Consider the following 113014-nt stretch of genomic DNA (forward strand, 5'->3'; position numbering starts at 1 on the left):
AGAGCCGAAACGCCGTGGCAGGCAAGGCGCTGCGGTGCCGCCGCTGCGCGAGTTGGGGAATGACCCGGCCTCGGGCAAGCCAATGGTGATCAAGGACGGGCGATTTGGGCCCTACGTCACCGACGGTGAGACCAACGCCAGCCTGCGCAAGGCCGACGACGTACTGTCGATCACCGACGAGCGCGCCGCCGAACTGCTGGCCGACCGGCGGGCCAGGGGTCCGGCGAAAAAGCCCGCCCGCAAGACCACCCGCAAGGCCCCGGCGAAAAAGGCCGTCAAGCGCAGTTAGCCTGCCGCTGATCACATAATTTCGCTGGTTACTTCTTCGACGACCGGCCGCGGGGTCGAAACCCCCGCGGGGGCAGCAAGATTCAGCGGCCGGGCCAGCTGAGTAGGCGCGGAGCGACCGCGTAGCTCGACGACCTCGCCAACGTCCCAGCACAAGGCTTCGGCATCCAGCGCGCCACTGACCGCGATCGCCGACGCCAGCACGTGCCCGGCCTCGAGTTTGGCCAGCTCGGTCAGCCGTGCCGCCTCGTTGACCGGGTCGCCGATGACGGTGTACTCGAAGCGGGCCTGCGCGCCGATATGGCCGGCGATGGCCCGGCCGGACGACACCCCGATGCCGAACTCGGCGACGCCGATCACCGGGAGGAGTTCGTCGTGCAGCTCACGGGCGGCCGCCAGCGCGCCACCGGAAGCGTCCGGATGTTCGATGGGTGCGCCGAAGATGGCCAGCGCGGCATCGCCCTGGAACTTGTTGACGAAGCCCCCGTGGCGGGCGACGGCGTCGACCACCACTCGGAAGAACTCGTTGAGCAGGTGGACCACCTCGGCGGGCGGCCGTGTCGCGGCCAGCTGGGTGGAGCCGACCAGATCGACGAACAGCACGGCGACGTCGCGCTCCTGGCCGCCCAGCTCGGTGCCGCGTTCCAGGGCCCGGCGGGCGACGTCTTCGCCGACGTAGCGACCGAACAGGTCACGTAGCCGCTGCCGCTCGGACAGGTCGCGCACCATGTCGTTGAATCCGGCTTGCAGCAGGCCCAGCTCGCTGGCGTCATAGATCTGCATGTGCGCGTTGTAGTTACCGCGCTGCACCTCCGAGAGCGCCCAGCGCAGCTGGCGAAGGGGGTCGGCGATCGACATGGCCACCAGCAGGGTGCTGATGAACCCGACGCCCAGCGCCGTCAGGGCCAACAACAGGATCGGATTGAACAGGCTCTCCGGTGCGGTGTGGAGCAGCGAAACCTTGTCGGCCACCACGGCGAGCACGATCGCCAGCAGCGGCACCGCGGTGGAGAGCATCCAGGTCAGGATCTGGCGCAGGATGACGCCGGGTGCCTTGACGTTCTCCGGCACCCCGCTGCGCAGCGCGGCGACCGCCACCGGCCGCAAGACCCGTTCGGATTGCAGGTAGCCGATGATCGCGGTGGCCGCGGCCCCCAATGCGGTCGCGACCGTGACCACCGGCGCCGCGAACCTGGCCACCGACCAGCTGGCGACGACGAACACCACACCGCCGATGCACCAGTACACGACGGTGCTCAGCGTGCGGTAGTACGGCATGCGCAAAGCGCGGCTACGGGCCAGTTCGGTGGCCGCCGGATCGGTCTCGGCGAGCATGTTGTCGCGGCGCTGCCAGCGGAAAACCGGCATCAGCAGTCTGAGGTTCACCACGACACCGACAAGGAACAAGATGACCAAGGAGCCGGCGAAGATCGCCAGGTTGAGCGTCGGCAGATCCTGCAGTTGAATACGGTCCTGGGGCGGCAGGCCGTACCGCAGGAAGCCGAGCACGAACAGGGCGCCGATGATGTCGGCCTGCAGCATGCTCAGCGAGAACAGCGGCCACGGGGTGCGCACCACCCACCGGACGAACCCGCTGATTCGTCCGGGCAGACCATCCGCCGTTGCCACCAACCCACCGTATCGGTCGGTAGGGACTAGCCGGTAACCCTAAATTGCTTCGGCAAGTCGCCGGATCCTGGCGAAACGTCGGCAAAGATCACGGAATTGTCGCGATACGGTAGCGAGTCGGTACACGTCGGTTTGTCTCACTAATGTTGCCGGTGATGTCCGGAGTGTTTACGCGGCTGGTAGGCCAAGAAGCGGTGGAAGCCGAGCTGCTCGCCGCTGCCAGGGCCGCCCGAGGTGTTCCCGGTCACAGCGGTGTGGACCACGGGACTATGACACATGCGTGGCTCATCACCGGTCCGCCGGGTTCGGGGCGCTCGATTGCGGCGCTGTGCTTCGCGGCCGCGCTGCAATGCATGTCAGATGGGGAGCCCGGTTGCGGGCAGTGCCGGGCCTGCACGACGACGATGGCCGGCACTCACGCCGATGTCCGGCGGGTGATTCCCGAAGGCCTGTCCATCGGCGTCGACGAAATGCGCGCCATCGTGCAGATCGCGTCCCGGCGCCCGACCACCGGGCACCGGCAGATCGTGGTGATCGAGGACGCCGATCGGTTGACCGAAGGTGCCGCCAACGCGTTGCTGAAGGTGGTCGAGGAACCGCCGCCGTCGACGGTGTTCCTGCTGTGCGCGCCGTCGGTGGATCCCGAGGACATCGCGGTCACGCTGCGGTCCCGGTGCCGGCATGTGGCGCTGGTGACGCCGTCGACCGAGTCGATCGCGCAGGTCCTGATCGACAGTGACGGCCTGACCGCCGACACGGCCAACTGGGCGGCGTCGGTCAGCGGTGGTCACGTGGGGCGGGCCCGCCGGCTGGCGACGGACCCGGAGGCCCGGGAACGACGGGAGCGGGCGCTGGGACTGGTGCGCGATGCCGCGACCCCGGCGCGCGCCTACGCCGCCGCCGAGGAGTTGGTGGCCGCGGCCGAAACAGAGGCCGTCGTGCTGACCGCCGACCGCTCCGAGGCCGAGACCGAAGAGCTGCGGACGGCGCTGGGGGCCGGCGGCACGGGTAAGGGCACCGCCGGGGCCATGCGCGGCGCCACGGGGGCGATCAAGGACCTCGAGCGGCGGCAGAAGTCCCGCCAGACCCGGGCATCGCGCGATGCGCTGGACCGGGCGCTGATCGACCTGGCGACCTACTTCCGCGACGCGCTGGTGGTCTCGGCGCATGCGGGCGGGGTGGCGGCCAACCATCCGGATATGGCCGAACGGGTGGCGACGCTGGCCCACCACGCCTCGCCCGAGCGCCTGCTGCGTTGCATCGAAGCGGTGCTGGAGTGCCGCGAAGCGCTGGCGATCAACGTCAAGCCCAAGTTCGCCGTCGACGCGATGGTGGCCACCATCGGGCAGCAACTGCGGGATTGAAGTTGGGCGCACGCGGCCGCCTGTCGTAGACTCGTGCCGCCCGGCGTGCGGGTATGCCGCCTTAGCTCAGTCGGTAGAGCGATTCACTCGTAATGAATAGGTCGGGGGTTCGACTCCCCCAGGCGGCTCCACCAACCAGCGGACTCCACAGTGAGTTGGGTCACCATCGCCCCGGATCGGGGCAGCGTTCCCCGTGCTCCCGCGTTGCAACGGGTGGTCACTTCAAGGTGGCTACCTATTTTGAGCGAGGCTGACATGAGGCAGACCAACAGCAACGGCTACAACGATTCACGCTTTCCGTTGGGTGAGGCAGTGTGGATCTCGGCGGGAATCATCATGGTGCTGGCCTTCGGCGACGTTTTGGTCCTGTTGGCTCTCGCGTTGGCGATCGCGGCCATGACCACGGCCTGGTGGACCTACCGCAAAGCTCAGCGTGGCGAGCAGAGCGACAGCGCCGGCCTGGCGTCGGTGACCCAGCTACGCGCGGCGTCGACGGGCCGACGCGACCTGAAAAAGACTTCGGCACCCGCGCCGTGGCACGGGCCCAGCGCCGCGTAGCCGCGCATCGCATAAAAACCCCGGCTTTGTAAACTCTCGTCGCCGGTGGCTGCGAGGTGGCAGGGTCACGGTATGACGGGAATCCTGCTTCGTATGCTCGTCACCATCGCGGCGCCGATGTCTGTCGCTTTGGTTGGAAACAGCTGCGCGCCAAACGATATCGCGTGGGCCACTGCGCCCGCGGGGCGATGGCCACTACCGCTTGACCTCGCGCCTGCCAAGATCGGCAGCAGCTTCTCGTTCGTCACCTATGACTGCGGAAATCAATCACCCATCAGGATGTGGGTGAGGACTCAACCATCACGTTGAACGGGTCGTGCGGCGAGGTCGACATCAGCGGTGTCGCGAACACCGTGAACCTGCAGACCGTGGCCGCTATCGTGGCCACCGGCACGGGCAACCACATCAGCTGGGAGAAAGGGCCGGCAGGCGCCGTCCCGCGGATCAGCAACCCGGGCAGGAGCAACGACATCCGGGGACCCGGTGGCATACAGACCGGCTGAATCAGGCCGGTGCCAGAAATCCCACCGGGCCCGACGCGACGCACAGGGCCAGCGCGGTGGTGTTGGCCCGAACGGTGATCGCGTCGCCGGCGCCCGGCAGCCGGGCGAAGACCCGGTTGAGGCCGGGATGCACCGGAACCTTGACGTCGGGTCCCTCTGACAGCGATATCGTCATCGAGCCGTCGCTGTTGGCCAGGTAGTTGAGTTCGACCGTCCAGTCGGCGGGCAGCAGTGGCCCGTCGAGCACCATGTGCGCCGGCTTGTCCGGTTGGGCGAAATAGCCGCACTGCGGGAGCGGGCCGGGTTTGATGGTCCGAATCCAGGTGACCCTCGCGGGGATCAGTCGTCCGGAACTGTCGATCATTCTCAATTGCGTTGTCGCCGCTGTGAATTCCGGCCTGTCGCGCAGCAGGGCGAACATGTGGCTGGCCAGGTTCTCCGGGTAGGCCACCCGTTGCAGGATTAGCGGGTCGACCTCCTGGTCCAGTAACGGCGCAGTCGAATTCTTTTGCGCTGCAGCTAAACTAGATTGAACATTGCGCAGGTAGCGCTGGGTGGGGTTGTCGCGCCAACTGGTCAGGAAGGTCGCCGTCGAGTACAGGCTGCTGGCCACGAACAACACCGCCAGACTTGTTGTCACCACTTCGCGTCGCGGCGACGCGTCCAGCCAGCGAGCGCCAAACGACCGATTGGGCGCGCCGAGACCGACGGCGGCCAGCAGCGCCAGCACAACGACGAGATCCGGCAGATAGCGCAGGGTTTGGGCGAGTTCCAGCGCGGTCAGCTTCGACGAGCGCATCAGATAGATCGGCACCTGGCAGGCCACGGCGTAACCGGCCGCCGTCAGCCACACCGGGCCGATGCGCTGCTTGCGGATCAGCGACAGTGCCAGCACCGCGATCAGCACCAGCCAGCCCAGCGCCATCGCCAGCGGCGGGGGCGTGGCCCACGGGGAGGCCGGGTCCCAGCGGTCCCAATGCCACGGCCCCCCGGCCAGCCCCGGCACGATGCCGTGGGTGATGGATCGAGACAGCAGATCCCAGGTCATCGCGAGGTCGGAACTCCATCGCTGCTGATTGACCACGGTGAGGTAGAGCGCCACCCACGCGACCGTCAGGATCAGCGACGAGATCCACAACCTCAAGCCCCCACGCCAGGCCGTCAGCAGGGCGGACCGTTCCCCGCGCACATGACACAGCAGGGTCGCCACCGCGAAGGCGACGAACGGGATCACCGCCGCCTTCTCGAAGAACAGCAACCCACCCAGATAGACCAGGAGGCCGGTCACCGCGTAGCGCTGGTTGCCGGTGCGCACCAGCAGCACCGCGTCGGCGCTCACCCAAGCCAGCGCCGCCAGCATCGGCAGCGAATTCAGCGCCGCTGCCCACCACGCGAACCCGGGCACCGCCAGCGGTGTGAAAAGCGCGAACGTCAACGGGATCAGCAGCACGCGACGCCAGCCGAGGATCACATACAGCGCCCGCAACAGCGCCAGCGAGGCTAGCAGCTGCAGCACCACCAGGCTGATCGCGGGTCCGGTCCAATCCAGCGGAGCCAGCCGGATCAGCACGCCCGCGATCAGGAAGGCGGCCGGCATCACGTGGCCGTCGTGGTCGTCGAACAGGTACGTCGGCGTCAGCAAACCCTCGGTGCCGGCCTTCCCGATCAGGATCAGGTCGTCCCAGTAGAAATAGCCGCCGAATGCCAGCACCGCACGTATCACGAGCTGGACCGCGATCAGTACGGCCGCCGCCAGCGCGACGCGCGGCATCCGGGTCATGGCGGCGGGCATGGTTATTTCTTACCGGTCGGTATGGTGGGCCGGTGCACGCACTGGTTACGGGGGCAGCCGGATTCATCGGGTCTACGCTGGTCGACCGCCTCCTGGCGGACGGTCATTCGGTCGTGAGCCTGGACAATTTCGCGACGGGCAAGGCGACCAACCTCGAGCATCTGACCGACGATTCCGCCCACGTCTTCGTCGAAGCGGACATCGTGACCGCGGATCTCGACGCCATCCTCGACGAGCACCGCCCCGAGGTGGTGTTCCACCTGGCCGCGCAGATCGACGTGCGCCACTCGGTGGCCAACCCGCAGTTCGATGCCTCGGTCAACGTGATCGGCACGGTCCGGCTGGCCGAGGCCGCGCGCCTCGCCGGGGTCCGCAAAGTCGTGCACACCTCGTCGGGTGGATCCATCTACGGCACGCCGCAGCAATGCCCGACCCCCGAGACCGTGCCCACCGATCCGTGGTCGCCATACGCGGCGGCAAAGGTGACAGGGGAGATCTACCTGAACACCTTCCGGCACCTGTACGACCTGGACTGCTCGCACATCGCGCCGGCCAACGTCTACGGCCCGCGGCAGGACCCGCACGGCGAAGCGGGAGTGGTGGCGATCTTCGCGCAGGCGCTGCTGTCGGGTAAGCCCACCAAGGTGTTCGGGGACGGCGGCAAGACCCGCGACTACGTGTTCGTCGACGACGTGGTGGATGCCTTCGTCAAGGCGTCCGGGGAAGCCGGCAGCGGGCAGCGTTTCAACGTCGGCACCGGAATAGAAACCTCCGACCGCCAACTGCACACAGCGGTGGCAAAGGCAGTCGGCGGCCCCGACGACCCCGAATTTCATCCGGATCGGTTGGGCGACCTGAGGCGGTCCTGCCTCGACATTGGTTTGGCCGCAAAGGTTTTGGGCTGGCGGCCGAAATTTGAGCTCGAAGAAGGGGTGCGTCGCACCGTCGAGTACTTCCGGCACGCCCGGACCGGCTAGCGCGGCTCCGGCGCCTGCGCGCCCTCCAGCGCGACGGCCCGGGCAAGGCGTGCGTAGCGCGACTCCAAGTCCTTGAACCGCATATAGGTGCTCAGCGTGGTGAAACTGAACGCCATGATCAGCGCATAGAGCATCAGGTCGGTGCCGCGGCGCACCCCGAACCACTGCGCGACCACGGTGGTGTCGTCCGGCCGCAGCACGGCGTAGATGCCGCCCAGCACGAACAAGACGTAGCCGACCTTGACCCAGGCCCGGGACCGCGCATTGCGCCGCGACCGCAGCAGGTACATCAGCAGCGCGATGATCGAACCGATCAACAGCACCTGGATCCAGTTCATCTTTCGGTCCTTTTCATCTCGGAGTCCTCCCTCGCAGGAATCCGTCGAAAATGATGTTGACGCCGTTGAGTAGCGGCTGCCCTTTCGACTTCGAGTATTCGGTGTACAGCACCTCGACCGGCTGTTCGGCGACCCGCCAATGGTTTTCGGCGACGAGCATGATGATTTCGTTGGCGTGGCTCATGCCGCTCATCGTGATGTCCAGCCCGTCGGCCACCGTCTTGTTGAACACCCGCAGCCCGTTGTTGGTGTCGGTCAGGCCAAGCCGGCGCCCGCGCGGGCTCAACCGCGCGGCGGTCTGCAGCACGATCCGCTTCAGAAGCGGCGGCCGGCTGCCCTCCTGCCCGCCGAACCGCGTTCCGATGACGATGTCGACGTCTTCGGCCGCAAGCCGGTCGATCATCGCGGCGACGTCCTTGACGCGATGCTGCCCGTCGGCGTCGAACGTCGCGAAGACCCGCGCCCCGGGCTGCTTGCGGGCGTACTCGATGCCGGTCTGGATGGCTGCACCCTGACCCAGGTTGACCGGATGGCGCACCAGATGAGCGCCGGCTCGCCTGGCAATTTCGCCGGTGTCGTCGGTGCTGCCGTCGTCGACGCACACCACGTGGTCGAAGACCGAGCGCACGTCGGCGATCACCTCACCGATGACCGTGGCTTCGTTGAAGGCCGGAATGACGATCCAGACGCCGGGGTAATCCGTTTCAGTGGGCATTTAAGCCCACAAGGTACACGCTGGACCAGGTGGATCAGCCAGCTGAGCGTCCGGCGCGCGCCAGGGCCACCAGGTGCACGCCGATTCCCACCAGCGGACCGCACAGCAGCGCAACCACGGTGCGGGTCTCCAGCGGCAGCGGCAGCAGTAACAGCAGTCCCGACGCCAGTGTCGCCCCGACCCACCCCAGCGCATACGCCCGATGCAGTTTGGCCGCGACCACGGCGGCGCCGGTGAGCATCAGCATGCCGATCGCCACCGCAGCCGCTGTGAGCCACGCCAACAGTGCGCTGCCGGCGTCGTACTGAGACCCGAAGGCGACCCGCAGCAGCCACGGCCCCACCACGCCCGCCGCCAGCACCCCGACTGCGCCGATCCCGCCGAGGACCCACGTCGGGCCGATCAGCGCCCGAAGGCGGTTGGCGCGCTCGTCGACGAAATGAGCGATGAGGTTGCCTTGCATGGTCATCAGGGGCACCAGCACCGGCGCCCGGGTCAGCGTCACCGCGAGGATGATCACGCCGCCTCGTGCCCCGAGCTCAGTCGAGGTCAACCTGAGCAGCACCGGGAATCCCATCACCAGGATCGCGTTGGCGCCGGCCGCGGTCACCGAATGGGCGGTGCCGCGCAAGAAGATCGCGGTGCTGCCGGGCGCCCGCAGGTGAGCTGTCGCGCGTGCGGTGGGTGAGACCACCAGCATGATCAGCCAGGCCACCGCGCCGGCCACGCTTGCCCACAAGAACCCGACCAGGCCCCAGCCGAGCACGAACGTCGCCGCGGCGACCGCCGCCCGGATGGCCGCGTCGGCCACCATCAGTGCCCCATAACGGGTCCACTGATCGGTGCCGGCAAACATCCCCAACAGGGTGCAGTGCAGGCCAAACCCAACCAGGCCAACACAGAGCAGCGCCACCGATAACCAGGGCGACTGCACGAACACCCACGCGCCCCACCACGGCGAACTGCCGGCGATCACGATGCCCGCGACCACGCCGATCAGCGCGGCAACCCGCAGCGGATGGGTGTGTGCTCCGCTGGGTTCCGGCGGCACATCGATGTAGCGCGCGGCGCGGATCTCGCGGGTGGTTTCTTGCAGCAGCCCGTTGGCGGCGCCGGCGACCATGCCGGTTGCCCCCCAGAACACCCCGAGTACTGCGAAGCCGCTCGGAGCCAGGTCACGAGCGGCCAGGTACATCACCGCGTAGCCGCACACCGCCGTCAGTGCGGTCGCGATGCCGACCCGGGCCATACTGCCGCGCGCGATCGGCCCCTGGGACGCTCCCGCGGCTCCGGTAGCTCCCACGGAGGATGCCGCACCGCCGACTTCGGTCACCGGGGCGGCACTTTCGGCCCACGGACCCGATGCATCGCCACAATTTGAAAATAGTAAGCGCATCGGTGCTGATGGCTGGCAACGGCGAGCGGCTTCGCTAGTGTGGGCGGCTGTCGGGAAGGATCCATGGCTGCCTTTCGCATCTTCGGGATTTCGCTGTTAGTTACCTTGGCGGCGCTGGCGCTCGGATACGCCCACGGCGGGCTCAATGCCCTCTTCCTGCTGGTAGCCCTGGCCGTCCTCGAGGTGTCGTTGTCCTTCGACAACGCGATCATCAACGCCGCGGTGCTGAAGCGGATGAGCCCGTTCTGGCGGCAGATGTTTTTGACGATCGGGATAGTGATCGCCGTATTCGGCATGCGGCTTGTCTTCCCCTTGCTGATCGTGTGGGCGACCGCGGGCGTCCACCCGGTGCGCGCGCTGGACTTGGCACTCAATCCGCCGCCGCACGGCGCACTGGTATTCGCGGACGGCTCGCCCAGCTACGAAAAGCTGGTCATGGCGGCCCATCCGCAGATCGCGGCATTCGGCGGAATATTTCTGCTGATGCTGTTCCTGGATTTTGTCGTTTACGACCGAGACATCAAGTGGCTCAAATGGTTTGAGATCCCATTTGCTCGCATCGGTCGTCTTGCTGAGGTATCGGTGGTGGTCTCCGCCGGTGCGCTGGTCTTGGTAGGCACGCAGTTGACCCACTCCAGCGACGAATGTGCGACGGTGCTGACGGCCGGGTTGCTGGGCCTGGTGACGTACCTGATCGTCAACGGTTTGAGTCAGGCGTTCAGACCATCGGAGGCCGACGCCGGCCCAACGACGTCGGCAGCGGCGCTGGCGACGGGCAAGGCCGGGTTGACGTTGTTCCTGTACCTCGAGGTGCTGGACGCGGCCTTCTCGTTCGACGGGGTCACCGGCGCCTTCGCGATCACGTCGGACCCGATCATCATCGCCCTGGGTCTCGGGCTGGTCGGCTCGATGTTCGTCCGGTCGATCACGGTCTATCTGGTCCAGCAACAGACGCTGGACCGATACGCGTACCTGGAACACGGTGCGCACTGGGCGATCGGCGCGTTGTCGGTGATCATGCTGCTGTCCATCGAGGAGCACTATCGGATCCCCGAGGTCGCCACCGCCTCGGTGGGCGTGCTCTTCATCGGGTCGGCGTTCGGGTGGAGCGTCCTGCGCAACAGGCGCGACGTGTGACCCGCCAGAAGCGTTAGTGCCCTTCGGCTTTGAACCGCTCGATGGAGCGCTCCACCTCGGCTTCGGCTTCGGCGCGGCCCACCCAGTCCGCCGTCTTGACGTACTTGCCCGGCTCCAGCGCCTTGTACTGGGAGAAGAAGTGCTTGATGACGTCCAGTTCGTAGGCCGGCACGTCGCCGATGTCCTGGATGTGATCCCACCGGTGGTCGCCGGCCGGAACACACAACACCTTGGCGTCGCCGCCGGCCTCGTCGGTCATCTCGAACATCGCCACCGGCCGCGCCTCGACCAGCACGCCGGGGAATAGTGGCTGCGGCAACAGCACCAGGGCGTCCAACGGGTCGCCGTCTTCGCCGAGGGTGTCCTCGATGAACCCGTAATCGGTCGGGTAGACCATCGACGTGTACAGGTAGCGATCCAGCTTCACCCGCCCCGTCTTGTGGTCGACCTCGTACTTGTTCCGCTGGCCTTTCGGGATCTCAATGACCACGTCGAATTGCACTGTCTCGGCTCCTTCGAAGAGAAGTAAAACTGGGTGGACGCGGGTAGGTCGGTTGCGTCGCGGATCACCCTAGTCGAGCGGGTTGCGGCAGATTCGGCAGAATAGGACCAAACAGTCGGGAGAGTGATGGGTCGTACTCGCTGGCGGAAATCCACCCAGGCGCTGATCGGATTGGCCGTGCTGGCGTTCGTCGCCGCCGTGGTGGCCGCGGCAACTTTCTTCACGACGGGTGGACACGGCACTGGCGGCGCGCATGTTCCCGTACCGCCTCCGCGGCCACCGGTTGTGAAGCCGGGAGTCGTGCCCGTCGCCGACACCGCCGAGACGCCGTCGGCTGGTGGGCTGGCCGCCGTGTTGGGGCCGGTGGCGGCAGATCCCAATCTGGGCCGGCTCGGGGGTCGGATCACCGACGCCATCACCGGAAAAGAACTCTGGCAGATGGCCGACGACGTGCCATTGGTCCCGGCCTCGACCAACAAGGTCCTGACCGCGGCCGCGGCGTTGCTGACGCTGGATCGCCAGGCCCGCATCAGCACGCGGGTGGTGGCGGGCAGCCAGAACGCCCAGGGACCAATCGTGCTGGTGGGCGCCGGTGACCCGACGCTGTCGGCAGCAGCCCCCGACGTGCCGACCTGGTACCGGGGCGCGCCGCGGATCAGCGACCTGGTGGAGCAGGTTCATCGCAGCGGCATGACGCCGACGGCGGTGCAGGTGGACACCTCGGCGTTCACCGGTCAGACGATGGCGCCGGGCTGGGATCCTTCCGACATCGACAACGGCGACATCGCGCCGATCGAGTCGGTGATGATCGACGCCGGGCGTATCCAGCCCAGCACCGTCAACTCACGGCGGTCCAAGACTCCGGCGCTGGACGCGGGCCGGGAGCTGGCCAAGGCACTCGGCATGGATCCCGCCGCGGTGACCATCGCCTCCGCCCCGTCCGGGGCGCGGCAGCTGGCGGTGGTGCAATCGGCCCCATTGGTCCAGCGGCTCTCGGAAATGATGGATCATTCCGACAATGTGCTCGCCGAATGCATCGCGCGTGAGGTGGCCGCGGCGATCAACCGTCCGCGCAGCTTTCCGGGCGCGGTCGACGCGGTGACCAACCGGTTGAGCACCGCGCATATCGACACCACCGGCGTAGCGCTGGTGGACTCCAGCGGGCTATCGGTCGACGACCGCTTGACGGCTAAGACTCTCGACGGGACGGTGCAGGCGGCCGCGGGCCCAGACCAGCCGTCGTTGCGGGCGCTGCTGGATCTGCTTCCGATTGCCGGCGGCAGCGGGACGCTGGCCGACCGCTTTCTCGACCAGGCCAGCAACCAAGGACCGGCCGGCTGGTTGCGCGCCAAGACCGGCTCATTGACCGCCATCAACTCGTTGGTCGGAGTCGTCACCGACCGCAGCGGACGCGTGCTCACATTCGCGTTCATCTCCAACGCCGCCGGCCCCAATGGACGCAATGTGATGGACGCCCTGGCCACCAAGCTGTGGACTTGCGGGTGCACATGACCGCATCGTCGGATTTGACCCTCGGTAGCGCTGTCGACTGGCGATTCGCGGCCACCGTCGGCGTTCGGCTGGCCCGGCCCGGTCCGCCGACCAGCGACTACACCCGCAGCCAGGCGATCGACGAATTGGTGAGTTCGGCGACGAAAGCCGAACCGCTGGTACGCGACGTCACGGGGCTGGCTACCAACGACGAGGTGCCGGCGGCCCGCATCGTCGATCGCGCGCAGTGGGTTCGCGCGGCGGCGGACTCGATGCGGGTGATGACCAACGGGACCGAAGAGCCGCAGGGGTTTCTGACCGGCCGGCTCACGGGTGCGCAGACGGGCGCCGTGCTGGCATTTGTGGCTTCCGGGATTCTGGGCCAGTACGACCCGTTCGCCGCCGATAAAAAGGGCTGCCTGCTGCTGGTATATCCGAACGTCATCGCCGTCGAGCGTCAGCTCCGGGTGGTGCCGGCCGATTTCCGGCTGTGGGTGTGCCTGCACGAGGTGACCCACCGGGTGCAGTTCACCGCCAACCGCTGGTTGCCCGACTACATGTCGGACGCGCTGGGCTTGTTGACCCGCGACGCCGGCGATGACATCGGGGAAGTGGCCGGCAGGCTGGCCGAGTACGTGCGCAACCGCGGTCTGGGCACGTCCGACGCTTCGGCGTCGGGGATTGTCGGCCTGGTGCGCGCAGTTCAGTCCGAGCCGCAGCGCAAGGCCCTGGATCAGCTGCTGGTGCTTGGCACGCTGCTGGAGGGGCACGCCGAGCACGTCATGGATGCCGTCGGGCCGAAGGCGGTGCCGTCGGTGGCCACCATTCGCGGTCGATTCGACGACCGCCGTCAACGTAAGCAACCGCCGCTGCAGCGCCTGCTGCGCGCCCTGCTGGGTCTCGACGCCAAGCTCAGCCAGTACACCCGCGGCAAGGCGTTCGTCGACCAGGTGGTGGGCCGGGTCGGAATGGAGCGGTTCAACACCGTCTGGTCGGGCCCCGAAACGCTGCCGCTGCCCGCCGAGATCGAAGAGCCCCAGCGATGGATCGACAGGGTCCTGTAGGCCAGCTGCGCGCGGCCATCGAGGCGTACGCGAAGGCCTATCTGGACACCGCCGACCAATGGTGTGTGGCGCTCTCGGGCGGGCCGGACTCGCTGGCGCTCACTGCCATGGCCGCCCGGCTGCGGCCCACCACCGCGCTGATCGTGGACCACGGCCTGCAGTCTGAGTCGGCCGCCGTCGCCGAAACCGCGCGCACCCAAGCCATCACGTTGGGATGCGTTGACGCACAGGTCATTTGCGTACATGTCGGCAGTGACGGCGGTCCCGAGGCGGCGGCGCGCGCGGCCCGCTACGCCGCGCTGAGTGCCTACCATCACGGGCCGGTGCTGCTGGCCCACACCCTTGACGACCAAGCCGAGACGGTGCTGCTCGGGTTGGGCCGGGGCTCCGGAGCGCGCTCGATCGCCGGGATGCGGCCACACGATCCGCCGTGGTGCAGGCCGTTGCTCGGTGTCCGGCGGAGCACGACCCATGCCGCGTGCCGGGAGCTGGGCCTGACCGCGTGGCAGGATCCGCACAACAGCGACCGCCGCTTCACCCGGAGCCGGTTGCGACTCGAGGTGCTGCCGCTGCTCGAGGACGTGCTGGGTGGCGGCGTGGCCGAAGCACTGGCCCGAACCGCGACGGCACTGCGGGAGGACACCGAGTTCATCGACGGTCTCGCGGCCCTGGCGCTGCCCGGGGTCAAGGCGGACTCCGGACTGCAAGCCCAGGCCCTGGCGACGTTGCCCGACACGGTGCGCCGGCGGGTGATCCGCGGCTGGCTGATGGCGGGCGGTGCGACCGGGCTGACCGACAAGCAGATCCGCGGGGTGGACCTGCTGGTGACCACGTGGCGTGGACAGGGCGGCGTGGCGGTCGGATCCGATTTGCGCGGCGAGCGGCTGATCGCGGGGCGGCGCGATGGCGTACTCACATTGCGGCGCGAGCCGGTGTAGGAATCCGCAAAATTGTCGTCGCCGTTGGTTGTTCGGCCGCCGGCATGGCACGCTGTGGGCGTGGCCCAGATCTCCTCGGCGGTAACCCCCGAGCAGCCCGTGGACCTGTACCCGGGGGATATCAAGTCCGTGCTGCTCACCACGAAGCAGATCCAGGCACGCATCGGCGAGCTTGGCGAGCAAATCGGCATCGACTACCGCGAGTCGGTCGATGAGACCGGCCAGGACCTGCTGTTGATCACCGTGCTCAAGGGTGCGGTGATCTTCGTCACCGACCTGGCTCGCGCGATTCCGGTTCCGACGCAGTTCGAATTCATGGCCGTCAGCTCCTACGGCACCTCGACGTCGTCCTCGGGTGTGGTGCGCATCCTCAAGGACCTGGACCGCGATATCAACGATCGCGACGTACTGATCGTCGAGGATGTCGTCGACTCCGGCCTGACCTTGTCGTGGCTGCTGCGCAACCTCAAAACCCGCCATCCCCGCTCGCTGCGGGTGTGCACGCTGCTGCGCAAGCCCGACGCGGTGCGTGCCAACGCCGAGATCGCCTATGTGGGCTTCGACATTCCCAACGAGTTCGTCGTGGGCTACGGCCTGGACTACGACGAGCGCTACCGCGACCTGTCGTACATCGGCATGCTGGACCCCAGGGTCTACGAGCAGTAGCCGACCGAGCTAGTCCAACTCCCAGACCGCGTTCACCGAGAAGCTCACCGTCTGCTGGCCCGGCTCCAGCGGAACCGCGGTGGCCATGGCTTTCGGCGGCGCCGACGGTACCCCGGCGGTCGGCGAGCTGCCGGACGCCTCGGAGATGGAGAGCACCCTGCCCAGTCGCAGCCCAGACAACTGGGCGTACTGGTCGGCACGGTTTTTGGCGTCGTTGAATGCCCGCGCCCGCGCGTCCTTGACCAGCTGCGAGTCATCGGCGATGGAGTAGCTGACCGACGTGATCCGGGTCGCGTCGCCGCCGGTACTGACGACCAGCGCGAGCATTCGGGACGCGGCATCGGTCGGGTGGATCCTGATCTGGATGGCGTTGGTCGCGCGGTAGCCCGTGATGGAGGCGGTGCCGTTGGGCTCGGGATTGCTATATTGCGGCTGCAGTGTCACCTGGGTGGTGCTGATGTTCTTGCGGTCGAGGCCGGCACCGGCAAGCGCATTGATGACGGCAAGCTGGCGATCATTGGTCTGGTTCATCGCGGCGGTGACGTCGGGTGCGCTGAATTCGATACCGACGTCGGCGGTCAAGGTATCGGGTACGCCTTGCACTTGGCCCGACCCCACCACGGTGACCTGACGGGGATTTGCCGCCGGCGCGGGGGCATTGTGGGAATCACACGCCGATACCGCGGCCATCGTGAAGCCGGCTGCGGCCGCAGCGATCGACCAGCGGACAAACCTCGGGGCGCTTCGTGCGATCGGCATGCCTGGCACCCTAGCCGTTTGGCGGCTCGCTACTCCAGGGGTTGCTCAAAGTCTGGTGCCGCTGTCGCCTTCGGCCGGGTTGCAATCTCGAATTGTTTTGCGTGAAAACCAGTTTGAAAACACCGCCATGGCGAATAGCTGCGCGATCACCAGCGTGAGGGGAAGATTTGCGGCGATCGTGGCCCAAATCAGCACGGGCGTTGCGACCGGTGCGACAGTCAATCCTGCGATCATGCCTAGGAGTTGCATTGTGCCCGCTCCGCTTTGGCTGCTGTTTCCCTTCATCGGTGTTCGCGGAGACGAACGGGAAGCGCGGTCAGTCCGCGCATCAAGGTGCTGTTTCGGTATTGCAGAATAATGTTGGGGTCCAATGTGATTCGTTCAAAGCGGGCAAGTAGTCGGCCGATCGCGATCTCGCCTTCAAGGCGTGCCAGCGCTGCGCCGAGGCAGTGGTGAATGCCGTGCCCGAACGCGAGGTGCGGGTTGGGGGCCCTGCTCACGTCGAGGCGATCCGGGTCGTCGAACTGCCGGCTGTCGTGGTTGGCACCGAGCAGCGCCACCAAGACGAGTTGACCCGCGGGTATCTCGACATCACCGACCCGCACCGCCTCGGTGGTGAACCGCATGGTGGCCATGTTGAGCGGGCTCTCGAACCGCAGGAACTCTTCGACCGCCGAGGGCATCAATGATGGGTCGGCTCGCAATGCCGCGAGTTGAGAGGGGTTGTGCAGCAATGCGAAAACGCCGTTGCCGATGAGGTTCACGGTGGTTTCGTAGCCCGCCAGAATCAGCAGGTATGCGGTCGACAGCAGCTCGTCGAAGGACAGTCCGCCGTCCACGTCGGACGAGTGAACCAACGCGCTGAGCAGGTCGTCGGCCGGCATGGCGCGCTTGTGCGCGATCAACGCGGTCAACAGATCGATCAGCGCATTCTCGGCCATCGTGAGTTCGGCGGGGTCGGTGCTGGTGAGCAGTGGTTCGACGTGCAGGCGAAAGCGGTCGCGATCATCGGACGACACGCCCAGCAGACTGCCGATGACTCCCAGCGGCAGCTGAACCGAGTAGGACTGCATCAGGTCGACCACGGCGCCGTCTGCGGCGGCAACCGCAACACGATCAAGCAACTCGTCGGCGATTCCGACGATGTCACGCCTCATCTTTCGCACGCTGCCGGCGGTGAAGGCTTTGGTGAGCAATTTGCGCAGCCGGGTGTGATCGGGTGGATCCTGCTGCAACATATGGCTGTTGAGCGGCGACCTGTGCGTATCGTGCTTGTCCGGTGGAAAGAACCCGGTGAGCCCCTGCCAGCTTTTGCTCAGCCGCGGGTCGGCCAATAGCGCGCGCGCCTCCGCGTAGCGGGTGACCAGCCAGGCTTGCGCCTCACCCCAGATCTCGACGCGATGCGCCGGGGCTTGCGCGTTCAGCCGGCGGTACAGGGTGTGCGGATCCTGGATGAATGCTCGGCCAAGCCGCGGCGAGTTCCGCGTCGGCGCGGGTTCTCCGCCGAGCTGGCACTCGTTCTGGCTCACCTCACCAATGGTGCGGCAGCGAGTGGGACCTATCCAGGACGCATGATTCCTGGTTGCCCGACACCTAGTTTCAGCTTTCGCCGAGCCGGCGCAGGCCGGCTTCCGAGGCCGAACCAGGGTCGGCCCAGTAGGCCACCAGCACGTGACCGGTCGCCGGCAGCATCATCTGCTGATAGTTGAGATGCAGCGTCCCCACCCGCGGGTGGTTGACTCCCAGGATTCCGGCAGCCTCTTGTTTGACATCATGGCGGTCCCACAGCTGGCGAAACCGGGGGCTTTGCTCGATCAACTCGTCGACCAGCCCGATCAGCTTGGGGTCTGGACGTTGACCGTATAAGGCCCGCACCAAACGGACCGCCCATGCGGTCATCGGCTTCCAGTTGCGATAGAAGTCCCGCGACTCCGGGTCGAGAAACACCGCCTTCATCGTGTTGACGCCGACCGCCAGCTGCGGTGACAGCGCTTCGGCGAGTTTATTTGCGGTAACGATGGTCAGGCCGGAGTCAACTACGGTTCCGACCGTGAGCGGCCAGCTGTCGAGCAGGGCTCCGATCGCGGGGTGTGGCTCCTGCAACGGCTCAATACGACCGTCAGTTGACTGATGGCGCATCAGGTTTCGCATGTATGACACCGCGTCGTTATCCAGCAGCAGCGCCCGGCTGATGGCGTCGAGCACCTGATCCGACGGATGCTCTTCGCGGCCTTGCTCGAGCCGCAGGTAGTAGTCGGTGCTGATGTTGGCGAGTATTGCCACTTCCTCCCGGCGCAGCCCGGTGACTCTGCGGCGCCCGCCGGCGGGCAAACCCACGTCGGCGGGCTGGACCAGACTTCGGCGGGCGCGCAGAAACTGCGCCAGCGCAGAGGCATCGGTCACGGAAGTTGACCCGCCGTCGTTTCACGCATCAGCATCGGCCCCTCCGTCGCGTCAAGCTGCGGGATTACCTCCTTCGGCCAGCATAACCAGCAGTTAGCTGGCAGCGGCAGGACGGGCGGTGAGACGCTTCGATCGGCGAGCGTGGGGCCTATGCACAAGTCAGCGGCGGTGTCCGTACCCGGGGCACACGCTCGGCGGCCGCGGCAACGCCGTTTGGTGATCGACTTATTCTCGCCGCGAAGGATAGCGGGTATCGTGTCAATCGCGGGAAAGTTCATATCTTGTTCTAATCATATTGATTTCCAATCACTTTCATTTGAACCACAGATATTGCCACGTCTCCGCATTGGCTCGATGAACAGTCATCTAAGCGGTAATGAATAGGCCCCGTGGCAGCTGTCATTTCCGGACGTCGCTGACCTAACGTGTCGAGTCGTCTGTTTCAGTGCTGCGAATGGCAGCTGAAAGCTGTTTATTAGACTGCCTTTTGAGGAGGGGATATGTCTTTTCTGATCGCGCAGCCGGAAATATTGGCTGTAGCTGCCGACGAATTGGGGACCATCAATGCCGCAGTGGGGGCGGGGAGTTCGGCCGCGGCGGGTCCGACGACCGGGGTGGTTCCCGCCGCCGCCGACGTGGTGTCGTTGTTGACCGCTGCGCAGTTCGCCTCGCACGCACGGCGATTTCAGGAGATCAGTGTTCAGGCCGCGACGGTCCGAGAGCGGTTGGCGGCAATGCTTGGCATCAGCGCCGGTTCGTATGCGGCCACCGAGGCCGCTAACAGCGCTGTGGTCGGGTAGGGGCGAGCGCTGATGCTGGATTTCGCGCAACTACCGCCGGAGGTCAACTCCGCGCTGATGTACTCGGGTCCCGGCTCGGGGCCGTTGCTGGCCGCCGCGGCGGCCTGGGACGGGCTGGCCACCGAGTTGGATTCCGCGGCGGCCGCCTATGCGGCACTGATTACCGGCCTGACCGACGGACCCTGGGAGGGGCCGTCCGCATCGTCGATGCAGACGGCAGCCTTGCCTCAGGTGGCGTGGCTGCGCAGCGCGGCCGGGCAGGCGGAACAGGCCGCCACTCAAGCCGCGGCGGCCGCGAGTGCCTATGAGGCGGCATTTTCGGAAACGGTGCCACCGCCGGTGATCGCGGCGAACCGGGCGTTGCTGATGGAGTTGCTGGCGACGAACTTTCTTGGCCAGAACACCGCGGCAATTGCGGCTATCGAGGTGCAGTACGGCGAGATGTGGGCTCAAGACGCGGCCGCGATGTACGGCTATGCCGGTGCGTCGGCCAGCGCGTCGACGTTACCGCCGCCCCAACCTGCGGCGCCCACGACCAACCCTGCGGGGCCCGCAGGCCAGGCCGCTGCGGTGGCGCAAGCGACCGGCACCAGCGCGGGTACCAACACGCAGGGGCTCAACGCGGTGCCCCAAACGTTGTCGTCGCTGGCCGGGTCGACGAATAATCCCCAGTCGACTCCCGCGTTTTCGCTCGGTGGAATCGCCATGAACTCCGATGGTGATGGGCTGCAGTTGAGCGGTCCGTTGGGTGATCTTTTTGAGGGTCTGACTGGGTCGCAGGTGTTGGACGCCAGCTCGCCGTTCGATGCGTTCATCAAATTGGTCTCGCCGACGCGTCTGTTTACCACCTCGTTCAGAGACGTCCAGCAGCTCGCGCAGGGCTTCGCACCTCAGGCCGCCAAGGCCGCTACCGAGGGTGCCGCCCAGGCGGCGGAGGGCGCCGCGAGGGCGGTTGAGGCTGTGCCGCACGCGCTTTCGGGGGCGGTGGGCAATGCCGCTGGGGCAGTGGGCAGGGCGGCGTCAGTCGGGGGCATGTCGGTTCCGGCTTCCTGGGCGGCCGCCGCCCCGGCGGCAAACCCTACCGTCGTGACGCTCAACGGTCTCGGTGCTGCCGCGGCGGCACAACCGGGGACTAACGCCGTCGGTGGGATGCCGCTGGCGGGTACCGGGGCCGGGCGCAGCGTGGCAACAGCCCACTTTGCTCCTCCCCGATACGGTTTCAAGCCCACGATCATCGCTCACCCCCCGGCGGGAGGGTGACGCGAAGGCCTCGACCGTTCGAGACCTTGATCACAACCGCCGGTGGCACGGCGCCGCGAGAGCGGATGATCGGAAACGTGCAGATTCACGAGTACTCCGGCGACACGCTGGAACAGATAGCACGTGAGAGCTTCGTACCGGTGGACTTCCGAACGGGACCCGACTTCAGCGGGCGGATAGCGCTGCAGGAGATGGGCCAGGCCGTCACGCTCTCCCAGGCTTACTCGGGAGGCCCGAATCGGATGCTGCGCACCGAGCGGATGGCCGCCAAGACGTCCGGAGAGGACGTGCTGATCTTCATTGTTCATGTCGCCGGTGCGACCAGCGTCCACCAGCGTGATCGCCTCGCCGAGCTGGCGGTCGGCACCGGAGTGTTGACTGAGGCGCGCAGTCCGTGGGAGATCGTCTCTCCGACCGAGACCAAGTGCCTGATGCTGACTTTCTCACGCGAGCTGCTGGCGCTCCGCAATGCAGAGATCACCGAAAGCTGTGCGCGCGGCATCGATCCCGTAGCGCCCGGCATGCAGATGCTGTCGAGCTATCTGAAACAGCTATTCGGTGCGGCCGACCGCCTTACCTGCGAGCAGCGGCTCGACGCCGGTCAAGCCGCAATTGATTTACTTGTGATGGCGCTACGGGATGTCACTCCCTCCGTGTCGGGCGAGGACGGCTCCGCGAGAGTGTTGCTCGACATGATGCTGACGCACGTGCGAGACCATCTGGCCGATCCGGAACTGCGGGTTGAGGAGCTGGCCCGGCGGCACTACGTGTCGGTCCGTCGTGCGTACACCCTGTTCGAACGGATCGGGACGACGCCCGGTGCTTACCTCCGCCAGGAGCGGTTGCTCGCAGCGCGGGCGATGTTGTCCGACCCGAGGTACGCCCGACGGGGCATATCGGACGTCGCAGCCGCCGTCGGCTTCCTCGAACGCCGGACGTTCGAACTGGCGTTCCGGCGCGAGTACGGGATGACGCCGGGCGGCTGGCGGCGCGAGCACCTCGGTTCCGGGCCCACTGCCGCGACCGAGCCGCAGAAAATTTCGCCAGGTTGTGCAGGAAAGCCCATGCCCAGCTGAGGGTCCGGTTTGGTCCACTGATCCGACATAGCGACCTCTCAGGCCGAATGCCCTGATTAGCGTCGCCTAATCGGAGGATCATGTGACGCGGGAGTACCCCTTCAATGAGTCCGATCGACTGAATCTCGACCCGACCTATCAGGAACTACGGCGCAGCTGCCCGGTCTCTCGCGTGGTGCTGCCCTATGGCGGGGAGGCTTGGCTCGCGGTCCGGTACGCGGACGTCCGCGCGGTGTTGCACGACCCACGTTTCAGTCGCGCGGCGGTCGTCGGGCGCGAGATCCCGCGGGTCCGGCCCGAGGTCGAGCAGAAGTCCGACTCGATCATGAACATGGACCCACCCGACCACACGCGGCTACGCAAGCTCCTGGCCAGAGCGTTCACTACTCGGCGGGTAGAAGCGTTGCGCCCTCGCGCGGTCGAGCTCACCGCCGAGCTGCTCGCCGGGCTGCGCGCGGCCGGGCCCGGTTCGGACCTTGTCGAGCACGTGTCGGTGCCGTTTCCGCTCACGATCATCTGCGAGCTGCTCGGTGTGCCCATCGCCGACCGGCACATCTTCCGGTCGGCATCGGACGCGATCATGTCGATGTCCACGATGACTCCACAGCAGCGACTCGAAGCTACCGACGAGCTCACGGCGTATATGGCCGCGATGGTGCAGCAACGCCGAGTCACGCCGACCGACGATCTGATCGGCGCGCTCATCTGCGCTCACGACGAGGGCGATCGTCTGTCCGAGGGAGAGCTGCTTGAGCTCGGCATCAGCATTCTCGTCGCCGGCCACGAGACGACGATGAGCCAGATCGGCAACATGACGTACACCCTGCTGACGCACCCCGGGCAGTGGGCAGCGCTGGCGGCTGACCCCGGGGCGGTAACGGGGGCTGTGGAAGAGCTGCTGCGATACAACCCGCTCCTTGGGTCCGCGGGGTTCCCGCGCATCGCGATCGAGGACGTCGAGCTCTCGGGTGTGATGGTGCGCGCGGGGGAGAGTGTCGTGGCCTCGCTCAATGCCGCCAATCGTGATCCCGAGGTTTTCGCCGACGCGGAGAAGCTGCGGCTGGACCGGGCAGCCAACCGCCACATCGCATTCGGGCATGGAGCCCACCACTGCCCGGGTGCGGGGCTGGCCCGAATGGAGCTGCAGGAGGTCCTCGGAGGTCTGCTGCGCGAGTTCCCAGACCTGCACCTCGCCGTGGCGCCCGACGAGGTGCAATGGCGAACGGGCGCCCTGGTCCGGGGTCCGCGGGCGCTGCCGCTGGCCTGGGGCTCTCGTGGGTGTAGCGATCGATGAGAGCGCCGCGGAGTTGAAGCCACCGGGCGGCAGTGAGTCGGAAAGCTATGTGCTTGTTACGGTTTGGTCGCTCTGCTGCACAATTGCGCTGCTGGCCGTTCTGATTCTGGCATTCGTCTCGGCATGTATTCCGTCTGGACGTTGACGATGCCAGGCCTAGGGCGTGACGAGAATCTTGCAGTGCCGCTCGGGGTCGGCGAGGTTGTCGAAGGCTGCCGCGACCCCGTCCAGGCCCACCTCGCCGGTGATCAGCGGGCTGACATCGATCTCGCCTTCGGCCAGCGAGCGCAGTGACTCGGCGAACTCCTCGGGGCCGTAGGCCAGCGAAAACTGCACGTTGATCTCTTTGGCAATCGCGAAGAACGGATGGAAGGTGTCGGACTCCATGCACACTCCGGCAACGACCAAACGGGTGCCCGACCGCGCTCGTAAAAGCACGTCGTCGATGATTCCGGGCACACCGATCGCTTCGAACACCACCGCGGCTTTGACAGTGTCGAACGGCGAACCCTGCGCGGCATCCAACGTCTGGTGGGCGCCCATCGCGCTGGCCAGCTCCCGTCGTTTCGGCGAAAAATCGGATGCCACAATGTTTTCCACGCCACGCGCGCGAAGGGCCGCGATGATCGCTATGCCGATCGGGCCGCAGCCCAGCACCAGGGCGGTCTCGCCCGGCGCGATGTTCGACTTGTTGACGGCGTGCAGCCCCACCGCCATGGGTTCGGTCAGGGCGGCATGCTTGAGGTCCAGGCCGTTCGGAACGGGCAGCAGCAGCAGCGCCGAGAGCAGCATCCGTTCGGCGTAGCCGCCGATGGTGTTGTTGCTGTAGACGATCGGCTCCACCCCCTTGGCGGACAACAGCACCGGAATCGACGTGACGATGGTTCCGGCCGGATGGGTGTCGGTGTCGGGTCCGGCTTCGAGCACCTCCGCACTGAACTCGTGGCCCATGAAGACGTCGTGTTCCAGATCGACGTCCATGCCGCTCGAGCCGCGCGCGACCCGCTCGGTCATTTCCAGCACCTGGTCGCCGTGCGCGGCGAAATGCAAGTCGGAGCCGCAGATTCCGCAGGCCCGGATCGCAACCAGCACCTGGCCGGTTTCGGGCACCGGGTCGGGAACGTCGTCCCGATAGACCATACGACCGTCGCGCAGCACCGAGGCGCGCATCAGGTCACCGCGCCTTCCTGCTCGCCGACATGCTCGGTGATGGCTTTCACGACGGCCTCGCCGGCTCGGCCGATCAGTTGGTCGCGATGGTCTTTGGCCCAGTCGTGCGAAGCCCGCGACGCCGCCAGCTGTCCCTTGAAGTGGGGAATCACCTTGCGGGCCATCAGGTCATAGGAGTGATAGGTCGCCTCGGGTGAGGCCCAGTCATGACCGAGCATCAGCAGCGTCCCGAAGCCGCCCGACCGTTCCAACAGGTCTTCGATGTGCGCGATGGCTTCGTCGGGCGTGCCGATGCAGCAATTCCCTTTGGACGCATAGTCTTCGACGAACTCGTAAGGTGTCTGCGTGCCCTCGACGGTATTGGCCAGCGGGACGAATCCGGCCGCGCCGAAGTAGTCGGCGAAATCCTGGAGCCCGTAGGTACAGTCGTTGATCGCCTGCTCGCGGCTGTCGGCGATGTGCATGATGGACAGGACTCGCCAGTCGGCCCGGTTCGGTTCGTCCCGGCCGACTTTGGCGGCTTGGTCGCGCACGATACCCCAGGTGGTTTCCAGCGCGGCGTAACCGCCGGGGACCGACATCGACAGCGACAGCAACGACGTACCCAGCGCGCCCGCGAGTCGCGGACCGGACGGCGAAATCATTGCCGCCGTAGAGATTTCCGGATAGGGCCAGGTGTACGGGCGGATATGCAGCTGCGCGTCGCGCAACGTGAACCAGTCGGTGTGGCGGTCGATTCGCTCGGTGGGCCCGGCGCGGAACAGGGCGAGGATCGCTTCAAGGGATTCCTGCATCATCGGCCGCTGATCGACCGGGTCGATGCCCATCATGTAGGCATCCGACGGCAGCGCCCCGGGACCGGTGCCGAACATCACCCGGCCGCGGGTCATGTGGTCCAGCAGCACCCAGCGGTCGGCCACCATCAGCGGATGATGGTAGGGCAGCGACACCACGCCGGTGCCCAGCCGGATGTGCTTGGTCCGTTCCGCGGCGGCCGCGATGAACACCTCCGGGCAGGAAATCAGCTCGTAGCCACCGGAGTGGTGCTCGCCGAACCAGGCTTCGTCGTACCCCAGGCGGTCCAGGGCGACGACGCGTTCCATGTCGTATTCCAAAGCCACCGTTGGGGATTGGCCGATCGGGTGAAATGGCGTGATAAAGAGGCCGAAACGAAGCGGTGCGTTCACCGCAGCTCCAATCCGTCGAGAAATTCCAGCAATATTGCGTTGACCTCGTCGGGTCTTTCCTGTTGCAGCCAGTGACCCGCGCCCTCGATCATCACCTGGCGGTACGGCCCGGAGACGATCTCGGTGGCGCGATCGGCGCGGGTGAAGGCGAGAACGGGATCGGCTGTGCCGCCGATAAACAAGCACGGCACCGAGATCTTCATGTCGGCGAGTTCGGCGGTGAGCTCCCAGTTGCGGTCGAAATTGCGATACCAGTTCAGGCCGCCGGTGAATCCGGTGCGCGAAAATTCGGTGATGTAGTGGTCGAGTTCGTCCTGGCTTATCCACTCCGGCAGCGCATCGGGTTCGGGGAGACGGTCGATGAAGCCTTCCGGGCCGGGTGCCACCATCCGAATCCCCGCGGCCTTGTCAGCGGATGTCCGTAGCCCGCCCATCATCCGGCGGATCGTGCGGGCGGGATCACCGTTGAGTTCGGCGTCGGCGATGCCTGGCTCCTGGAAATACAGGATGTAGAAGAAGTTTTCACCGAATGTCTTGCGCCAGGCCTGCGTCGGCGGCGTCTTGGAGCGCGGTGTCGCCGGCACGCTCAACCCCACGACGGCCGCGACCCGGTCGGGATGCAGCAGCGGCGCATGCCATACCACCGGGGCACCCCAGTCGTGGCCGACCCAGACGGCTTGCTCGGCGCCGATGTCGTCGAGCAAGCCGACGATGTCGGTCGTCAGCTCGCGAATGTTGTAAGCGTCGATTGCGTCAGGGCGCGAAGATCCGCCGTAACCGCGCTGGTCGGGAGCCAACACGTGGTATCCGGCCTGCACGAGCGCCGGAATCTGGTGTCGCCATGAGTAGGCCAATTCTGGAAAGCCGTGGGCCAGGACCACCACCGGAGCGCCGCGGTCGCCGGCCTCGATCACCCGCAGCCGCACGCCGTTGGTGTCCACTAACCGTTCGGTTGATGTCGGCACCGTCTCACCAAATCACAACGGCCCCGGACTGAGAAGTATCAGCCAGGTTGAAAACGGGCGTTCACAACGCGGCGGGTCTGGTAGACATCGCGGATACGACAGCTAGCGAAAGCGGGTGGACTCGGCGTGAGGCGGCTGGACCACATCGTCTTGTGGACGAAGAATCCGCGGGCATCGATGGACTTCTATACGAAAGTGATCGGGCTTGACCCGGTGCGCTTCGACGAGTTCGAAGCCGGCGAAGCGCCGTTTCCGAGTGTCCGGGTGAGCGAAGACTCGATCATCGATCTGTCGCCGGTAGCCAGCGGCGGTGCCACCGAGGCGCTCACTAAGGTCGAGGGCAGTGCCGGACACCCGGTCAACCACGTCTGCCTGGCCCTGTCGAAGTCCGAATACGAGGCCTTGGACCGGCGTCTGCAGGCCGCGGGGGTGGACACCAGTGCCCGCCTGAACCGCAGCTACGGAGCCCGGGGATGGGCGCCGCACATTTACTATTTCTCCGATCCGGACGGCAATGTGATCGAGGCCCGGTATTACGACTAGTCGCCCAGCCGTGAGCGTGATCATGGCGGTGCGGTGTCATGCCAGTGTGGCTTCTGCCAATCCCAGGCGTCCCCGAACTCAATTTGCCGTGCTCTGGGTCCCATCGGGAACCGCCCCCCGTTGGTATAGCGGTAGCCTGAACTTTTCCAGCTGCGTATATCGGGGAAAGGACCTGGCCGGAACGGCCGATGCTTGATGAACCGGAAAAACGTGATTCGCACAGTCACGGCGATCGCTGTCGTACTGCTGCTCGGCTGGTCGTTCTTCTATTTCAGCGACGACACCCGCGGTTACAAGCCTGTCGACACCTCGGTGGCGATGTCCCAGATCAGCGGCGACAACGTCAAGAGCGCGCAGATCGACGACCGTGAGCAGCAACTGCGGTTGACCCTGAAGAAGGGCAACAACGACACCGACAACTCCGACAAGGTCATCACCAAATATCCGAACGGGTATGCCGTCGACCTGTTCAACGCGCTCAACGCGAAGAACGCGAAGGTCAGCACCGTCGTCAACGAAGGCAGCGTCCTGGGCGAGCTGCTGGTTTACCTGCTGCCGCTGCTATTGCTGGTGGGCCTGTTCGTGATGTTCTCGCGCATGCAGGGCGGCGCCCGGATGGGCTTCGGCTTCGGCAAGTCGCGCGCCAAACAGCTCTCCAAAGACATGCCCAAGACCACGTTCGGCGACGTTGCCGGCGTCGACGAGGCGGTCGAGGAGCTCTACGAGATCAAGGACTTCCTGCAGAACCCGTCGCGGTACCAGGCACTGGGCGCCAAGATCCCCAAGGGGGTGCTGCTGTACGGGCCGCCGGGTACCGGCAAGACGCTGCTCGCGCGCGCCGTGGCCGGCGAAGCCGGCGTGCCCTTCTTCACCATCTCGGGCTCCGACTTCGTCGAGATGTTCGTCGGTGTCGGTGCCTCGCGGGTGCGCGACCTTTTTGAGCAGGCAAAACAAAACAGCCCGTGCATCATCTTCGTCGACGAGATCGACGCGGTGGGCCGCCAGCGCGGTGCCGGGCTGGGCGGTGGCCACGACGAACGTGAGCAGACGCTGAACCAGTTGCTGGTGGAGATGGACGGTTTCGGTGAGCGCGCCGGGGTCATCCTGATCGCCGCGACCAACCGGCCCGACATCCTGGACCCGGCGCTGTTGCGCCCGGGACGTTTCGATCGGCAGATCCCGGTGTCGAACCCCGACCTGGCGGGCCGGCGCGCGGTGCTGGCGGTGCACTCGAAGGGCAAGCCGATCGCCGCCGACGCCGACCTCGAGGGGCTGGCCAAGCGGACCGTCGGTATGACCGGCGCCGATCTGGCCAACGTCATCAACGAGGCGGCGCTGCTGACCGCCCGCGAAAACGGCACCGTCATCACCGGGCCCGCCCTCGAGGAGGCGGTCGACCGGGTGATCGGCGGGCCACGCCGTAAGGGCCGGATCATCAGCGAGCACGAGAAGAAAATCACCGCCTACCACGAAGGTGGGCACACCCTGGCGGCGTGGGCGATGCCCGACATCGACCCCGTCTACAAGGTGACGATCCTGGCCCGCGGCCGCACCGGTGGACACGCCGTAGCGGTGCCCGAGGATGACAAGGGCCTGCGGACCCGCTCGGAGATGATCGCGCAGCTGGTGTTCGCGATGGGCGGACGCGCCGCCGAGGAACTGATTTTCCGCGAGCCGACGACCGGCGCGGTGTCCGACATCGAGCAGGCCACCAAGATCGCTCGCGCGATGGTCACCGAGTACGGCATGAGTTCCAAGCTCGGCGCCGTCAAATACGGCACCGAACACGGCGACCCGTTCCTGGGCCGGACCATGGGCAACCAGGCCGACTACTCCCACGAGGTCGCCCGCGACATCGACGACGAGGTCCGCAAGCTGATCGAGGCCGCGCACACTGAGGCGTGGGAGATCCTCACCGAGTACCGCGATGTACTGGACATTTTGGCCGGCGAGTTGCTGGAAAAGGAAACTTTGCACCGGCCCGAGCTGAAAGCGATCTTCGCCAACGTCGAAAAGCGGCCCCGGCTCACGGTGTTCGACGATTTCGGCGGACGCATCCCGTCGGACAAGCCGCCGATCAAGACGCCCGGCGAGCTGGCCAAGGAGCGCGGCGAACCGTGGCCTCAGCCGGTTCCCGAGCCGGCGTTCAAGGCGGCTATCGCGGCGGCCAGCCAAGCTGCCGAGGCCGCGCGAGCGGAGGCCGATAGAAATGCCCACGGCCCCAACGGTTCTCACGGTACTCAGGGCGCAGGCGATCGGCAGGGTGGACCACAGCGTCCCACCCAGCCGGACTACGGAGCCCCGGCCGGCTGGTATGCGCCGGGCTGGCCGCCGTCGTCGCCGCATCAGCCGCAACAACCCCAGGGTCACTGGTATCCGCCTCCGCCGCAGCCCTATTGGCCCCAGCCGGCCCCGAGTTATCCGGGCCAGCCCAGCCGCGGCCAGGGTCAGGGCCAGCCGTCGTACCCGCCCTATCCGCCCTATCCGCCGCCTGGCCAACCCAGTCCGGACCCGGGAAAAGCCCCCGACCAGCCGGATGAGGATGTAAGCCGGTCCAATCCGCCGGCCCGCGGCTGACGAACGGAGAATTCGATGGCTTTGCCGGATTCCCGCACCGCGCTGAACGGCGCACGGGCGCCGTTCGATCACGCACGTGCGGAGGCGGCGGTCCGCGAGTTGTTGTACGCGATCGGCGAAGACCCCGAGCGGGATGGGCTGCGAGACACCCCGGCCCGCGTCGCTCGCGCCTACCAGGAGATGTTTTCCGGGCTCTACACCGACCCGGACGCGGTGCTGAACACCATGTTCGACGAAGACCACGACGAGTTGGTGATCGTCAAGGGAATCCCGCTGTACTCGACGTGCGAGCACCACTTGGTGTCGTTCCATGGGGTGGCTCACGTCGGCTACATCCCCGGTACCGACGGCAGGGTGACCGGGCTGTCGAAAATCGCCCGGCTGGTCGACCTGTACGCCAAGCGGCCCCAGGTTCAGGAGCGGCTCACCAGCCAGATAGCCGACGCCCTGGTGAACCGGCTCGCCCCGCGCGGGGCGATCGTCGTGGTCGAGGCCGAGCATCTGTGCATGGCGATGCGCGGTGTCCGTAAGCCCGGCGCCACCACCACTACCTCGGCGGTGCGCGGCCAGTTCAAAACCGATGCTGCCTCTCGAGCCGAAGCGCTCGACCTCATCCTGCGTAAGTGAGTTCGCGGCCGGTGCAGGTTGTGGGGGTTGTCAACGTCACCGACGACTCATTCTCAGATGGCGGGCGCTACCTCTGCGCTGACAACGCCGTCGCACACGGCCTGGCGTTGGCCGCCGAAGGCGCAGGGATCATCGACGTCGGCGGGGAGTCGACCCGGCCCGGCGCCACTCGAATCGACCCACGGGTGGAAAGCTCGCGCATCGTTCCCGTCGTCAAAGAACTTGCAGCACAGGGCATTATCGTCAGCATCGACACCATGCACGCCGACGTCGCTCGGGCGGCGCTGGAGAACGGCGCGCGGATCGTCAACGACGTGTCCGGCGGGCGAGCCGATCCCGCGATGGCGCCGCTGGTGGCCGAGGCCGGGGTGTTGTGGGTGTTGATGCATTGGCGGTCGGTGTCCTCCAGTCGCCCGCACGAGGCCCCGCACTACCGCGACGTCGTGGCCGAGGTGCGTTCGGAATTGCTGGCCGGCGTCGACGACGCGGTGGCCGCCGGTGTCGATCCGGCGAAGCTGGTCATCGACCCCGGGCTTGGATTCGCCAAAACAGGACAACACAATTGGGCATTGCTGCATGCCTTGCCCGAGTTGGTGGCCACCGGAGTGCCGGTGCTCCTGGGCGCCTCGCGTAAACGGTTCCTCGGTACGCTGTTGGCCGGACCGGACGGGTCGCCGCGACCGCCCGACGGGCGTGAGACGGCGACCGCGGTGATTTCCGCGCTGGCCGCCCTCTACGGGGCCTGGGGTGTGCGAGTGCACGACGTGCGGGCCTCGGTCGACGCCCTCAAGGTCGTCGGTGCCTGGACGCAGACGGAGCGGATGCAAAGCGATGGCTGACCGAATCGAGTTGCGCGGCTTGACAGTTCATGGCCGGCATGGAGTTTACGAATTCGAGCGGACTAATGGGCAGGAATTCGTCATCGACATCGTGGTCTGGATCGATCTGGTCGACGCCGCGGCCACCGACAACCTGGCTGCCACCTATGACTACGGCGCCCTGTCCCAGCAAGCCGTCGATATCGTCGCGGGACCCCCGCACAACCTGATCGAGACGGTGGGGGCCAAGATCGCCGAGTCCGTGATGGACGACGAGCGCGTGCACGCCGTCGAGGTCACGGTGCACAAGCCCCATGCGCCGATCGGGCAGCAGTTCGCCGACGTCGCGGTGGTGGTCCGACGGTCGCGGCGCGGCGGGCGCGGTTCGGTGATCCCCGCGAGCGGTGCGTGATGACGCGCGTCGTCCTGTCCATCGGCTCCAACCTCGGGGACCGGCTGGCGCGGCTGCAGTCGGTCGTCGACGGGCTCGGTGACGCGCTGCTCGCCGTCTCTCCCGTGTACGAGACGGCGCCCTGGGGCCGCGTGGAGCAGGGGCCGTTCCTCAACGCGGTGCTGATCGCCGACGACCCGGCCCGCGACGGGCAGGGCTGGCTGCGCCGGGGCCAGGAGTTCGAGCGGGCGGCGGGCCGGATTCGCGGTGAGCGCTGGGGCCCACGCACCCTGGACGTCGACCTGATCGCCTGCTACTCCGCTGACGGAGAAGTGCTCAGTCGCGAAAACAACCTGACCCTGCCGCACCCGCTGGCCCATCTGCGGGCCTTCGTGATGGTTCCCTGGCTCGCCGTCGACCCGGATGCTCAGCTGACCGTCGCCGAAGGTCCCCGGCCGGTCGCCCAGCTGTTGGCCCAACTCGAGCCCGCCGACCTGGAGGCGGTCCGGTTGTCCCCGCGGACGCTCAAGGGCGCGGCTACGTCCCGAGCCGATCCGGAATCGAAGGGCTGATGGGGCCGACCCGCAAACGTGACCTGACGGCCGCGGCCGTCGGCGCTGCGGTACTGAGTTTTCTGCTGATCACGGTGCTGTACCGCTGGTTTCCCCCGATCACGGTGTGGACCGGACTGTCGCTGCTCGCGGCCGCCATCGCCGAGGCGCTGTGGGCGCGCTACGTGCGGGCCAAGATCAGCGAGGGGGAAATCGGTGTCGCTCGAGGCTGGCTGCACCCGCTTGCGGTCGCACGCACCGTGCTGGTCGCCAAGGCGTCGGCCTGGATGGGCGCGCTGGTACTCGGTTGGTGGGTCGGAGTACTCGTGTACTTCCTGCCGCGCCGGTCGTGGCTGCGGGCCGCCGCGGAGGACACGACCGGAACGGTGGTGGCCGCCGTCAGCGCGCTGGCCCTATTGGTCGCCGCGCTATGGCTACAGCATTGCTGTATATCGCCGCAGGATCCGCCCGAGCACGGCGAGGGAGCGGAAAGCTAGGGCGCCCGCCAAGGTTGCGGAGCACCGCGCGGGCCGGCCGACACGACCGGGCCACCAACCCCGCTGAATCGGCGGATTAACCCAGGTGAGAATCGCCGGAGTCGCGCGACACGCGCAGTGACGTCGCACAGGTATTGTCAGGCCATGACCGTTCTGTCCCGCGGCGCCAGGGTTCGGCGCGGCGGCCGCAGGCCGGGGTGGGTGCTCTTGACGGCGTTGCTGGTCCTCGCGATAGGGGCCAGTTCGGCACTGGTTTTCACCAATCGTGTGGAACTCCTCAAGCTCGCAGTGATCCTGGCGCTGTGGGCCGCAGTCGCCGGAGCCTTCGTGTCCGTGCTCTACCGCCGGCAAAGCGACGCTGACCAGTCGCGGGTGCGCGACCTGAAACTGGTCTATGACCTGCAGCTGGACCGGGAAATCTCGGCCCGCCGCGAGTACGAGCTGACCGTTGAGTCGCAGTTGCGTCGCGAGCTGGCCTCCGAGATCCGCGCTGCGGCCGCCGACGATGTGGCTGCGCTTCGGGCGGAAGTGACCGCGCTGCGGACCAGCCTGGAAATCTTGTTCGACACCGACCTCGACCAGCGTCCCGCGCTGGAGACCGTCGAGACCGAGACGCCGCCCGCACGGGCATACAGCGACTGGGACCGTAATGGCGAGGGCGCCGGGGTTGATTGGGTGACCAGCGATCGGGTCACCTCGGTCCGCGAGGGCAGCCCGTTCGATTCCGGTGACGCCCGCACCGACGAATCCGCGATCATCGACGTACCCGAAGAGCCGCTGGTCCCGCCCCGCTCCAGGGAGCGTGCCCGGTTTCACTACGAAGGCCAGCACGACGCTCCCTACCCGCCCGGACCCCAGGCCCCGTATCAAGAGGCTCCGCCCTACGTGCCTGATCAGGAGGTTCCGTATCCGCCCCCGCCGATGCCCACCCCGGCGCAGGCGGAGCAACGATTCGAGCCTGCGCACTGGCAGCAACACCCACCGCCGGTGCCGCCTCCCGGGCCACCGCCGCCACCGGAACCGCAGCCTGGATCGGTGCGGCAGGACTGGCAGCCGGTCAACGCCGACGGGCTCTGGCTGCCTCCGGGAACGACGGGCAGCAACTGGGCCAGCGCCGATTCGCCCGATGCGCCCGTGGTGACGCCCTCGGGCCGGCGTCGGCGCTCCCGGCATTCCAACCCCGAGGAGTCGTTCGACGGCCCACCTGTCGAGCCCGAGTCTTCGGCGCCGCACAGCGACCCCGGCCGTCGGGCGCGCTCGCGCCATTCCGCGGAGTACCGCGACTACTCAGTCCGGAACTTCATCTCGACGAACGAGCCCGGCGCGGTACCGCCGCCCCGCCCCGCCGCGGCGACGGCGCCGCCACCACCAGCACCGCACTCCGGGCAGGCACCGCACGACGCGGCGCCCCCGCCACCGCGACTCGCCCCGGCGCCGCACCTGGAGCCGGCCCCCCGCCACCTCGGTGCGGACCCCGTGTCCGAGGATGTGGACAGCCCGGGGGACGGCCCACAAACCGGCGGTCAGTCGGTTGCCGACTTGCTGGCGCGGCTGCAGGTGCAGCCATCCGGCGGTGGCCGGCGTCGTCGCCGGGAAGGCTGAGCTGGGACCTTCCTCACATTGGGGCTGCGTCACCGATCGACTAGAGTGTTGCTGACCGTCCGGTACCCCGAAAGCACTCAAGCCTGGGACTGGAACGTACAAACACACGATGTGAGGTCGTCTGCGATGGAGCAGTTCGACGGTTTGCGCCCAGCCAGGCTCAAGGTGGGGATCATTTCGGCCGGCCGGGTCGGTACCGCCCTGGGTGTCGCGCTGGAGCGCGCCGAGCACGTCGTGGTGGCGTGCAGCGCCATCTCTCACGCGTCGCGGCAGCGGGCGGCGCGTCGGCTGCCCGATACCCCGGTCGTCACACCGCCGGATGTGGCTGCCGCTGCCGAACTGCTGCTGTTATCGGTTCCCGACCGCGAACTAGCGGGGCTGGTGTCCGGTCTGGCCGCGACCTCGGCGGTGCGTCCCGGCACGATCGTCGTGCACACGTCGGGCGCCAACGGCGTCGGCATTCTCGAGCCGCTGACGCAGCACGGCTGCATCCCGCTGGCGATTCACCCGGCGATGACGTTCACCGGCTCCGACGAGGACATCAGCCGGCTGCCGGACACCTGCTTCGGCATCACCGCGGCCGACGATGTCGGCTACGCGATCGGGCAGTCGCTGGTTCTGGAAATGGGCGGGGAGCCGTTCTGCGTCCGCGAGGACGCCCGCGTCCTCTACCACGCCGCTCTGGCCCATGCGGGAAACCATCTTGTAGCGGTCGTCGCCGATGCGCTCGACGCGCTGCGGGCCTCGCTGCGGGGCAGCGAACTGCTCGGGCAACAAACCGTCGACGAGCAGCCCGGTGGCCTCGCCGAACGCATCGTCGGGCCGCTGGCCCGGGCGGCATTGGAGAACACGCTGCAGCGTGGGCAGGCCGCGCTCACCGGCCCGGTTGCCCGCGGTGACGCGGCCGCGGTCGCCGACCACCTGCGCGCGCTGACGCAGGTCGATCCTGAACTGGCCCAGGCCTATCGGGTGAACGCCTTGCGGACAGCGCAGCGCGCACATGCTCCCTCCGACGTCGTCGAGGTATTGGTGCGATGAGCGCGACGACGGCCCGGCCACCGGCTTTCAAGCCGGGCGAAATGAATGTCTACTCGGCGCCGCGCGACGTGTCGGACGTCAGCCGCGCGCTGCGCCACACCGGCCGTCGGGTGATGCTGGTGCCGACGATGGGCGCGCTGCACGACGGGCATCTGGCCCTGGTGCGCGCCGCCAAACGGGTGCCCGGCTCGGTGGTCGCCGTCTCGATCTTCGTGAATCCGTTGCAATTTGGTGCCGGGGAAGACCTCGACGCCTACCCCCGCACGCTCGACACCGACCTGGCGATGTTGCGCGGCGAGGGCGTCGAGATGGTGTTCGCCCCGACCGCCGCGGCGATGTATCCCGACGGCCTGCGCACCACGGTGCAGGCCGGTCCGTTAGCCACCGAACTCGAAGGTGGCGCTCGGCCGACGCATTTCGCCGGTGTGCTGACCGTCGTGTGCAAGCTGCTGCAGATCGTGCGTCCCGACCGGATCTTCTTCGGCGAGAAGGACTATCAGCAGCTGGTCCTGATACGGCAGATGACCGCCGACCTGAACATCGACGTCGAGGTGATCGGCGTGCCGACCGTGCGGGAGGGCGACGGCCTGGCGATGTCGTCGCGTAACCGCTACCTGGACCCGGCGCAGCGCGAATTGGCTGGGACGCTGTCGGCGGCGCTGGCGGCCGCCGTGCATGCTGCGCCCGCGGGCGAACAGGCTGCGCTGGACGCGGCACGTGCCGTACTCGCCGCAGTGCCCGCCATCGAGGTCGACTATCTGCAGCTGCGCGACGCCGGGCTGGGTCCGCTGCAGGCCAACCGGCCCGGACGCCTGCTCATCGCTGCCCGGCTGGGCAACACCAGACTGCTGGACAACATTGCAATCGAAGTCGAGATCGCCGGCACCGCAGGGGTGGCACCCCTCGGGCCGGACGGGCGTGTCGAATCACCTTGGAGGAACTGATGTTACGGACGATGCTCAAGTCGAAAATCCACCGTGCCACCGTCACGCAGGCGGATCTGCATTACGTCGGCTCGGTGACCATCGACGCGGATCTGATGGAGGCGGCCGACCTGCTGGAGGGTGAGCAGGTGACCATTGTGGACATCGACAACGGCGCCCGGCTCGTCACCTACGCGATCACCGGCGAGCGTGGCACCGGTGTGATCGGAATCAACGGCGCCGCAGCACATCTCGTGCACCCGGGCGATCTGGTGATCCTGATCGCCTACGGCTCGATGGAGGATGCCGAGGCGCGTGCCTACCAGCCGCGGATCGTCTTCGTCGACGCCGGCAACAAGCAGATCGACCTGGGGAGTGATCCGGCCTTCGTGCCCGATGATGCGGCCGAGTTGCTCCCTGCGCGGGGGCGGTACCCCCACAACCCCCGGATCGGCGTGCGGTAATCGTGCTGCTGGCGATCGATGTCCGCAACACACACACCGTCGTCGGGCTGTTGTCCGGCGCCAAGGAGCACGCAAAGGTCGTGCAGCAGTGGCGGATCCGCACCGAATCCGAGGCCACCGCAGACGAACTGGCGCTGACCATCGACGGCCTGATCGGCGACGACTCCGAGCGGCTCACCGGGGCCGCGGCCCTGTCCACCGTCCCGTCGGTGCTGCACGAGGTCCGGGTCATGCTCGACCAGTACTGGCCGTCGGTGGCCCACGTGCTGATCGAGCCCGGGGTGCGGACCGGTATTCCGCTGCTGGTCGACAATCCGAAAGAAGTGGGCGCCGACCGGATCATCAACTGCCTGGCGGCTTTTCATAAATTCGGTAAGGCCGCGATCGTCGTCGATTTCGGATCGTCGATCTGTGTGGACGTGGTATCGGCCAAGGGGGAGTTCCTCGGCGGCGCCATCGCGCCCGGCGTGCAGGTTTCTTCGGATGCCGCCGCGGCCCGCTCGGCCGCGCTGCGTCGAGTCGAGCTGTCCCGGCCCCGGTCGGTGGTCGGCAAGAACACCGTCGAATGTATGCAGGCGGGGGCGGTCTTCGGCTTCGCCGGGCTGGTCGACGGCCTGGTGGCGCGCATCCGTGAGGACGTGGAGGGCTTTTCCGGGGACGACGTGGTGGTCGTAGCCACCGGCCACACCGCCCCGCTGCTGTTGTCCGAGCTGAACACCGTCGCCGAGTACGACCAGCACCTGACGCTGCATGGGCTGCGCCTCGTCTTCGAACGCAACCGGGACACCCAGCGCGGCCGGCTGAAGACGGCACGCTGAGTTTCTCGCCCGCATTGAGCGTGCGCACCTGGCGGCTAAACGGCCGGTTACCCGCCGTGGGGGCACCAGCGCACAGTCGACGCCAACGGCGGAGCCGGCGCGCAGTCATTTAAGCTGGCACGTCGTGAGTGCCGCCTCAGACAATGGAGAAGACCTCCCCGAGCAGTACCGGATTCGCCGGGACAAACGAGCTCGGCTGTTGGCCGAGGGACTTGACCCCTACCCGGTGGCCATCGAACGCACCCACACGCTGGCGCAGGTCCGCGCCGCATACCCGGACTTGGCGGTCGACACCGCGACCGAGGACATCGTCGGGGTGGCGGGACGGGTCATATTCGCGCGTAATTCCGGCAAACTGTGTTTTGCGACGCTGCAAGACGGTGACGGCGCCACCCTGCAGGTAATGATCAGCCTGGACAAGGTCGGCCAGGAGTCGCTGGACGCCTGGAAAGCCGACGTCGACCTCGGCGACATCGTCTATGTGCACGGCAACGTGATCAGCTCACGACGCGGCGAATTGTCCGTCCTGGCCGACTCCTGGCGCATGGCATCCAAGTCGCTGCGGCCGCTGCCCGTCGCGCATAAGGAGATGAGCGAAGAATCGCGGGTGCGGCAGCGTTATGTCGACCTCATCGTCCGCCCCCAAGCGCGTGCGGTGGCTCGCCAGCGAATCGCGGTTGTCCGCGCGTTACGCAACGCGCTGGAACGGCGCGGGTTTCTCGAAGTCGAAACGCCAATGTTGCAGACGTTGGCCGGCGGCGCGGCAGCTAGGCCGTTCATCACGCATTCCAATGCTCTTGACATCGATCTCTACCTGAGGATCGCGCCGGAACTGTTCCTCAAGCGATGCATCGTCGGTGGATTCGACAAGGTCTTCGAGCTAAATCGGGTGTTCAGAAACGAAGGTTCTGATTCGACGCATTCTCCGGAATTCGCGATGTTGGAGACCTACCAGACCTACGGAACCTATGACGATTCGGCAGTCGTCACGCGAGAGCTTATTCAAGAGGTGGCCGACGAGGCGATCGGTACCAGACAACTCCCGTTGCCCGACGGCAGTGTCTACGACATAGACGGAGAATGGGCGTCGATACAAATGTATCCGTCGCTGTCTGCCGCGCTCGGTGAAGAGATCACTCCGCAGACGTCAGTCGATCGGCTACGTGCCATCACCGACCGGCTCGGTGTCGAGGTTCCTGACGACCGTGGCTACGGGCACGGAAAGCTGGTCGAGGAACTGTGGGAGCACTCGGTGGGCAATGCGCTGACCGCGCCAACGTTCGTCAAGGATTTCCCTGTCGAGACAACACCTTTGACTCGTCAGCACCGCAGCATCCCGGGTGTGACCGAGAAGTGGGACCTCTATGTACGCGGCGTCGAACTGGCCACCGGCTACTCGGAATTAAACGATCCGGTGGTGCAGCGCGAACGATTTGCCGAACAAGCGCGCGCCGCGGCGGACGGCGACGACGAGGCCATGCTGCTCGACGATGACTTTCTCACCGCGCTGGAGTATGGGATGCCGCCATGCACCGGAACGGGAATGGGTATCGACCGGTTGTTGATGACTTTGACCGGTCTGTCAATTAGAGAGACAGTTTTGTTCCCGATTGTTCGACCGCACTCGAGCTGAAAACCGAACACTACGCGTTGCGCTCGGATTGAGTATGCTGCGTCCATATGGCAGATTAGTGACCGGGGAGTGGGTCCGAACTGCCCAGCAACTGCTCAGGAAGAAACGCGAGGGTAAGCTAATGGCCAAAAAAGTCACCGTCACCTTGGTTGACGATTTCGACGGTGCAGGTGCCGCCGACGAAACTGTCGAATTCGGGCTTGACGGGGTGACCTATGAGATTGATCTTTCAACGAAGAATGCCGCGAAACTCCGTGGTGATCTGAAGCAGTGGGTGGCAGCCGGCCGTCGCGTCGGGGGTCGCCGTCGGGGGCGTTCCGGCTCGGGCCGCGGTCGTGGGGCGATCGACCGCGAGCAGAGCGCAGCGATCCGCGAATGGGCCCGCCGCAACGGGCACAACGTGTCGACGCGCGGCCGTATCCCGGCAGACGTCATCGACGCCTTCCACGCGGCCACCTAGCAAAGCGCTAACCGGCGCCCCGGCCCGCGAGGTCTGGGCGCCGGTTCTGTTTTCGCTGGCGGCGAAATGATCGTCGGCGCCTGGGGGAAACGATTTGGTGGTTTGTCTCGTTTCACCAGTTACGGTTCTGTCGTCACCGGGGGATTCCTCAGATTGAGCCGAGCCGGCCCGAACGGTAGGCCACCGCAAGGTGAGAAGCCTGCCGGGCCGACCATTACAGTGGACATCAGGTACGCACTGTCGGCCCCGGCGCCGACAATGACCGAGTACCGATGGTGAGGGAGAGCAGGTAACCACCGATGTTCGAAAGATTTACCGACCGTGCCCGCAGGGTGGTCGTCCTGGCCCAAGAAGAGGCCCGGATGCTCAACCACAACTACATCGGCACCGAGCACATCCTTCTGGGTTTGATTCACGAAGGTGAAGGCGTCGCAGCGAAGTCGCTCGAGTCGCTTGGAATCTCGCTTGAGGGCGTCCGCAGCCAGGTCGAGGAGATCATCGGCCAGGGCCAGCAGGCACCGTCCGGGCACATCCCGTTCACCCCGCGCGCCAAGAAGGTTCTCGAGCTGAGCTTGCGCGAGGCGCTGCAGCTCGGCCACAACTACATCGGCACCGAACACATTTTGCTGGGCCTGATCCGTGAGGGTGAGGGCGTGGCCGCGCAGGTGCTGGTCAAGCTCGGCGCCGAGCTGACCCGGGTGCGCCAGCAGGTGATCCAGCTGCTGAGCGGTTACCAGGGCAAGGAGGCCGCGGAGGCCGGCACGGGTGGCCGCGGCGGCGAGTCGGGCAGCCCGTCCACGTCGTTGGTGCTCGACCAGTTCGGGCGCAACCTGACGGCTGCCGCGATGGAAGGCAAGCTGGACCCCGTCATCGGCCGCGAGAAGGAAATCGAGCGGGTGATGCAGGTGTTGAGCCGGCGCACCAAGAACAACCCGGTGCTGATCGGCGAGCCCGGCGTCGGCAAGACCGCCGTGGTCGAGGGCCTGGCGCAGGCCATCGTGCACGGCGAGGTCCCCGAGACGCTGAAGGACAAGCAGCTCTACACGCTGGACCTGGGTTCGCTGGTCGCGGGCAGCCGCTACCGCGGTGACTTCGAGGAACGCCTGAAGAAGGTGCTCAAGGAGATCAACACCCGCGGCGACATCATCCTGTTCATCGACGAGCTGCACACCCTGGTGGGTGCCGGTGCCGCCGAGGGCGCGATCGATGCCGCGTCGATCCTGAAGCCCAAGCTGGCGCGCGGCGAGCTGCAGACCATCGGTGCCACCACCCTCGACGAGTACCGCAAGTACATCGAAAAGGATGCCGCTCTGGAGCGCCGCTTCCAGCCGGTGCAGGTCGGCGAGCCGACGGTGGAGCACACCATCGAGATCCTCAAGGGTCTGCGCGACCGCTACGAGGCACACCATCGGGTCTCGATCACCGATGGCGCGATCGTGGCGGCCGCCACGCTGGCCGACCGCTACATCAACGACCGCTTCCTGCCGGACAAGGCGATCGACCTGATCGACGAGGCGGGTGCCCGGATGCGGATCCGTCGCATGACCGCTCCGCCAGACCTGCGTGAGTTCGACGAGAAGATCGCGGACGCCCGCCGCGAGAAGGAATCGGCGATCGACGCCCAGGACTTCGAGAAGGCGGCCAGCCTGCGCGATCGCGAGAAGCAACTCGTTGGGCAACGCGCCGAGCGCGAAAAGCAGTGGCGTTCAGGTGATATGGACGTGGTCGCCGAGGTCGACGACGAGCAGATCGCCGAGGTGCTGGGTAACTGGACCGGTATCCCGGTGTTCAAGCTCACCGAGGCCGAGACAACTCGGTTGCTGCGCATGGAAGACGAGCTGCACAAGCGGATCATCGGCCAAGAGGACGCCGTTCGCGCCGTGTCGAAGGCGATCCGTCGTACCCGCGCCGGGCTGAAAGACCCCAAGCGCCCGTCGGGTTCGTTCATCTTCGCCGGGCCCTCCGGCGTCGGTAAGACCGAACTGTCCAAGGCGCTGGCCAACTTCCTGTTCGGCGACGACGACGCGCTCATCCAGATCGACATGGGCGAGTTCCACGACCGGTTCACCGCGTCGAGGCTGTTCGGTGCTCCCCCGGGATACGTCGGCTACGAGGAGGGCGGCCAGCTCACCGAGAAGGTGCGGCGCAAGCCGTTCTCGGTGGTGCTGTTCGATGAGATCGAGAAGGCACACCAGGAGATCTACAACAGCCTGTTGCAGGTGCTCGAGGATGGCCGGCTGACTGATGGTCAGGGCCGCACGGTGGACTTCAAGAACACGGTGCTGATCTTCACGTCCAACCTGGGCACCTCCGACATCTCCAAGCCGGTCGGCCTGGGCTTCACCCAAGGTGGCGGCGAGAACGACTACGAGCGGATGAAGCAGAAGGTCAACGACGAGCTGAAGAAACACTTCCGCCCGGAGTTCCTGAACCGCATCGACGAAGTCATCGTCTTCCACCAGCTGACCCGCGACGAGATCATCAAGATGGTCGACCTGATGATCACCCGGGTCGGCACTCAGCTCAAGGCCAAGGACATGGCGATGGAGCTGACCGACAAGGCCAAGTCATTGCTGGCCAGGCGCGGCTTCGACCCGGTGCTGGGTGCTCGCCCGCTGCGGCGCACCATCCAGCGCGAGATCGAGGACCAGCTCTCCGAGAAGATCCTCTTCGACGAGGTCGGACCCGGGCAAGTGGTCACCGTCGATGTGGACAACTGGGACGGCGAAGGTGCCGGCGAGGACGCGGTGTTCACGTTCACCGGAGCGCGCAAGCCGCCGGTCGAGCCGGACCTGGCGAAAGCCGGAGCGCACGCCGCCCCCGAAACACCGTAGTAGCACGACAGCGAGCGGGTGGTTAGTCTCTGAGCGGACTAACCACCCGCTTCGCTGTGCTGAGAGCAAAGGGGCTCGCCTGTGCTGATCGTCACGACCAATGACCTTCCGGGCTGGGAGATTCGACGCGTCTGCGGCGAGGTGTTCGGCCTGACGGTTCGCTCGCGCAATGCGTTTGCCCAATTCGGCGCCGGGCTGAAGTCGATGTTCGGCGGGGAGCTGGCCGGCATGACCAAGAATCTCGCCGAGAGCCGCAACGAGGCGATGGCGCGGCTGATCACCGAGGCGCGCACCCGCGGCGGCAACGCGATCGTCGCGATGCGGTTCGACACCACCGAGATCGGCGACGTGTGGACCGAGATTTGCGCTTACGGCACGGCCGTGGAGGCGGTGCCGGTCACCGATGCGGCGAAGTACACGGCCAGTCAGCTCGGCTACGGTGGCGCAGCCGCGCAGCATTGATCGTTTGACCAGTCGTGCAATCCGCTTAGACTGACGATTGTTGTCGATGGGTAACGGAATCCTGGTGGAATTCCAGAACGGTCGCGCCACTGCAGAAAGTCAGACCCGGAACCCGTCACCCAAGGCGGGACGCGTCATTCCCAGAAGGAGTTAACAGTGTCCAGTTCCGAGACGGCCGGCACACGCTCGGTTGATTTGTCGGCGGCGAGCGCCACACTCTGGTTGGCAGCAACCGCGTTCCTGGCGTTGTTGGCGATTTACTTCATCGGCGTCGATCAGGGCGCGGTATCGCTGTTCGGCAGCGACTCGCATGTGCACGAATTCGTGCACGATGCGCGCCATCTCCTCGGCTTCCCCTGCCACTGACCCGGCGTGGAAAAGCGTCTGATCGGACGCGGGCTGCTGGCGGGCGCTATTGGCGCGGTGCTGGCATTCATATTCGCCCGTGTGTATGCCGAACCCGTCATTGCCCGCGCGATCGCTTTTGAGGACGGCCGAACCGAGGCCGAGAATGCCCACGGTGTCCATGAGCATGGCATCGAGCTGTTTACTCGCGGCGTGCAGGCCAACGCCGGCCTGGGATTTGGTGTGCTGATTTTCGGTCTTGCCATGGGCGCACTGTTCGCCGTGCTGTTCTGCGTCGTCTATGCCCGCGCGGCGGGCCGCGCGGAAACCCTTGGACCACAACAACTTTCGTTACTGCTGGCGGCTACGGCCTTCGTGGCGGTGTACCTGGTTCCGTTCGTCAAATACCCGCCGAATCCCCCCGCTGTCGGCCAGTCCGACACGATCGGGGCACGCACCGGTTGGTATCTGGTGATGGTGCTGGCGTCGGTGGTGCTGGCGATCGCGGCGGTGTGGCTGACCCGGCGGCTGGCTGACCGATTCGGCGCATGGAATGCACGGCTGCTCGCAGCCGGGGGGTACCTGGTGACCGTCGCGGTGGTGATGGTGTTGCTACCGACGGTGGACGAGACGCCCGAACCGTTGCGCGACGCCTCGGGTGCGATCATCTATCCCGGCTTTCCCGCCGATGTCCTCTACGAATTCAGGTTGCTGTCGCTGGGCACGCAGCTGCTGCTGTGGGCGACGATCGGCGTGGTCTTTGCGACGCTCGCGGGGCGGTTGCTGGGGGAGCGCGCCGAGAGCGGACAGGTATCGAGCATCGCGGGGTGACGGAGGTCGTCCGGCTGACCTTGGTGTCGCACGCGATGACCGATGCGATGGCGGCCGCGCGTTTTCCCGCCGACGAGCCGCTCAACGAAACCGGCCGTCGACAGGTCGAAGTTGCTGCGGGCCTTGATATCCCGGGCCTCGGGTCACGGCATCTCGCCGGTCCCGAGCAACGGGCCCGCCAAACCGCAGAGCAGCTGGGCTTGCACGCCACCACCGAGCCGGGGTTGGCCGACCTTGACTGCGGGCACTGGCGCGGTCTGAAACTGAACGCCGTAGCCCCAGCGGACCTCGAGGTGTGGCTGACCGAACCGGCCCGGGCGCCGCACGGCGGGGAGTCCATCGTCGACCTCACCGAGCGGGTAGCCGGATGGTTGGCGTCGTTGATCGACGGGCCATCGCGAACTATTGCGGTGACGCATCCGGCGGTGATCCGGGCAGCGATTCTGCTGGCCCTCGACATTGCGCCGAAGTCGTTCTGGCGCATCGACATTGCACCGGTTGTCCTGACGACCTTGCATTACCGGAACGACTGCTGGACGCTGCGGCTGCAATGATTACTGCGGTGCGATCAGCGCGAACGCCTGTTTGGCGACCTGGAGCATCCAGCCGGTTACCTTCGGCCCGTGATCGCGGGGCCAGTTCAGCTGGAAGCTGACGACCCACGGTTGCTGCGTCTTGTCGACGGCATACCAGCTGAAGGTCAGATCACCCGGCAAGCCACCAGCTTTGGCGCCGATGTAGGGCCAAACGTTTCGGTCCAGCTGGATACCCGACACGGCGGACAGGATCTGCCTGATCGGTGCGGCCGCACCGACCGCGTCGGCCTGCAGAGCTGCGTGGACTCGGCAGATGTCCTGGGCGCTGCCGTACCACTCCGCTCCGTAAGCCGAGGCTGGGGTGTGGGCTCGGGTCGGATCAGGTTGGTAGGGAGCAGAATTCGCCTGCGCCAGCAGCTGGGCACGGACCTGCGGGTCTGCACTTTGCCACTGGCTGCGCAGATCCGGCTGGCCCCAGCCGATGGAGAACAGCTCGTACATCGTGGGGAAGGGAGTCATGCTGGCCGGATCGTGATGGCCGGCTGTGGCCAGCGCCTCTTCGATGGCGTGGGTTCCCATTCTTTCGATCAGCAGGTCGGTGGCCATGTTGTCGCTGTTGGCGATCATCTTCCCGGCTGCGCTGCGCACCGAAACGTGGTCGCCGGGAGCAAGTCCCAAGCCCGAAGAGCCCACCGCCTTGCTCTTTTCGGTGACGGTCAACTGATCGTCCCAGGACACCGTGTGGTTCTTCACGGCGCCCGCCAAGGCGTGCAGTACATACAGCTTGAAAATTGATGCCAGAGGGAGAGATTCGCCGGTATTGGTGCCCATCACCGGATCGCAGTGGCCGTCATCGACCTTGGCGACCTGATAGGAGTACCGCGCGCCGGTTTTGCTCAACGTCGCGTCGATGTCATGCCATGAGGTGATCGTCGGCGCCTGCGTTTCGACGTCGAATCGATCGACCCGCCCCATGTCGTCGGTGTGAATCCGGATGTCTTGGCGCGCGCCGTAGGAGGAGGTGAGGTGCAGCGTGGCAACGCTGGCGCTGATGTCCACCCCGTCCAGGGCGAAGGGACGATCCCACCAGAGCTCTTCCATCGTGGTCTCGACCGAGTCGACCTTGTCAGGCGCGGCAAGAGTGCGAACTCCGACCGGGCCGATCGGCCAGTCCGAGTTGAGCATGTCCACGGTCTGCTGGGCCCGCAGCCCGGGAGGCGTTCGGGTGTCGATCGCCCGGCCGGGGTTGGCCGCGTTCGCCTGTGGTGACGGCGACGGTGAGCAACCCGGCGCGAGAGTCGCAACCAGTGCGGCGGCCGCGGTGAGGGCCAGCAGGCGCTGCCGCGCGGGACGTCGGCTATTCAGCCGGCTTGTTCCCGGCAACGTCCATGACGACCTCGAATTCCAGCAGCGACGCGCCAGTCGCCACCGGGTTGGCACGCTGCCCGGCATGGGCTTCGACGGCGGGCCCACTCGCCCACGCCTGGAATGCTTCATCGGACTCCCAGTGTGTCACCACGAAATAGCGGTTCTCACCCTTGACCGGACGCAGCAGCTGAAAGCCGAGGAAGCCGGGTTGGTTATCCACCGCGTGTGCGCGGTGAGCGAACCGCTTCTCCAGTTCAGGGCCAGCGTCGGCGGGCACTTCGATTGCGTTGATCTTCACCACTGGCGGCATGTTCGCTAGGCTACCCCGCCCCCTGCCCTGTTCTGCTCCAGGGCGGGGCAGCCAAGATGGTGATATGCCCACCAATCTGCTGACCTGCCACGGCGGGCAAGGTGAGCCGTTGATACTGGTGCACGGCCTGATGGGCCGGGGTAGCACCTGGTCGCGTCAGCTGCCGTGGCTGACCCGGCTGGGCATCGTTTACACCTACGATGCGCCGTGGCACCGCGGCCGCGACGTGCAGGATCCGCACCCGATCAGCACCGAACGCTTCGTGGCAGATCTGGGCGAGGCGGTAGCCACGCTGGAGGCGCCGGTGCGGCTGGTGGGACATTCGATGGGTGCGCTGCACTCGTGGTGTCTGGCCGCCGAACGTCCCGATTTGGTTTCGGCGCTGGTGGTCGAGGACATGGCGCCGGACTTCCGTGGCCGCACCACCGGTCCCTGGGAGCCGTGGCTGCATGCACTGCCGGTCGAATTCGACACTGCCGAGCAGGTATTCAATGAATTCGGGCCGGTCGCCGGCCAGTATTTCCTGGATGCCTTCGACCGCACCGACACCGGCTGGCGGTTACACGGTCACACTTCGCGATGGATAGAGATCGCCGCCGAGTGGGGCACCCGGGACTACTGGGGGCAATGGCTGGCGGTTCGGGCGCCGGCGTTGCTGCTTGAGGCCGGCAACTCGGTCACCCCGCCGGGCCAGATACACGCGATGGAGAAAACCAGTTCTCCGACAACGTATTTGGTGATTCCCGAAGCCGGCCACCTGATCCACGACGACGCGCCACAGGTATACCGTCAAGCGGTTGAATCGTTTTTGGCGGCGACGCACGCCTGAGCATCGCCGTGAGGCTGCCCGCGGGTAAGTGCTCGGCGACCGCGTGTCGGCCTGCCCGCGAAGATCGCACCACAATCTGATAAATTCTTCAATTGTTCGAATATAGAAACGTTATAGTCTTCAGGAGATCAGTGTCGTGTCGGAGCCGTTGTACAAGGTCAAGGCGGAGTTCTTCAAGACGTTGGGACATCCGGCGCGGATCAGGATTCTGGAGCTTCTCGAGGTGGCGGACAAGTCGGTCGCTGAGCTGTTGCCCGAGGTCGGGCTGGAGTCGTCGAATCTGTCCCAGCAGCTAGGCGTTCTGCGCCGGGCCGGGGTGGTCGACGCGCAACGGGACGGCAACACGATGATCTACTCGATCGCCTCCCCGGATATCGCCGAACTGCTCATGGTGGCGCGCAAGGTTCTCACCGGGGTGCTCAGCGATCGCGTCGCGGTGTTGGAGGGCCTGCGCGCCGCCGGCGCGGAGTAGCGTCCATGAGCTGGATTCGCAAGGCGTTCCAGGTCGGTCGGATCGCGGAACCCGCGGCACCTGCACCGCAGCCGATGATGAAACCCCCCGCGGGAGTTCGTGGTTCGCTACAGATCCGGCACGTCGACGCGGGTTCGTGCAATGGGTGTGAGGTGGAGATCTCGGGCGCGTTCGGACCGGTGTATGACGCCGAGCGGTTCGGTGCGCGGCTGGTGGCCTCCCCGCGCCACGCAGACGCGCTGCTGGTGACCGGCGTCGTGACACGCAACATGGCCGGCCCGCTGCGCACCACGATCGACGCCACCCCGCGGCCGCGGCTGGTGATCGCCTGTGGGGACTGCGCTCTGAACCGCGGGGTGTTCACCGACGCCTACGGCGTGGTCGGCGCAGTGGGTGAGGTGGTGCCGGTCGATGTGGAAATCCCTGGGTGCCCGCCGACGCCGAGCCAGATCATCGCGGCGTTCAGAACGGTGACCGGCAAGTGACGACCACCCTGGCGGCCAGCGCGGTACCCACACCAAACCTAATGCCCCGCAGCGACTTCAGACCCGCCTTGGCGGGTGTGCTGACGGCGCTGCTCGGTGCCTGCGGGGTATGGGCGGGCGTGCTGGGGATGTGGGGTCCGAATTGCGCAGTACACATCGGGTGGTTACTTCCCCTGTCGGGGGTACAGCTGGGCCTCGATCCGCTGGGCGGGTTCTTTATGACGCTTTCGGGGGCGGTCGCGGTCGCGGTCGGGGTGTACACGATCGGGTATGCCCGGCGTGGGCATCTGGGTCGGGTCGCACTGGCCGTGTTGCCGATGTTTGTCGCGGCGATGCTGCTGGTACCCGCTGCGGGGTCGGTGACAACGTTTCTGTTGGCGTGGGAGTTGATGGCGGTCGCGTCGTTGGTGTTGGTACTGGCCGAGCACACCCGCGCGCAGGTTCGCTCCGCTGCATTGGTGTACGCGGTGATGACGCAATTGGGGTTCGTCGCGATCCTGGTCGGGCTGATGGTGTTGTCGGCGGCTGGTCGAGCGGACCGGTTTGCCGATTTGCACCGGATACCGCACGGTGCGTCCACCGCGGTATTTCTGTTGACGACGGCAGGGTTTGGGTCGAAGGCAGGGCTGGTGCCGCTGCACGCCTGGTTGCCGCGGGCCCACCCGGAGGCGCCCAGCCCGGTGTCGGCGCTGATGAGCGCGGCGATGGTCAACCTGGGGGTCTATGGCATCTGCCGTTTCGATCTGCAGCTACTCGGGCCGGGTCCGGCCTGGTGGGGGCTCACCTTGATGGTTGCCGGCGGAGTGTCGGCGCTCTATGGCGTGGTGCAGGCTTCGGTGGCCACGGATCTCAAACGGCTACTTGCCTATTCGACAACCGAGAACCTTGGGTTGATCACCCTGGCATTGGGAGCTGCGACCCTCTTCGCGGCCTCCGGCGCGTACGGGCCGGCGACGATCGCTGCGGCGGCGGCCATGTTGCATCTGATCGCGCACGCGGCGTTCAAAAGCCTGGGATTCCTGGCGGCCGGGTCGGTACAGGCCGCAACGGGGCTGCGTGACCTCGACCGGCTGGGTGGTCTGGCCCGCCGGATGCCGACAACCACCACCCTGTTCGGGGTGGCCGCACTGGGGGCGTGTGGCCTACCACTGGGCGCCGGGTTCGTCAGTGAGTGGTTACTGGTCCAGTCGCTGATCCATGCGGCTCCCGGGCGCGCCACCGTGCTCGCCTTGACCACTCCGCTGGCGGTAGGTGTGGTCGCGCTCACCACAGGCCTCGGGGTTGCGGCGATGGTCAAGGCATTCGGGATCGGATTCCTGGCGCGGCCGCGCTCCCACGAGGCCGCTGAGGCCCGCGAGGCAACGGGCAGCATGTTGGCCGGTATGGCGATTGCGGCGGCCGCCTGTCTGGTCTTGGCTGTGGCGCCCTCGGTTGTGGCACCCGCGCTGCGTCGGGCGATCGCCGCGCTACCCGCAGCCCGGACAGTGCAGTTCACCGATCTCGGCGCGGTGGTGCGGCTGCCCGGCCTGCAGGGGTCGATCGCACCCGGGGTGATCGCCGCTGGCGTTGGGGTGGCCGCGCTGGCCGCGGCCGCGCTGGCGCGTTGGAGCCGGCGGCGGCGTCCGGCACCCGCTGCATTGCCGCTATGGGCATGTGGCGCAGACGATCTCACCCCACGCATGCAGTACACGGCCACGTCGTTCGCCGAGCCGCTGCAAAGGGTCTTTGATGACATCCTGCGTCCCGACACCGATATCGAGGTCACGCACGCCGCCGAGTCGCAGTATCTGGTTGACAAGATCACCTACCGCACCAACATCACCGATGCGATCGAGGAACGCTTTTACACGCCGGTGATCCGGGTGGTGGCAGGCGCAGCCGGAATCGTGCGGCGCGCCCACACTGGCAGCGTGCACCTCTATCTGGCTTACGGTGCGGTCGGCGTGCTGATCGTGCTGGTGGTCGCCCGATGAACGTCTTGTCCTACGTCGCGGGAGCGGTGCAGATCGGCACCGTGATGTGCGGGGCGCCACTGGTGATCGGCCTTACCCGACAGGTGCGCGCCCGCTGGGAGGGCCGCGTTGGGGGCGGCGTCTTGCAGCCCTGGCGCGACATAGTCAAGCAGCTCGGCAAACAACAGATAACCCCGCTCGGCACAACGGTGGTGTTCGCGGCCGCGCCCGCCGTCGTCGCCGGATCGACATTGCTCATCGCGGCGATCGCACCGCTGGTAGCCACCGGATCTCCACTCGATGCCAGCGCTGACTTGTTCACGGTGGTCGGCCTATTGTTTGTGGGCACCGTCGCGTTGAGCCTGGCCGGCATCGATACTGGTACCTCCTTTGGCGGCATGGGCGCCAGCCGCGAGATCACGATCGCCGCGCTGGTCGAACCCACTATTTTGCTCGCGGTCTTCGCACTGTCCATTCCGGCGGGATCCGCCAATCTCGGTGCCCTGGTAGCGAATACCATCATCCACCCCGAGCAGGTGGTGTCGGTGGCCGCTGTGCTGGCGTTCGCCGCACTGGTGATCGTGATCGTCGCCGAGACCGGCCGGCTGCCAGTGGACAACCCGGCCACTCATCTCGAGCTGACGATGGTGCACGAGGCGATGGTCCTCGAATACTCCGGTCCGCGCCTGGCGCTAGTCGAGTGGGCGGCCGGCATGCGACTGACCGTGCTGCTGGCGCTGCTGGCAAACCTGTTCGCGCCGTGGGGCATCGCGGGCGGACAGCCCAGTGCGGTTGACATCGTCGTCGGCGTCGTAGCGGTGGTGGCCAAGGTCGCCGTGCTAGCGGGACTGCTCGCAACCGTGGAGGTTTTCTTCGCCAAACTGCGGCTGTTCCGGGTTCCCGAGCTGCTGGCCGGGTCATTTCTACTGGCGTTGCTCGCGGTCACTGTCGCGAACTTCTTCACGGTGTCGGCATGACACACAACACTTTCACGGTATTGGTCGATCTCGCCGCTGGCGGGCTGATCTTGGCTGCGGTATTCATCGTGTGGCGCCGCGACCTGGCCGCAATCATCCGCCTGCTGGCGTGGCAGGGCGCCGCATTGGCGGCCATCCCCATCCTGCGGGGAGTTTACGACGGCGACGGCGCGCTCATCGGTGTCGGTGTCGCCGTGCTGGTGTTGCGCGCGGCGGTACTGCCGCGGTTGCTGGCCCGTGCAGTCGGCGGCGAGCCGCGATCCCACCGCGAAGCGATCCCGCTGGTGAACACCGCCACCTCGCTGCTGATCACCGCCGCGCTGACGCTGGCCGCGTTCGCGGCCACTCGATCCTTGGTGAACCTGCAGCCGGCGGCCTCAACCAATGCGGTCCCGGCCGCTACCGCGGTGGTGCTGATCGCTTTGTTGGTGATGGTCACACGGCGGCACGCGGTATCACAGGCCGCAGGGTTTTTGATGCTGGACAACGGAATCGCCGCGACCGCGTTCCTGCTCACTGCCGGGGTGCCGCTGATCGTTGAACTCGGCGCCTCCCTAGACGTGCTGTTTGCACTCATCGTGATCGGCGTTCTGACCGGCCGCCTGTCTCGCACCTTCGGCGGCGCCGACCTGGACGCGTTGCAGGAGCTGCACGACTGATGACCGGCCTTCTGCTCGCCGCGATCCTCACGCCGATTGGTGCGTCGATCGCCACCCTGATTGTCGGGTGGCGCCGGGCGACCGGGACACTGATCGTGCTCTCAGCGGTGACGGTGCTCGGGTGTGGGGCGGCGCTGGGGCTGCGTGTCGGGTCGGGGACCCAGTTCGCGTTGGGCGGACTGCTGCGCGTTGACGCGCTCTCCGTCACCATGCTGATCGTCATCGGAATCGTTGCCACACTGGCCACCTGGGCCAGCATCGGATACCTCGATGCCGAACTTGCCCACGGTCACACCGACACACGCAGCGCCCGAGTGTATGGGTCGCTGACAGCAGCGTTCCTAGCCTCGATGGTTGTTGCGGTGTGCGCCAACAACATCGGCGTCATCTGGGTCGCGATCGAAGCCACCACGGTGATCACGGCTTTTCTGGTCGGACACCGCGGCACCCGCACAGCACTCGAAGCGACCTGGAAATACGTCGTGATCTGCTCGGTCGGCATAGCGATCGCTTTTCTGGGCACCGTGCTGCTGTACTACGCCGCCGAGCGCGCTGGTGCGCCGGCCGCCGCAGCCCTGAACCTGGACGTGCTGACGGCACACGCGGGCGGGTTGGATCCCGATACCGCTCGACTGGCGGGGGGGCTGTTGCTGATCGGCTATGGCGCCAAGGCCGGGCTGTTTCCGTTCCACACCTGGTTGGCCGACGCCCACAGCCAGGCCCCGGCACCCGTTTCGGCGCTGATGAGCGGGGTGCTGCTGTCGGTGGCCTTCTCGGTGCTGATCCGTATAAAACCGATCATCGACATCGCCTCTGGGCCCACCTTCATGCGATCGGGGCTGCTGGTGATCGGGCTGGCGACGCTGTTGATCGCAGCCCTGATGCTGACGGTCACACCCGACATAAAACGCATGCTCGCCTATTCGTCGATGGAGAACATGGGCCTGATCGCGATCGCCGCAGCCGCCGGAACCACGCTGGCGATCGCCGCGCTGCTGCTGCACGTGCTCGCTCACGGGATCGGCAAGACGGTCCTGTTCTTGGCGAGCGGTCAGCTACAGGCCGCGCACAACTCCACCGCGATCGCCGACGTCACCGCCGTGCTGCGCCGCTCCCGCCTAATTGGCGTATCGCTTGCCGTGGGGGTGATCGTTCTGCTCGGGCTGCCGCCCTTCGCGATGTTCGCCAGCGAGCTGGCCATCGTCCGTTCGCTCGCCAACGCCCGGCTGACCTGGGCCCTCGGCGCAGGCATGCTGCTGATCGCGGTTGCCTTCGCCGCGCTCGCGCGCAACTGGGGCCGCATCCTGCTAGGCGACTCTACGGGCACGCCAGCGATCGCCGTGCCGCGAACGGTGGCGGCGGCCCTGCTCCTCGGTGTCGCGGCATCGCTCGCCCTCGGCATCACCGCCGGCCCGCTTACTGATCTCTTCACCGCCGCAGCCAGCGATGTTGGGGCACTACCATGATACGTAATTCGGTGCAGCACAGGGTATCTCCGGATGGGCTGACCAGCATGGCAGAAGAATTGCTAGGCAATGGGTTTCGTCTACGCCTGGTGGCGGCCCACGACGACGACGATTCGTTCCGCGTCGTTTACCTGTTCCTCGCTGGCTGGCCTGATCGCCGCATCGAACTCGAATGCGTTGTTCCCAAAGATGATCTGATGGTCCCTTCACTGGCATATCTGTCATTTTCGGCTAGCCGATTCGAGCGCGAGATGGCAGACCTATTTGGGATCCGGCCCGTGGGTCATCCCAAAGTGCGACGGCTAGTGCGGCATGCTCACTGGCCCGAAGAGTGGTATCCGATGCGCAACAACGCCTCGCCCGCACCCGAATTCGAAGACAGCGGACACTTCCCATTCGTCACCGTTGAGGGGCCCGGGGTTTATGAGATCCCGGTCGGTCCCGTCCACGCCGGGCTGATCGAGCCCGGACATTTCCGCTTCTCCGTCGCAGGCGAAACCGTGCTGCGACTCAAGGCACGACTGTGGTTCGTGCATCGGGGTTTGGAGAAGCTCTTCCAGGGCCGGCAAGCCGACGGCGCAGTAGAACTGGCCGAACGCGTCAGCGGCGACACTTCCGTCGCACACGCGCTCGCCCACAGCCTCGCCGTCGAAGATGCCCTGGGAGTCGATCTTCCTGACGGGGTGCATCGGCTGCGTGCGCTGCTCGTCGAGCTCGAACGGCTCTACAATCACGTTACCGATTTGGGCGCGTTGGCCAACGACGTTGGGTTCTCCCTAGCCAACGCGCACGCTCAGCGCATTCGCGAACAACTGCTGCGGCTGAACGGGGCCGTAACCGGACATCGGCTGCTGCGCGGCGCCGTCCGTCCCGGCGCTGTCACGCTGAAGGCGCTGCCTGACACTACTCAGCTGCGATCCATTGCGGCCGATGTCGCCGAGGTCGCCGAACTGACCCTGCGCAACGCCGTGGTGTATGACCGGTTCGCCGGGACCGCCGTCCTCGCCGCAGAAGACGCTCACGCCCTGGGCTGCCTCGGCTATGTCGCGCGCGCCAGCGGCATACGCACCGACGCCCGACTCGAACACCCCGCCACCGCACTACCCGTCACCGAGATCGGCGCCGACGCGGGCGACGTGCTGGCCCGTTATACGGCGCGACGCGACGAATTCGCAGCGTCTACCGAGTTGGCAACTTATTTGATCGAATCACACACGGGCCCAATCGAATACGCCACGGTTCCACTATCACCGCACGCTGCCTGCAGCGGTATCGGCATCGTCGAAGGCTGGCGTGGCACCATCGTCCACCGCGTCGAAATCGACGCAGCCGATCGGATCACCCGCGCCAAAATCGTCGACCCATCCTGGTTCAACTGGCCGGCGCTGCCCGTCGCGATGGCCCACACCATCGTCCCCGACTTCCCGTTGGCTAACAAAAGCTTCAACCAGTCTTACGCCGGCAACGATCTCTGATCAACCAGCCCGCGCCTAGCCACCCTCGCCGGCCAACGCAAACAGGCCGTCCACGGTCCGGGTAATCAGACCGTCGGCGAGCAACGAGTCTAGCGCTCGGTCGCGTTGTCGAGTATCGGTCAGCCACGCCACGTCCAACTCCGCTCGGGTGACCGGAAAGTCGCTGAGGCGCAATACGTCCAGTAGTAATCCACGGACCTGGCGGTCGGTGCCCGCGTAGCTTTGAACGCGGCGTGCCGGGCCCTGCGCCGGGGGATAACCCGCATCCCGCCAGGCGCACTCGCTAAGTGGACACAATCCGCAACGCGGCGCGCGCGCAGTGCACACGATGGCACCCAGTTCCATCAAGGCCACCGAAAACTGGGGCGCCGTGCCATCTTTCGGTAGCAGTGCCGAGACATCGGCATGATCGCGAGTGATGGACGGGGAACCTGCGTCGGCCAGTCCATGCACGGCGCGGGCCACCACCCGGCGCACGTTGGTGTCGACGACTGGGACCGGCTGGCGGTAGGCGAAACATGCCACAGCCCGAGCCGTGTAGCTGCCGATACCCGGCAACTCGAGCAGGGTCTCAACGTCGTCGGGAACCACATCGCCGTGGTCACGTGCAATGACGGTGGCACACTCGTGCAGGCGCTTGGCCCGTCGCGGATAGCCCAGCTTGCCCCAGGCGCGCAGTACGTCGGCGGCGCTGGCCGCGGCGGTGGCCGAGGGGGTGGGCCAGCGGCGAACCCAGTCCGTCCAGATCGGCAGCACCCGGGCCACCGGCGTCTGTTGCAGCATGAATTCGCTGACCAGGACCTGCCATGCGCTGACGCCGGGTTCCCGCCAGGGCAGGTCGCGGCGCGATTGTGCGTACCACTCCAGAATTTCATCCGCCTGGATTTGCGGTTGGCTAGGCATTAACGCCGACCGCACAGCAGAATGTTTGCCATGCCCAACACCAGTCCGGTAACCGCATGGAAAGCACTCAAAGAGGGTAACGAGCGATTCGTCGCCGGCCAGCCGGTGCATCCCAGCCAGAGTGTCGCGCACCGGGCCAGCCTGGCGGCCGGCCAGAAGCCGACCGCGGTCATCTTCGGCTGCGCGGACAGCCGAGTGGCCGCCGAGCTCATCTTCGATCAGGGCCTCGGTGACGTGTTCGTGGTCCGCACCGCCGGGCAGGCCATCGATTCGGCAGTGCTGGGCTCCATCGAGTACGCGGTGACGGTCCTCGACGTCCCACTCGTCGTCGTTCTCGGCCATAACAGCTGCGGTGCCGTCAAGGCCGCCATCAGTGCGCTCGACGACGGTGCGATACCGGGCGGTTTCGTGCGGGATGTGGTGGAGCGCGTCGCGTCATCGATCCTGCTGGGGCGGCGCGACGGGCTCAGTCGTGTCGACGAGTTCGAGGACCGGCATGTGCAAGAGACGCTGGCACAGTTGCTGTCGCGTTCTAGTGCCATTTCAGAGCGGGTGTCAGCGGGCACGCTGGGGCTTGCGGGCATCACGTACAACCTCGCTGACGGGCGGGCGGTGTTGGTCGATCACATCGGCGACATAGGCGAATAGCACGGTCATTGGCCAGCTAACATCGCGACACGCCGGGTCGGATCGACCAAATCGGCGTGACCTGGGCTTACCGTGAGATCGTGCTGGATCTGGAACCGCGTGGCCCGCTACCCACGGAGATCTATTGGCGGCGCAGGGGGCTGGCCCTGGGCATCGCGGTCGTCGTGATCGGCATCGCTGTCGCCACCGTCATTGCCTTCATGGGCGGCAGCGCGGGCGCCAAGCCCGCCAATGTCAAAGCCGGCTCCGCTCAAAACACGCCGGCAGCGCCCCCGCCGCAGGTGCCACCCCCGCCGGGGCAGGAGGGCGCCATCCCGATGGCGCCGCCACAGCAGGGGCAAAACCCCGAGGCTCCGACGCCGACCGCGGCGGTGCAGCCGCCGCCAGTGCTGAAGGAGGGCGATGACTGCCCCGACTCGACGCTGGCCGTCAAGGGCTTGACGAACGCTCCCCAATACTTCATCGGTGACCAGCCGAAATTCACCATGATCGTCACCAACATCGGGCTGGTGGCCTGCAAGCGTGACGTCGGGGCGGCCGTGCTGGCCGCCTATGTGTATTCGCTGGACAACAAGCGGCTGTGGTCCAACCTGGACTGCGCGCCGTCCAACGAGACCCTGGTTAAGACGTTCACGCCGGGCGAACAGGTGACGACCGCGGTGACCTGGACCGGAATGGGATCCTCGCCGCATTGCCCGCTGCCGCGGCCGGCAATCGGGCCCGGTACCTACAACCTCGTCGTCCAGCTGGGCAATCTGCGCTCGCTTACGGTTCCGTTCATCCTGAACCTGCCGCCACCGCCGCCGGGGCCCGGGAACGGTCAGCCGGCGGTGCCGCAGCCCGAGTCGCCGCCGGGGGTTGGTCCCGGTCCTTCGCCCGCGGGGTAATCGGTCCCTTAGTTGAGCGGGTCGGCGATCGTCGACTCCGCGAGCTGTGACAGCCCTTCCCGCACATGGCGGGCCCACATAGAGCCGATGCCGTCGACCGATTGCAGGTCGTTGGCGCTGGCGGCCAGCAGGCCCTGCAGCGTCCCGAAGTTGCGGACCAGTAGATCCACGTGAGCGAATTGCAGCCGGGGGATTTCGGCCATCGCGCGGTAGCCACGCGGGCTCAGCGCCGAATCCTGCGCCTCGGTCGTCGTCGGATACCCGAAAACTTTTGCCAGCGAGGTGAAATCGAGCAGCTCGGTGTCCGACAGCGTGTCCAGCTCGTCGAGGGTCGCGGTCATCTGCGCGTCGGACAACGGCTCGGGGCTGGCGTGGTAGTCGCGCACGATCAATTCCCGGGCGATTTCGTTGCCGCCCAGCAGCTCCTCGAGCTGTAGCCGCAGCTGCCGCCCGTCGGTGCCCAGTTCGACGACGTCGTAGTCGATCACCAGCCCGATTCGCCGGACCAGCTCGTGTCGCTGTACCACGGTCATCACGTCACGCAGCGTCACGAAGTCTTCGATCTCCGCCCGTGACAGCAGCCTGCTGACCTCGTCGAGGCGGGTCTTGTACCGCTCCAGGGTCGCGATGGCCTGGTTTGCGCGCGACAGGATGGTCGCGGAATCGGCCAGTACGTGGCGCTCTCCGCCCACGTAGACGGTGACGATGTTCATCGAGTGGCTGACCGAGATCACCGGGTGGCCGGTCTGGATCGCGGCGCGTTCCGCCGAGCGGTGCCGGGTGCCCGACTCGTCGGTGGGTATCGACGGGTCGGGCACCAGCTGCACGTTGGCCCGCACGATGCGGCTGGCGTCGGTGGACAGCACGACAGCGCCGTCCATCTTGGCCAGCTCGCGCAGCCGCGTCGGGGCGTAGCGGACATCCAGAGCGAAGCCGCCGTCGCAGATGGCCTCGACGTTCTCGTCGTTTCCGAGCACGATCAGCGCGCCGGTACGGCCGCGCAGAATCCGCTCCAGGCCGTCCCGGAGCCCGGTGCCTGGTGCCAGGCGGGCGATCGTTTCACGCAGCGTCGGACGCGTCACAGCCTGTCATTCTGCTACGCCAGGGCCCGCGGCGTAGCAATGTCGAGCCGTTCGAGCCCACGGGGCCCGCTGCTGCGGTGGTCGGCGATGTCGATCATGTGCTCCAGCGCCGCGCCGATGGTGGGTGCGCTCAGTGCGCGCATGCCCCGCGGTACGGCCCCGCATCCGGGTGGAATTAGGGCGAGGGTGAAGCCCTGCCGGGCCGCTTCGGCCAGACGTCGATCCATCCCGCTGACCCGGCGCAGGTCGCCCGCCAGTCCGACCTCGCCGACCATCACCGCGGTGGTGGGCAGCGGCAGATCGGCCAGTGCCGAGGCCAGCGCGATCGCGACGGCGAGGTCCGAGGACGGATCGGTCAACCGCATGCCGCCCACGGTGGACAGGTAGATGTCGTTGGCGGCGAGGGGCAGCTTGGCGTGCTTTTCCAGCACGGCGGTGATCATCGCGGCGCGGGAGTGATCGATCCCGCTGACGGCGCGGCGCGGTGACCCGCCGTTCGGTGTGGCCAGCAACGCCTGGACTTCGCCGATCAGCGGGCGCTTGCCGTCCAGGGCGACGGTGATCGCGGTGCCGGCGACCGGGGTGGGCCGCTGATCCAAGAACAAGTTGGACGGGTCGGCGACGCCCTCAATTCCGTTGTCGTGCAACAAGAAACACCCGACTTCGTCGGCCCCGCCGAATCGGTTCTTGATGCCGCGGACCATCCGCAGCGAGCCGTTGCGGTCGCCCTCGAAATGCAGCACGACGTCGACGAGGTGTTCCAGCGAGCGTGGTCCGGCGATGGCCCCGTCCTTGGTGACGTGGCCGACGAGGATCAGCGCCACGTCATTGGCCTTGGCCGCGGCGGTCAGCGCGGCGGTAACCGCGCGCACCTGCGTGACCCCTCCGGCGACGCCGTCGGACTCGGAGCTGGACATCGTTTGCACCGAGTCGACAATTACCAGCGCGGGTTTGACCGTCGCGATGTGCTCAAGCACCGTGTGCACGTCGGACTCGGCGGCCAGGTAGACCTCGTCCGAGCCGCAGCCGATCCGGTCCGCGCGCAGCCTGATCTGGCCCGCGGACTCCTCACCGGAGATGTACAGCGCGCGCCGCCCGGCCTGCGCCCACAGGTGGGCGACCATGAGCAGCAACGTTGACTTACCGACGCCCGGGTCACCGGCCAGCAGCGTCACCGACCCGGGCACCACGCCGCCGCCGAGTACCCGGTCGAGCTCGTCGATGCCCGTCGCGCGGTGCTGGCTGACGTTGGGTTCGATGGAACTGATCGGAACGGCGCGCGACGCCGGGTTTACCGAGCGACGACCGCCGACCGCGCTGAGCGCGGCCACCACATCGACGGTGCCCCAGGTGCCACATTCCATGCAGCGGCCCACCCATTTGGCGGTGACGTGGTGGCATTCCGAGCAACGGTATTGCGAGCGCGCAGTTGCCACGTGATGACGGTATCCGGCGGGGGCGACAAGCCCCGCTGTGACACTCGTGCGGCGGAGGTGTTTAAGCCTCCGGCGGCGCCAGCCCGGCTGAAATCGGCACCAGCACGCTGGTCTGCCCGGCCTTCTCGAAGGTGAAGGTGAAGTTGTAGGAGAGGCCGTTGGTGATGGGCTTGGCCAAGCTGACCGTTGCCTTGGCCGCGCTGTTGGAGTTGAGCGGGCCCGGCGCCACCTTCTGGCCCTCGGGCGTACCGATGAACAGCATCCCGCTGGGGGGCAAGTGAGTGTCGCCGTTGACCGTCACGGTGCCGATGTCAGTGGTGATGCCCAGCAGCCGGTCCGCGACGTCCGGCGACTGATTCACGGCCACCAGCACCAAATCCACCGTTTTACCCGGCCGGAGGAAGTCACCGGTCTGCGTCGCCTGGATGCGGACGTCGCGCAGCGCCACGTTGTTGAACGAGACCTTGTTGCCGTTGACGGCGGGCTCCTGGGTGGCCATCTGCGAGATCTGCCCGGCGCCGCAACCGGTGAGCACGGCAGCGATAAGAGCGGCCATGCCGACGAGAGCGACCCGGGCGGGAAGGCGGACCGCGAGGCTGGTCTTGAAGCGGTTCACTCAATGCCTCCTGGGCTCGGTCAGGCTGGTTCGGGCCAACTCGCGGCACGATGACTGCGGCGTCAACCATGCAACTATGCACAGTAGTAGGAACGTTGTTCCAGCGGTAGCGCGGGGAGTAACACCAACCGCCAGACCAGCGCCGCAGCGGTCAAAGTGGGTCCACGCACAGGCCCGACCAGGGCATTGGTAAAGTGATTCACTGCACGTCTTCTTCCGTCTGTCAACCCCTAACCCGCGCGTGTTGTGCCCCTGACCTGCAACGTTGCTACGCGTGTGTTGGGCAGCCGTGTTAGAATGAAGTAACGAAAGGGGCTCGAATCAGATGATCTTCAAGGTCGGCGACACCGTTGTTTATCCACACCACGGTGCTGCGCTAGTCGAGGCGATTGAAACCCGCACCATCAAAGGGGAACAAAGGGAGTATCTCGTCTTGAAAGTGGCGCAGGGAGACCTGACCGTTCGAGTGCCCGCTGATAACGCCGAGTACGTGGGCGTGCGTGACGTCGTTGGCCAGGAAGGCCTCGACAAAGTTTTCCAGGTGCTGCGTGCACCGCACACCGAAGAGCCGACTAACTGGTCACGCCGCTACAAGGCCAACCTCGAAAAGCTCGCCTCCGGTGATGTCAACAAGGTGGCAGAGGTCGTCCGCGACCTGTGGCGGCGCGATCAGGAACGCGGCCTGTCCGCAGGTGAGAAGCGCATGCTGGCCAAGGCTCGGCAGATTCTGGTCGGCGAGTTGGCGCTCGCTGAAAGCACCGATGAGGCCAAGGCGGATATCATCCTCGACGAGGTTCTGGCCGCCGCTTCCTGAAGGACCTGAGCTCTGGTGGTCGGGGGCGCGGTTGTCGCAGTCGTCCCGGCCGCTGGGCTGGGGGAGCGGCTGCGTGCCGGTATCCCGAAAGCGTTCTGCGAACTCGACGGTCGCTCCCTGCTCGAATGGGCAATCGCGGGTCTGCTGAAGTCGGGGGTCGTTGATCATGTCGTGGCGGCGGTGCCCGTCGATCGCATCGACCAGGCCAAGCAAGTCCTAGGTAACCAAGCCACGGTCGTCGCCGGCGGTGCCGGGCGCACCGATTCGGTGGGCCTGGCTTTGTCTGCCCTGCCCGGTGATCCGGAGTTCGTGCTGGTGCATGACGCGGCGCGCGCGTTGACGCCGCCGGAGCTGATCGTGCGGGTGGTCGACGCGTTGCGGGCGGGGCACGCCGCAGTCGTACCCGCGCTGCCGCTGCATGACACCATCAAGGCCGTGGATGCCAACGGCGTGGTCCTGGGCACGCCGGACCGCGCCGGGCTGCGGGCGGTCCAGACTCCGCAAGGATTTGCCACCGACCTCCTGTTGCGCGCCTATCAGCGGGCCACCGGCGCCGGTTTCACCGACGACGCGTCTTTGGTCGAGCACGTCGGCGGCCAAGTCCAGGTGGTCGACGGCGACCCCTTGGCGTTCAAGATCACCACCCAGCTGGATCTGCTGCTGGCCCAAGCGATTGTGCGCCGGTGACCGAGCTACTTCCGCTTCCAAGGGTCGGTCTGGGTACCGATGTGCACCCGATCGAGCGCGGGCGGCCCTGCTGGGTGGTCGGGCTGCTGTTTCCCGACGCCGACGGCTGCGCCGGACACTCCGACGGCGACGTGGCCGCGCATGCGCTGTGCGATGCGGTGTTGTCGGCCGCCGGGCTGGGCGACATCGGTGGCGTATTCGGGGTCGACGATCCGCGATGGAAAGACGTCAGCGGCGCCGACATGCTGCGCCACGTCGTCGATTTGATATCGGAGCACGGCTACCGGGTCGGAAACGCCGCCGTCCAGGTGATCGGTAACCGGCCCAAGATCGGTCCACGCCGTGCCGAGGCGCAACAAGTGCTGTCGGATCTCCTGGGGGCACCGGTGTCGGTATCGGCGACCACCACCGACGGGCTGGGCCTGACCGGGCGGGGCGAGGGTTTGGCCGCAATCGCGACGGCCCTGGTCATCGCCCGCGGATAGCCCCGCGAGCTGCGGTCGGCCGATCTGAAGTAGCAGGTAAGCTGGCACGTCGTGACCGATCGCCCCCGTTTGCGGCTCCACGACACGGCAGCTGGTGCTGTACGTGATTTCGTTCCGCTGCGCGAGGGACACGTCTCCATCTACCTGTGTGGCGCCACCGTTCAGGGGCAGCCGCACATCGGGCACGTCCGCAGCGGCGTGGCTTTTGACATCCTGCGCCGCTGGCTGATGGCAAGCGGTTACGACGTCGCGTTCATCCGCAACGTGACCGACATCGACGACAAAATCCTCAACAAGGCCGCTGCCGCATGCCGGCCGTGGTGGGAGTGGGCGGCCACCTACGAGCGCGCGTTTACCGCGGCCTACGACGCGCTGGACGTCTTGCCGCCCTCGGCAGAGCCGCGAGCCACCGGGCATATCACCCAGATGGTCGAATTAATGGAACGCCTGATCGAAAATGGTCACGCGTATGCCAGCGGTGGCGACGTGTACTTCAACGTGTTGAGCTACCCCGAGTACGGCCAGCTGTCCGGCCACAAGATCGACGATGTCCATCAAGGCGAGGGCGTGGCCACCGGCAAGCGCGACGAACGCGACTTCACGATGTGGAAGGGCGCCAAGCCCGGCGAGCCGTCGTGGCCGACACCGTGGGGGCGGGGCCGGCCGGGCTGGCATCTGGAATGCTCGGCAATGGCGCGCACGTATCTGGGGACGGAATTCGATATCCATTGCGGTGGAATGGATTTGGTATTCCCGCATCACGAGAATGAAATCGCTCAGAGCCGCGCGGCCGGGGATGGGTTCGCCCGCTACTGGCTGCACAACGGCTGGGTGACGATGGGTGGCGAGAAGATGAGCAAGTCGCTGGGCAACGTGTTGTCCATCCCGGCGATGTTGCAGCGCGTCCGTCCGCCCGAACTGCGCTATTACCTCGGCAGCGCTCACTACCGCTCGATGCTCGAATTCTCCGATATCGCCCTGCAAGATGCGGTGAAAGCCTATGTCGGAGTGGAGGAATTCCTGCACCGCGTGCGGGTCCGGATCGGTTGCGTCGTGCCGGGCGAGTGGACGCCGCGATTCGCCGCGGCGCTCGACGACGATCTCGCGGTCCCGATCGCGCTGGCCGAGGTACATCACGCTCGCGCGGAGGGCAACCGAGCGCTCGACGCCGGCGACCATGAAGGTGCGTTGGCCAACGCCGGCGCGATCCGCGCGATGATGGGCATCCTGGGTTGCGACCCGCTTGACGAACGCTGGGAATCGCGCGACGAGACGTCGGCGGCACTCGCGGCCGTCGACGTGCTGGTACAGGCCGAACTGGAGAGTCGCAAGCACGCGCGCGAGGAGCGCAATTGGGCTCTCGCAGACCAGATCCGGGAGCGACTCAAGAATGCCGGCATCGAGGTCACCGATACCGCCGACGGGCCGCAGTGGGAGCTGCTGGCCGGTGACGAGAAGTAGATGGCCGGCAACTCGCGGCGCCAGGGGGCGATACGTAAATCCGGCAGCAAAAAGGGTCAGACGGTAGGGTCCGGTGGCCAGCGGCGCAGCGCGCTGGAGGGCCGCGGTGCCACGCCGCCCGCGCACATGCGCCCTAACCATCCCGCCGCCAAGCGGACCGCCAAGACGCGGCCACGCCGGCCGGCACGGGGACGAACTGACGAAACCGAAACGGTGCTCGGCCGCAACCCGGTGGTGGAATGCCTGCGTGCCGGCGTCCCCGCGACGGCGCTCTACGTCGCACTCGGTACCGAAGCCGACGAGCGTCTCACCGAATCAGTTTCCCGGGCAGCCGATTTGGGCATCGCGATCCTGGAAGTTCCGCGCTCCGACCTGGACAAGATGACCACCAACCATCTGCACCAGGGCATCGCGCTGCAGGTGCCGCCATACAACTACGCCCACCCCGACGACTTGCTCACGACTGCTCTGCAGACACCGCCGGCGTTGTTGGTCGCCTTGGACAATATTTCCGATCCCCGCAACCTCGGTGCGATCGTGCGTTCGGTCGCGGCCTTCGGCGGTCACGGCGTCCTGATACCGCAGCGCCGTTCGGCATCGGTGACGGCGGTGGCCTGGCGCACCAGCGCCGGGGCGGCGGCGCGTATTCCGGTCGCCCGGGCCACCAATCTCACCAGGGCACTGAAGAGTTGGGCTGATCGCGGGGTTCGGGTGGTCGGGTTGGATGCCGGTGGCGACACCGTACTCGACGACCTGGACGGCACCGACCCGATTGTTGTGGTCGTCGGATCCGAAGGCAAGGGGCTATCGCGGTTGGTGCGGGAGAACTGCGAACAGGTGGTATCGATACCGATGGCCGGTGATACCGAATCGCTGAATGCCTCGGTGGCTGCCGGGGTGGTGCTCGCCGAAATCACGCGCCAGCGCAGGAGTTAACCCGATTGCCCGGCCGGCTTACGCGCCTGGGTGCCGTGCTGGCCGCCGTCGCCTTGTTGGCGCAGCTGCCGACGCCCGCGGCGCAACCGCCCGGATTCGATCTGCAGGCCCACCGCGGCGGACGTGGTGAAACGACCGAGGAATCGCTGCGTGCATTCGCCAAATCACTCGAACTCGGAGTCAGCACACTGGAACTCGACATCGTGATCACCAAAGACGGACAACCTCTGGTGTGGCACGATCCGACGCTTGACGCGGAAAAGTGCGTCGACACCGGGCCCGCATCCGCCGGCGATCCGCAATACCCGTACGTCGGAAAGCTGGTACACGAGCTGACCCTGGCGCAGATCCACACCCTGGACTGCGGGCGCCTGCTCGCCGAATTTCCCCGTGCTGAAGTGGTGCGGAGCAACAAGATAGCGACCCTGCCGCAAGTCTTCGCGCTCGCCGATTCGTATCACGCCGGGGTGCGCTACAACATCGAAACCAAGGTGGAGGCCGACAAGCCAGACCGATCGGCCGAGCCCCAGCAGTTCGTCGACGTGATCCTGGCCGCGGTCCGGTCGGCGGGCAAGCTCGACCGCGTGGAGATTCAAAGCTTCGACTGGCGAACCCTGCCGATGGTGCACCAGGCCGAACCGTCGATCCCGCTGGTCGCCCTGTACAACGAGGAGACCTGGGTGCCGGATTCGCCGTGGCTGGCCGGCATCAACGCCATGACGGTGGGAGACCCGATGATCGGGGCGTTGATGGTGGGGGCGAACCTGGTCTCGCCCAGATACCAGCTGGTCACCGGTAACGCGTACGTTGACCATGCGCATGCGTTGGGGCTCAAGGTTATTCCGTGGACGGTCAATGACGTCGACGCCATGCATCAGCAAATCGGTTACGGCGTCGACGGCATCATCACCGACTATCCCGCGTTGCTGCGCGGCGTCCTGGCCGAACTCGGCATGCCGTTGCCGCCGGCCTACCAACGCGGTTAGAGACCCAGCAGCCGCGCAGATCCCCACAGCGCGACCACTGCCACCACCAGGGCCGGGGGCACGGTAAGCAGACCGAGGCGGGTGTACTCGCCGACGCCGGCCTCGACGTCATGCTGGCGAAGCACCCTCCGCCACAGCAGGTTTGACAATGAACCGACGTAGGTCAGGTTGGGCCCGATGTTGACCCCGATCAACACCGCCAGGATTGCGACCGGACCGCTGGGCGCGACCAATGGCAACAGCACCAGGGTTGCGGGCAGATTGTTGACGACGTTGGCCAGCACGGCGGCCACCGCGGCGATAGCCAGCAATGCGGGCAGCCCCGACCCGTGCGGCAGCACTGCGGACATCACGGTGTCCATTCCGTTCAGCGTGACCGCTTGCACCACGACGCCCAGCGCCAGCACGAACACCAGAAACGAAACCTGAGCCGAGCGCAGGATTTCGGCCACGGTGGTGTGCCGGTGGCGCAGGCTGCGCACCGCGAGCACCGCGGCGCCGGCCAGCGCGACCCATGCGGGGGCCACTCCCAGCGGTTCTGAGAGCGCGAACCCGGCCAGCGTCAGACCCACGACCACCAAGACGAACACCGGGGGCCGCGGCGCCGGCCCGAGTTGTTCCGGGTTCGGCACCACGCGCAGATCCCGGGCGAAAAAGCGACGGAAGACCAGATACAACGTGGTGACCGTGGCCAGCCACGGTAACGCCATCACGAGAGTGAACGTGGTGAACGAGAGGTTCGCGGTGTGAAACGCCAGCAGGTTGGTCAGGTTGGACACCGGAAGCAGCAGCGACGCGCCGTTGGCCAGGTGGGCCGTGGCGTAGGCGTAGGGGCGCACCGGAGTTCGCAGGCGGCGCACGGCGGCCAGCACCACCGGGGTCAGCAACACCACGGTGGCGTCCAGGCTCAGCACGGCGGTGATGCTGGCGGCGATGACGAACACGTGGCGCAGCAGGCCATGTGACCCGACGGGGGTTCGGGCGATCGCCGCGCCCGCGGCCTCGAACAGGCCTTCGTCGTCGCACAGCTTGGCCAGCACCAACACCGCTCCCAGGAACGCGACCACTCCCGACAACCCGGCGACCTGCTTGGCCGCCTGATGGACCGAGATCGCGCCGATCGCTATCACGATCAGGGCCGCCGGAACCGCCGCCACCGCCTCCGGCCAGCCCCGCGGGCGCGCGACCGCGAACCCGAGAACCACGGCAAGCAGCAACAGCGCAACGGTCAGTGCCAAAGTCTGGACCGCTTCACATCCACGGGTTCTCGCGCCGCCAGACCGTCGGCATGTGCAGCGCGACGCCGTCGCGGGCGGCCAGCTCGTCGAGAACACGGATGGACACGTCCAAGTCGTCGCCCGCATAGGGCAAGGCCCGCAACGGCTTTGACAAAGGGCGAAAGAAGTCGTCCCAGTGGATGAGGATCACCCGGCGCGCGCCCACCGCTTGCACGGTCTCGGCCCAGTAATCAAGCAGGTATGACCGGGGCTGCAAACCCAGCTGGCCGACGCTGAGGTAAACGGCATCCGCGCGCTGCCCGGACAACGCGCCTTTGACGAAGCCCGCGCTGCCCTGGATCAGCAGCCGTCGGTCCGACGGCAGGTGGTGGATCAGCGTCGACCACGCCTCCCCGCAGCGATAGGCCGACACCTTCACCGGCGGCACCAGTGGCGCGTCGATCACCCCGGGAAACCGGTCGGGCGGACAGTGGTGTGACTTCACGAGCGTTACATCGTAGGCGCCCAACCGAATTGGTTCGCCAGAGACCGCGACGACGAGACGATCCTCCGGCAGGCCGTATCCGCGCCCGGCGTTGGCCGCTGATTCGCCACCGACCAGCTGCGCGCCGGTGCGGTCGGCGACCAGTGCGGAATCCATCACATGGTCGACATGGGTGTGCACCGGGATGACGGCCGCCAGCCGCGACACCTTGGCCCGGGCCAGGCAGCCGTCCACGCGGGCCGGCGACGGCGACAGCTTGCCGGCCGCAACGCGCGCCAGGCCGGGGCGCGAGAAATAGCCGTCGGTCATCAACGCGGACGAACCGTCGTCGATCAGCAGTGTCGCCACGCCCATCCATGTCGCCGACAGTCCGTTGGCTTGCGCGGCAGGCACGTCGAAGCGGTCCGAATATCGCGCGATGTCGGGGCGACCGAGCTTCAGCCGCATCAGCAGAACGCCTTGATGTCGATGCCCGCGGCCTCGAGCCGATCGCGCACCGCGGTTGCGATCTGAACCGCGCCGGGCGAATCACCGTGCACACAAATCGATTCCACGCTGACATCGATCTGGGTGCCGTCGACCGCGGTGAGGCATCCGGAGGACACCATGGCCACCACCCGCTCCGCGATCGCCGCGGGGTCGCCCAGCACCGCACCCGGTTCGCGACGGGAGACCAGCTGGCCGTCGGGCCGGTAGGCGCGATCGGCGAAAGCCTCGGCCACCGTGGGTAGACCAAGACGCGCGGCCTCGTCGAAGAACACCGAACCCGCCATGCCCAAGACGGGCAGCGTGGCGTCCACCGCACGTACCGCCTCGGCGACTGCGGCGGCCTGCTCGCGGTTGGTCACGATCGTGTTATACAGCGCGCCATGGGGTTTGACGTACGAGACCGCCGATCCGGACGCGCCGGCGATCGCCTGCAAGGCGCCGATCTGGTACACCACGTCGGCAACGAGATCCTCGGCGGCGACGTCGATGAAGCGCCTGCCGAACCCGGCCAGGTCGCGATAGCTCACCTGCGCGCCGATCCGGACACCACGCTCGGCTGCGCTGCGGCACACCCGCAGCAGGCCGGCCGGATCGCCGGCGTGGAAACCGCACGCCACGTTCGCACTCGTGACGATCCGGAGCATCGCGTCGTCGTCACCGAGACGCCAGACGCCAAAGCCCTCGCCCAAGTCGGAGTTCAGGTCGATACCGGCCATCTGCCTAGCTTATTGCGGAACCTTGGCGAGGATCTGATCCAGGAGGCTGTTGACCGCCGGGTCGGTGTCTTTGTTGAGCAGGCAGACCCGCGCCTCGGCGACGACGGAACCCTGGACGGCCATCGCGTGCGAGCAGCCCTATCTGGGGTCTTCTTCTTGGCGCATCGACAATTCGATGCGCGACCCGCTGCCGCGCAAATCGTGGGTGAAGAAGTAGCTGTGATTGCCGTTCGAGGAGTGAAACCCGTACCGCCGCTGGGCGCATCGTTGCCAGTCCTGTCGCGCCCGCTGTAGCAACGCCTGGGCGTCGCCGGCGACGGTAAACGACGTGACGAGTTGGGTGACGTCGGCCGCCACCGCGTTGGGGGTGCTGAACTGGTTGCCCCGCATCGCGACATATCCGCTATTGGCGTAGATCGCCACGTCTCCCACCGAGCCGAGGCCCAGGCAGGTGCGATCGTCGACGATTTTCGAGGAATCCGACGTGCTGGTGGCGGTGCCGACCAAGGCCATGTTCGCTCCACCGGCAAGGGCGATGAGCTGGTCCTGACTCAGCAGCACGCCTTCGAGGACTGTCGTCGGTATCGCACGCGGTGCCGGGCTGGCCGTCGCGGTCGCCGGGATCGCGGGTTCGGCGCCCAGCGCCGTTCCGTCGACCGCCTTCGTGCACCCGGCCACCGCTGCCGTCAAGGCGCAGACGATCGGCGCGGCGAGTAAGGCGGTCGGCCATCGAGTTACCCGTTGCATCGCTTACTGCTTAGCCACTTTCGCCGCGATCTGGGACGCGATGTCGGTTGCCGACGAACCCACCAGGCTGTACGCGCACGTCACGACGTCGATGGCGACGTTGTTGCGGACGGTCAGAGCCCGCTGGCAGGTCCACCCGTCGCCACCCTCCTGGACCTCGGAGGTGCTGAGCATGCCGTTGTCCTTGGTGATGCCGGCAACCGTCCACACGGTGTCGGGCTGACCCGGAGCGACGTCGGAAAACCTGCGTTTCGAGCAGGTTGACCAGCTCTGCACCGAGGAGTCGTAGAACGCGTCGGCATCGTGCGCGGACGGATATGCGACGACGGCCTGAATCGCGTAATGGGTGCGCTTCTTGGAGTCGTCGACGCTGTCGTCAATCCGCTGGCCGCGCATCGCGGTCCACCCGGTGCCTGCGTAGACCTTCTCTTGGGCGGCCCCATCGATGGCCAGGCAGTTCTTGTCGCTGACGCCGGAGCTCCAATTCCACATGCCCTTGACGCTCAACCACACCTTCATCGATGTCGCACTCAGCGCGCCGTTGATCTGCTCCGCGCTGAGCAGCAACCCGTCCAGCGCCGATACCGCTACGGGATTCCGGCTCGGGGCCCCGGATTTGTCCGCGGGCACCGCCTTCCCGGTGACGTTGCTGGTGCAGCCGAGGGCGATGGTGGTCAACGCGGTCAGCACAAGGACGGCCATTTGCTGGCGCACCGTTGCCTCCCCCGCCCGTGGCCATTGCGTGCGACAAGCTTATGCGGTGGCCTCCCGGCGTCGTCCCAGCAGCCAGCAGAATAAATAGATCAGAAACGAGATCGTTGCGACGAAAACCGACACCGGGACACCGGGCGCCAGCGACAGCACGATGCCCCCGACCGCGGCGACCTCGGCGAAGATCACCGAGGCCACGATGGCCGCTCCCGGCGAGGCGACCACCCGCGCGGCCGCGGCCGCCGGTGTGATCAGCAACGACATCACCAGCAGCGCGCCGACGATCTGTACGGCCTGGGCGGCCACGATGCCGACCAGCGCGGCGAACACGATGCCCAGCGCCCGAACCGGCACCCCGCGGCCGGCCGCGACGTCGGGATCGACGGTGGCGAACAACAGCGGTCGATAGCAGGTCGCCAGAACGCCGATGACCAGCAGGCAGACCAGCGCCAGCGTCGCCAGTCCCGTGTAGCCCACCCCGACGATCTGGCCGGTGAGCAACGCGAAACTCGTCGTCGAGCGTCCCGGGTAGAGGTAGATGAACAGCACCGCGAGGCCCAATCCGAACGCCAGCACCACCCCGGTCACCGAATCGCGTTCCCGGGCCCGCTGACCGAGCACGCCGAACAGCGCGGCCGCCACGGCGCTGCCGATCAGCGCGCCCAAGCCGACCTGGAATCCAACAAGCAACGCGAACGCGGCGCCGGTCAGCGACAGTTCGCTGGATCCGTGCACGGCGAACGACATCTGGCGCATCACGATGAACGGGCCGATCAGCCCGGCCACCAGTCCCAGCAGGGCGGCCGCCAGCAGTGCCTGCTGGACGAAGTCATGGCCTAGCAACCCGGCGGTGATGTTGAACGAGAACAGATGATCCAGCACGTCGGAGAGCTGGTTGTTCATAACGCGAGCCCGCTGTCTTCGCCGACTACCACGTAGCGGTCGTTGACCTTCACCACCTGAATGTCGGCGCGGTACAGCGTCGACAGTGTTTCGGTGTTCATCACCTGCTCGACGGTGCCGACGCGGAACCGGCCGTCGACCAGATACAGCACCCGGTCGACGTATCGCAGGATCGTGTTGATCTCGTGAGTAACCACGATGACCGTGGTGTTGGCCTCCCGGCGGCGGCGGTCGATCAGCGCCGCGACCAGCTTGGCGTTGGCCGGGTCCAGGGCCAATAGCGGTTCGTCGCACAGCAGCAGCATCGGGTCGCTGGCCAGTGCCTGAGCGATGCGCATGCGCTGCAACTCGCCACCCGACATCAGCCCGACGCGGACATCGGCCAGCTGTTCGCCGTTGACCTGCGTGAGCGCCTGACGTACGGCCAGCTGGCGGCGGCCCCGCTCGGCGGACCGCAGCGTCATGCAGCCCCAGCGGTTGCCGTCGATGCCCAGCCGGACCAGGTCGCGCCCGACCAGCATCACGTCGCGGTCGATCGGGCGGTGTTGGGGCACATAGCCGATGTCCCCGCTGCCCGAGGTGACCTTTTTGCCGTCCACCAGGGCGGCGCCGGCGCTCAGCAGGAGCTGGCCGAGTAGCACCTTGAGCAGCGAGGTCTTGCCGGTGCCGTTGGGACCGAGCACCGCGATGAACTCACCGGGCGACACCGACAGGTCGAGGTCGTCCCACAGCACGCGGTCGCCGAAGGCCAGCCGGGCGCCGGTGAGCGAGACGGCGGGTGGCTGGTGATCGGCCGTCTCGACCGCTTGGTCAATTACGGGCACTGTTCCGGCTCGATCGCAACGCAGCTTCCAGCTGGCTGACCGTATTGCGCTGCCAACTCAGATAGTCCGTGCCATCGGGCACCGTCTCGGTCACCTGGGTCACCGGCACGCCCGCCTTTTGGGCCGCGTCCTGCAGGCCGCTGATCGCGGGCGTGGCCGTCTGCGGGTTGACCAGTAGCACCGCGACCTGGTGGCGTTTGATCAGGTCGAGGACATACGCCATGTCGGCCGGCGAGGGGTCGGTCCCGTTCTCGTTGGCTGACAGGAAACTTTCGGGAGTGCGATCCACCAGTCCCGTGGCCTTCAGCAGGTAGAACGCGACGGGCTCGGTCGCCACGACGGAGGTGTTGGGATACGTGTTGCCGATAGCACGTTCCGAAGCGCCGATCGCGTCGACGTCGCGGCCGAACCCGGCGGCGTTGGCCCGATAGTCGGCCGCGTCGGCCGCGTCGATGGCCGCGAGCCGGTCGGCGACGGTGTTGGCGACGGTCTTGGCGACGCCCAGGTCGTAGAAGACGTGCTCGTTGGGCGGATTCCCGTTGTCCGTGTGACCGGCGAACGAATACGCGTCCACCGATTTGATGTTCGGATGGCCGGTCAGCACCGCAGTGATCCAGGGGTCGTAACCACCGCCGTTGTAGATCACCAGCGCGGCGTCCATGACGGCAGCGGCGTCCGAGGCACTGGCCTGGTAGGTGTGCGGATCGATAGTGGCGCCGGACAGAATCGACTTGACGCTGACGTGTCGCCCCGCGACGGTGTGCGCAACGCTGCCCCACACATCGGTGGAGGCCACCACGCCGCCCCCTTGCTGGAGCGCAGAGCCGGCGACACCGCAGCCCGTGATCGCCGTCGCGCCGATCAGGCAAGCGGCCATGGCTGGCAGGAAGCCGGATAGCCGATGTCGCTCGTTGACTTGTGTCATTCGCATCCCATCAGCACCGCACGCAGGTGTGTTTTCCGGTGGCGGTCCCGCCCGCCGACTCACATACTAATGAAAATCGTTTCCATCAGAAAGTGGCAGATAGCGGCACCGTAGGCGTAGGCGACGACGCGCTGTAGCGTCACCGAACGTGAGTCCCACACCACGTCGGCGTGCGACTCTGGCGTCGTTGGCGGTCGAACTCAAGGTTTCGCGCACCACCGTCTCGAATGCCTTCAACCGGCCCGATCAGCTCTCCCCGGACCTCCGCGAACGCGTGCTCGCCACGGCCAAGCGGCTGGGCTACGCCGGCCCGGACCCGGTGGCGCGCTCGCTACGCACCCGCAAGGCGGGTGCGGTTGGTCTGTTGATGGCCGAGCCGCTGACCTATTTCTTCAGCGACCCGGCGGCGCGCGATTTCGTTACGGGAGTGGCGCAATCGTGCGAGGAGCGGGGGCAGGGCCTGCTGCTGGTCGCCGTCGGGCCCACCCGCAGCCCTGAGGACGGCGAGGCTGCGGTGCTTGCCGCCGGGGTGGACGGCTTCGTGGTGTATTCCGTCCGCGACGACGATCCCTACCTCGAGGTGGTGCTGCAGCGGCGTGTGCCCGTGGTGGTGGTCGACCAGCCCAGGGGCCTGTCCGGAGTGTCGCGGGTGGGCATTGACGACAGGGCGGCGATGCGCGAGCTCGCCGACTATGTGCTGGGGTTGGGGCATCGCGAGATCGGGCTGCTGACGATGCGGCTGGGGCAGGACCGCCGGCAAGACCTGGCGGACGCCGAGCGGCTGCGCTCGCAGACTTTCGACGTGCAGCGCGAACGCATCGCCGGCGTGTGGGATGCCATGCAGGCCGCCGGTGTGGACCCAGATTCGCTGACCGTGGTGGAAAGCTACGAGCACCTGCCGACGTCGGGTGGCGAGGCGGCCAAGGTGGCCCTAGAGGCCAATCCGCGGATCACCGCATTGATGTGTACCGCAGACATATTGGCGCTATCGGCGATGGATTACCTTCGGGCACACGGCATTTACGTGCCCGGTCAGATCAGCCTCACCGGATTCGACGGTGTGCCCGAGGCGATCAGCCGCGGCTTGACCACGGTGGCGCAGCCCAGCCTGGAGAAGGGCCACCGGGCCGGGGAGCTACTGCTGAACCCGCCACGGTCCGGCCTGCCGGTCGTGGAGCTGCTGGACACCGAGCTGATTCGGGGCCGCACCGCCGGTCCGCCGGTTTAGCTGGACGCTAGGTACTTTGCGCATCGCCGATCAGCAGCCGCACCGCCAGGTCCAGCCGCTTGCTGACGTCGGTCGCCGAGGCTCGCCGGGTGAGCCACGCCAATAGGTTCGACAACCACACGTCCGAGATCACCCGGGCGATGTGGTACTGGTCCTCGGTCGGTTCACCGTCGCTCATCGCGCGCGCGAACATGCTGTCGATCAGCTTTTCGACTTGGTCGACCTCGCTGGCCGCCGACGCGTCGGCGAAGACGTAGGCGCGCGTCATCGCCTCGGTCAGCAGCGGATTGCGCTGCATGGCCCGATTGAGCTTGCCGACCATGAAATTCAGCCGCTGGAACGGAGTGCCGCCGGCCACCGCGGAGCGGTCGGTTTTGGCGTCGATGCGGCCGAACTCGCGGCCCAGGGCCGAGACCAACAAGTGCACCTTCGACGGGAAATAGCGGTACAGCGTCCCGACCGCCACATCCGCTCGATCGGCCACCGCACGCATTTGAACTGCCTCGTAGCCGCCTTTGGACGCGATGGCCATGGTGGCGTCCAAAATGCGCTTGCGACGCTCCCGTTGTGCCTCCGAGCCAAGCTCGGACTCAGCCAGTACTGCCACGTTCAGGACCTCGCGTGGCTGCGAGTCTGAGACGTGGCCCGAGTTAGCGTTCGCTGGCGACATCTGACGGGTTGCTCCTCTTCCAGGCGGTTCGTTCGCAAACGATACGCAAGCCGAGTGTGAATTTCCCACCTCCGTCCCGCCGGGGCAGCGAGCTGTCCTGCTGTAATGGCGTTCGACTTGACGGTCGTTCGCTGGCACTATTAGAACACGTTCTAGTGGGCGGTAGCGCCCCTAATGGTCACGTTGAATCGAGCACGCGGAGGGCACCAGGTGGTAGCGACCGTCACCGACGAACAGTTCGCGGCACGTGAGTTGGTGCGCGATTGGGCGCGTAATAAAAGCTCCGGGCCTGGCGGGACCACTGCGATCCGCGCGATAGAGCAGGGCGAGGTCGATGCCTGGCGGCCGGTGTTCAGCCGTCTGGCCGACCTCGGCCTGTTCGGCGTAGCCATTTCCGAGGAGTCCGGTGGGGCCGGCGGCAGCATCGAGGATCTGTGCGCGATGGTCGAGGAGGCAGCCAAGGCGCTGGTGCCCGGCCCGATCGCCACCACCGCGCTGGCAACCCTGGTAGTCACCGATCCCGAACTGCTGTCCGCGCTCGCCACCGGTGAGCGCTTCGCCGGGCTGGCCCTCGAGGGGGACGTGCAGTTCGACAGCGACTCGGTGTCAGGCACCGTCGACTTCGTGCTGGGCGCTGCTGACGGCGCGGTGCTGCTGCTGCCGTCTGACGGGAAGTGGGTCCTGGTCGACACCGGCAGCGACGGCGTGCGGGTGGAGCCGTTGCAGGCCGCCGACTTTTCCCGGCCGTTGGCGCGCGTGGTGCTGACGTCGGCGCCGGCCACCCCGATCGCCGAGTCGCGGGAACGGGTCGAGGAATTGGCCGCGACCCTGCTGGCCGCCGAAGCGGCCGGCATCACGCGCTGGTGCCTGGATACCGCGGTCGACTACGCCAAAGTGCGCGAGCAGTTCGGCAAGCCGATCGGCAGCTTTCAAGCGATCAAGCATCTGTGTGCCGAGATGCTCTGCCGCGCCGAGCAAGCCGAGGTGGCCGCCGCCGATGCCGCTCGGGCCGCAGCGGATGCCGACGCCGACCAGTTCTCCATCGCCGCGGCCCTGGCCGCCAGCGTTGGCATCGCCGTTGCGAAGGCCAACGCCAAAGACTGCATCCAGGTGCTCGGCGGCATCGGCTGCACCTGGGAGCACGACGCGCATCTGTACCTGCGGCGGGTGCACAGTATCGGCCGGTTCCTGGGTGGCGCCGAGCGCTGGTTGCGCCGCATCACCGCACTGACGCAGGACGGCGTGCGCCGCCGCCTGAGCATCGACCTCACCGAGGTCGAGAGCCAGCGAGCCGAGATCGCCGCGGCCGTCGCGGAGGTGGCCGCGCTGTCCGTCGAAAAGCGGCAGGTGGGACTGGCCGAGGCGGGCCTGCAGGCACCGCACTGGCCGAAGCCGTACGGACGCGCGGCGTCCCCGGCCGAGCAGCTGCTGATCGACCAGGAGCTGGCCGCGGCCGGAGTGGAGCGACCCGACCTGGTGATTGGCTGGTGGGCGGCGCCGACCATCCTCGAGCACGGCACGCCAGAGCAGATCGAGCGTTTCGTGCCGGCCACGCTGCGTGGCGAATTCCTTTGGTGCCAGCTGTTTTCCGAGCCGGGAGCGGGCTCGGACCTGGCGTCGCTGCGCACCAAGGCGGTGCGTGGTGACGGCGGCTGGCTGCTGACCGGGCAGAAGGTATGGACCTCCGCGGCGCACAAGGCGCGCTGGGGCGTGTGCCTGGCGCGTACCGATCCCGAGGCCCCGAAACACAAGGGCATCACCTACTTTCTGCTGGACATGAAATCGACCGGCATCGACATCCGGCCGCTGCGGGAGATCACCGGCGACTCGCTTTTCAACGAGGTGTTCCTGGACAACGTGTTCGTCCCCGACGAGATGGTGGTCGGCACGGTGAACGACGGTTGGCGGCTGGCCCGCACCACCTTGGCGAACGAACGCATCGCGATGGCGAGCGGGACGGCGCTGGGCAACCCGATGGAAGAGCTGCTGAAGTTGCTCGCGCCGATGGACCTCGACGCCGCCGAACAGGACCGGCTCGGGCGGCTGATCATCTTGGCCCAGACCGGCGCCCTGCTGGACCAGCGCATCGCCCAACTCGCCGTGGGTGGCCAGGACCCCGGTGCTCAATCCAGCGTTCGCAAACTCATCGGCGTCCGCTACCGGCAGGCGCTGGCTGAATTCACGATGGACGTCGCCGAGGGCGGCGGCCTGGTTGACCGCCGGGCGGACAACGACCGAGCGGTATTCGACTTCCTCAACACGCGCTGTCTCACGATCGCGGGCGGCACCGAACAGATCCTGCTGACCGTGGCCGCCGAGCGGCTCCTCGGATTGCCTCGCTAGCTCGCTACCGGCTCGACGGAACTCGACGCGCTAGGAGAACGTCGTCTGCGCGCAGGTGCTCGGCGAGGTGATGTTGACCCCGGAGTAGACCACCTGAATGTGGGTGCACACGATGACGTTGACGTCGGTCTTGGGCTGGCCCGTGCCCCAGTCGGTGGAGTCGATGCGCCCGGTCGTCTGGTACTTGTCCGGCGGTCCCTCGCCGAAGTAGACCGTGGTGATCTCGTCGGTCCCCATCGATTTCATGACCCGCTCGTACTGACCGTTCGCGTGCGCGTCCAGGTAGGCCATCCGGTTCGACGACCGGATCTCGCTGGTCTGGCGCGCCCACAGGCCGGGCGGGAAACCGGTCACACCGTCGGGCGTGCGCATGTCGGCGCCGGCGACGAAGTCGCAGTGGCCATCGGATTTGAAGCAGTTGAGGAACATATGCGTCTCGAGCTGGTTGGGTCCGTCCAGCGGGATGAGGGTGGTGGCGGTATTGCTGGCCGCCCCCGCCAATGGCGTGGGCAGGAATGCCAGCAGGAGTCCGACAGCTGCCAAGCCCGTTATCGGCCGCCTCATCGGAGCTTCCTTCCGTCGAACCCTCGAGGGTGAACTTAACTCCGCGACTATTCGTCGTAGGTGACTTCTACCGAATCAGATTCCGGGTGAGATTGACAGGCCAGAATTAGCCCTTCATCGAGATCCTGTTGCTCGAGCACGTCATTGACTTCCATGTTCACTTTGCCGCTGCGCAGGGTGCAGGCACACGCGCCGCAGTGGCCCTCACGGCACGAGAACGGTGCATCCAAACCCTTGGCGAGCAGGACGTCGAGCAGCTTGGCGCTGCGCGGCCATGACACGGTGTGGGTCTCGCCGTCCAGCTGCACCACGGCGGTGGCCGGCGGCTGGTCGCCCTCGTCGGTGTCCTCGATCGTCACCGCCGCGAACGGATCCGAGTCCAGCGACTTGAACACCTCGATATGCACCTGTGGCGCAGGCACTCTCAGCGTCTCGAGAGCCCGGCGAGCCGCGTCCATGAACGGGCCGGGCCCACAGATGAACGCGTGCCGATCGGTGAACGGCGTGGCCAGCGTCGCCAGCGCCGCGGTGCTCGGCAGCCCCTGCACTGATTCCAGCCAGTGCACCACCGTGAGCCGGTCGGGATACTTGGCGGCCAGCTCCCGCAGGCTGTCGGCGAAGATCACCGAGCGGTCGTCGCGGTTGGCATAGACCAGGGTGACCTGCCCGCTGCCTTCGGAGAGCGCCGACTTGCAGATCGACATGATCGGGGTGATCCCGCTACCAGCGGCCAGCAGCAGAAAGTTGTCGTCGAGGGTCTTGGGTACGAAATTGCCCGACGGAGCCAGCACGTGGATCCGCATGCCCTTGTGAGCGTGGTCGCACAGCCAGTTGGATGCGTATCCGTCGACGGTCCGTTTCACCGTGACAGTGAGCGCATCATCCGTGAACGGCGAGCTGCACAACGAATAGCAGCGAGCGACCGAACCGGTGCGGTCGCTGGGCACACGCAACGTCAGGAACTGACCCGGCGCATAGCGCAGCCGCTGCGGCGGAATCTCGGGGTCGCCCGACTCGTCCGGCACGGCGAACACCAATGAGCGTGCATCGTCGGTCTCGTCGACGACCTCGGCGATCTGCAGTTCCAGGACATGGTCGCCGAGCGGCTCGTCGGGTGCTTGGTCCAGATCCGCTTCCGTCAAGACCCGCCCCTCCCTTTCTGACAACTAGAACATGTTACAGAAAACCCGATTCATATCGCTACCAGGCGCAGGAATACCCTGCTCGACACAAATCGGAACGTGTTCTAGTCTGCTGTGTAAGTCCACTGAGTAAATCTGGCCCAGGAGGCAAAGGTAAGTGACGTCCATTCAACAGCGTGATGCGCAGTCGGTGTTGGCTGGGATCGACGATCTGCTCCCGAAGATTCGGGAGCGCGCTCAGGCGACAGAGGACCTGCGCCGGCTGCCCGATGAGACCGTTGCCGAGCTCGACGAGGTCGGCTTCTTCACCCTGCTGCAGCCCGAGCAGTGGGGTGGCCTGCAATGCGATCCCGCGCTGTTCTACGAGGCGGTTCGCCGCATCGCCAGCGCGTGTGGTTCCACCGGCTGGGTGAGCTCGATCATCGGCGTGCACAACTGGCACCTGGCGCTGTTCGACCAGCAGGCACAGGAAGAGGTCTGGGGCGAGGACCCCAAGACCCGAGTCTCGTCGTCGTATGCCCCGATGGGCGCGGGCGTGGTGACCGACGGGGGCTACCTGGTCAACGGATCGTGGAACTGGTCCTCGGGCTGCGATCACGCCACCTGGGCGTTCCTCGGCGGACCCGTCATCAAGGACGGCCGGCCCGTCGACTTCGGCAGCTTCCTGATCCCGCGCAGCGAGTACCGCATCGACGACGTGTGGCATGTCGTCGGCCTGCGCGGCACCGGCAGCAACACCGTCGTCGTCAAGGATGTCTTCGTGCCGCGGCACCGCTTCCTGTCCTACAAGGCGATGAACGACGGCACCGCGGGCGGGTACCAGAACAACACCGCGGCGGTCTACAAAATGCCTTGGGGCACAATGCATCCCACTACCATTTCGGCCCCGATTGTCGGAATGGCCTACGGCGCCTACGACGCACACGTCGAGCATCAGGGCAAGCGGGTGCGCGCCGCATTCGCCGGTGAGAAGGCCAAGGACGACCCCTTCGCCAAGGTTCGCATCGCGGAGGCGGCCAGCGACATCGACGCGGCGTGGCGCCAGCTGAGCGGCAACGTCGCCGACGAGTTCGCGCTGTTGTCCGCCGGCAAGGAGATTCCGTTCGACCTGCGCACCCGCGCCCGCCGCGATCAGGTGCGCGCCACCGGGCGTGCGATCTCTTCGATCGACCGGTTATTCGAGGCATCCGGGGCCACGGCCCTGGGCAACGACCAACCGGTGCAACGGTTCTGGCGCGATGCGCACGCCGGCCGGGTGCATGCGGCCAACGATCCGGAGCGGGCCTACCAGATCTTCGGGAACAACGAGTTCGGGTTGCCTCCCGGCGACACCATGGTCTAGCGCATGACTGAAACCCAGTCCAAGACCGAAGAATTGACATTCGAGTCCACCTCGCGCTTCGCAGACGTGGACGTGGACGGGCCGCTGAAGCTGCACTACCACGAGGCCGGCGTGGGCAACGAGCAGACGGTGGTGCTGCTGCACGGCGGCGGTCCCGGGGCGGCGAGCTGGACGAACTTCTCGCGCAATATCCCGGTGCTGGCAGAGCAGTTCCACGTCCTGGCCGTCGACCAGCCCGGGTACGGTCTCTCCGACAAGCGCGCCGAGCACGGGCAGTTCAACCACTACGCGGCGCGGGCGCTCAAGGGCCTCTTCGACCAGCTGGGCTTGGGACGTGTTCCGCTGGTGGGTAATTCGCTGGGTGGTGGCACCGCGGTCCGGTTCGCGCTCGACTACCCGGACAAAGCCGGACGCCTGGTGCTGATGGGGCCCGGCGGGGTGAGCGTCAACCTGTTCGCCCCCGACCCGACCGAGGGTGTCAAGCGGTTGGGCAAGTTCTCCGCCGCGCCCACCCGGGAGAATCTCGAGGCGTTCCTGCGGGTGATGGTCTACGACCAGAAACTGATCACCCCGGAGTTGGTCGAGCAGCGCTTCGCCTTGGCCAGCACACCGGAATCGCTGACGGCCACCCGGGCGATGGGAATGTCGTTCGCGGGAGCGGATTTCGAGCTCGGCATGATGTGGCGCGAGGTGCACCGGCTGCGCCAGCCGGTGCTGCTGATCTGGGGCCGCGAGGACCGGGTCAATCCGCTGGACGGTGCACTGGTCGCACTGAAAACCATTCCGCGTGCACAGCTCCACGTTTTCGGGCAATGTGGGCACTGGGCGCAGGTCGAGAAGTTCGACGAGTTCAACAAGCTCACCATCGATTTCCTGGGAGGCGCAGGATGAGCATTCGCTCTCTGGGCTATCTACGCATCGAGGCCACCGACATGGCGGCCTGGCGCGACTACGGCCTGAAAGTCCTCGGCATGGTCGAAGGCAAGGGCAGCACCGAAGGTGCGCTGTACCTGCGGATGGACGATTTCCCGGCCCGGCTGGTCATCGTCCCCGGCGAGCACGACCGACTCATCGAAGCCGGCTGGGAATGCGCGAATGCCGCGGGCCTGCAAGACATCCGGAGCCGGCTCGATGTCGAGGGCACGCCATACAAGGAGGCCACCGCCGCCGAACTGGCCGATCGACGGGTCGACGAGATGATCCGGTTCTCCGATCCGTCCGGTAACGGCCTGGAGGTCTTCCACGGCGCCGCCCTGGAGCACCGCCGGGTGGTCAGCCCGTACGGGCACAAGTTCGTCACTGCAGAGCAGGGCCTGGGACACGTGGTGTTGACGACCCGCGACGACGAAGAGACGTTGCACTTCTACCGGGATGTACTGGACTTCAAGCTGCGTGACTCGATGCGGCTGCCGCCGCAAGTCGTGGGCCGGCCCGCTGACGGAGCGCCGGCCTGGCTGCGGTTCTTGGGCTGCAACCCGCGCCACCACAGCCTCGCCTTCATGCCCGGACAGACCCCCAGCGGCATCGTGCACCTGATGATGGAAGTCGGGAATGCCGACGACGTCGGGCTGTGCCTGGACCGGGCGCTGCGGCGCAAGGTGCCGATGTCGGCGACGCTGGGCCGCCACGTCAACGACCTGATGCTGTCCTTTTACATGAAGACACCCAGCGGGTTCGACGTCGAATTCGGTTGCGAGGGCAGGACAGTCGAAGACCACGATTGGATTGCGCGGGAAAGCACCGCCATCAGCCTGTGGGGTCACGACTTCAGCGTCGGCTTCAAGGGTTGATTCGAGGCTGACCATGACTGCCGCGCCGATCGATCCGCGCACGTTCCGCGGCGTGCTGGGTCAGTTCTGCACCGGGATCACGATCATCACCACCGTGCACGACGACGTCCCGGTCGGGTTTGCCTGCCAGTCGTTCGCGGCGCTGTCGCTGGACCCGCCGCTGGTGCTGTTCTGCCCGACCAAGGTGTCGCGATCGTGGCAGGCTATCGAGGCCAGCGGCCGGTTCTGCGTCAATATGCTGACCGAGGGCCAGAAGGACGTCTCAGCCCGATTCGGCTCCAAAGAACCCGATAAGTTCGCCGGGATCGATTGGCACCCTTCGCAACTCGGTTCGCCCATCATCGACGGCTCGCTTGCCCACATCGACTGCACGGTGGCATCCGTACACGACGGCGGCGATCACTTCGTGGTGTTCGGCGCGGTGCAGTCGCTGTCGGAGGCACCCAAGATCAAGCCGCGGCCGCTGCTGTTTTATCGCGGTGATTACACCGGGATCGAACCGGACAAGACGACGCCGGCCCAGTGGCGCGACGACCTGGAGGCGTTCCTCACCACCACGACAGAGGACACCTGGCTTTAGCGGACACTTGACGCTAGGGCTTTCGACGAAACGTAGCGCCACTGCGGAACATCAAGGGGGAACGTTCCGCAGTGACGCTACGAAGAACTGGCCCAGCGTTAGCGGGGCGTCCCCCGATAGGTCTCCTGTCGCACGGCTTCCGCATCGGTCCGCGCTTCAGCTGACTCGGCCGACCATGCCTCATCATCGCGGTCCCGTCCAGGTTCCCCGGTCTTGCGGTCCTGCTTGCCGGTCTTCGGGTCGATGCTGTCGGCGTGGTCCCACCGCTCCTGAAGTTGCTCGCGCGACGCCGCCGCGTCGCTTTGGTGCTTATCCGCATGCTCCTGCAGCCTGGCGGCTTCGGCAGCTTTGACCTCGGCCTCGGCTTGTGCGGCACGTGCTTTAGCGGCGGTTTCCTGGGCAAGCGCTTCACGGCGTTCGAGCCGGGCCGACTCCAGCTTGGCCTGCCCACGGATCTCTTCGGCCTGCCGGTGGCGACGGCGATTCCTGACAGTGCTGAGCGCCACGATCAGGCCGGCGATCAACAGAACTGCTACTACTACGGCGATCACAATCCATACGGTGTTGGTGCTCATGCCCACACGGGTCCCCGTATTCGACACAAATAAAACAAGGCGGATCCCGCGCCACTTCCAGCAGGCTTTTAGTGAGCGTAGGTGGTCTCGGTGTTGGCGTCTTGGAACATCTCCGAGACGATCAGCCACGATCCATCCTGTTGACGCTGTAAGGCACGTAACGAGAAGTTGTCGCGGTCCAGCGTGCCGCCGCCGACCAGCCCCTGACCCTTGACCTGCAGGTGCGCGGAGACCAGCACCACTTCCGGGGTCAGCACCCGGAAACTGGTCTCCGGCGGACCGGCAAACTCGCCGCGTCTGAAATTCTCGTCGGCGAACAGGCCGCGCAAGTGCGCCACGATGTCATCGCGGCCGCGCTTGACCGTGCCGAAGGCGTTGACGAAGTCGGCGTCGCCGGAGTACACCCCCAGCAGGGGCTCGGCGTCACGCTCGTTAAACGCCTTCAGCAGCGTCAGCAGCGTCTTGCCGATCGCTTCCTGATCCGCCTGTGGCAGCTGGGAGAAGTCGGCCACTACAGGAAATCCAGTGCCTCGACCGTCGCGATCGGGCCTTCATGTGTCGGCCGGTTCGCGCCACCGATGACATAGACCGTGTTGCCTACCGTGGCCACCACCTCGGCGTGCCGCGGCGTGGGCATCGGAGGCAACGTGCTCCACTTCCCTTCGGAGATGTCGTACATCTCAATGACGTTGAGCACCCGGGTCGGCTCTTCGCCACCGACCGCCAGAATCCGGCCGTCAATGTAGGTGGCGCCGAAGCTTCCCCGTGGCGTCGGCATGCCGACCAACTTGGTCCATTGCCCTGATTGCGGGTCGAACCGCTCGAGCGCGGCGGAGTTCTTGTCCGAGGACAGGAACCGCCCGCCAACCGTGTACACGTAGGTGCCATCGGAGACCGCGGCGAGGTGCTCGCGCGGGGTGGGCATGTCCGCGGCGTCCTTCCATGAACTGCCGTCGAAGACCTCGGTCTGCGGGACGAGTTGCTTGGCGTTCTGGCCGCCGACCGCGACGAGCTTGTCACCCACCACCGCCGCCGCCAGCGCCGCGCGAGCGTGCGTGAGTGGTGGTAGCTCCGCCCAATTGCCGCCGCGCAGGGCGAACACCTTGTTAGACCCGCTGGCGATGTTGTCGCTCGCGCCGCCGAGCACGACCACCTCACCCCGGTAGGTCGCCGCCGCCGCATGGTGCAGCGGGACGGGCAGCGGCGGCCCGGTCTCCCAGGCTCCGGTCTTCGGGTCGAAACTCTCGACCGTCTGCAGGGCGACGCCGTTTTGCAGCCCGCCCATGATCCAGATCTTGTTGTTGAGCACTGCCCACGCCATCATCAGCCGGGCGGTGGGTGCGTCCGGCAGGGAACGCCATTGGGCGGCCGGCTGAATCTTGCGGGCCGGCAGTTTTAGCGCTTCCGCCGTCGACACCGCCTGGTTATCGCCGATGGCGGTCGATCCGCCGATCGCATATACGGACTTCTCGACCGCCGCGACCGCCATGCCGTGCCGCGGGGTCGTCATGTCGGGCAGACCGGACCACGTTTTGCTCATCAGATCGAACACCGAAACGCTCTTGAGGACTTGCCCTCCGGAAATGCCGCCGACGGCTACCAGCCGGCCATCGGTGATGGCGACGCCAAGATCACTGCGCGCCTGGGGAAGTGCGGGCAACGTCGTCCAGGTCTTCGCGACGGGGTCATACGCCTCGACGTTGACCTGGTCGGAATCTCCGGTGGTGCCGCCCACCGTGTAGACGAGCTTTCCGTCCGACGCCGCCGCCAGCTGCTGGCGCGGCGTGGGTATCGGAGCGCCGAGGCTCCAGGACGTGCCGTCGAAGACCTCGGTGGTGTTCAGCAGCGTGCCGTTGGCGTCGACACCTCCCGTGACGACCAGGCGGTCGCCCACGACCGCGGCCCCCGCCGCCGCGCGTGGCTGCAGGAGATGGGGCACCTCCACCCAGTGGCTGTTGACAACTCGCCAAACCTGGTCGGTCGCAACGTTTTTACCGCCAACGGACTTCCAGCCACCGAGCACAACGGGGTTTCCCTGCCAGTTGACCGCCATTGCGTCCTGCACGGCAACGGGTAGATCGTCGCCGCCTTTCCAACTGTCGATGACGGGGTCGTAACCCTCTTGCAGTGCCGTGACAGCGCCGTCGCTGCGAATCCCGCCGAAGACCCAGATGGTGCCGTCGACCTGCGTCGTCGCCGCCGCAACGCGCGACACGCGATCGTTCGTGATCGGCTTCCACACGACCGGCGCCTGGGTCGGCGGCGGGCTCGCGACCGGCTTCTGGTTGTTGTCGGGTTTCAGCCCGAAGTAGAGACCGCCGACGACCAACAGCACGACTAGGACGGCGGCGCCGGCGACCATCGCAACGCGATTGCGCTTCTTGCCCGGGTCCGCGAACCACTCCCGCATCTTCACCAAGAACGGCTTTCGCCAGGAAGGCGGGACCGAACCGGAGGACGCCGGTTGCCCGGGACTGCCCGGCGGGTTGATTCCGGAGCCACCGCTCGCCGGTGTCGGTGTCGAAGCACCCACGTACGCTTGGGTTTCCGCGCTGTGGGCGCCCCGCAAGATATTCGCCGCTTCGGAGAACTCGTCCGGATCCGGCGGCTCGGGCTGCAGGCGCGGGGAAGCGCCGCCGATGATGTCGCTCATCGGCCTGGTGGGGCCGGGGTCCGCGGCCGGCCGGGCTGATCCCGGAACGGTCGACGTAGTCCCATCCGGCGCCGGCGCCGGCGCGACCGCCTCGCCCGGAGCGACCGAAGACTCAGCGACGTTGGGCTGCTTGTTCAGCGTGCTTCCCGATTCGGGTCCGGTGCTGGTGATTGCCATCGAATCGGGCCGTAAACCGTTGAGGCGCTGCGCGGATTGCAATTCGCGGCCGAACTCCGCCGCGGACACCGGCCGCTCCGCCGGATCGATAGCCATCGCATGCTCGACCGCGGCGCACACCGCCTCCGGGATTCCTTCCGGGCGCATGTCCGGGATCCGCGTCGTGCTGATGCGCAGGTACTGCGCGACGAGATCCTCGTCGTTCTTGCGTTCGTGCGCAGCCCCGCCCGCAATCAGCGCATAGATCGTGGCGCCCAGTGAATAGAGATCGGAAGCGACCGTCGCTGGTTTACCGGTCATGACCTCCGGTGCAGTGTAATCGATTGTGCCGGAGAAGAATCCGGTCGCAGTCTCGTAACCGCCTTCGATGTGGGCGATCCCGAAATCGCTCAGCTGCGGTTCACCGTAATCGCTGACGAGCACGTTGGCAGGCTTGATATCGCGGTGCAAGGTACCGCTTCGGTGCGCGGTTTCCAGCGCCCCACAAAGCTTTACGGCGATACGTAACGCCTCGGGCCAGGCGGTTGGCCCTTCTCGGCGCAACCGGACCGCCAGGGAATCCGAGGCCATGTACGGCATCACGATGTAGGGCCGGCCGTTGTCGGTCACGCCGACGCGCAGGATGTTGACGATGTTCGGATGCCCCGAGAGCCCACCCATCGCATAGCCTTCGCGCAGAAAACGTTCCCGGCTCCCTTCGTCGATATGCGACGGCAGCACCTTGATCGCGACGTTGCGCCCGAGCGCCGTTTCGTAGGCGCAATAGATCACCCCGGCGCCGCCCCTGGCTACTTGGCGTGCGTCCTCGAATCCAGCGGCGCCCAACTCCGCGATGATGCCGCCCGACGCGTCTTTGGCGGACCCGTCACCCATATTCTTGGCGCTCAACTTCCCCGCGATTGTCGAATTCGCGAGCTCAAGAGTATCGCTCGGCAACTCCCCGGGGACACGATTCGGTCATGATCAATCCGGCGGTAATCGACAGCGGCCCCGTGCGTGCCGCCTCTGAACGCGCGAAACGACCAGACAATGACGGCCCGAACGGCCGTACTAACGGAAATCGAGGTCGCCGACCGTTGCCGGGACCTCGCCGTGGCGCGGGGTCGGCATCGGGGCGATTTTGATCGAAACACCTTCTGATGTCTTGGGTTTCCTGCGGGTTGACCCTCGGCCACAATGAACCTATGACACTGGATCTGACTGGGTACTTCGAGCGCATCAACTATGGGGGTGCCGTCGAGCCGACCCAGGATGTGCTGCAGGATCTGATGACCGCTCACACGCAAGCCATCCCGTTCGAGAACCTCGATCCGGTGATGGGTGTGCCGGTCGACGACCTGAGCCCAGACGCCCTGATCGACAAACTGGTTCATCGGCGCCGGGGTGGCTACTGCTACGAGCAAAACGGGCTGATGGGCTACGTGCTGGCCGAAGTCGGCTTTCGGGTGCGCCGATTGGCGGGGCGAGTGATCTGGATGGTGGCGCCCGACGCCCCATCGCCGGCGCAGACCCACACGGTTTTGGCAGTGACGTTCCCCGGCTCGCAGGGGTCCTACCTTGTTGACGTCGGTTTCGGCGGCCAGACCCTGACCTCTCCTATTCGCTTCGAAATCGGCAACGCCCAGCCAACGACGCATGAGCCCTATCGGCTGCAGGACCACGGTGACGGCCTGGTGCTGCAGGCCCAGGTCCGGGGTGAGTGGCAGTCGCTGTACGAATTCGGCACCGAAACCCGGCCGCAGATCGATCTGAAGGTGGGGAGTTGGTACGTGTCGACAAACCCCGCCTCGCAATTCGTCACCGGCCTGATGGTTGCATTGGTCAGCGACGACACCAGGCTCAACCTGTCCGGCCGCAACCTGGCCATCCATCGCGACGGGGGGACCGAAAAGATCGTTCTTGACGATGCGGCCGCGGTCGTCGACGCCCTCAGGGACCGGTTTGGAATCAATATCGACGATGTCGGCGAGCGCGGCCAGCTCGAAGCACGCATCGACAGTATTCTCGGCAATTGAGCGCCTAAATCGGGTGCAAAAATACCGGTCTGACAAATCGATCCGGGACCGTTCCGGCAGCGCTACCAGGCCGCGAGCGGTGGCAAATGGGCCAATAGTCGCCCGATCGTGATCTCCGCCATAGCGAACCAGTGCGGCAAATACCACACGCGCGGATTAATCTGTCCTACCGTGAGTCGGAATCTGTGTTTGGACGTCGTCGTGCCCACCGCGGGCGATGCGGACCCTTTCGCTTCCGACTCTGGTCCGATCCTCGCGCCCGAGGGTTTGACGTTAATCTCATATTTTGACCACAACCGGGCCGAGCACGGCGACAGCCCGGCATACCGCTTCCTTGACTACTCGCAGGAACCGGACGGGCGGCCGGTAGTGCTCACCTGGAACCAGTTGTGGACCCGGGTCTGCGCGATCGGCGCCCGGGTGCGGCAGGTCACCCAGCCGGGGGATCGGGTGGCGATCCTCGCGCCGCAGGGCCTCGACTACGTGGCGGCATTCTTCGGTGCTGTCCATGCGGGCGCTATCGCGGTTCCGCTGTTTGCGCCGACCATGTCCGGGCATACCGAGCGGCTGGCGGCGGTAGTGGCCGACGCCCGCCCTGCCGTGGTGTTGACGACGACCGCCGTTGCGGAGTCGGTTCGAACGTTTATTCGGACGCTGGCGCCAAACGAGCGCCCGCGGATGATCGCGGTGGACGCGGTACCGGACACACTCGGTTCGATGTTCACCGGCGCGACCCTCGACACCGACGACATCGCTTACTTGCAGTACACCTCGGGCTCGACGCGGTCACCGGCCGGTGTGGAGATCACCCATCGGTCCGTCTATACGAACGCGATGCAGATGGTCGCGACCGGTGGGCTAGACGTCGACGTCCGGTCGGTGAGCTGGCTACCCCTGTACCACGACATGGGCTTGATGATGATCATGTTCACGGCGTTCTTCGGGGCCCAGGTCACGCTCATGGATCCGATGGCGTTTCTTCGCCGCCCTTACCGCTGGATCAAGCAATTGGGCATCGAGTCGACCTACGGCCGTACCTTCGCCGCGGCGCCGAACTTTGCCTTCGAATTGACGGCCGAGCGGGGCTTGCCTCCGGCGGGCGAGGCGCTCGACCTCAGCAACGTTGTCTGCCTGCTCAACGGATCCGAGCCCGTCACGATGTCGGCGATCGAGAAGTTCACCAACGCGTTCGCTCCCCACGGTCTGCCCGCGAACGCGATCAAGCCGTCCTACGGGATGGCCGAAGCGACGCTGTCGGTGGCCAGCATCTCTCAGGACGCCACGGCGAGCGCCATCTTCCTCGACCGTGAACAGCTCGGCGCGGGCCGCGCGGTGATCGTCGCACCCGAGGTGGCGGGCGCGGTCGCCCAGGTGTCGTGCGGGCAGCCGATCCCCGATCAGTGGCTGGTCATCGCCGACCCGGACGGTGCCGAGGTGCCCGACGGCACCGTGGGCGAAATCTGGTTGCAAGGCAACAACATCGGTCGCGGGTACTTCGGGCGCGACGACGAGACACGACGCGTGTTCGGCAACAAGCTGCAGTCCCGGCTCGACCCCGGCAGCCACGCCGAGGGCACCGCCGACAACGGTTGCTGGCTGGCGACCGGTGATCTCGGTGTCTACGTCGACGGCGAGCTGTACCTAACCGGCCGGATCAAGGACTTGATCATCATCGATGGTCGCAACCATTACCCGCATGACATCGAAACCACGGTCAGCGAATCCTCGCGCGCCGTCCGCAGCGGCTATGTCGCGGCCTTTTCCGTGCCGGCCGCTGCACTCGACTCGCCGGCCGGTAACGCCGGTGAGCAGGTTGTTGTCATGGCCGAGCGTGCGGCGGGAGCGGGCCGCACCGAGCGAGAGCAGGTCATCGAGACCGTGCGCGCCGCGATCTCACGCCATCACCACATCCGGGTCGCCGACGTGCTGCTCGTGGCCGCCGGCACCATCCCCCGCACGACGAGCGGGAAACTCGCCCGCAGTGCCTGCCGGGCCGAGTACCTCGCGGGCAAGTTCAACCGCTGACCGACAGCCACGGCCCCATTCGGCGCAGGGCTTCTTCGATGTCGCTCGTCGGTCCGGCGAACGACAGCCGGACAAACCTGTTGCCTCGCGCGGTGTCGAAGTCGATACCGGGAGCAATCGCAATACCGGTGTCGACCAACAACTTTGAGCAGAATGCCAGCGAGTCGTTGGTGAAGTCCGAGACGTCGGCGTAGACGTAGAACGCACCGTCGGTGGGTGCCAGCCGGTCGATGCCGATTCCGCGCAGCCCGTCGAGCAGCAGCGAGCGGTTGACCGTGTAGTGGGTCAGGTTGCCGTCTGCTTCTGCGGTTGCCTCCGGGGTGAAGGCGGCCACCGCGGCGACCTGCGACAGGACGGGCGGGCAGATGGTGAAGTTGCCGGTCAGACAGTCCACCGCGCGGCGCAGCTCGGGCGGCACCAGCAGCCAGCCCAGCCGCCAGCCGGTCATCGCGTAATACTTGGAAAAGCTGTTGACCACCACCGCATTTCGCGATGTCTGCCAGGCGCAGCTGGTCTGCGGGGCTCCTTCGTATACCAGCCCGTGGTAGACCTCATCACTGATCAGCCGTGCTCCGGCGGCGTCGCACCAGGATGCGATCGCCGCGAGTTCCCCGGGGGGTATGACGGTTCCGGTGGGGTTGGCCGGGCTGGCGACGACGACGCCCCGCACCGGTGGGTCGAGTTCGGCGAGCATCTGCGCGGTGGGCTGGAATCGGGTCTCCGGACCGCATGGGATCTCCACCACCTCACATCCCAACGCCGACAGGATGTTTCGATAGCACGGGTAGCCGGGGCTGGCCAGCGCCACCCGATCCCCGACGTCAAAGCACGCCAGAAATGCCAGCAGAAACCCACCAGAGGAGCCCGTGGTGACCACCACCGCGTCGGGCTCGACGGAGATACCATGCAGGCGTTGGTAATTCGCCGCGATAGCGGCACGTAGCTCGGGAATACCCAAGGCCACGGTGTAGCCCAGCTCGTTGACGTGCAGCGCGGCCGCCGCGGCCGCACGAACCGGTTCGGGAGCGCCCACGCTGGGCTGGCCCGCCGACAGGTTCACCAGATCGCCGTGGCTGCGTTGGCGCTCCGCGGCGGCCAGCCAGACATCCATCACATGGAATGGTGGGATGCCGGCGCGCAATGCCACGGAGGCGTTCACGACGTCTTAAGCACCTCGGATTCCAGTTGGCGCAGCAGCTCTCGCGGCGAGCCGAGCAGTTGGGCGCTGCCATGCGCGCGTTTGAAATACAAGTGCATGTCGTGTTCCCAGGTAATTGCGATACCCCCGTGCAGCTGGATGCCCTCGCTCGTCACCGTCGAGAGCACCTCACTGGCAGCCAGCCGGGCGATTGCGGCGTTGGTGGGAGTGGGGTCGTTGCATGCGTCGGAGACTACGGCCCGGGCCGCGGCGATCGCGACATACAGATCGGCCATCCGATGTTTGAGTGCCTGGAAGCTACCAATCGGCCTGCCGAACTGCACTCGGTTCTTGGCGTATTCGACGGTCAGTTCCAGACAGCGTTCTGCGGCCCCGATTTGCTCGGCCGCCAGCAGGATGGCCGCGGTATCGGCGAGGCCGGGGTCGGGGCCCAGCGTGACGGTGTCCTCGGGCTGGACTCGGGCCAGCCGGCGGGTGGGGTCCATCGTGACCACGGGCTGCGCGCTGAACCGCGTCCACCTGCTCAGTTGGCCATCAGCCACGGCAACGACGACGTCGGCGATGTCGCCGTTGACCACATAGTCGGCATCGAGGACCAGCGCCCCGATCGAGGTGCCCGCCGCCAGGGATTCCAGCGTTTCGGCGTCCGGCTCAGGTGCGGCCAGCAGCGCCAGCTGCGTCAACGTCGTGCCCAGCAGTGGGGAGGGTACCAAGGCGCGACCAAGCTCCTGCAGAACTGTTGCGGCGTCGGCTAATTCACCGCCGGCCCCACCCAGTTCCTCGGGTATCACCAGGGCGGCGGCGCCGACCTGCTCGCACAGCAGCTGCCACAGTGCTTCGTCGTAGCCGCGCTCGGATTCCATGGCCGCGCGGACCGCCGCCGGATTGGCGTGCTTGGCGACCAGCGCCGCGACGGTTTCCCGTAGCAGCTCCCGTTCTTCACTCACAATGCCTCCAACACTCGGCGCCGGTGCGCCTCGGGCGTACCCCAGGCCGATCGCAAAGCTTGTACCCGCAGCAGCCATAGTGACAGGTCGTGTTCCTGGGTGAAGCCGATTGCACCGTGGGTCTGCAACGCCGAGCGGGCAGCCAGCAGAGCGGCGTCGGCCGCAGCTGCTTTGGCGGCGCTCACGTCGCGCTCGGCAGCCCTGGTGTCGTCGGCCAGCGCCAGCGCGGCGCCGTATACCAGCGGGCGAGCCAATTCGATCGCGATGTGCACGTCGGCCAGCTTGTGCTTGATCGCCTGATACGAGCCGATGACCCGGCCGAACTGCGTGCGCTGCTTGGCGTAGTCGACGGTGTCATTCAGCAGCGCCTCGGCGATGCCGACCAGCTGCGCGGCGGTGGCCAGTGCCCCGAACTCAAAGGCGCGCTTGGTATCTGCCTGCCAGGTCTCGCCGGTTGTCGTCACGTCGTACAGCCGCCGGCTGGGGTCGACGGACCGGTGGCACTCACCCGCGATTGCCTCGCTGACGCCCTCGTCGGTGGCCAGCAGCACCAGTCCGGCAGCTTCGGCGTCAACCGCGCGCGGAGTGTGCGGCGGCAACGCGACAGTGGCGATCAGCTCACCGGACGACAACTCGGCGCTGCGTTCGTCCCCGGCGAGCAAAACCGGTGCCACGGCAATGGATTCGGCGACCGGGCCGGGCACACACCAGCGCCCTAGGCGTTCAAGCGCGACCACCAGATCCACCGGGTGGGCTTCCAGGCCGTCGAATTTCTCCGGCACCGCCAGTGCGGTGACGCCGAGGTTGGCCAGCTGCTCCCAGACCTTGCGGCCGGGCGCGATGTCGCCGGCGGACCAAGCCCGCAGCGCGCCGGGCAGGTCGGCCGCGCTCAGTGCCGCGTCGATACTGGCCGCGAAGTCGCGCTGCTGTTCGTCGAGCGCAAATTTCACTTCTTGCCTCCCGACTTTTCGCGCGGCAGGCCCAGCAGCCGCTCGGAGATGATATTGCGCTGAATTTCGTTGGTACCAGCATAGATCGGGCCGCCCAGCGCGAACAGCAAGCCCTCGGTCCACGGGCCGGCAAGCTCCCCGTCGGCGCCCCGGATGTCGAGTGCGGTCTGATGGATCGTCACGTCGAGGTCCGACCAGAACACCTTGGTCACCGACGATTCGGCGCCCAGCTCGCCGCCGGCGGCCAGCCGGGTGACCGTGCCGAAGGTCTGCAGCCGGTAGGCCTGGGATTTGATCCAGGCATCGGCAACGCGATCGGCGAATTCGGTGGGCGAGCCGTTGTCTTTCCACAGCTGGACCAGCCGTTCGGCGGCCGCGACGAAGCGGGCCGGGCTGCGCAGTGACATCCCGCGCTCGTTGCTCGACGTGCTCATGGCCGCGCGCCAGCCGTCGTTCGGGGTACCGATGACGTCCTCGTCGGGCACGAAGACGTCGTCGAGGAAGATCTCACCGAAGCCGGTGTCCCCGCCCAGCTGCACGATTGGGCGCACGGTGACGCCCTTGGCCGACAGGTCGAACATGAAGTACGTCAACCCGTTGTGCCGCTCAGCTGCGGGGTCGGAGCGGAACAGTCCGAAGCCCATCTCGGCGAACGGCGCCCGCGAGCTCCAGATCTTCTGCCCGTTCAGCAGCCAGCCGCCTTCGGTCTGGGTTGCGGTGGACCGCAGCGACGCCAGGTCGCTGCCCGACTCGGGCTCCGACCAGGCCTGCGCCCAGATCTGTTCGCCGCTAGCCATTTTGGGCAGTATCCGGTCCAGCTGCTCATCGGTGCCATGCGCGAACAGCGTCGGCGCCAGCATCGAGAGGCCGTTGGCGCTGGCCCGGCCCGGTGCTCCGGCGCGGAAGTATTCCTCTTCGAACACCACCCAGTGCAGCAGCGGCGCGTCGCGGCCCCCGTATTTCTTCGGCCAGTTGATCACCGACAGGCCCGCGTCGAACAACACCTTGTCCCAATGGCGATGTTGGGCAAAGCCTTCCGCGTTGTCATAAGACTCCGTCGGGATCGACTCGGCGTTGGCCGACAGGAAATCCCGCACTTCGGCTTGGAAGGAAAGCGTCTCGTCGTCTAGTTCCAGATCCAATTCAGGCCAACTCTCGCAGTTGTGGTTTGACCACCTTGCCGCCGGCATTGCGCGGCAACGCGTCGACGAACCGCACCGACCGTGGGGCCTTGAAGTTCGCCAAATGTTCCCGGGTATAAGCGATTACCGACTGTTCGTCGAGGTGTGCGCCGGGCCGGGTCACCACGAACGCGCGGCCCACTTCGCCGAGGCGCTCGTCAGGAACTCCGATCACCGCGACGTCGGCCACCCCGTCCATCCGGGCCAGCACTTGCTCGATCTCCGCGGGGTAGACGTTGAATCCGCCGCAGATGTACATGTCCTTGAGCCGGTCGGTGATGCGCAGGTTGCCTGCCTTGTCGACCTCGCCGATGTCCCCGGTGTGCAGCCAGCCGTCGGTATCGATGGCCGCCGCAGTGGCTTCCGGGTCGTCGAGGTAGCCGAGCATCACGTTGGGTCCGCGCAGGAGCACCTCTCCGGATTCGCCGGGTGCGCCCGAATCGATGCGCAATTCGAAGTCAGCGAATGGACGCCCACACGTGGTCGCGACCGTCACCGCGTCGTCGTCGGCGCGGCAACTGGTGCCCATGCCGTTGGCCTCGGTCAGGCCGTACGCGGTCAGCACGATGTCGATGTCGAGCTCGGATTGCATGCGCTCCACCAACACGACCGGAACCGTGGCCGCGCCGGTCACCGCGAACCGCAGCGAGCTCAGGTCGTAGTCACCGCGCGCCGGGTGATCGAGCAGCATCTGGTAAATCGTTGGCGGTCCGGGCAATACGGTGATGCGGTGTTGCTCGATCGCCTGCAGTGCGCGCAGCGGATCAAACGTCAGGTGCGGGATCAACGTCGCACCGGTTTGCAGGCAGGCCAGGATGCCGGCCTTGTAGCCGAAGTTGTGGAAGAACGGGTTGATGCACAGGTAGCGGTCATCGCTGGTGATCTTGCCGTTGGCGGCCCACGACGCCGAGGCCGACAGCGATTGCCGGTGCGCGCAACGCACGCCTTTGCTGCGGCCGGTGGTTCCGGAGGTGAACAGAATGTCGCTGACATCGTCGGGGATCACGGCGGACGCGCGAGCGAGGACCGCGGCTGTGCCTTCCGGCTCGGAGCCCCGCTCGATGAACTCGTCCCAGGTTCCGGCCCCAGTCTCGTCGGCGTCGATCGGTATCCGCACGATGTGCCGCAGCGCGGGCAGCGCGGCGCGGTCCAGGTCGGCAAGGCGATCGTTGCCGAGGAATTGACCCATCCCGAACAACACCGGCGCATCGGTGCGCGCCAGGATATCGCTGGCCTCCGACGCGGTGTAGCGGGTGTTCAGCGGCACCATCGTGGCGGCGGCGTGATGAATCCCGAGGCAGGCGATCACCCAGTGCCAGGTGTTGGGTGACCAGACGGCCACCCGGTCGCCATGCTCGACGCCGAGTGCGATCAGTGCGGCGGCCGCGCGGTGTACTTCGTCGCGCAGTTCGGTGGCGGTGAAGGAGCGATCATCGGTAATCAATGCGTCGTGATCGGGGAATTGACGCGCGAAACGATCCAGCGCCGCGGGCACGGTGCGCGGATCGTTGGTCATCGGTGACGCTCCTAACAAAGCAAGTGCTTGGTAGGTTAGCCTACAGGGCATGCAGGACGTCGAGGAGTTCCGGGCGGAGGTCCGCCGTTGGCTCGCCGACAATCTGGTCGGCGAATTCGCAGCGCTGCGGGGCCTTGGCGGGCCCGGGCGCGAGCATGAGGCATTCGAAGAGCGCCGGGCATGGAACCAGCATCTTGCCGCGGCGGGACTGACCTGTCTGGGCTGGCCCGTCGAACACGGCGGACGGGGGCTTTCGACCGCGCACCGAGTGGCGTTCTACGAGGAGTACGCCCTCGCGGACGCTCCGGACAAGGTCAACCATTTCGGCGAGGAGCTGCTCGGTCCGACGCTGATCGCGTTCGGCACACAAGAGCAACAGCAGCGTTTCCTGCCGCGGATCCTCGATGTCTCCGAGCTGTGGTGTCAGGGATATTCGGAGCCGGGTGCCGGCAGTGACCTGGCCAACGTGGCGACCACCGCCGAACTCGACGGCGATCAATGGGTGATCAACGGCCAGAAGGTGTGGACATCGCTGGCCCACCTATCGCAGTGGTGCTTCGTGGTCGCGCGCACCGAGAAGGGCTCCAAGCGGCACGCCGGATTGTCGTATCTGCTGGTACCGCTGGACCAGCCGGGTGTCGAAGTGCGACCGATCGTCCAGATCACCGGCACCGCGGAGTTCAACGAAGTCTTCTTCGACGACGCCCGCACCGATGCCGGCCTGGTTGTTGGCGAACCGGGCGACGGCTGGCGGGTCGCGATGGGAACGCTGACCTTCGAACGCGGTGTGTCGACCCTGGGGCAGCAAATCGTCTATGCCCGTGAGCTTTCCAATCTGGCCGAACTCGCGCAGCGCAACGGTGCCGCCGAGGACCCGTTCATCCGGGAACGGCTGACCCGGGCCTGGACCGGCCTGCGGGCCATGCGCAGCTATGCGCTGGCGACCATGGACGTCGAGCAGCCCGGCCAGGACAATGTGTCAAAGTTGTTGTGGGCTAATTGGCATCGCGATCTGGGTGAGCTGGCGATGGATGTGATCGGCAAGGCCGGCATGACGTTATCGGACGGCGAATTCGACGAGTGGCAGCGGCTGTTCCTGTTCACCCGCGCCGACACCATCTACGGCGGATCCAACGAGATCCAGCGCAATATCATCGCCGAGCGGGTGCTCGGCCTACCTCGGGAGGTCAAGGGATGAGTTTGGCCGAAGCGCCCAAAGAGATTGCCGGACACGGACTTCTGGACGGCAAGGTGGTGGTGGTGACCGCGGCCGCAGGCACCGGTATCGGTGCGGCGACCGCACGGCGGGCCTTGGCCGAGGGCGCGGACGTGTTGGTCTCAGACCATCACGAGCGCCGGCTGGGGGAGACCGCCGCCGAGCTGGCGGCACTGGGGTTGGGTCGGGTTGAAAGTGTGGTCTGCGACGTGACTTCGACCGCTCAAGTCGACGCGCTTATCGATTCGGCCACCGCCCGGCTGGGCCGCCTCGACGTGCTGGTCAACAACGCCGGGCTGGGTGGCCAGACACCGGTCGCCGACATGACCGACGAGGAATGGGACCGTGTCCTCAACGTCAGCCTGACGTCGGTGTTTCGCGCCACCCGTGCCGCCCTGCGGTACTTCCGGGACGCGCCGCACGGCGGTGTGATCGTCAACAACGCCAGTGTGCTCGGCTGGCGGGCGCAGCACTCGCAGTCGCACTACGCAGCCGCCAAAGCGGGCGTGATGGCGCTAACCCGATGCAGCGCGATAGAAGCAGCCGAGTACGGCGTGCGGATCAACGCGGTGTCGCCGAGCATCGCGCGGCACAAGTTCCTGGACAAGACGACGTCGGCCGATCTGCTCGACCGGCTCTCCGCCGGCGAGGCGTTCGGTCGCGCCGCCGAGCCGTGGGAAGTAGCGGCCACCATCGCGTTCCTGGCCAGCGATTACTCCAGCTACCTCACTGGCGAGGTCATCTCGGTGTCCAGCCAACATCCGTGATCTCGACTGGCCAAGCAAGCGCTTGGTTGATACTCTGATCGGGTGGACCGAATGACCGGTCAGGCGAACAGCCGGCGAGACGAACTACTGGGGCTCGCTGCGACCATGTTCGCCGAGCGCGGCTTGCGCGCCACCACCGTGCGCGATATCGCTGACGGCGCGGGCATCTTGTCCGGCAGCCTGTACCACCATTTCTCCTCGAAAGAGGAGATGGTCGACGAGTTGCTGCGCGACTTCCTCGATTGGTTGTTCACCCGCTACCGCGAGATCGTCGACAGCGAACCCAATCCGCTAGAGCGGCTCAAGGGACTGTTTATGGCGTCGTTCGAGGCGATCGAGAATCGGCATGCGCAGGTCGTCATCTATCAGGACGAAGCCCAGCGATTGCTGTCGCAGCCCCGGTTCTCCTACATCGAGGACATGAACCGGCAGCAACGCAAGATGTGGGTCGAGGTGCTCAATCAAGGTGTCGACGAAGGCTACTTCCGGCCCGACCTGAACGTCGACCTCATCTACCGCTTCATCCGTGACACCACCTGGGTGTCGGTCCGCTGGTATCAACCCGGCGGGCCACTCACCGCAGTGCAGGTGGGTGAGCAATATCTCGCCATGGTGCTTGGCGGGATCACCGCGGAATCCAGAAAGACTGAAGAAGGAGTCTGAAAAATGGCAGAGGCGTACGTCATTGACGCTGTACGTACCGCGGTTGGCAAGCGCAACGGAGCACTGGCCGGGATCCATCCCGTCGACCTGGGTGCTCACGCGTGGCGCGGATTGCTCGACCGGGTCGATGTCGACCCCGCCGCGGTTGAGGATGTGATCGCCGGCTGCGTCGACGCCATCGGGGGGCAGGCGGGCAACATCGCCCGGCTCTCGTGGCTGGCCGCCGGCTATCCCGAGGAGGTTCCTGGCGTCACCGTGGACCGCCAGTGCGGTTCCAGTCAACAGGCGATTTCCTTTGGCGCCCAAGCGATCATGGCGGGTACGGCCGATCTGATCGTGGCCGGCGGCGTGCAGAACATGAGTCAGATTCCGATCTCGTCGGCGATGACGGTCGGCGAGCAATTCGGATTCACCTCGCCGACTAACGAATCCAAGCAGTGGCTGCACCGCTATGGCGATCAGGAGATCTCGCAGTTCCGTGGATCGGAACTGATCGCCGAGAAGTGGAACCTGTTGCGCGAAGAGATGGAGCAGTACGCGCTGACCAGTCACGAGCGCGCATTCGCGGCGATCCGTGGCGGCCACTTCGACAACGAAATCATCACTCTTGAGACCGAATCCGGTCCATTCCGGGTCGACGAGGGTCCGCGCGAGTCAACGTTGGAGAAGATGGCCGGCTTGAAGACGCTGGTCGAAGGGGGCCGACTGACCGCGGCGATGGCCAGTCAGATTTCCGACGGTGCCAGCGCTGTGCTGCTGGCTTCCGAGCAGGCCGTCAAGGACCACAAGCTGACGCCCCGTGCCCGCATTCACCACATCAGTGCCCGCGCGGCCGACCCGGTATTCATGCTCACCGGGCCGATTCCCGCCACCCGCTACGCGCTGGACAAGACCGGGCTCTCCATCAGCGACATCGACACCGTGGAGATCAACGAGGCGTTCGCACCGGTCGTGATGGCGTGGCTCAAGGAGGTCAAGGCCGACCCGGAGAAGGTGAACCCCAACGGCGGCGCGATCGCCCTCGGGCACCCGTTGGGCGCCACCGGCGCAAAGCTGTTCACCACCATGCTCAACGAGCTTGAGCGCATCGGCGGCCGCTATGGGTTGCAGACGATGTGCGAGGGCGGCGGCACGGCCAACGTCACAATCATCGAACGGCTCTAGCGGTCGGCGCGGGTGGCCTGGCTCCACACTCGACGCGGGGCGTCGCCCGCCTTACCGCGACACTGAAACCACGCACACGACACGCCGGGCGGAGTGTGCGTAGTTTCAGTTTCGGCGCAGTGGCCTAGCTCCACACTCGACGCGGGCTAGGACTGCACGAACGCCGATGCCGCTTGCAGGTGCTCGATCGCGTCGCGCACGATCGACTCGATCAACTCGGCGCACGACGGCAGGTCCTCGAGAATGCCCGCGACCTGTCCGGACGCCAGCACCCCGGCCTCGGTGTTGCCCTCAACGAGCCCGGCTTTCAGCAGCATTGGAGTGTTCGCGGCCATCACCACCTGCGACCAGGTCATCTCCTTGCCGCGGCGCATCGCCAGGCCGTCGGTGATTATCGATCGCCAGGTCATCTGCGACATGTGCTTGAATTTCCCGGCATTACGCACCGCGGCGGTCAGTCCCCTTACCGGCGAACCGTTTTCCAGCTTCTCGACCAGCCCGGTGCGCAGCACTCGATGCGGCATGCCATCGACGCGCGTGGTGACCACCGTGCCGTCAAGGGCTGACTCGAGGTAGCGGCGCTTAACCGATTCGGGAACGGTCGAATCCGAAGTGAGCAGAAACCGGGTGCCCATCGCCACACCGGCCGCGCCGTAAGACAGCGCCGCCGCCAGCCCGCGTCCGTCGAAGAACCCGCCCGCCGCGATGACGGGGATTCCGGTCCCTTTCACGGCATCCAGCACCGACGGCAGCAACAGCGTGGTGGCGACGGGTCCGGTGTGCCCACCGCCCTCGCCGCCCTGCACGATCATCGCGTCGGCGCCCCAGCTCGCGACCTTGCGCGCATGTTTGGCCGCGCCGATCGACGGGATGACCACCGCGCCGGCCTCTTTGAGCCGGGCGATCAGCTCCGGCTTGGGCGCCAGTGCGAACGACGCCACCTTCACGCCCTCGCGGATCATCAACTCGACCCGATCGCCGGCATCGGCGGCGTCGGCGCGCATGTTCACGCCGAACGGTTTGTCAGTGGCGGCCTTGACCTTGCCGATGGCCGTCGCCAGCTCGTCCAGCGTCATGGTGGCCGACGCCAGAATGCCGAGCCCGCCCGCGTTGGCCGTGGCCGACACGAGCCGAGCTCCGGCCACCCAGCCCATCCCGGTTTGCACCACCGGGTGCTCGACGCCGACCAGATCGGTCAGCGGCGTGCGCAGCTTCATGACCGTATCTCTCGGTCCCGCACGGACTTCGGGTCGATCGTTTCGCGGATCAGGCGCAGTTCGTCGTCGGTCGGCAGTCGGCTCTCCTCGGCATCCTCGAGGCCGTGGATGTCAAAGGACGTCGCTTCGCGGACCTCCTCCGCCGATACCCCGGGATGCAGGGTCAGCGCCCGCATTGTCCGGTCCGGCCCGCCGAAGTCGAAGACGCCAAGGTTCGACACCACCCGATACGTGTTGGCAAAGCGGAATGCCGGATTGTCGACGTCGACATTGTCCCAGCCGACTCCGCACACGATATCGACCTTCTCGCAGAACACCCGCTTGGAGTGGCTGCCGACCCAGTAACTGGTCGCATGGTTGATCGCATTGCCGGGCGCACCGCGTACCCCGAACATCTGCCGGGTGGGCTGCTGCAGCGGACCGAACGCCGAGAGGTTCTGATTGCCAAAGCGGTCAACCTGATTGGCGCCCATCACTACATGCCGCCGCCCCCAGGCCAGCGTCTCGAACACGCGACCAAACGGCATCCACCCCTCGACGGCACCCGAGGCGCCCAGCGCAGGCGTGTCGGCCAGCAGCTGTGCCTCGCCGTCGGTCAGCACGATGTCGGGGGAGAACGTCAGCCGGGCCAGCCGCGCGCCGACCGAGGCCATGTTCGCCATCGGGCTGACCATGATTTCGCCGGCGTCCCTGAACAACTCGGCGCAGGCGACCGCACACACTTCGGCGCGAGTGCTCACTTCGAGGCCTCCTCTGCGAAAGCGCTTACAGCAGCCTGATATTCGGACTCGCCGCCGGACAGGTAGGTCGCGACGAACTTTTGCCAGCCCTCTTCGGTCGCGGCCGCCTCGGCATAGTGCCGCTGGAACTTCTCGTCTCGGCCGTAATCCGGTGCGGCGGTGGTGAAGTGGGCACCATTGGGTGCTTCGACGACCCCGTCGACCATCATCCGGTTCACCAGCAGCGCCTGCGGCGGCACCGCCTTGATCAGCTCCTGGGTGGATACCACGCGCTCCACGGACAAGTAGCGTTTCTCGGCGGCCATCAAGAACAGGTCGTCAAAGTACGGGTCGATGCCGGTGTAGGCCGCATTGCCTTGACTGTCACCAAGATTGAGGTGCACAAACGCCGCGTCCAGGCGTAGCGCCGGCATCGCGACCAGCGTCTCGTGCCCGCCGCCGGGCGCCGGGTAAGGGCTGGTCACCGTCGCCAGTTCGCCCTCCCAGAAGTCCAGCACCGAGCTGCCCAGTCCGGCGCGAATCGGCAGGAACGGTAGCCGTTGTGCGGCGGCCTGCAGACCACAGCGCAGCATGCCTTCGTCCATCTCTCGGGCCTCGATGAGTCCGCCGGTCCGGGCCTTGGCAAACCATGGATCGTAGAACGGCGGCGAATCCAGCGAGACGAAACCGTAGTAGACCCGTTTGACCTTGCCGGCCGAGCACAGCAGCCCCACGTCGGGTCCGCCGTAGCTGACCACGGTGAGGTCTTTGATGTCGGTGCGCAGCATCGCGCGTACGAACGCCATCGGCTTGCGCCGCGACCCCCAGCCACCGATACCAATGGTCATGCCGCTGCGCAACTGCGCGACAGCTTCGTCGAGAGTGGTTGTCTTGTCGGCCACTACGCGTCCTTACCCTTCTTCGTACCGGCGAACGCGTCGCGGTGCTCGTCGGCAACCCCGGCGAGGTTGAGTTCGAACGTAAAGCCTTGTTCCATGCGGTAACTCGAGTTGACTCGTTGAACGTCGATCAAGTTCAGCGCCTCCTTGGCCGCGCGGATCACGCGGGTGTCTTTGGCGGCGATGTCGCGGGCCACCCGCAAGGCGGCCTCGTCGAGTTGGTCGCGGGGCACGACCTCGTGCACCGAACCGAAGTGGTGCAGGGTGGCGGCGTCCACGGTGGCTGCGGTGAAAAACAATCGCCGCATCATGTGTTGGGGCACCAATCGCGACAGGTGCGTCGCCGCGCCCAGCGCACCGCGTTCCACCTCGGGCAGCCCGAAGGTGGCGTCGTCGGAGGCCACGATGACGTCGGCGTTGCCGACCAGGCCGATACCGCCGCCGACGCAGAATCCGTTCACCGCCGCGATCACGGGAACGGCGCATTCGTAGACCGCGCGGAAGGCCGCAAAGCAGCCGCGGTTGGCGTCGATCAACGCGGCGAAGCCCTCGGTGCGCTGCATCTCCTTGATGTCGACGCCGGCGTTGAATCCGCGGCCTTCGGCACGCAGGATTACGGCGCTGGTCTCGGGGTTCGCGCCGGCGGCCGTTATCGCGTCGGCGAGTTCGAACCAGCCTTGCGACGGGATGGCGTTGACGGGCGGGTAGTCGACGGTGACCGCGACGATGCCCGGTTCTGTGCTGGTGGACGTGATCGGCATTGCTCTTCCTTGTGGTCGACTACCTAAGCAAGCACTTGCTTGGTACGCTAGCACAGTGACTCGCGCCGAAGCAGCCGCCGCCATCAATCTGGGATTGGCCGGGCGGGTCGTTTTGGTCACGGGCGGCGTACGAGGGGTGGGCGCCGGTATCAGCTCGGTTTTCGCCGAGCAGGGCGCGACTGTGATCACCTGCGCCCGTCGTGCCGTCGACGGGTTGCCCTACGAGTTTCACGCGTGCGATGTTCGCGACGAGGAAGCGGTCAAGGCGTTGATCGACACGATCGCCGAGCGGCATGGACGGCTCGACGTCGTCGTCAACAACGCCGGAGGATCGCCGTTCGTCCTGACGGCGGAGTCCAGCCCGAAGTTCAACCGCAAGATCATCGAGCTCAATCTCATTGGTGGGCTGTTGGTTTCGCAGTTCGCGAACGACAAGATGCAGGACCAGTCGGGCGGCGGGTCGATCATCAACATCTGCAGCCTCAGCGGCCGGCGGCCGTCCCCGGGCACCGGCGCATACGGGGCGGCCAAGGCCGGTCTGGAAAGCCTCACTCAGACGCTGGCGGTGGAATGGGGGCCCAAGGTCCGGGTGAACGCCTGCGTGGTCGGCATGGTCGAAACTGAGCAGGCCGAGCTGTTCTACGGCGACGCTGAGTCGATCGCCGCGATCTCCAAAAACGTCCCACTGGGCCGACTGGCCAAGCCCGAGGACATCGGCTGGGCTACAGCCTTTTTGGCGTCGGACGCGGCGTCCTATATCAGCGGTGCCTCGTTAGAGGTGCACGGAGGCGGCGAGCCGCCGCACTACCTGGCCACAACGAACGCCAGCGCGATCAAGTAGAGGAGACAGGAAATATGGGTGTGGTCGACGGCCGTGTCGTCATCGTCACCGGAGCGGGCGGCGGTATCGGTCGCGCGCATGCGCTGGCCTTCGCGGCCGAAGGTGCGCGCGTCGTCGTCAACGACATCGGTGTGGGTCTGGACGGATCACCGGCAGGCGGCGGTAGTGCCGCGCAGGGCGTGGTCGACGAGATCACGGCTGCCGGTGGCGAAGCCGTCGCCAACGGATCCAACATCGCGGACTGGAACCAAGCGGCCGCCCTGGTCCAAACCGCTGTCGACACCTTCGGCGGGCTGGATGTCCTGGTGAACAATGCCGGCATCGTGCGCGACCGGATGATGGCCAACACCAGCGAGGACGAGTTCGACGCCGTCATCGCCGTGCATCTCAAGGGCCACTTCGCCACAATGCGCCACGCCGCGTCGTATTGGCGCGGACTGTCCAAAGAGGGCAAACCCGTTGACGCACGGATCATTAACACCAGCTCGGGTGCGGGCCTGCAGGGCAGCGTCGGGCAGGGCAACTACAGTGCCGCCAAGGCCGGCATCGCGGCGATGACGCTGGTCGCCGCCGCGGAGATGGGTCGTTACGGTGTCACGGTCAACGCGATCGCGCCGTCAGCCCGGACCCGCATGACCGAGACCGTCTTCGCGGAGATGATGTCCACGCAGGACGAGGCTTTCGACGCGATGGCGCCGGAAAACGTTTCGCCGCTGGTGGTTTGGCTGGGTAGCACCGAATCCCGTGACGTCACCGGCAAGGTGTTCGAAGTCGAGGGCGGCAAGATCCGCGTCGCCGAGGGCTGGGCGCATGGGCCGCAGATCGACAAGGGCGCGAGGTGGGATGCCGCCGAGCTGGGCCCCGTTGTCTCCGACCTGTTGGCCAAGTCGCGGCCGCCGGTCCCGGTCTACGGCGCGTAGCCAAGCAGCACTCTGAACTAGCCACGCTAACAGCGTGTTACGCCACTTCGTGCTGTTTCCATTGTCATGGACTTCGCACCGAAGTTGAATATTCTGTCAGCATGCTCACCGAACTGGTCCACCTCCCAGGCGGTTCATTCCGGATGGGATCGGAGCAGTTCTATCCCGAAGAAGCGCCCGTCCAGGAGATGACCGTCGCACCGTTCTCGATCGAGCAACATCCGGTCACAAACGCACAGTTCGCCGACTTCGTCGTCGCTACCGGCTACGTCACCGTGGCGGAGCAGCCGCTGGATCCCGACGCCTTTCCCGGAGTTCCGCCCCACGAGTTATCTCCCGGCGCATTGGTGTTTCGCCCGAGTGCGGGACCGGTCGATCTGCGCGATTGGCGGCAGTGGTGGATTTGGGTGCCGGGGGCATCCTGGAGCCAACCTTTCGGCCCCGGGTCGTCGGTCGCCAACCTGGCCGACCACCCAGTCGTTCAGGTGGCCTACCCCGACGCCGCCGCATACGCCGCCTGGGCGGACAGGCGACTGCCTACCGAGGCGCAGTGGGAATTCGCGGCTAGAGCCGGCGCCGATACGGTCTACGCCTGGGGCGACGATGTACGACGCGGCGGGCGGCTGATGGCTAATACGTGGCAAGGCAAGTTCCCCTACACGAATGAGGGAGCTCTCGGCTGGGTCGGAACGTCGCCGGTGGGTGTCTTTCCCGCCAACGCATTCGGTGTCATGGACATGATCGGCAACGTCTGGGAATGGACGAGGACTCCGTACTCCGCCCGGCGTCGCCCCGTCCAGGAGACGCCCCAGTGCTGCCCGACGCCGACCGGCGACCCCTCGATGAATCAGACCCTGAAGGGCGGTTCGCATCTGTGCGCCCCCGAGTACTGCCACCGCTATCGTCCGGCAGCGCGATCCTCGCAGTCCCAAGACAGCGCGACCACGCACATTGGATTTCGCTGCGTCGCCAACTGATCGACGGGTGATCGAGCGGCCGCCGGGGTGGCGGAATCGATGCCGTTACGCCGCAGCCTAGCCACTGGCCTAGGGATTTACCGAGCGGCAGGTGGCGTAACACTGCGCCTATCGCCACCGCGTCGCGGCGGTGGCACAGTGACACCATGGCTCGGCGCCCGAACATCCCGCCCAAGGACTTTCCGCGTCCTGCGACGCGGGAGTACGCCGGCAGCCGCGCGGATGCCGCACGCTGGGCCCGAGACGTGCTGCGAGGCCAGATCCTGGACGGCGTCTATGGTGGCTTGGCCGCGGCGCGCCCGGCGCTACCCTCGGAAACCGAGCTTGCCGCCGAGTTCGGGGTGAGCCGCAACGCGATTCGCGAAGCACTAGAGCTCCTGCGCGGCGAGGGAATGATCACCCGGGTCCAGGGCGCCGGGACGTTCGTTACGGGCGCGAAGCTGAGTCAGCGTCTCGATCGCCTGGAAGGCCTCGCTGAATCCCTTGCCGGTCACCGGCTCCCAGTCGACAACGAGGTCCTTTCGGTACGCGAGTCCATCGCTTCCCCGTTCGTCGCGTCCAAGCTCGACCTGCCGGAAAACACTCCGATTCTGTTCATCGAAAGGCTGCGCTCGGTCGGCGGCGTGCCGCTGTCTCTCGACACCACCTCGCTACGGATCGGAGCCATCCCCACCGACGCGAATCTAGACCGCCACGACGTATTCGCCTTGATTGAACAGGAACTCGGCGTGCGTCTCGGCTGGGCAGAGATCACCGTCGAGTCTGTGTCTGCCGACACGAACACGGCCAAGTTACTGCAGATCCGGCCCGGTGCGCCGCTGCTGCTGTTGCACCGTTTGACTTTTCTTGAGGACGGCACTCCGTTCGACCTGGAGACCGTTCGTTACCGCGGTGACCGCTGCTCGCTGGTGACCACTGCGGCGAGGGGATCCAATCCGCCGTCAAAGTAGCCGGCGCCATTCACCCGTTCACCCGTAATGATCACCGATAGAGAGGTAGTACAACCATGCCCGAACAACCCAACATCGTGTATTTCCACGTCGACAATCTCGGGCTCGGCGAATTGGGCTGCTTCGGCGGCGGGATGTTGCGCGGTGCCGATACCGCGCGCATCGATAAGTTCGCCGGTCAAGCACTCAAGCTGTCGCACTTCGTCGTCGAGCCGCAATGCACGCCGACCCGTTCGGCGCTGATGACAGGGCGCTACCCAATCCGCTCCGGAAACCACACCATCGCGTTGGGCGGCAACGACGGCGGCATCGTCGCATGGGAACGCACGATGGGCGATATCCTCTCCGAAGCCGGTTACGCGACGGCGTGCTACGGCAAGTGGCACATCGGCGCCGAAGACGGCCGTTGGCCCACCGACCACGGATTCGACGAATGGTACGGTCCCGCACGCACTTACGACGAATGCCTCTGGCCCGACGACCCGTGGTACGACGGTGAGCGAGACGGCTATTCCTATATGTACGAGGGCACCAAGGACGCCGGCGTCCGTACCACCGACCAGCAGTTGACCGTCAAGCTCAAAGGCGAGGTGGATGGCGAATACGACCGGCGAGCAAAGGCTTTCATGCAGCGCAGCGTCGACGCGGGGAAGCCGTTCTATCTGTATCACAACCATTCGTTGATGCACTTCCCGATGGTGGTCCGCGAAGAGTTCAAGGGTAAGAGCACCAATGGTGACTGGGGCGATTCCCTGTTGATGCTCGACCACGACTTCGGAAGCATCTTGGACACGTTGACCGAACTGGGCATCGAGGACAACACCATCGTGGTCTTCGCCGGCGACAACGGCCCGGAAGACCACCTGCTGGGCCGTGGCACCGCGGGCTTCTTCGACGGCTCCTACTTCTCCTCTGCGGAGGGTGGCATCCGTACACCGTGTCTGATCCGCTGGGCCGGCAACGTCCCGGTGCGGGAGAGCAACGAGATGGTGCACGTCACCGACATGTTCCCAACCCTGCTGCGGTGGGCGGGTTGTGAACCGCCAGCCGATCGGATCATCGATGGAATCGATCAGCGTGAATTCTTCGGCGGCGCTGAGGAATCCAAACGGGAGGGCTGCATGGTGTGGCTCAACGAGGAGCTGCACGCGGTGAAGTGGTCACAGTTCAAGATCAGCTTCAAGCGCCAGCAGCACTTCCATGACCCGGAGATCCCGCTGGGCTTCGCCCGCATCATCAATCTGCTGGAGGACCCGAAGGAGCGCGAAGCGGTCAATCAAACGTTCGTGCGGTGGTGGGTGATGCAACACGCGCGGCGCCTCATCCGCCAGTTCGAGGAAAGCGCGGTGAAGGAGGAGTTGATTCCGGCAGGCGCGCCGCTCGGCTTCGTTCCCGTCCGGAGCGAATAGTTAGCGGCAGTGCTGCCCCTGTCGTAACGGCAGGGGCGGCACTGTTCTGTCACGGCTTCGTGGCCCTCGAAAACGTCTGTTGTCAACCGAATTACCTTCAGCGCTGTGCCGTCGACAGATACACCACGATCAGCGCTGACAAGAGACCTACGGAAACTCCAACGCCCGTTATATTCCGTCGAGCGGTAGCCGACGACGGTATTGGCCGCACCGCCAGCTCGCGGCGACGGCGCAATCCCAGCCCGAACACTCCCACGGCGACCACCATGGCCAGGCCGCCTACGACAAGACGAGTCGGGTCATGCAGAAGATCGAAGACATTCCGGTCCCTGAGAAGTATCAGCACGCCCGAAGTCGCTACAGCCAGCGTGGTGCGGGTCCATGCCAGCGCTGTACGTTCGCGTTGCAGGCCCCAATCTTGCGCCAACGGTTGGCGGATCATTAGCCGTGCCCGGTGGTGGCGATCGTCACCACCACCGTGACCATCCCGATCATGACGAGACCCACGGCGAGATAGACAGGGGTGGTCGGCCGCGGAAGTGGTTGACCATGCCGGATCGCGCGATCAACCTGCACCCATCGCTGTAGCCCAGTCCCCGCGGTCAGCATTGCCAGTGTGCCGACCATCGCGCCCAACGTGTGGCGCATACCGTGGATCGGCAGCTCGGGCATGAACTGTACGGCGGCGACCGCGGCAGCCAGTAGGCCGAGTGAGGTGCGCTGCCAGGCCAGGAATGTGCGTTCGTTGGCCAGGGTGAACCGATAGTCTGGCTCGACAGTCCCGTCTTGCGGTTGTGCTTGACCTGGTTGAGAACTGTTGGGCGCTAGGGGCGTGATATCCACGCTCACAAGACTTTCCGAATATCTGGCCTGCCGCTAGAGCGGTCGCTGGTGGCGTAACGAAGTCTTCACTGCGCCGTCTTGAAGCCGTCTTGAAACTGCGTACCGGATAGGCCTCATGCGTCGTCCTGGCGGGATGTTGCCGATCGCCGCATTGACCATCGGTCCTTCGATTGCGCGGATGGCGTAACTGGTGCGCAACCTCTGATGACAACGAGGTAACAGAAGGCGCCGACTCTGGTCGGTATGCACCAAGGTCCCATCTGGCCGCGGCGGCGTTTGGTAGCCCTGCTGACTGTTCTCGCAGTTGGCGTGGCACAGTCGCTGACCGGTTGCGGCCTGCTCGGTGGGCCGACTGTCGTCGTCAATGTCGGCTACCAGTCAAAGACGATCAACACCGTCAACGCCGGAACCCTGCTGCGAGACCGCGGCGATTTCGAGAACGCTCTCAACCTGCTGGGCAAGGCCAACGGCAAGAAGTACCGCGTCGTCTGGCAAGACTTCGCATCCGGTGCACCGGTGACGGCGCAAATGCTCGCCACCCACGTCGACATCGGATCGATGGGCGACTACCCGCTGCTCACCAACGGGTCCAAGACCAAGAAGTACAGCGACGCCGCCACGGAAATGATTGCTGTCACCGGATACAACCTGCGCGGATCGCTGAATCAAGTTGTCGTCCAGTCCGATTCCCCGGCGCACACGCTTGCCGACTTAGTGGGCAGGAAGACGTCCACCAGCCTCGGCTCTGCTGGCGATGGAATGTTCTCAACGGCCCTGCAGCACAACGGGGTAAACCGCGATTCCGTAAATATCGTGAATCAGGATCCATCGGTGGGTGCATCGGCCATCCAAGGCAAACAGGTTGACGCGCTGGCGCAGTTCGTTCCCTGGCCCCAACTGATGGTCTTCCGCAATCAGGGCAGACTGCTCTATGACGGGGGCGATAACGAAGTACCCACCTTCCATGGTGTCGTCGTGCGGCGGCAGTTCGCCGATGGCCAGCCGGAAGTGATGGCGGCGTTCATGCGATCGATGAAGGCCACCACCGACTACATGATCGCCAACCCGTTGAAGGCCGCTCTACGAGTCAGTGAGCTCACGGGAATCGAGCCCGAGGTGGTTTATCTCTACAACGGCCCGAACGGATTGGTCACGTTCGACATGACGCTGAAAAGGCAGTTCTTGACCGCCTTTCAGCAGATCAAAGACTTCCTCGTGGCTCGTCGTTCGGTGAATCGGGACTTCGAGGTAAGCAGCTTCCTCAATGACAGCTACCTGCGGCAACTGTACGGCGGCGACTACGAGCGACGCCGTGACGATGTCACCAACCCGACAGCGCTAAGCGGGATCGACGAGCTGTGCCAGCTGCCGGTCGATGATCCGGCTCAGGCTTCTGAGCTGTGGACGCGGGGCGCCGCCCAGACCACGGCAGCCGCGACCCCAACCTGTTTGCTTCGTCGGGTCGCCGGCGCGACATCGGTGCGGGCGTCGTACGTGCCAGACACCCTCACGGCCGTCAGGGTCTTTGCCGATCACGCGGTCTGGCTGTATGACCCGATAGCGCCACCGCTTCAGCGGTACAAACCATTCGCCACCGCGGAGGGTACAAGCGTCTACCTGCGCCAGCACCCGCAGGCCAGCGCCATCACCTACTCGGCCGCCGTCGCCAGGTCCCGCGCTGCCGGCTAGCCCGTCACCAGAAGCCAACTTCCCGTCGAGGAAAGGAAATCCATGACCCAGACCATGCCCAGGACCGCACCCGCCTTGCCAAAGCTTGTGGGTCCGGCGGGTTGGACACGAAAGTCGCGGCCGCAGCGCCCGACCGTCCGCGTACCCCACGCGGTCTGGCGCCGCGCGGCCGCAGCGGTTCTGCCGGTTCTGCCGGTCGCCGCATTCATCCTGCTGTGGCACCTGTTGACGGCGCATAACGTCGTGGCCTGGTTGCGGTTCAACCGGATGCCCGCCCCGGCGACCGTGCTGGAGGCATTGCTCGCCCGGTTGAGCAATGGCACCTACTACGACGACCTGTCGGCGAGCCTGCAGCGAATACTGCTCGGTTTCGGCCTGGCGGCGGTGATCGGTATCGGGGTGGGAATCCTGGTGGGCCGCTCGGGCATCGCACGGATGACGTTCAGGCCGTTCATCGAGCTGATTCGGCCTATTCCCGCGATCGCGCTGGTGCCGTTGACGATCCTGCTGTTCCCTTCCAGCGAGCAAGGCATCGTCTTCATCACCTTCTTCGCCGCATTCTTCCCGGTGGTAGTCAGCACCATCCATGCGGTGGATTCGCTGCCGAAGGTGTGGGAGGAAGCCGCCAGGACAATGGGCGCGGGCCGGATGTCGTTGCTGTTCCACGTCGTATTGCCCGCCGCCTTGCCGGGAATCTTCGCCGGGTTGTCGGTGGCGATGGGCGTTGCCTGGATCTGCGTGGTCAGTGCGGAGATGATTTCCGGGCAGTTCGGCATCGGGTACTACACCTGGCAGTCGTACGGTCTGCTCGACTATGCGGGTGTCGTGGTCGGCATGATTTCCATTGGTGCTCTAGGTCTTACCACCGCGTGGCTCGTCGAGCGCGTAGGTCGCCGGGTGAATCATTGGTTGCCGAGGGCCACCAGATGAGCGCCGGCGCGGTCAGTCTTCACGAGCTGAAACTCGGCTTCAACGATGTTGTCGCTGCGGACATCACCCTGACCGTCTGCCCCGGCGAGGTGGTCGTCTTTCTGGGCCCGTCGGGATGCGGCAAGTCGACAATTCTGCGGGCACTCGCCGGACTCCTCACACCGCTGAGTGGCACCGCCTCGGTCGACGGCGCTCCGGTCACCGGCAACGCAGCCCAATGCGCGATGGTGTTCCAAGAGGACGCGTTATTTCCCTGGCGTACCGCGCTGAAGAACGTGCAATATCCACTCAAGCTACGTGGAATTCGCGGAAAGGAACTCAGGGCCGCTGCCACCGCACGACTGGAACAGGTCGGCCTCGGCGCGTACCTCGACCACCTGCCCAGCCAACTGTCCGGAGGCATGCGTCAGCGTGTGCAACTGGCGCGAACGTTGGCCTGTGAGCCGCGGGTTATGTTGATGGATGAGCCATTCGGCGCACTGGACGCACAGACCCGGCGCGAGATGCAGCAGCTGCTGATGTCTGTCTGGGAGACCCAGAAAATGACCATTTTGTTTGTCACCCACGATGTCGATGAGGCGTTGCTGCTCGCCGACCGAGTGGTGCTGTTGAGCCATCGGCCGGCGACCGTCGCTGACATCGTCGTCATCGACGCGCCCCGCTCGGCCGAGGCCCAGTTCGAAGAGACATATCAGCGACGACGCCACGCCATCCTCGAGTTCCTCGGACACCGTCACGCCGAAACGGCGTAATTGCCAACACAACGCCACGTCCTTCGACTAAAAGCGAAACCGCTTCCCCATCAAGGAGATTTGATGAGCATCACCCTGCCTGGCCTCCGCGTGCGCGCCGCAGGCGCCACCAGATTGTCTAAATACCCGCTGCTCTCCGCGGCCACGCTGCGCACCGAGGTGCTCGCCGGGCTCGTCGTCGCGCTCGCGCTGATTCCCGAAGCGATCGCGTTCTCCGTCATTGCCGGTGTTGATCCCCGGGTGGGGCTGTTCTCCTCGGTCACCATGGCCATCACCATCGCGTTCGCCGGCGGACGGCCCGCGATGATCTCCGCCGCCACCGCCGCAGTCGCACTCGTTGTCGCCCCGGTCGCCCGGGATCACGGGGTGGGGTACTTGGTGGCAACGATCATCCTCGCGGGCATCATCCAGATGTCCCTGGCATTTGCGGGCGTAGCCAAGCTCACCCGGTTTATCCCGCGTAGCGTGATGACCGGATTCGTCAACGCGCTCGCCATTCTCGTTTTCGTATCGCAGTTGCCGCAGCTGCTCGGCGTGCCGTGGCTGGTTTACCCGCTCACAGTGGTCGGCATTCTCGTGATGGTCATGCTGCCGAAGCTCACAACTGTCGTGCCAGCACCGCTGGTGGTTGTGCTATTGCTCACCGCGGCGGTGGTGCTGTTCGGCTGGCGGGTGCCTGACGTGGGTGATCAAGGGGCACTGCCTAATTCCCTGCCGCTACCCGGCTTGCCGCACGTTCCACTGACTCTGGAAACCCTGAAGACCATCGCGCCTTACGCGTTCGGCGCGGCATTAGTCGGACTCCTCGAATCGCTGATGACCGCCAAACTCGTGGACGACATCACGGACACCCCGTCGAACAAGACCCGCGAAGCCTGGGGCCAAGGGATGGCCAACGTGATAACCGGGATCTTCGGTGGCATGGGCGGCTGCGCCGTGATCGGCCAGACGATGATGAACGTTAAGGTCGCTGGTGCACGGACTCGACTGTCCACCCTGTTGACCGGGGTCTTCATTTTCGTGCTGGTCGTCTCTCTGGGAGATGTGGTCGGCCGGATACCGATGGCCGCCTTGGTGGCGGTAATGATCGTCGTGTCGGCGGCCACTTTCGACTGGCACAGCATCTCCCTGCGCACGCTGAAAGTCTTGCCGCGCAGCGAAATCCTTATCATGGCCATCACCGTCGCCGGCACGGTAACCACCGGCAATCTGGCGGTCGGAGTGTCCTTGGGAGTGCTGACCGCGGT

113 protein-coding genes, 1 tRNA gene and 1 pseudogene (2 of these 115 cut by a window edge) are annotated in these 113014 nt (G+C 66.3%); 71 read left to right on the forward strand and 44 right to left on the reverse strand.

All coding sequences use genetic code 11. The features are described 5' to 3' along the window. Positions 1–289, forward strand: partial view of a type I DNA topoisomerase gene (gene topA / locus ACTXG5_RS08375; protein WP_445163225.1) — the final stretch only. Its footprint begins 2513 nt before the window's first position; only the last 289 of its 2802 coding nucleotides appear in the window; its start codon lies beyond the left edge, outside the window; it ends in the stop codon at positions 287–289. Positions 290–300: 11 nt separating this feature from the next. On the opposite strand, the gene ACTXG5_RS08380 is transcribed toward topA, so the two are convergent. Beyond that, positions 301–1917 carry an adenylate/guanylate cyclase domain-containing protein gene (locus ACTXG5_RS08380; protein ID WP_445163226.1) on the reverse strand — a complete coding sequence of 539 codons (1617 nt, stop codon included), beginning with the start codon at positions 1915–1917 and terminating at the stop codon, positions 301–303. A 155-nt stretch (positions 1918–2072) separates the two neighbouring features. Here ACTXG5_RS08380 and ACTXG5_RS08385 point away from each other — a divergent pair, with 155 nt between their 5' ends. The 4 genes from ACTXG5_RS08385 (at position 2073) to ACTXG5_RS08400 (ending at position 4342) form a co-directional block, all read left to right on the forward strand. Then, positions 2073–3281, forward strand: coding sequence for a DNA polymerase III subunit delta' (locus ACTXG5_RS08385; RefSeq protein WP_445163227.1), 1209 nt, complete (start codon positions 2073–2075; stop codon positions 3279–3281). Positions 3282–3336: 55 nt separating this feature from the next. Next, positions 3337–3412: transfer RNA gene (locus ACTXG5_RS08390), tRNA-Thr, on the forward strand. A gap of 124 nt (positions 3413–3536) precedes the next feature. Continuing rightward, complete coding sequence (locus tag ACTXG5_RS08395) at positions 3537–3839, forward strand: hypothetical protein (RefSeq protein ID WP_445163228.1); 303 nt, start codon at positions 3537–3539, stop codon at positions 3837–3839. Between the two features lie 281 nt (positions 3840–4120). Then, entirely contained in the window at positions 4121–4342 is a 222-nt protein-coding gene (locus ACTXG5_RS08400) for a DUF3060 domain-containing protein (RefSeq protein ID WP_445163229.1), read from the forward strand. Position 4343: 1 nt separating this feature from the next. Here the strand turns inward: ACTXG5_RS08400 and ACTXG5_RS08405 are convergent, their stop codons facing one another. Beyond that, positions 4344–6134 (reverse strand): hypothetical protein, encoded by a 1791-nt coding sequence (locus ACTXG5_RS08405; protein ID WP_445163230.1) that lies wholly within the window; start codon positions 6132–6134, stop codon positions 4344–4346. 32 nt (positions 6135–6166) lie between these two features. On the opposite strand from ACTXG5_RS08405, the gene ACTXG5_RS08410 reads away from it, so the two are divergent. After that, on the forward strand, positions 6167–7111 hold the full coding sequence (locus tag ACTXG5_RS08410) for an NAD-dependent epimerase/dehydratase family protein (protein WP_445163231.1): 945 nt from the start codon (positions 6167–6169) through the stop codon (positions 7109–7111). Here the strand turns inward: ACTXG5_RS08410 and ACTXG5_RS08415 are convergent. The 3 genes from ACTXG5_RS08415 to ACTXG5_RS08425 are packed head-to-tail and all read right to left on the reverse strand — an operon-like array spanning position 7108 to position 9560. Beyond that, positions 7108–7449 carry a DUF2304 domain-containing protein gene (locus ACTXG5_RS08415; RefSeq protein WP_313865697.1) on the reverse strand — a complete coding sequence of 114 codons (342 nt, stop codon included), beginning with the start codon at positions 7447–7449 and terminating at the stop codon, positions 7108–7110. The two genes, ACTXG5_RS08410 and ACTXG5_RS08415, sit on opposite strands and share 4 nt — an antisense overlap. Before the next feature lie 13 nt (positions 7450–7462). Beyond that, positions 7463–8164 (reverse strand): glycosyltransferase family 2 protein, encoded by a 702-nt coding sequence (locus ACTXG5_RS08420; protein ID WP_445163232.1) that lies wholly within the window; start codon positions 8162–8164, stop codon positions 7463–7465. A 34-nt stretch (positions 8165–8198) separates the two neighbouring features. Continuing rightward, the gene (locus tag ACTXG5_RS08425) at positions 8199–9560 is read right to left on the reverse strand and encodes a hypothetical protein (RefSeq protein ID WP_445163233.1); all 1362 of its coding nucleotides are present in this window, start codon (positions 9558–9560) and stop codon (positions 8199–8201) included. Positions 9561–9623: 63 nt separating this feature from the next. Here ACTXG5_RS08425 and ACTXG5_RS08430 point away from each other — a divergent pair, with 63 nt between their 5' ends. Continuing rightward, the gene (locus tag ACTXG5_RS08430; protein WP_445163234.1) at positions 9624–10697 is read left to right on the forward strand and encodes a DUF475 domain-containing protein; all 1074 of its coding nucleotides are present in this window, start codon (positions 9624–9626) and stop codon (positions 10695–10697) included. 13 nt (positions 10698–10710) lie between these two features. Here ACTXG5_RS08430 and ACTXG5_RS08435 read toward each other — a convergent pair whose 3' ends face one another. Then, positions 10711–11199, reverse strand: a complete 489-nt coding sequence (locus ACTXG5_RS08435; protein WP_445163235.1) for an inorganic diphosphatase — start codon at positions 11197–11199, stop codon at positions 10711–10713. A gap of 126 nt (positions 11200–11325) precedes the next feature. Here ACTXG5_RS08435 and dacB point away from each other — a divergent pair, with 126 nt between their 5' ends. The 4 genes from dacB to hpt are packed head-to-tail and all read left to right on the forward strand — an operon-like array spanning position 11326 to position 15358. Continuing rightward, positions 11326–12711, forward strand: a complete 1386-nt coding sequence (dacB, locus tag ACTXG5_RS08440; protein WP_445164321.1) for a D-alanyl-D-alanine carboxypeptidase/D-alanyl-D-alanine endopeptidase — start codon at positions 11326–11328, stop codon at positions 12709–12711. After that, complete coding sequence (locus tag ACTXG5_RS08445; protein ID WP_445163236.1) at positions 12708–13754, forward strand: zinc-dependent metalloprotease; 1047 nt, start codon at positions 12708–12710, stop codon at positions 13752–13754. The genes dacB and ACTXG5_RS08445 overlap by 4 nt, the downstream gene beginning before the upstream one ends. Beyond that, positions 13733–14692: a tRNA lysidine(34) synthetase TilS gene (gene tilS, locus ACTXG5_RS08450; protein ID WP_445163237.1), complete on the forward strand. Its 960-nt coding sequence runs from the start codon at positions 13733–13735 to the stop codon at positions 14690–14692. Before ACTXG5_RS08445 ends, tilS begins: the two co-directional genes overlap by 22 nt. Positions 14693–14704: 12 nt before the next feature. Beyond that, positions 14705–15358 carry a hypoxanthine phosphoribosyltransferase gene (gene hpt, locus ACTXG5_RS08455; protein ID WP_445163238.1) on the forward strand — a complete coding sequence of 218 codons (654 nt, stop codon included), beginning with the start codon at positions 14705–14707 and terminating at the stop codon, positions 15356–15358. A 9-nt stretch (positions 15359–15367) separates the two neighbouring features. On the opposite strand, the gene ACTXG5_RS08460 is transcribed toward hpt, so the two are convergent. From ACTXG5_RS08460 to ACTXG5_RS08475, 4 genes are all read right to left on the reverse strand, one after another. Then, on the reverse strand, positions 15368–16117 hold the full coding sequence (locus tag ACTXG5_RS08460; RefSeq protein ID WP_445163239.1) for an SIMPL domain-containing protein: 750 nt from the start codon (positions 16115–16117) through the stop codon (positions 15368–15370). A 45-nt stretch (positions 16118–16162) separates the two neighbouring features. Beyond that, positions 16163–16351: a hypothetical protein gene (locus ACTXG5_RS08465; RefSeq protein WP_445163240.1), complete on the reverse strand. Its 189-nt coding sequence runs from the start codon at positions 16349–16351 to the stop codon at positions 16163–16165. A gap of 47 nt (positions 16352–16398) precedes the next feature. Then, the gene (locus tag ACTXG5_RS08470) at positions 16399–17646 is read right to left on the reverse strand and encodes a cytochrome P450 family protein (RefSeq protein WP_445163241.1); all 1248 of its coding nucleotides are present in this window, start codon (positions 17644–17646) and stop codon (positions 16399–16401) included. Positions 17647–17716: 70 nt separating this feature from the next. Continuing rightward, on the reverse strand, positions 17717–18520 hold the full coding sequence (locus ACTXG5_RS08475) for a helix-turn-helix transcriptional regulator (RefSeq protein ID WP_445163242.1): 804 nt from the start codon (positions 18518–18520) through the stop codon (positions 17717–17719). Between the two features lie 500 nt (positions 18521–19020). On the opposite strand from ACTXG5_RS08475, the gene ACTXG5_RS08480 reads away from it, so the two are divergent. From ACTXG5_RS08480 to ACTXG5_RS08495, 4 genes are all read left to right on the forward strand, one after another. Further along, on the forward strand, positions 19021–19320 hold the full coding sequence (locus ACTXG5_RS08480) for a PE family protein (RefSeq protein WP_445163243.1): 300 nt from the start codon (positions 19021–19023) through the stop codon (positions 19318–19320). A gap of 12 nt (positions 19321–19332) precedes the next feature. Next, positions 19333–20580 (forward strand): PPE family protein, encoded by a 1248-nt coding sequence (locus ACTXG5_RS08485; protein WP_445163244.1) that lies wholly within the window; start codon positions 19333–19335, stop codon positions 20578–20580. Positions 20581–20606: 26 nt separating this feature from the next. Beyond that, positions 20607–21656, forward strand: coding sequence for a helix-turn-helix domain-containing protein (locus ACTXG5_RS08490; RefSeq protein ID WP_445163245.1), 1050 nt, complete (start codon positions 20607–20609; stop codon positions 21654–21656). Between the two features lie 82 nt (positions 21657–21738). Further along, positions 21739–22950 (forward strand): cytochrome P450, encoded by a 1212-nt coding sequence (locus tag ACTXG5_RS08495; RefSeq protein ID WP_445163246.1) that lies wholly within the window; start codon positions 21739–21741, stop codon positions 22948–22950. Positions 22951–23106: 156 nt separating this feature from the next. Here ACTXG5_RS08495 and ACTXG5_RS08500 read toward each other — a convergent pair whose 3' ends face one another. The 3 genes from ACTXG5_RS08500 to ACTXG5_RS08510 are packed head-to-tail and all read right to left on the reverse strand — an operon-like array spanning position 23107 to position 26272. Continuing rightward, positions 23107–24120 carry a zinc-binding dehydrogenase gene (locus ACTXG5_RS08500; RefSeq protein WP_445163247.1) on the reverse strand — a complete coding sequence of 338 codons (1014 nt, stop codon included), beginning with the start codon at positions 24118–24120 and terminating at the stop codon, positions 23107–23109. Then, a complete protein-coding gene (locus ACTXG5_RS08505) occupies positions 24120–25307 on the reverse strand; it encodes an LLM class flavin-dependent oxidoreductase (RefSeq protein WP_445163248.1) in 1188 nt (395 codons plus the stop codon). Before ACTXG5_RS08505 ends, ACTXG5_RS08500 begins: the two co-directional genes overlap by 1 nt. Then, positions 25304–26272 (reverse strand): alpha/beta fold hydrolase, encoded by a 969-nt coding sequence (locus tag ACTXG5_RS08510; RefSeq protein WP_445163249.1) that lies wholly within the window; start codon positions 26270–26272, stop codon positions 25304–25306. Before ACTXG5_RS08510 ends, ACTXG5_RS08505 begins: the two co-directional genes overlap by 4 nt. Before the next feature lie 126 nt (positions 26273–26398). On the opposite strand from ACTXG5_RS08510, the gene ACTXG5_RS08515 reads away from it, so the two are divergent. From ACTXG5_RS08515 to ACTXG5_RS08605, 19 genes are all read left to right on the forward strand, one after another. Next, positions 26399–26815 carry a VOC family protein gene (locus ACTXG5_RS08515; RefSeq protein WP_445163250.1) on the forward strand — a complete coding sequence of 139 codons (417 nt, stop codon included), beginning with the start codon at positions 26399–26401 and terminating at the stop codon, positions 26813–26815. Positions 26816–27010: 195 nt separating this feature from the next. Further along, positions 27011–29392, forward strand: a complete 2382-nt coding sequence (gene ftsH, locus ACTXG5_RS08520) for an ATP-dependent zinc metalloprotease FtsH (RefSeq protein ID WP_445163251.1) — start codon at positions 27011–27013, stop codon at positions 29390–29392. Between the two features lie 15 nt (positions 29393–29407). Then, positions 29408–30019: a GTP cyclohydrolase I FolE gene (gene folE / locus ACTXG5_RS08525; protein WP_445163252.1), complete on the forward strand. Its 612-nt coding sequence runs from the start codon at positions 29408–29410 to the stop codon at positions 30017–30019. Further along, positions 30016–30858 carry a dihydropteroate synthase gene (folP, locus tag ACTXG5_RS08530; protein WP_445163253.1) on the forward strand — a complete coding sequence of 281 codons (843 nt, stop codon included), beginning with the start codon at positions 30016–30018 and terminating at the stop codon, positions 30856–30858. Before folE ends, folP begins: the two co-directional genes overlap by 4 nt. Further along, on the forward strand, positions 30851–31249 hold the full coding sequence (gene folB / locus ACTXG5_RS08535) for a dihydroneopterin aldolase (RefSeq protein ID WP_445163254.1): 399 nt from the start codon (positions 30851–30853) through the stop codon (positions 31247–31249). The genes folP and folB overlap by 8 nt, the downstream gene beginning before the upstream one ends. Beyond that, complete coding sequence (folK, locus tag ACTXG5_RS08540; protein ID WP_445163255.1) at positions 31249–31800, forward strand: 2-amino-4-hydroxy-6-hydroxymethyldihydropteridine diphosphokinase; 552 nt, start codon at positions 31249–31251, stop codon at positions 31798–31800. The genes folB and folK overlap by 1 nt, the downstream gene beginning before the upstream one ends. Beyond that, on the forward strand, positions 31800–32276 hold the full coding sequence (locus ACTXG5_RS08545; protein ID WP_445163256.1) for a DUF3180 domain-containing protein: 477 nt from the start codon (positions 31800–31802) through the stop codon (positions 32274–32276). The genes folK and ACTXG5_RS08545 overlap by 1 nt, the downstream gene beginning before the upstream one ends. A gap of 144 nt (positions 32277–32420) precedes the next feature. Continuing rightward, positions 32421–33878: a DUF6779 domain-containing protein gene (locus tag ACTXG5_RS08550; protein ID WP_445163257.1), complete on the forward strand. Its 1458-nt coding sequence runs from the start codon at positions 32421–32423 to the stop codon at positions 33876–33878. 126 nt (positions 33879–34004) lie between these two features. Continuing rightward, positions 34005–34916 (forward strand): Rossmann-like and DUF2520 domain-containing protein, encoded by a 912-nt coding sequence (locus ACTXG5_RS08555; RefSeq protein ID WP_445163258.1) that lies wholly within the window; start codon positions 34005–34007, stop codon positions 34914–34916. Continuing rightward, entirely contained in the window at positions 34913–35860 is a 948-nt protein-coding gene (gene panC / locus ACTXG5_RS08560) for a pantoate--beta-alanine ligase (protein ID WP_445163259.1), read from the forward strand. The genes ACTXG5_RS08555 and panC overlap by 4 nt, the downstream gene beginning before the upstream one ends. Beyond that, on the forward strand, positions 35860–36303 hold the full coding sequence (gene panD / locus ACTXG5_RS08565) for an aspartate 1-decarboxylase (RefSeq protein WP_445163260.1): 444 nt from the start codon (positions 35860–35862) through the stop codon (positions 36301–36303). The genes panC and panD overlap by 1 nt, the downstream gene beginning before the upstream one ends. Positions 36304–36305: 2 nt before the next feature. Beyond that, the gene (locus ACTXG5_RS08570) at positions 36306–37121 is read left to right on the forward strand and encodes a type III pantothenate kinase (RefSeq protein WP_445163261.1); all 816 of its coding nucleotides are present in this window, start codon (positions 36306–36308) and stop codon (positions 37119–37121) included. A 124-nt stretch (positions 37122–37245) separates the two neighbouring features. Then, complete coding sequence (gene lysS, locus ACTXG5_RS08575; protein WP_445163262.1) at positions 37246–38754, forward strand: lysine--tRNA ligase; 1509 nt, start codon at positions 37246–37248, stop codon at positions 38752–38754. A gap of 121 nt (positions 38755–38875) precedes the next feature. Continuing rightward, entirely contained in the window at positions 38876–39214 is a 339-nt protein-coding gene (lsr2, locus tag ACTXG5_RS08580) for a histone-like nucleoid-structuring protein Lsr2 (RefSeq protein WP_025736770.1), read from the forward strand. Between the two features lie 299 nt (positions 39215–39513). Next, positions 39514–42048 carry an ATP-dependent protease ATP-binding subunit ClpC gene (gene clpC1 / locus ACTXG5_RS08585; protein WP_445163263.1) on the forward strand — a complete coding sequence of 845 codons (2535 nt, stop codon included), beginning with the start codon at positions 39514–39516 and terminating at the stop codon, positions 42046–42048. A gap of 81 nt (positions 42049–42129) precedes the next feature. Then, a complete protein-coding gene (locus tag ACTXG5_RS08590; RefSeq protein WP_445163264.1) occupies positions 42130–42510 on the forward strand; it encodes a YbjQ family protein in 381 nt (126 codons plus the stop codon). A gap of 156 nt (positions 42511–42666) precedes the next feature. After that, positions 42667–42876, forward strand: a complete 210-nt coding sequence (locus tag ACTXG5_RS08595) for a CbtB domain-containing protein (protein ID WP_445163265.1) — start codon at positions 42667–42669, stop codon at positions 42874–42876. Between the two features lie 6 nt (positions 42877–42882). Beyond that, positions 42883–43686, forward strand: coding sequence for a CbtA family protein (locus ACTXG5_RS08600; protein WP_445163266.1), 804 nt, complete (start codon positions 42883–42885; stop codon positions 43684–43686). Further along, positions 43683–44240, forward strand: a complete 558-nt coding sequence (locus ACTXG5_RS08605) for a histidine phosphatase family protein (RefSeq protein WP_445163267.1) — start codon at positions 43683–43685, stop codon at positions 44238–44240. The genes ACTXG5_RS08600 and ACTXG5_RS08605 overlap by 4 nt, the downstream gene beginning before the upstream one ends. Here the strand turns inward: ACTXG5_RS08605 and ACTXG5_RS08610 are convergent, their stop codons facing one another. Together ACTXG5_RS08610 and mhuD are read right to left on the reverse strand one after the other, a co-directional pair. Further along, a complete protein-coding gene (locus tag ACTXG5_RS08610; protein ID WP_445163268.1) occupies positions 44241–45605 on the reverse strand; it encodes a Cpe/LpqF family protein in 1365 nt (454 codons plus the stop codon). Further along, entirely contained in the window at positions 45580–45900 is a 321-nt protein-coding gene (gene mhuD, locus ACTXG5_RS08615; protein WP_445163269.1) for a mycobilin-forming heme oxygenase MhuD, read from the reverse strand. Before mhuD ends, ACTXG5_RS08610 begins: the two co-directional genes overlap by 26 nt. 64 nt (positions 45901–45964) lie before the next feature. Between mhuD and ACTXG5_RS08620 the strand changes: the two genes are divergently transcribed. The 8 genes from ACTXG5_RS08620 to ACTXG5_RS08655 all read left to right on the forward strand — a co-directional run bounded on the left by ACTXG5_RS08620 (position 45965) and on the right by ACTXG5_RS08655 (position 54215). Then, the gene (locus ACTXG5_RS08620) at positions 45965–46729 is read left to right on the forward strand and encodes an alpha/beta fold hydrolase (protein WP_445163270.1); all 765 of its coding nucleotides are present in this window, start codon (positions 45965–45967) and stop codon (positions 46727–46729) included. A gap of 136 nt (positions 46730–46865) precedes the next feature. Then, positions 46866–47201 (forward strand): lsr2/espR transcriptional regulator, encoded by a 336-nt coding sequence (locus ACTXG5_RS08625; protein ID WP_445163271.1) that lies wholly within the window; start codon positions 46866–46868, stop codon positions 47199–47201. A 5-nt stretch (positions 47202–47206) separates the two neighbouring features. Beyond that, a complete protein-coding gene (locus ACTXG5_RS08630; RefSeq protein WP_445163272.1) occupies positions 47207–47686 on the forward strand; it encodes an NADH-quinone oxidoreductase subunit B family protein in 480 nt (159 codons plus the stop codon). A gap of 41 nt (positions 47687–47727) precedes the next feature. After that, on the forward strand, positions 47728–49659 hold the full coding sequence (locus ACTXG5_RS08635; protein ID WP_445164322.1) for a proton-conducting transporter transmembrane domain-containing protein: 1932 nt from the start codon (positions 47728–47730) through the stop codon (positions 49657–49659). Positions 49660–49664: 5 nt separating this feature from the next. After that, positions 49665–50615, forward strand: coding sequence for a respiratory chain complex I subunit 1 family protein (locus tag ACTXG5_RS08640; protein ID WP_445164323.1), 951 nt, complete (start codon positions 49665–49667; stop codon positions 50613–50615). After that, positions 50612–51274, forward strand: coding sequence for a hypothetical protein (locus ACTXG5_RS08645; protein WP_445163273.1), 663 nt, complete (start codon positions 50612–50614; stop codon positions 51272–51274). The genes ACTXG5_RS08640 and ACTXG5_RS08645 overlap by 4 nt, the downstream gene beginning before the upstream one ends. Beyond that, a complete protein-coding gene (locus ACTXG5_RS08650) occupies positions 51274–52740 on the forward strand; it encodes a proton-conducting transporter transmembrane domain-containing protein (protein WP_445163274.1) in 1467 nt (488 codons plus the stop codon). Before ACTXG5_RS08645 ends, ACTXG5_RS08650 begins: the two co-directional genes overlap by 1 nt. After that, positions 52737–54215: a hydrogenase large subunit gene (locus ACTXG5_RS08655; RefSeq protein ID WP_445163275.1), complete on the forward strand. Its 1479-nt coding sequence runs from the start codon at positions 52737–52739 to the stop codon at positions 54213–54215. The genes ACTXG5_RS08650 and ACTXG5_RS08655 overlap by 4 nt, the downstream gene beginning before the upstream one ends. A 15-nt stretch (positions 54216–54230) precedes the next feature. Here the strand turns inward: ACTXG5_RS08655 and ACTXG5_RS08660 are convergent, their stop codons facing one another. Next, positions 54231–55118, reverse strand: coding sequence for an A/G-specific adenine glycosylase (locus ACTXG5_RS08660; protein WP_445163276.1), 888 nt, complete (start codon positions 55116–55118; stop codon positions 54231–54233). A 30-nt stretch (positions 55119–55148) separates the two neighbouring features. On the opposite strand from ACTXG5_RS08660, the gene ACTXG5_RS08665 reads away from it, so the two are divergent. Beyond that, entirely contained in the window at positions 55149–55766 is a 618-nt protein-coding gene (locus tag ACTXG5_RS08665; protein ID WP_445163277.1) for a carbonic anhydrase, read from the forward strand. Between the two features lie 80 nt (positions 55767–55846). Then, the gene (locus ACTXG5_RS08670; protein ID WP_445163278.1) at positions 55847–56653 is read left to right on the forward strand and encodes a hypothetical protein; all 807 of its coding nucleotides are present in this window, start codon (positions 55847–55849) and stop codon (positions 56651–56653) included. 8 nt (positions 56654–56661) lie between these two features. Here the strand turns inward: ACTXG5_RS08670 and disA are convergent, their stop codons facing one another. The 3 genes from disA to ACTXG5_RS08685 form a co-directional block, all read right to left on the reverse strand. Beyond that, a complete protein-coding gene (gene disA, locus ACTXG5_RS08675; RefSeq protein WP_445163279.1) occupies positions 56662–57735 on the reverse strand; it encodes a DNA integrity scanning diadenylate cyclase DisA in 1074 nt (357 codons plus the stop codon). A 14-nt stretch (positions 57736–57749) separates the two neighbouring features. Further along, entirely contained in the window at positions 57750–59171 is a 1422-nt protein-coding gene (gene radA, locus ACTXG5_RS08680; RefSeq protein ID WP_445163280.1) for a DNA repair protein RadA, read from the reverse strand. A 61-nt stretch (positions 59172–59232) separates the two neighbouring features. Then, positions 59233–59727, reverse strand: coding sequence for a hypothetical protein (locus tag ACTXG5_RS08685; protein ID WP_445164324.1), 495 nt, complete (start codon positions 59725–59727; stop codon positions 59233–59235). Positions 59728–60112: 385 nt separating this feature from the next. Between ACTXG5_RS08685 and carD the strand changes: the two genes are divergently transcribed. The 6 genes from carD to ACTXG5_RS08715 are packed head-to-tail and all read left to right on the forward strand — an operon-like array spanning position 60113 to position 65156. Further along, positions 60113–60601, forward strand: a complete 489-nt coding sequence (gene carD, locus ACTXG5_RS08690; protein WP_445163281.1) for an RNA polymerase-binding transcription factor CarD — start codon at positions 60113–60115, stop codon at positions 60599–60601. 12 nt (positions 60602–60613) lie between these two features. Further along, a complete protein-coding gene (gene ispD, locus ACTXG5_RS08695; RefSeq protein ID WP_445164325.1) occupies positions 60614–61288 on the forward strand; it encodes a 2-C-methyl-D-erythritol 4-phosphate cytidylyltransferase in 675 nt (224 codons plus the stop codon). After that, the gene (gene ispF / locus ACTXG5_RS08700; protein WP_445163282.1) at positions 61285–61773 is read left to right on the forward strand and encodes a 2-C-methyl-D-erythritol 2,4-cyclodiphosphate synthase; all 489 of its coding nucleotides are present in this window, start codon (positions 61285–61287) and stop codon (positions 61771–61773) included. Before ispD ends, ispF begins: the two co-directional genes overlap by 4 nt. A gap of 51 nt (positions 61774–61824) precedes the next feature. Beyond that, entirely contained in the window at positions 61825–63234 is a 1410-nt protein-coding gene (cysS, locus tag ACTXG5_RS08705; protein WP_445163283.1) for a cysteine--tRNA ligase, read from the forward strand. Further along, positions 63235–64170, forward strand: coding sequence for a 23S rRNA (guanosine(2251)-2'-O)-methyltransferase RlmB (rlmB, locus tag ACTXG5_RS08710; protein WP_445163284.1), 936 nt, complete (start codon positions 63235–63237; stop codon positions 64168–64170). 5 nt (positions 64171–64175) lie between these two features. After that, complete coding sequence (locus tag ACTXG5_RS08715) at positions 64176–65156, forward strand: glycerophosphodiester phosphodiesterase (RefSeq protein WP_445163285.1); 981 nt, start codon at positions 64176–64178, stop codon at positions 65154–65156. On the opposite strand, the gene ACTXG5_RS08720 is transcribed toward ACTXG5_RS08715, so the two are convergent. The 8 genes and pseudogenes from ACTXG5_RS08720 to ACTXG5_RS08755 all read right to left on the reverse strand — a co-directional run bounded on the left by ACTXG5_RS08720 (position 65153) and on the right by ACTXG5_RS08755 (position 72199). Beyond that, positions 65153–66394, reverse strand: a complete 1242-nt coding sequence (locus ACTXG5_RS08720) for an SLC13 family permease (protein WP_445163286.1) — start codon at positions 66392–66394, stop codon at positions 65153–65155. The two genes, ACTXG5_RS08715 and ACTXG5_RS08720, sit on opposite strands and share 4 nt — an antisense overlap. Positions 66395–66407: 13 nt before the next feature. Continuing rightward, the gene (locus ACTXG5_RS08725) at positions 66408–67325 is read right to left on the reverse strand and encodes an MBL fold metallo-hydrolase (protein WP_445163287.1); all 918 of its coding nucleotides are present in this window, start codon (positions 67323–67325) and stop codon (positions 66408–66410) included. Then, complete coding sequence (locus ACTXG5_RS08730; RefSeq protein ID WP_445163288.1) at positions 67325–68083, reverse strand: LamB/YcsF family protein; 759 nt, start codon at positions 68081–68083, stop codon at positions 67325–67327. The genes ACTXG5_RS08725 and ACTXG5_RS08730 overlap by 1 nt, the downstream gene beginning before the upstream one ends. Positions 68084–68092: 9 nt before the next feature. Next, positions 68093–68830, reverse strand: a pseudogene (locus tag ACTXG5_RS08735) (sensor domain-containing protein). Positions 68831–68833: 3 nt separating this feature from the next. Then, positions 68834–69532 carry a sensor domain-containing protein gene (locus ACTXG5_RS08740; RefSeq protein ID WP_445164326.1) on the reverse strand — a complete coding sequence of 233 codons (699 nt, stop codon included), beginning with the start codon at positions 69530–69532 and terminating at the stop codon, positions 68834–68836. Positions 69533–69583: 51 nt separating this feature from the next. Beyond that, positions 69584–70444 (reverse strand): metal ABC transporter permease, encoded by an 861-nt coding sequence (locus ACTXG5_RS08745; RefSeq protein WP_445163289.1) that lies wholly within the window; start codon positions 70442–70444, stop codon positions 69584–69586. Next, a complete protein-coding gene (locus ACTXG5_RS08750; RefSeq protein ID WP_445164327.1) occupies positions 70441–71259 on the reverse strand; it encodes a metal ABC transporter ATP-binding protein in 819 nt (272 codons plus the stop codon). Before ACTXG5_RS08750 ends, ACTXG5_RS08745 begins: the two co-directional genes overlap by 4 nt. Next, positions 71255–72199 carry a metal ABC transporter solute-binding protein, Zn/Mn family gene (locus ACTXG5_RS08755; RefSeq protein WP_445163290.1) on the reverse strand — a complete coding sequence of 315 codons (945 nt, stop codon included), beginning with the start codon at positions 72197–72199 and terminating at the stop codon, positions 71255–71257. Before ACTXG5_RS08755 ends, ACTXG5_RS08750 begins: the two co-directional genes overlap by 5 nt. Positions 72200–72341: 142 nt before the next feature. Here ACTXG5_RS08755 and ACTXG5_RS08760 point away from each other — a divergent pair, with 142 nt between their 5' ends. Beyond that, positions 72342–73421 (forward strand): LacI family DNA-binding transcriptional regulator, encoded by a 1080-nt coding sequence (locus tag ACTXG5_RS08760; RefSeq protein WP_445163291.1) that lies wholly within the window; start codon positions 72342–72344, stop codon positions 73419–73421. A gap of 7 nt (positions 73422–73428) precedes the next feature. On the opposite strand, the gene kstR is transcribed toward ACTXG5_RS08760, so the two are convergent. After that, positions 73429–74028: a cholesterol catabolism transcriptional regulator KstR gene (kstR, locus tag ACTXG5_RS08765; protein ID WP_445163292.1), complete on the reverse strand. Its 600-nt coding sequence runs from the start codon at positions 74026–74028 to the stop codon at positions 73429–73431. A gap of 273 nt (positions 74029–74301) precedes the next feature. Here kstR and ACTXG5_RS08770 point away from each other — a divergent pair, with 273 nt between their 5' ends. Continuing rightward, positions 74302–76434: an acyl-CoA dehydrogenase family protein gene (locus tag ACTXG5_RS08770; RefSeq protein WP_445163293.1), complete on the forward strand. Its 2133-nt coding sequence runs from the start codon at positions 74302–74304 to the stop codon at positions 76432–76434. A 30-nt stretch (positions 76435–76464) separates the two neighbouring features. On the opposite strand, the gene ACTXG5_RS08775 is transcribed toward ACTXG5_RS08770, so the two are convergent. Together ACTXG5_RS08775 and ACTXG5_RS08780 are read right to left on the reverse strand one after the other, a co-directional pair. Continuing rightward, a complete protein-coding gene (locus tag ACTXG5_RS08775) occupies positions 76465–76998 on the reverse strand; it encodes a hypothetical protein (protein ID WP_445163294.1) in 534 nt (177 codons plus the stop codon). Positions 76999–77045: 47 nt separating this feature from the next. After that, positions 77046–78140, reverse strand: coding sequence for a 2Fe-2S iron-sulfur cluster-binding protein (locus ACTXG5_RS08780; RefSeq protein WP_445163295.1), 1095 nt, complete (start codon positions 78138–78140; stop codon positions 77046–77048). A 157-nt stretch (positions 78141–78297) separates the two neighbouring features. On the opposite strand from ACTXG5_RS08780, the gene hsaA reads away from it, so the two are divergent. The 4 genes from hsaA to hsaB are packed head-to-tail and all read left to right on the forward strand — an operon-like array spanning position 78298 to position 81852. Then, positions 78298–79482: a 3-hydroxy-9,10-secoandrosta-1,3,5(10)-triene-9,17-dione monooxygenase oxygenase subunit gene (gene hsaA / locus ACTXG5_RS08785; RefSeq protein ID WP_445163296.1), complete on the forward strand. Its 1185-nt coding sequence runs from the start codon at positions 78298–78300 to the stop codon at positions 79480–79482. Positions 79483–79485: 3 nt separating this feature from the next. Continuing rightward, positions 79486–80373, forward strand: a complete 888-nt coding sequence (hsaD, locus tag ACTXG5_RS08790) for a 4,5:9,10-diseco-3-hydroxy-5,9,17-trioxoandrosta-1(10),2-diene-4-oate hydrolase (RefSeq protein WP_445163297.1) — start codon at positions 79486–79488, stop codon at positions 80371–80373. Continuing rightward, positions 80370–81272, forward strand: coding sequence for an iron-dependent extradiol dioxygenase HsaC (gene hsaC / locus ACTXG5_RS08795; protein ID WP_445163298.1), 903 nt, complete (start codon positions 80370–80372; stop codon positions 81270–81272). Before hsaD ends, hsaC begins: the two co-directional genes overlap by 4 nt. Positions 81273–81285: 13 nt before the next feature. Further along, a complete protein-coding gene (hsaB, locus tag ACTXG5_RS08800; RefSeq protein ID WP_445163299.1) occupies positions 81286–81852 on the forward strand; it encodes a 3-hydroxy-9,10-secoandrosta-1,3,5(10)-triene-9,17-dione monooxygenase reductase subunit in 567 nt (188 codons plus the stop codon). A 98-nt stretch (positions 81853–81950) separates the two neighbouring features. Here hsaB and ACTXG5_RS08805 read toward each other — a convergent pair whose 3' ends face one another. From ACTXG5_RS08805 to ACTXG5_RS08815, 3 genes are all read right to left on the reverse strand, one after another. Further along, positions 81951–82427: a hypothetical protein gene (locus ACTXG5_RS08805; protein ID WP_445163300.1), complete on the reverse strand. Its 477-nt coding sequence runs from the start codon at positions 82425–82427 to the stop codon at positions 81951–81953. 68 nt (positions 82428–82495) lie between these two features. Continuing rightward, entirely contained in the window at positions 82496–82939 is a 444-nt protein-coding gene (locus tag ACTXG5_RS08810) for a YybH family protein (protein ID WP_445163301.1), read from the reverse strand. Then, entirely contained in the window at positions 82939–86130 is a 3192-nt protein-coding gene (locus ACTXG5_RS08815) for a Kelch repeat-containing protein (protein ID WP_445164328.1), read from the reverse strand. Before ACTXG5_RS08815 ends, ACTXG5_RS08810 begins: the two co-directional genes overlap by 1 nt. Positions 86131–86441: 311 nt before the next feature. On the opposite strand from ACTXG5_RS08815, the gene ACTXG5_RS08820 reads away from it, so the two are divergent. Then, positions 86442–87272: an arylamine N-acetyltransferase family protein gene (locus tag ACTXG5_RS08820; protein ID WP_445163302.1), complete on the forward strand. Its 831-nt coding sequence runs from the start codon at positions 86442–86444 to the stop codon at positions 87270–87272. 189 nt (positions 87273–87461) lie between these two features. After that, entirely contained in the window at positions 87462–89297 is a 1836-nt protein-coding gene (locus tag ACTXG5_RS08825; RefSeq protein WP_445164329.1) for a fatty acyl-AMP ligase, read from the forward strand. Here ACTXG5_RS08825 and ACTXG5_RS08830 read toward each other — a convergent pair. From ACTXG5_RS08830 to fadD3, 5 genes are read right to left on the reverse strand one after another with little or no spacing between them, the layout of a single operon-like run. Next, positions 89287–90408 (reverse strand): pyridoxal phosphate-dependent aminotransferase, encoded by a 1122-nt coding sequence (locus ACTXG5_RS08830; RefSeq protein WP_445164330.1) that lies wholly within the window; start codon positions 90406–90408, stop codon positions 89287–89289. The two genes, ACTXG5_RS08825 and ACTXG5_RS08830, sit on opposite strands and share 11 nt — an antisense overlap. Positions 90409–90452: 44 nt before the next feature. After that, positions 90453–91403: an acyl-CoA dehydrogenase IpdE2 gene (ipdE2, locus tag ACTXG5_RS08835; RefSeq protein WP_445163303.1), complete on the reverse strand. Its 951-nt coding sequence runs from the start codon at positions 91401–91403 to the stop codon at positions 90453–90455. Then, the gene (locus ACTXG5_RS08840) at positions 91400–92353 is read right to left on the reverse strand and encodes an acyl-CoA dehydrogenase family protein (protein WP_445163304.1); all 954 of its coding nucleotides are present in this window, start codon (positions 92351–92353) and stop codon (positions 91400–91402) included. The genes ipdE2 and ACTXG5_RS08840 overlap by 4 nt, the downstream gene beginning before the upstream one ends. Continuing rightward, the gene (locus ACTXG5_RS08845) at positions 92350–93495 is read right to left on the reverse strand and encodes an acyl-CoA dehydrogenase family protein (protein ID WP_445163305.1); all 1146 of its coding nucleotides are present in this window, start codon (positions 93493–93495) and stop codon (positions 92350–92352) included. Before ACTXG5_RS08845 ends, ACTXG5_RS08840 begins: the two co-directional genes overlap by 4 nt. Position 93496: 1 nt before the next feature. Further along, positions 93497–95050, reverse strand: coding sequence for a 3-((3aS,4S,7aS)-7a-methyl-1,5-dioxo-octahydro-1H-inden-4-yl)propanoate--CoA ligase FadD3 (fadD3, locus tag ACTXG5_RS08850; protein ID WP_445163306.1), 1554 nt, complete (start codon positions 95048–95050; stop codon positions 93497–93499). A 49-nt stretch (positions 95051–95099) separates the two neighbouring features. Here fadD3 and ipdE1 point away from each other — a divergent pair, with 49 nt between their 5' ends. From ipdE1 to fadA6, 4 genes are read left to right on the forward strand one after another with little or no spacing between them, the layout of a single operon-like run. After that, a complete protein-coding gene (gene ipdE1 / locus ACTXG5_RS08855) occupies positions 95100–96248 on the forward strand; it encodes an acyl-CoA dehydrogenase IpdE1 (RefSeq protein ID WP_445163307.1) in 1149 nt (382 codons plus the stop codon). Next, positions 96245–97033 (forward strand): (5R,7aS)-5-hydroxy-7a-methyl-1-oxo-2,3,5,6,7,7a-hexahydro-1H-indene-carboxyl-CoA reductase, encoded by a 789-nt coding sequence (ipdF, locus tag ACTXG5_RS08860; RefSeq protein WP_445163308.1) that lies wholly within the window; start codon positions 96245–96247, stop codon positions 97031–97033. The genes ipdE1 and ipdF overlap by 4 nt, the downstream gene beginning before the upstream one ends. Before the next feature lie 42 nt (positions 97034–97075). Continuing rightward, positions 97076–97696 carry a TetR family transcriptional regulator KstR2 gene (gene kstR2 / locus ACTXG5_RS08865; RefSeq protein ID WP_445163309.1) on the forward strand — a complete coding sequence of 207 codons (621 nt, stop codon included), beginning with the start codon at positions 97076–97078 and terminating at the stop codon, positions 97694–97696. Positions 97697–97699: 3 nt separating this feature from the next. Then, positions 97700–98860 carry a steroid 3-ketoacyl-CoA thiolase FadA6 gene (fadA6, locus tag ACTXG5_RS08870; protein ID WP_445163310.1) on the forward strand — a complete coding sequence of 387 codons (1161 nt, stop codon included), beginning with the start codon at positions 97700–97702 and terminating at the stop codon, positions 98858–98860. A gap of 146 nt (positions 98861–99006) precedes the next feature. On the opposite strand, the gene ipdC is transcribed toward fadA6, so the two are convergent. The 4 genes from ipdC to echA20 are packed head-to-tail and all read right to left on the reverse strand — an operon-like array spanning position 99007 to position 102456. Then, entirely contained in the window at positions 99007–100077 is a 1071-nt protein-coding gene (ipdC, locus tag ACTXG5_RS08875) for a (3aS,4S,5R,7aS)-5-hydroxy-7a-methyl-1-oxo-octahydro-1H-indene-4-carboxyl-CoA dehydrogenase (RefSeq protein WP_445163311.1), read from the reverse strand. Then, entirely contained in the window at positions 100074–100817 is a 744-nt protein-coding gene (gene ipdB, locus ACTXG5_RS08880) for a cholesterol ring-cleaving hydrolase subunit IpdB (RefSeq protein ID WP_445163312.1), read from the reverse strand. Before ipdB ends, ipdC begins: the two co-directional genes overlap by 4 nt. After that, the gene (gene ipdA / locus ACTXG5_RS08885) at positions 100814–101698 is read right to left on the reverse strand and encodes a cholesterol ring-cleaving hydrolase subunit IpdA (protein WP_445163313.1); all 885 of its coding nucleotides are present in this window, start codon (positions 101696–101698) and stop codon (positions 100814–100816) included. The genes ipdB and ipdA overlap by 4 nt, the downstream gene beginning before the upstream one ends. After that, positions 101698–102456, reverse strand: coding sequence for a (7aS)-7a-methyl-1,5-dioxo-2,3,5,6,7,7a-hexahydro-1H-indene-carboxyl-CoA hydrolase (echA20, locus tag ACTXG5_RS08890; RefSeq protein WP_445163314.1), 759 nt, complete (start codon positions 102454–102456; stop codon positions 101698–101700). The genes ipdA and echA20 overlap by 1 nt, the downstream gene beginning before the upstream one ends. A gap of 55 nt (positions 102457–102511) precedes the next feature. On the opposite strand from echA20, the gene ACTXG5_RS08895 reads away from it, so the two are divergent. The 5 genes from ACTXG5_RS08895 to ACTXG5_RS08915 all read left to right on the forward strand — a co-directional run bounded on the left by ACTXG5_RS08895 (position 102512) and on the right by ACTXG5_RS08915 (position 107553). Next, the gene (locus ACTXG5_RS08895; protein WP_445163315.1) at positions 102512–103297 is read left to right on the forward strand and encodes an SDR family oxidoreductase; all 786 of its coding nucleotides are present in this window, start codon (positions 102512–102514) and stop codon (positions 103295–103297) included. Positions 103298–103311: 14 nt separating this feature from the next. Beyond that, a complete protein-coding gene (locus ACTXG5_RS08900) occupies positions 103312–104217 on the forward strand; it encodes an SDR family oxidoreductase (protein ID WP_445163316.1) in 906 nt (301 codons plus the stop codon). Positions 104218–104318: 101 nt separating this feature from the next. Then, complete coding sequence (locus tag ACTXG5_RS08905) at positions 104319–105194, forward strand: formylglycine-generating enzyme family protein (RefSeq protein ID WP_445163317.1); 876 nt, start codon at positions 104319–104321, stop codon at positions 105192–105194. A gap of 245 nt (positions 105195–105439) precedes the next feature. After that, a complete protein-coding gene (locus ACTXG5_RS08910; protein WP_445164331.1) occupies positions 105440–106144 on the forward strand; it encodes a GntR family transcriptional regulator in 705 nt (234 codons plus the stop codon). A 56-nt stretch (positions 106145–106200) separates the two neighbouring features. Beyond that, entirely contained in the window at positions 106201–107553 is a 1353-nt protein-coding gene (locus ACTXG5_RS08915; RefSeq protein ID WP_445163318.1) for an arylsulfatase, read from the forward strand. 97 nt (positions 107554–107650) lie between these two features. Here the strand turns inward: ACTXG5_RS08915 and ACTXG5_RS08920 are convergent, their stop codons facing one another. Then, positions 107651–107995, reverse strand: a complete 345-nt coding sequence (locus tag ACTXG5_RS08920) for a DUF202 domain-containing protein (protein WP_445163319.1) — start codon at positions 107993–107995, stop codon at positions 107651–107653. Next, positions 107995–108390 (reverse strand): YidH family protein, encoded by a 396-nt coding sequence (locus ACTXG5_RS08925; RefSeq protein WP_445164332.1) that lies wholly within the window; start codon positions 108388–108390, stop codon positions 107995–107997. Before ACTXG5_RS08925 ends, ACTXG5_RS08920 begins: the two co-directional genes overlap by 1 nt. Positions 108391–108639: 249 nt before the next feature. Here ACTXG5_RS08925 and ACTXG5_RS08930 point away from each other — a divergent pair, with 249 nt between their 5' ends. From ACTXG5_RS08930 to ACTXG5_RS08945, 4 genes are all read left to right on the forward strand, one after another. Next, positions 108640–110085, forward strand: a complete 1446-nt coding sequence (locus tag ACTXG5_RS08930; RefSeq protein ID WP_445163320.1) for an ABC transporter substrate-binding protein — start codon at positions 108640–108642, stop codon at positions 110083–110085. Between the two features lie 54 nt (positions 110086–110139). Continuing rightward, positions 110140–111015: an ABC transporter permease gene (locus tag ACTXG5_RS08935; protein WP_445164333.1), complete on the forward strand. Its 876-nt coding sequence runs from the start codon at positions 110140–110142 to the stop codon at positions 111013–111015. Further along, the gene (locus ACTXG5_RS08940) at positions 111012–111767 is read left to right on the forward strand and encodes an ABC transporter ATP-binding protein (protein WP_445163321.1); all 756 of its coding nucleotides are present in this window, start codon (positions 111012–111014) and stop codon (positions 111765–111767) included. The genes ACTXG5_RS08935 and ACTXG5_RS08940 overlap by 4 nt, the downstream gene beginning before the upstream one ends. Before the next feature lie 63 nt (positions 111768–111830). Then, positions 111831–113014 carry the 5' portion of a SulP family inorganic anion transporter gene (locus ACTXG5_RS08945; RefSeq protein ID WP_445163322.1) on the forward strand. The gene runs 334 nt beyond the window's last position, so the window shows 1184 of its 1518 coding nt (coding positions 1–1184); the start codon lies at positions 111831–111833; the stop codon falls past the right edge of the window.

This window comes from Mycobacterium sp. Dal123C01, assembly GCF_052566995.1.

Excerpts from the sequence above, each read along its gene's own strand:
- ACTXG5_RS08550 (WP_445163257.1), top strand. The coding sequence starts at position 32,421 with ATGACCGTTCTGTCCCGCGGCGCCAGGGTTCGGCGCGGCGGCCGCAGG.
- ACTXG5_RS08425 (WP_445163233.1), bottom strand. The coding sequence starts at position 9,560 with ATGCGCTTACTATTTTCAAATTGTGGCGATGCATCGGGTCCGTGGGCC.
- ACTXG5_RS08415 (WP_313865697.1), bottom strand. The coding sequence starts at position 7,449 with ATGAACTGGATCCAGGTGCTGTTGATCGGTTCGATCATCGCGCTGCTG.
- dacB (WP_445164321.1), top strand. The coding sequence starts at position 11,326 with ATGGGTCGTACTCGCTGGCGGAAATCCACCCAGGCGCTGATCGGATTG.
- ACTXG5_RS08730 (WP_445163288.1), bottom strand. The coding sequence starts at position 68,083 with ATGGCCGGTATCGACCTGAACTCCGACTTGGGCGAGGGCTTTGGCGTC.
- fadD3 (WP_445163306.1), bottom strand. The coding sequence starts at position 95,050 with ATGACCAACGATCCGCGCACCGTGCCCGCGGCGCTGGATCGTTTCGCG.
- ACTXG5_RS08385 (WP_445163227.1), top strand. The coding sequence starts at position 2,073 with ATGTCCGGAGTGTTTACGCGGCTGGTAGGCCAAGAAGCGGTGGAAGCC.
- ACTXG5_RS08645 (WP_445163273.1), top strand. The coding sequence starts at position 50,612 with ATGACACACAACACTTTCACGGTATTGGTCGATCTCGCCGCTGGCGGG.
- ACTXG5_RS08655 (WP_445163275.1), top strand. The coding sequence starts at position 52,737 with ATGATACGTAATTCGGTGCAGCACAGGGTATCTCCGGATGGGCTGACC.
- ipdE1 (WP_445163307.1), top strand. The coding sequence starts at position 95,100 with ATGCAGGACGTCGAGGAGTTCCGGGCGGAGGTCCGCCGTTGGCTCGCC.
- ACTXG5_RS08900 (WP_445163316.1), top strand. The coding sequence starts at position 103,312 with ATGGGTGTGGTCGACGGCCGTGTCGTCATCGTCACCGGAGCGGGCGGC.
- rlmB (WP_445163284.1), top strand. The coding sequence starts at position 63,235 with ATGGCCGGCAACTCGCGGCGCCAGGGGGCGATACGTAAATCCGGCAGC.
- ACTXG5_RS08660 (WP_445163276.1), bottom strand. The coding sequence starts at position 55,118 with ATGCCTAGCCAACCGCAAATCCAGGCGGATGAAATTCTGGAGTGGTAC.
- ACTXG5_RS08725 (WP_445163287.1), bottom strand. The coding sequence starts at position 67,325 with ATGCGGCTGAAGCTCGGTCGCCCCGACATCGCGCGATATTCGGACCGC.
- mhuD (WP_445163269.1), bottom strand. The coding sequence starts at position 45,900 with ATGCCGCCAGTGGTGAAGATCAACGCAATCGAAGTGCCCGCCGACGCT.
- ACTXG5_RS08635 (WP_445164322.1), top strand. The coding sequence starts at position 47,728 with ATGCCCCGCAGCGACTTCAGACCCGCCTTGGCGGGTGTGCTGACGGCG.
- ACTXG5_RS08935 (WP_445164333.1), top strand. The coding sequence starts at position 110,140 with ATGCCCAGGACCGCACCCGCCTTGCCAAAGCTTGTGGGTCCGGCGGGT.
- ACTXG5_RS08905 (WP_445163317.1), top strand. The coding sequence starts at position 104,319 with ATGCTCACCGAACTGGTCCACCTCCCAGGCGGTTCATTCCGGATGGGA.
- ACTXG5_RS08775 (WP_445163294.1), bottom strand. The coding sequence starts at position 76,998 with ATGAGGCGGCCGATAACGGGCTTGGCAGCTGTCGGACTCCTGCTGGCA.
- panC (WP_445163259.1), top strand. The coding sequence starts at position 34,913 with ATGAGCGCGACGACGGCCCGGCCACCGGCTTTCAAGCCGGGCGAAATG.
- fadA6 (WP_445163310.1), top strand. The coding sequence starts at position 97,700 with ATGGCAGAGGCGTACGTCATTGACGCTGTACGTACCGCGGTTGGCAAG.
- ACTXG5_RS08555 (WP_445163258.1), top strand. The coding sequence starts at position 34,005 with ATGGAGCAGTTCGACGGTTTGCGCCCAGCCAGGCTCAAGGTGGGGATC.
- clpC1 (WP_445163263.1), top strand. The coding sequence starts at position 39,514 with ATGTTCGAAAGATTTACCGACCGTGCCCGCAGGGTGGTCGTCCTGGCC.
- ACTXG5_RS08480 (WP_445163243.1), top strand. The coding sequence starts at position 19,021 with ATGTCTTTTCTGATCGCGCAGCCGGAAATATTGGCTGTAGCTGCCGAC.
- ACTXG5_RS08405 (WP_445163230.1), bottom strand. The coding sequence starts at position 6,134 with ATGCCCGCCGCCATGACCCGGATGCCGCGCGTCGCGCTGGCGGCGGCC.
- ACTXG5_RS08940 (WP_445163321.1), top strand. The coding sequence starts at position 111,012 with ATGAGCGCCGGCGCGGTCAGTCTTCACGAGCTGAAACTCGGCTTCAAC.
- ACTXG5_RS08430 (WP_445163234.1), top strand. The coding sequence starts at position 9,624 with ATGGCTGCCTTTCGCATCTTCGGGATTTCGCTGTTAGTTACCTTGGCG.
- ACTXG5_RS08665 (WP_445163277.1), top strand. The coding sequence starts at position 55,149 with ATGCCCAACACCAGTCCGGTAACCGCATGGAAAGCACTCAAAGAGGGT.
- ACTXG5_RS08460 (WP_445163239.1), bottom strand. The coding sequence starts at position 16,117 with ATGCCGATCGCACGAAGCGCCCCGAGGTTTGTCCGCTGGTCGATCGCT.
- tilS (WP_445163237.1), top strand. The coding sequence starts at position 13,733 with ATGGATCGACAGGGTCCTGTAGGCCAGCTGCGCGCGGCCATCGAGGCG.
- ACTXG5_RS08745 (WP_445163289.1), bottom strand. The coding sequence starts at position 70,444 with ATGAACAACCAGCTCTCCGACGTGCTGGATCATCTGTTCTCGTTCAAC.
- ACTXG5_RS08650 (WP_445163274.1), top strand. The coding sequence starts at position 51,274 with ATGACCGGCCTTCTGCTCGCCGCGATCCTCACGCCGATTGGTGCGTCG.
- ACTXG5_RS08465 (WP_445163240.1), bottom strand. The coding sequence starts at position 16,351 with ATGATCGCAGGATTGACTGTCGCACCGGTCGCAACGCCCGTGCTGATT.
- ACTXG5_RS08685 (WP_445164324.1), bottom strand. The coding sequence starts at position 59,727 with ATGGCCGCTCTTATCGCTGCCGTGCTCACCGGTTGCGGCGCCGGGCAG.
- panD (WP_445163260.1), top strand. The coding sequence starts at position 35,860 with ATGTTACGGACGATGCTCAAGTCGAAAATCCACCGTGCCACCGTCACG.
- ACTXG5_RS08915 (WP_445163318.1), top strand. The coding sequence starts at position 106,201 with ATGCCCGAACAACCCAACATCGTGTATTTCCACGTCGACAATCTCGGG.
- ACTXG5_RS08485 (WP_445163244.1), top strand. The coding sequence starts at position 19,333 with ATGCTGGATTTCGCGCAACTACCGCCGGAGGTCAACTCCGCGCTGATG.
- hsaB (WP_445163299.1), top strand. The coding sequence starts at position 81,286 with ATGACTGCCGCGCCGATCGATCCGCGCACGTTCCGCGGCGTGCTGGGT.
- ACTXG5_RS08755 (WP_445163290.1), bottom strand. The coding sequence starts at position 72,199 with ATGCGAATGACACAAGTCAACGAGCGACATCGGCTATCCGGCTTCCTG.
- echA20 (WP_445163314.1), bottom strand. The coding sequence starts at position 102,456 with ATGCCGATCACGTCCACCAGCACAGAACCGGGCATCGTCGCGGTCACC.
- hsaC (WP_445163298.1), top strand. The coding sequence starts at position 80,370 with ATGAGCATTCGCTCTCTGGGCTATCTACGCATCGAGGCCACCGACATG.
- ipdF (WP_445163308.1), top strand. The coding sequence starts at position 96,245 with ATGAGTTTGGCCGAAGCGCCCAAAGAGATTGCCGGACACGGACTTCTG.
- ipdC (WP_445163311.1), bottom strand. The coding sequence starts at position 100,077 with ATGAAGCTGCGCACGCCGCTGACCGATCTGGTCGGCGTCGAGCACCCG.
- ACTXG5_RS08815 (WP_445164328.1), bottom strand. The coding sequence starts at position 86,130 with ATGGGTGACGGGTCCGCCAAAGACGCGTCGGGCGGCATCATCGCGGAG.
- ACTXG5_RS08500 (WP_445163247.1), bottom strand. The coding sequence starts at position 24,120 with ATGCGCGCCTCGGTGCTGCGCGACGGTCGTATGGTCTATCGGGACGAC.
- lsr2 (WP_025736770.1), top strand. The coding sequence starts at position 38,876 with ATGGCCAAAAAAGTCACCGTCACCTTGGTTGACGATTTCGACGGTGCA.
- ACTXG5_RS08740 (WP_445164326.1), bottom strand. The coding sequence starts at position 69,532 with ATGGCCGTCCTTGTGCTGACCGCGTTGACCACCATCGCCCTCGGCTGC.
- ACTXG5_RS08630 (WP_445163272.1), top strand. The coding sequence starts at position 47,207 with ATGAGCTGGATTCGCAAGGCGTTCCAGGTCGGTCGGATCGCGGAACCC.
- ACTXG5_RS08830 (WP_445164330.1), bottom strand. The coding sequence starts at position 90,408 with ATGGATGTCTGGCTGGCCGCCGCGGAGCGCCAACGCAGCCACGGCGAT.
- folK (WP_445163255.1), top strand. The coding sequence starts at position 31,249 with ATGACGCGCGTCGTCCTGTCCATCGGCTCCAACCTCGGGGACCGGCTG.
- folE (WP_445163252.1), top strand. The coding sequence starts at position 29,408 with ATGGCTTTGCCGGATTCCCGCACCGCGCTGAACGGCGCACGGGCGCCG.
- ACTXG5_RS08805 (WP_445163300.1), bottom strand. The coding sequence starts at position 82,427 with ATGAGCACCAACACCGTATGGATTGTGATCGCCGTAGTAGTAGCAGTT.
- ACTXG5_RS08545 (WP_445163256.1), top strand. The coding sequence starts at position 31,800 with ATGGGGCCGACCCGCAAACGTGACCTGACGGCCGCGGCCGTCGGCGCT.
- folB (WP_445163254.1), top strand. The coding sequence starts at position 30,851 with ATGGCTGACCGAATCGAGTTGCGCGGCTTGACAGTTCATGGCCGGCAT.
- hsaD (WP_445163297.1), top strand. The coding sequence starts at position 79,486 with ATGACTGAAACCCAGTCCAAGACCGAAGAATTGACATTCGAGTCCACC.
- ACTXG5_RS08930 (WP_445163320.1), top strand. The coding sequence starts at position 108,640 with ATGCACCAAGGTCCCATCTGGCCGCGGCGGCGTTTGGTAGCCCTGCTG.
- ACTXG5_RS08820 (WP_445163302.1), top strand. The coding sequence starts at position 86,442 with ATGACACTGGATCTGACTGGGTACTTCGAGCGCATCAACTATGGGGGT.
- ACTXG5_RS08920 (WP_445163319.1), bottom strand. The coding sequence starts at position 107,995 with ATGATCCGCCAACCGTTGGCGCAAGATTGGGGCCTGCAACGCGAACGT.
- ACTXG5_RS08620 (WP_445163270.1), top strand. The coding sequence starts at position 45,965 with ATGCCCACCAATCTGCTGACCTGCCACGGCGGGCAAGGTGAGCCGTTG.
- ACTXG5_RS08445 (WP_445163236.1), top strand. The coding sequence starts at position 12,708 with ATGACCGCATCGTCGGATTTGACCCTCGGTAGCGCTGTCGACTGGCGA.
- ftsH (WP_445163251.1), top strand. The coding sequence starts at position 27,011 with ATGAACCGGAAAAACGTGATTCGCACAGTCACGGCGATCGCTGTCGTA.
- carD (WP_445163281.1), top strand. The coding sequence starts at position 60,113 with ATGATCTTCAAGGTCGGCGACACCGTTGTTTATCCACACCACGGTGCT.
- ACTXG5_RS08395 (WP_445163228.1), top strand. The coding sequence starts at position 3,537 with ATGAGGCAGACCAACAGCAACGGCTACAACGATTCACGCTTTCCGTTG.
- ACTXG5_RS08420 (WP_445163232.1), bottom strand. The coding sequence starts at position 8,164 with ATGCCCACTGAAACGGATTACCCCGGCGTCTGGATCGTCATTCCGGCC.